We start from the raw sequence: 115,343 nt of genomic DNA on the forward strand, positions 1-115,343 counted from the left end.
CTGTCCTCCAACCCTGGGCGTGTGGTAGCCGAAATAAAAGTCCCCTTCAACCACCCGCGTAATCGGCTGGATCCTTTATTCCGTCGCCTGGTAGACGACGTTTACGCCAAAATGACCGCCCGGCCGATGGATGAGAGCATTAAAAAAGGCCTGAAGCTCGGCACGCGTTTACCGCATGTTTCCACCAACCTGATTGCCGGTCTGATCGAAACGTTGGCTGCCGCGCCTTATTTTGGTCGTGCCGACATGCCGGACATCGCCCATTCGTTGCACCTGGAAGTGGATGACCTTTTCCCGATTGCCGAAGTCCTGCAATTCTTGGGGTTTGCAGATGTCCGTGAAGGGGATATCTTTCTGACACCTTCAGCGCGAACATTTGCTGAGTACGATGTCCAGGCGCGTAAAGTCATGTTCGCCGAGCATTTACTGCGCTACCTGCCGCTGGCCGCGTTGATCAAAAGTGTGTTGGACGAACGTCCAGGTCACCGGGCGCCCCGTATGCGCTTCGAGCAGGAATTGGAGGATTCGTTGTCCGACGCCGCAGCAAAAGAAACGCTGGACACCGTCATTAACTGGGGCCGTTATGCGGAAATCTTTTCCTATAACGATCAGACCGAGTTTTTCAGCCTGGAAGACGTCGAATTCTGAATCACATCCGGCGCGGGGTATTCAAACCCCGGCTTCTTTCAACAGCCAGCGTTGCAGATTCAGTCCTTCAGGGGACAGTTCATTGTCTTGCCGCACGCACAGGTAGTAATCCCGGCCATCATCGATCGGCAGATCAAACAGCTTAACCAGCTCGCCACTGTTAAGGTAAGGGGTGATCAAGGGCTCACGCATCAGGGCGCACCCCAGTCCTGCCTGCACTGCCGCTAACGTCAATAAGCCATCCTCAAACATTGGGCCAGTGCTGCGCAATGGACGCCTGGCTCCGGCCAACTGAAACCACTGCATCCAAGTCGTGCGTTCTTCATCATGCAAAAGCGGCAGTGGTGAGAGTTGGTCTGGCGTATCGAGCACTCCGTGAAGCTTGATAAAACTACGGCTGCACACGGGTACCATTTTACCGGACATCAGCTTTTCACTGCGATAACCGGTCCATTGCCCCGCGCCAAAACGAATCGAAATATCAGCAGCATCACTGAGATAATTACGGTGATTAGCGTACACCACGTTAATGTCGATCTCGGGGTTCTCACGTAGAAAGCCGTGTAACCGGGGAATAAACCACCCCATGCCAAACAAAGGGATCAAACTGATGGTCACCTGTCTGGATGCTGACTGTTCACGCACCTGCTCCGTCGCCTGACGCAGTACGTTAAATGCCGAGCGGATCGAACGGTAATATTCCCGCCCTTCATTACGCAGGATCAGCTTGCGCCCTTGGCGCTCGGTCAGTGGCATCTGCAGAAATGCTTCCAGTGTTTTGAGCTGATGGCTCACCGCCGAGGGAGAAATCCCCAGTTCTTTCGCAGCACCGGTAACGCTGCCCAAGCGAGCAATAGCCTCAAACGCCCGTACAGCACGAAGCGGAGGATCATTCGGTAGCGACACTGCATATTGTTCTGTTTTTTTCATATATTGATAATTTTGGCGAAAATCCTGTAAGGGTTATAATTTAATATACAAATAAATCAAACAATTAAAAACACACGTTTTTTGTATAAGAAATTATTTTTCCGTATTTTACAATTTTTTTTAATTCTCTACTGTGAGCGTCCTGAATCATTATTTTTCGGGACTCTCCCCTATGGATACGCTGATACAGCAGACCGTCAACGGCCTGATGCTCGGCAGCATTTATGCGCTGATCGCCCTGGGTTACACCATGGTTTACGGCATCCTGCGCATTATCAATTTTGCCCACGGCGATGTGTTGATGGTGGGTGCACTTAGCGCACTGTCCGCCATCGGTGTGTTGCAGCACCATTTCCCTGGTCTGTCACCGTACGTCGTGTTGCTGCTGGCAGCATTTACCGCCATGGCGGTATGCGCCTTAGTATCGATGAGTATTGAACGTCTGGCTTATCGTCGCCTGCGTAATGCGCCACGCCTGGCACCGCTGATCAGCGGAATTGGGGTTTCGCTGCTGCTGCAAACGTTGGCGATGCTAATTTGGTCGCGTAATCCGTTGATGTTCCCACAACTGTTACCCATGTCACCTATCGCCCTCACTCAAGGTAGCGCCGAGCACGCACCGGCCGTGATCACCGGGACGGGTATCGCCACATTGGTCGTTGCCGTGCTGGTGATGGTCGGGCTGCTCTTATTGGTTGAACATTCACGCTTTGGTCGCGCCATGCGCGCAACCGCGGAAAACCCACAGGTCGCCAGCCTGATGGGTATCGATCCCAACCGCATCATCATTCTGACCTTTGCCCTTGGCGGTGCACTGGCGGCAGTGGCAGGCATCATGATGGCCAGTAACTATGGCAATGCCGGTTTTTCCATGGGCTTCTTGCCCGGTATCAAGGCCTTTACAGCTGCTGTACTGGGTGGGATCGGTAATCTGCGTGGTGCGATGCTCGGCGGATTACTGTTAGGGCTGTTTGAATCCCTGGGCACCGGGTATCTCGGTGAACTGACCGGCGGGACCTTCGGTAGCAACTATCAGGATGTTTTTGCCTTCCTGATTTTGATTGCCGTGTTGGTATTCCGCCCATCCGGGCTGTTAGGCGAACGCGTCGCTACCCGCGCCTGAGGACAAAAATGACTATTCTAACCACAACGATCAACACCGACAGCCCACACCGCGCCAAACTCGGCGTAGTATTGTTTATGCTCGGCCTGCTGCTGGCGCCTTGGGTGGCGGGTGCTGCAGGCGGTAACTACTGGGTGCGGGTGATCGATTTCGCGCTGTTGTACCTGATGTTGGCTCTGGGACTGAACATCGTGGTCGGCCTCACCGGCCTGCTGGACATGGGGTTTATCGCCTTTTATGCGGTGGGGGCCTATCTGACCGCGCTGTTGTCATCCCCACATCTGACCGAGCAGTTCCCATTGTTATTGCAATGGTTCCCGGATGGCCTGCATCTGTCGATCCTGTTGCTGATCCCCTTAGCCGCACTGCTGGCGGCGTTGTGTGGCATTTTGTTGGGTGCACCAACGCTGCGACTACGCGGTGACTATTTAGCCATAGTCACACTGGGTTTTGGCGAGATCGTCCGTATTCTGATGCGCAACCTGGACCGCCCGCTTAACATTACCAACGGTCCGAAAGGGATTTCCGGCATCGATCCGGTCTCTTTGTTTGGCCTGAAGTTTTCCGGCATGCACCAATGGTTTGGTATCCGCTTTTCGTCGCTGTACCTCTATTACTACCTGTTCGCCGCGTTATTGTTGATGATCCTGTTTATCTGCCTCCGTCTGCAACATTCACGGGTTGGCCGTGCCTGGACCGCCATTCGCGAAGATGAAGATGCAGCACGGGCAATGGGGATAAACACACGTAACTTCAAACTGTTGGCATTTGCCATCGGTGCCACCTTTGGCGGTATAGCTGGGGCGCTGTTTGCCGCGTTTCAAGGCTTTGTCTCGCCAGAGTCCTTTACCTTGCAAGAGTCGATCGCCGTTTTGGCCATGGTGGTACTAGGCGGTATGGGCCACATACCCGGTGTGATCCTCGGCGCTTTGCTGCTGGCTGCCCTGCCTGAATTACTGCGTAGCACCATGGGACCTCTGCAGCAGGCGTTGTTTGGACAGGTGTGGATCGATCCAGAAATTATCCGCCAACTGTTTTACGGGCTGGCATTGATTCTGGTGATGTTGTATCGCCCTGCGGGCTTATGGCCGGCACGTCATCAACAGGGGGCAACATCATGACGCCACTCCTTACACTCAGCCACGTCAGTAAACGCTTTGGCGGGCTCACCGCTGTTGATGACGTCAGCATCAGTATTCACCAGGGGGAGATTTACGGTTTGATTGGGCCGAACGGTGCGGGAAAAACCACCTGTTTTAACCTGATCACCGGTCTGTATCGCGCTGACAGTGGCGAGTTCCGCTTACAGGATCGCCGCTACAAACCACAGGCCATAGATAAAGTGGCGCAAGCCGGTATTGCACGCACCTTCCAGAACCTGCGGTTGTTCAATGAGATGAGCGTATTGGAAAACGTGATGGTCGGCTGCCATCTGCGTACTCGCAATGGGCTCTGGGCGGCAATTTCACGTCACCGTCGTGCCCGGCAGGAAGAACAGGCAACACGGGAGAAATCCTACGCGCTGCTGGAGTACGTCGGCATCAGCCAATTCGCCGATTATCGCGCCGGCGATCTGTCCTATGGCCATCAGCGTCGGTTGGAAATCGCCCGCGCCTTGGCCACCGAACCCAAATTGCTGGCACTGGATGAACCGGCAGCCGGTATGAATGCCGCAGAGAAAGTCGCCCTACGCGAGCTGTTGCAACGTATCCGTGAAAGCGGCAAAACCCTGCTGTTGATCGAACATGACGTCAAGCTGGTAATGGGATTGTGTGACCGCCTGACCGTGCTCGACTACGGCAAAGTCATTGCTGAAGGCGAACCGGCGCAGGTCCGACGCGAACCTGCCGTGATTCGCGCTTATCTGGGAGGCGCAGCCCATGTCTGAACCTTTACTGACAGTCAAACAATTAAAGGTGTCCTACGGTGGCATTCATGCCGTTAAAGGCATCGATTTTACGGTAAACAGCGGCGAACAGGTGACCTTGATCGGTGCTAACGGTGCCGGAAAAACCTCCAGCCTGCGTGCACTAACGGGCCTACAGCCCTTCGACGGTGAGATCTTGTTTGATGGCCGCTCTATTCGTGGTGTGCCACCGCATCAGTTATTGCAACAAAGGCTCGTCATGGTGCCGGAAGGACGCGGTATTTTCGCTCGCATGACGGTGTTGGAAAACTTGCAACTTGGTAGCTATTCGCGGCGCGACAAAGCAGCAGTACGACAAGATTTGGAGCAAGTTTGCACTCTTTTTCCACGCCTGCGTGAACGGCTTCAACAGCAGGCCGGACTTCTTTCCGGCGGCGAACAGCAGATGGTCGCCATGGGCCGAGCTTTGCTCAGCCGTCCCCGGCTGTTGGTGTTGGATGAACCCTCGATGGGCTTAGCACCCATTATGGTTGAGGCCATTTTTGAGGTCATCAAAAACCTTTCACGTGACGGTGTCACGCTACTTTTGGTGGAACAAAATGCCCGGCTGGCACTGGCATCAACTGACCGCGCCTATGTGCTGGACAGCGGCAATCTGAGCCATTGTGGACGCTCTGCCGACATGTTGGATGATGAAAAAATCAAACAAGCCTATTTGGGTGAATAACCTTTTATTTTTAATCACACCGGGAGCTTTACATGAACAAGATAACTCGCTTTAAGCCGCTGGGGCTTGCCGCCGCCGTTTTAGTTAGCCTGAGTGCGGCATCACCGGTTCTGGCCGATGAAACCATTCTGATTGGCCTGGCTGGCCCGTTGACAGGCCCTTCCGCTCGCATCGGCAAAGATCTTGAGAACGGTGCACAGTTAGCGATCGCCGATGCTAATGCCCAAAAACCCACGCTGAAAGGCAAGCCGGTCATTTTTAAACTGCTGTCCGAGGACGACCAGTCCGATCCTCGCACTGCCGTTGCCGTAGCCCAACGTTTAGTGGACGAAGGTGTCGCTGGCGTGGTGGGTCACTGGAACACCGGTACCAGCATACCGGCAGCACGCATTTACCACGACGCCGGCATTGCCCAGGTCGCTCCGGTCGCCACCGGCCATGGCTATACTCAACAAGGGTTCGACACCAGTTTCCGCGTAATGGGCCATGACGATGATGGCGGCAATTATGCTGGCGAATACGCGGCCAAGGTACTGAAAGCCAAGCGTATTGCGGTAATAGATGACCGCACCGCCTTTGGCCAAGGGCTGGCTGATGAGTTTATCAAGTCGCTGGCGGCTCAGGGCCTGCAACCGGTAGCGCGGGAGTATGTCGACGATAAGACCGTTGATTTCAGTGCGGTACTGACCACCGTGCGCAGCAAAAACGCCGATCTGATCTTCTTCGGCGGTGTTGATTCACAGGCCGCTCCGCTGGCCCGTCGCATCAAACAACTGGGGATGAATACCCCATTGATGGGCGCCGGCGGGTTTGTCAGCCAGACCTTCCTGACGCTGGCCCAAAAAGAAGGTGAAGGCGTAGTCGCACTGGAACCGGGTTTACCGTTGGAACAGATGCCAGGTGGCAAGGCCTTTGAGCAGGCTTATCGCGACCGTTACAAAACCCATATCGAACTGCATGCGCCGTTCGCCTACGACGCCACCCGGGTATTGATTGCCGCCATCGAGCAAGCGGGGTCTGCCGATCCGGCCGATTACCTGCCGAAATTACGGGCCATTCATTACCAAGGCGTCACTGGCACTATTGCATTCGATTCGCAGGGCAACCTGCAACAGCCGAGCTTCACCCTTTATCGGGTCGTTGACGGCAAATGGCAGCCGCAGAGCGTACTGGGCGGCGCCAAAACACAATAAAAATCAGTAAGGCAATGAGGAGCAAGGCGATGAACGATGCAAAAAACGAGTTGGGTATTCTGGCCAGACGGCGCATAGAGGCGGAAATCATCAAACCGATCTATCAGATTCTGGTGCGTGAAATTGGCAAGGAACGCGCACAGGCGGTGATAGGTGAAGCCATCGAAAACGCCGCCATTGAGGCGGGCAAAAACTTTGCGGCACAGGAACCGAATGGCGCAGATTTGCAGAGTTTCGCCGCCTTGCAGTATCTGTGGGAAAAGGACGATGCGCTGCAGGTCAAGGTGATCTACCAGGACGAACAGCATTTCGACTACAACGTCACCCGTTGCCGCTATGCCGAGATGTATCACCAGATGGGATTGGGTGAAATCGGTCATCTGCTGTCCTGCGCGCGCGACAGCCAGTTTATTGTCGGCTATGCGCCGGATGTCGAGCTACAACGTACCCAAACCATTATGTCCGGTGCATCCTGCTGTGATTTCCGCTATGCAACCAAACCACAGGAAGAGAAGAAATGACACAACGGGTGAATGGTGAGCGCTTGTGGCAAAGTCTGCGTGACATGGCACAGTTCGGCGCCATCCCAAAAGATGGCGTTACCCGGTTGGCTCTGAGTGAAGAAGATCGTCTGGCACGTGACCAACTGCGTGACTGGGCGCTGGAAGCCGGTTGCAGCGTGCGGGTCGATCGCATGGGCAACATGTTTTTGCGGCGTGAAGGTTCTCGCCCAGAGCTGGCACCGGTGATCACCGGTTCCCACGTTGACTCCCAACCCAAGGGGGGCCGTTTCGACGGTATCTATGGCGTATTGGCTGGCCTGGAGGTGATCCGAACGCTCAACGATCATCAGATCATCACCGAACGCGCCGTTGAGGTCGTCAACTGGACTAACGAAGAAGGCGCACGCTTCGCCCCGGCGATGATTTCCTCTGGGGTGTTTGCGGGCGTATTTGACCTGGCGTACGGCCTGTCGCGCAGCGATGATCAGGGCGTCAGTATTGGTGAGGCATTGCAGCAAATCGGTTACGCGGGCGAACATCCGGTTGGCAATATGCCGATACACGCCGCCTTCGAACTGCATATAGAGCAAGGCCCGATCCTTGAAGCAGAGAACATTGAAATTGGCGTGGTGACGACCGCACAGGGGCAACGTTGGTATGAGCTGGAGATCACCGGTTTTAGCGCCCATGCAGGTACCACGCCGATGGATCGCCGGCGCGATGCCCTGCTCGGTTTTGCCGCCATGGTCATTGCCGTCAATAACATTGGCAAAGACTTCATGCCTGACGCACGTGCCACGATAGGCATGGCGCAAATTACCCCAAATTCTCGCAATGTGGTGCCCGGTAAGGTGTTTTTCAGCGTCGAATTCCGCCATCCGCAAGAGGCGGTGCTGGAACAGATGGAACTGCGACTGCTGGCGGCCGTTGCCAAGATCGGCAGCGACGGTCTGAGCGCCCACGCCGAGCGTATTTTCCAGTACCAGCCGATACGCTTTGATCAAGGCTGCATCGACAGCGTACGCCAAGCCGCGCAGACACTGGGCTATTCTCACCGTGATATGGTTTCCGGCGCCGGTCATGACGCCTGCTATCTGAGCCGGGTAGCTCCGACAGCGATGATTTTCATTCCCTGCGTGGATGGCATCAGCCACAACGAACTGGAAAATATCTCCAGCGAATGGTCGACAGCCGGTGCCAACGTGCTGCTTAACGCATTACTGGCACACACCCACGCTTGAGTACACTGCCCCGGCTCGTCAGTCGGGGCATTAAAAAATATTCAACAAACTGGTAGAATATTCGCCTGCCTGTTCTATATTCAACCATATGGTTAAATTATCTTCCTCACAGCTGGACGCCATTTTCCGTGCGCTTTCTGATCCAACGCGTCGTGCGATATTACGTACATTGGCCGATGGAGAGCACAGTGTTGGTGAACTGGCCGCGCCGTTGCAGATGTCGTTTGCCGGCGCCTCCAAGCATATCAAAGCACTGGAGCTTGCTGGGCTGGTGCAACGCACCGTGCAGGGAAGAAACCATATCTGCCGGCTTGAACCCGAGCCAATGGCACAAGCCATGCAATGGCTGCAAACCTACGAGCATTTCTGGACAGAGCGGCTGGACGCGCTGGAAATAGCGCTGCTGCAGCCCGAACCGAATCCTCCCAAGGAGTGAACTATGAACGACTACGGCATGATTATTGAAACCGGCACGCTGCGTATTCAGCGGCTGCTTCCCGGCCCGATCGAGCGGGTGTGGGCCTATCTGACGGAATCTGACAAACGCGCCACCTGGCTGGCAGCCGGTGATATGAAATTGGAAAATGGTGCCCAGGTTGAACTGGTGTTCCGCAATTCCGATTTGACTGGCGTGCATGAGCAAACGCCAGCCAAATATAAAAACCTCAGTTGCAGCGTCAGCAACATCGGTCATATCACTTGCCTTTTCCCACCGCGGCTACTGAGTTTTACCTGGGCAGAACAAGGACAAACACGCCCTTCTGAAGTCACTTTTGAACTCACAGAACAGGGCAATGCCGTGCTGTTGACGGTCACCCATCGCCGTCTGGCCAACCGTGACGAGATGCTTAGTGTGGCCGGGGGCTGGCACACCCATCTGGATATCCTGGTCGATCGCCTGCACGATCGTCAACCACAGCCATTCTGGAGTACCCACGCCAAGCTGGAAGAAGAGTACCGGGCCAGACTCTAGTCAGCTTTCATCCCGGCGTCTGAACGCCAGATAGCCGGTCACCAGCGTAAAACCGCCGACCAGCAACACCAGCAAAATAAAGCCGTGGTGATTGCTGGCCAGCGGGATCCCCCCCACGTTCATCCCGAAGAAACCCGCAACGATATTGATCGGCAGCGCCAGCACGGTGATCACTGTCAGGGTGTAGAGCGTACGGTTGTTCTGTTCCATCTGCTTGGCACCAATCTCTTCCTGCAACAGACGAATACGCTCGGTCAGGCTGGCGAGATCGTTCAACACCACGGTAAATTCCTCAGTGAACTGGCGCAAATCTTGTACTACGTCGCGACTCAACCAGGCCGGTGGCCGGTTCAGCAAACGGAACAGCGCCGCAGGTTCCGGTGCCAGCAAACGCTGAAAACGTAGCAGCATACGGCGCATACGCCCCAGTTCAGTACGGTTACGTTTCACGTGACTGCTCAATAAACGGTCTTCAATGGTATCGACATATTGGTTAGCCTGCCGCACCAACTGCTCAAGGACGTCTTCTTGTTCTTCCAGCAGATGCGCCAACAATTCGGTGGACGATGTCAGTTGTAGCGGCCCCAACCGGCTAAGCAGCCGTTCGATCAAACGCAGCGGTTTGTGTCGTACCGTGACCACCAGCCCGCTGCAACAGTACAGCCACAATGTCGCGATCTCAGGGTTGTTTTCTTTCGGGTGGAAAATCACGTCGTTGAGCACGGCAAACAGATCATCTCCCTGCCGTTCAATGCGTGTGGTGTGCGAGCCATGACGGATTTCGTCGAAGAAAAAGTCGGAAATCGCAAAATGATTTTTCAGCCATTTTTCCGCAGCCGCATGATTCAAATTGAGATGTAGCCAGAGAAACCCCTCACCCGGCGACAATGCCTGATAAGCCTGACAAGCCTGCTGCGAAGAAACGCGCAGCGGTGGCTCTGCCGTGCGGAATACGTGACCGTAAATCAGCCCGGTGACTTCATCATCAAAATCAAGTTTGTGTAATTTTTCCGCAACCGTTTGAGCCATAACTCTTTATCCTGAATAACCGCACCAATTAATCATTAGCTCCAGCCTTTATATCAACCTTTAAATGCCAACGTTAATTATTTTCACTTTTCCTGATGATTAATATTAGCGTCATAAAAAAGTCACATTATTTCCCAATACTTTGATGGCAACAGCGTACGGCTCCGTCAGCATTCTAATGAAGTCTATCGGGAAGGTCCTTTATGAGCGAAAACAGCGCCGTTCAAGCGGGTGCGCCATCTGCACCCAGCCTGCCAAAAATCTATCAAAAGAACAGTCGACTCACTGTTCTTTTTTTTGTTTTTTTATTAGTACTGGGGATAGCTTTTGCCGGGGTTAATTTATTTAACGACGTGAGTGATGCCGGTGCAGTATATACCAGCTATGTCCCGTTCCTTTTATTGGGGTTAGCGCTGTTGATTGCGCTGGGCTTTGAATTTGTTAATGGTTTTCATGACACCGCCAATGCGGTTGCCACGGTTATCTATACCCACTCATTGTCACCGATGGTGGCGGTTGTCTGGTCAGGCTTCTTTAATTTTCTCGGCGTGTTGCTTTCCAGCGGCGTAGTGGCGTTCGGTATCATTTCACTGTTGCCAGTTGAGCTGATCTTACAGGCCGGCACCGGCAACGGCTTCGCCATGGTGTATGCCCTGCTGTTCTCGGCGATTATCTGGAACCTCGGCACCTGGTGGCTCGGGTTACCTGCATCGTCATCCCATACTCTGATTGGCTCAATCATCGGTGTTGGGGTAGCCAACGCGCTGATTCACGGTCGTACCGGCACCAGCGGCGTGGACTGGGGACAAGCGATTAAAGTGGGCTACGCTTTGTTGCTTTCGCCAGTGATCGGCTTTGTGTTTGCCGCGCTATTGCTGCTGGCACTGAAAGTCTTCGTCAAAAATCGCCAACTGTATACTGCCCCCAAAAACGACTCACCACCGCCGTTGTGGATCCGCGGTTTACTGATCCTCACCTGTACGGGGGTATCTTTTGCTCATGGTTCTAACGACGGGCAAAAAGGTATGGGTCTTATCATGCTGATCCTGGTCGGTACCATGCCCATTGCCTACGCACTCAACCGCTCAATGCCACCCGAGCAAATCCCGCGGGTCGCTGCACTGGCAGAAGTCACCAAAAACCAATTGCTGAACCAGTTTCCAGCCGTCAGCCAGGCACAACCACGCGAAGTACTGACCGGTTATGTACGGACTAACGAATTGACACCTGAAGTCGTGCCTGCATTGGCCCAACTGACTGGCGCCATCGGCGATCAAATCCGGCAATACGGTTCGGTCGACAAGATCCCCGCTCAGGCGGTTTCTAATACCCGTAATGACATGTATCTGGCATCTGAGGTCATTAAACACCTGAAGTCGGAAAAACAACTTCACATACCTGCTGACTCGCAGCGCAATCTGGATGCCTTGAAAAGCGATCTGGACAGCGCCACCCGCTTTATCCCGTTCTGGGTCAAGGTAGTTGTGGCCATTGCTCTCGGGCTGGGCACCATGGTGGGTTGGCGGCGTATCGTCGTCACCGTGGGCGAGAAGATCGGCAAAAGCCATCTCACCTATGCTCAGGGAGCCAGCGCCGAACTGGTGGCGATGACTACCATAGGTGCTGCGGATATTTTTGGGCTGCCGGTTTCCACCACTCACGTTCTGTCATCCGGCATCGCCGGCACCATGGCAGCCAACCGCTCCGGTCTGCAAATGTCCACTCTGCGCAACCTGCTGATGGCCTGGGTCTTGACGCTACCGGCCTCGGTGCTGCTTTCCGCTGGGTTGTACTGGATTTTCAACCATTTCTAAACCGGGCTAACACGGAGAATTAATTATGGCTATGCATGAATTTAACCGCGACGACAGCTTCAACCAGCGCCTGCTGCAAGAATTTTACGACAGCTATGATGAAGAACTGGAAATGGAACTGGACGATCTGCGTTTTGACGATACCGAAGTGGACAGCGATCCGAAAAAAGCCTGGCGTAAACAGTACTTTCGCGAGTTGCTGCGTCTACAGGGTGAACTGGTGAAACTGCAGGACTGGGTTATGCGCACCGGTCATCGGCTGGTAATTATTTTTGAAGGCCGTGACGCTGCTGGCAAAGGTGGAGTGATCAAACGCATCACTCAGCGCCTGAATCCGCGCACCTGTCGTGTGGCTGCACTGCCGGCACCCAACGACCGGGAACGCACCCAGTGGTATTTCCAACGCTTTATTGCCCATTTACCGGCAGCAGGCGAAATGGTGCTGTTCGACCGCAGTTGGTACAACCGTGCTGGGGTGGAAAAAGTAATGGGCTTTTGCAACGACGAGGAATACGAAGAGTTTTTCCGCAGCGTGCCGGAGTTCGAGAAAATGCTGACACGCAGTGGCATCCAGATAGTGAAATACTGGTTCTCAATCACCGATGATGAGCAAGAGTTGCGTTTTCTCAGTCGTATCCACGATCCACTGAAGCAGTGGAAGCTCAGCCCGATGGATCTGGAAAGTCGTCGACGCTGGGAAGACTATACTGAGGCCAAAGAAGTCATGTTGGCACGCACTAACATTCCTGAGGCACCATGGTGGGTAGTTCAGGGTGTCGACAAGAAAAAGGCACGTCTGAACTGTATCAGTCACCTGCTTGAGCAACTGCCCTACGAAGAAGCGGAAGGCAACGTGATCACCCTGCCACCGCGCAAGCGCAGCCCGGATTACAACCGTCACCCGGTTCCGGACACTATGGTGGTCCCAGAAGTGTATTGATGCTTATAGGGAGGCGGTACACCGTCTCCCTGCCTCTTACCCACAGCTCTGTCACGCCAAGATTGCCGCCCCGTTGAATCATCACCCTATTTTCTCCACATTTGCTGTGCAGACTCTTACTGATATTCATTCATCAGTCAGGATCATAGTTACGGTAGCCATGTCTTTATTTAATTCCATCGTTCGCACTCCCGCACGCCGCTTAGGCGCCATTTTGGTTCTTACTCTGCTTTTCATACTGCCTGCCGCACACGCCGCTGCGCCACTGGCTCTACACTCAACATCGGTGTTGGTAGTCAATCAACGTACCGGTAAAATCCTGTATCAAAAAAAAGCCAACCGCGTACAGCCCATTGCCTCGCTGACCAAGTTGATGACGGCCATGGTTACGCTGGACAGCAAACGTCCACTGGGCAACAGGATGCAGGTCACGCCATCCGACCGTGATCTGTTGAAGAAAACCCACTCACGCCTGACCATAGGTTCAACTCTCAGCCGTCGCGATATGTTGCACATCGCCCTGATGTCATCGGAAAACCGTGCCGCATCGGCGCTGAGCCGCAACTATCCCGGTGGTCGCAAAGCCTTTGTGGCGAAAATGAATCAGAAAGCACGTGCCATCGGCATGAAGCATGCCCGCTTTTACGATCCGACCGGGCTGACACCAAAAAATGTTGCCAGCGCTAACGATCTGCTGAAAATGGTTAATCATGCCTACCGTTATCAGACCATTCGACGTTTTAGTACTGACAAACAGCAAATCGTACACCCTGGCCGAGGCCAGTTGGTTTATCGTAGCTCCAATGGGCTAATCAACAATCCCGCCTGGAAAATCCAATTACAGAAGACCGGGTTCACCGACGAAGCGGGCCATTGTCTGGTCATGCGGACACTGATCAAGGGGCAGCCGGTGGTAATGATCCTACTCGGTTCACAGCAACGTTACGGCCACTATAGCGATGCCATTCGCCTGAAAACCTGGCTGGAATCCTGACCTGATACGGGCGCGTTCATTACGCGCCTCTTTACCGTTCTGCGCATATCTAAATCCGTTTTTTATCAATGGAATATCCTATCCCCAATCAGTATTACGCCCGGGGCGTTCGGCATGATATTTGTCGTGGATAATTGATGATAAAGGAGCAGGAAAATGGCTTATGCCCTGAGCGTGTTGGAAAAAAGTCCGATAGCCGATGGAGAAAGCGCTGCACAAGCGCTTACACGCACGCTGCACCTGGCGCAGCAGGCTGAAATTTGGGGTTACCGCCGTTTCTGGCTAGCAGAACATCACAACACCGTGCAACTTGCCTGCCCTTCGCCCGAAGTACTGATTGCCTATTTACTCGGGCAAACGTCACAGATCCGCATCGGTTCCGGCGGCGTCATGCTGCAGCACTATAGTGCCTATAAAGTAGCGGAAAACTTCAATCTCTTGGCGACACTGGCGCCAGGCAGAGTCGATCTGGGGGTGGGCAAAGCACCGGGTGGACTGCCACTCTCGACCCAAGCGCTACAGGCTGCTCACGACCAGCAGAATAAACCGGATTTTCCTCAACAGCTCGCGCAGCTAAACGCTTATTTGAATGATGATGCGCAACCGGGCCTGAGCGCCACGCCGCAGCCGTCACAACCCGCACAGCGCTTTCTGCTGGGTGCCAGCGAAGAAAGTGCCCAGTTGGCAGCCGAACACGGCTGGGCCTTTGTGTTTGCTGCTCACCTCAATGGCAATCAGGACGACATTAAACGGGCGCTAGCACATTACGCCACGCAAAGCGGCGGGCGCAAAGCCCTGCTGGCTGTCGCGGTGATCGTCGCCGATAGCGCCGAGCAGGCTAATGCACTGGCGGCGGGGATCCAGCAATACCGAGTGCACGTCACCGGCGGCCAAAGCGTGACTGTCGGCAGCCTGGAACAGGCAGAGAGTTTTGTGCAACAAGCCGGCGCAACCGATTATCGCATTGAGCCCCGCGAAAGCCACATCTTGCGGGGCACCGCTCAGCAAGTACGCCAGCAGTTGGACCAATTGCACCAGCAATATGGTGTGGAAGAGTTTGTGATTGATACCCCCATAACCCAGCCCGCTGCCCGTCTGACCTCTTTACGGCTATTGGCGCAGGCTTGATTCTGGGATTATTCAGTTCACCACGGTACCCGCACCGATCGCGACAATCAGATCCTGCGCCAGCGTTTCCAGTTGTGTTGAGATCAGGTTAGCCAAACTAACACGGATCGCCGGGCCGCTTTTCAGGCGGAACGGCTCACCACTTTGTACCAACCATCCGCGCTGCGCCATGATTTGACTGGCTGCGGCCTCTGAGCGTACCGGCAGCCAGATATGGACGCCTTCCCCCGGCGGCAAGGGAATGCCGCTCAACGTATGTAACCGTTCCGCCAATGCATCACGCCGTTGCTGATAGGCATGTTGCGCACGCACCAGTAAACCATCGCGCTGCGCTTGTGCCCATAATTTAACGGCAATTTGCTGCAAGATATGGCTGACCCAACGCTCGCGAATGTATTGATCCGCACGCATCGCCTGCATCAGTTGCGGCTTGCCGCAGGCCAGCGCAATACGCAGATCCGGGCTGAGAAACTTACTCAAAGACAACACGTACAAACCGTTATCCTTGGCACATGGCAAATGCAAAGGCTGCTGTGACAACGGCCCCCAGAAATCATCTACGATCGCCAGACAAGCAGGATTTTTCGCTAAAAATTCACGCCAACTTTTGGCGCGTGCGGCGCTTAATGACATGCCTGTCGGGTTCTGTGCTCGCGGCGTCAGTATCACCGCACACCCCTGCTTGCTGGCGTCTTTCTCCGGCAAGCAACATCCTTGAGCATCTATCGGCAAAGGCAGCGGTTTGAGGCGAAGATGCCGCAACAGCGTCAGTAACGGCGGCCAGCATGGGTCTTCCACCCACACTGAGGCTCCCGGTGCCGCATGGCTACGCAGTGCCTTCTCAATAGCGTCAAGCGCGCCAGAAAACACCGACACCTCGCCTAACGATGCCCCTTGTTGGGATAACCATTCGCCAGCAAGTTGACACAACGCAGGCAAATCACCGCTAACGTCATAGCCATTCTGCTGTGGGAATGCATCATCTGCACTCAGCGACAGTACCGGTAACAGTGTGGCGTCCAGGTTGCCGCTGGCCAAATCACGCATGCCTTCAGGCACTTGACGAACATTGCGCACGGCCATTAATGGTTGCTCAAGCACTTGTGTCCCTGCCCGGCCGCGGGTGGCGACCAAACCGGCATCTCGTAGCTTGGCATAGGCGCTGGCAACCGTATTGGGGTTCACCCCCAACTCACCGGCCAGTTGACGCACAGGTGGCAGTAAATCACCCGGTTGCAAATCACCCTGCTTTATCTGCGTGCTGAACTGTTCAGCAATCTGGACAGCACTGCCGCCTTTTGCATACAATGAACCCATACATAAAACCTTTTTGTATTAGTTCAAACAAGATTACCTGTTTCGAACGGAAAAGTTAAGGGGTAAAGATGGAAAAACATTACGTACTCGATATTCAACATGACGGGAAAGCTTTCGCCCGTTTACAAATGCTCACGCCTTGGGCGGAGACTCAACTGCAACAGGCGCAAGCGCTGTTTCCCGCCGAACAGGGTTACCAGTTACAGATCAGCCAAGTCAAAGAACGCCGGATAGTTTATCAAAGCGGTATCGGCGGCATCACAATTTTGGGCGACACCCTGGAACTTGAACCTTATCCCAACACCACAGAGGTACAACAATGAAGAAAGTGGTCGCTATCAGACATGTCAATTTCGAAAATCTCGGTATTTTAGGTTCACTGCTTTCATTACGTGGCTATCAGATTGATTATTACGATGCCGGTCGTGACGATATCCGCGCCATCAATAATGAGGAAACCGATCTGTTGGTGGTGCTTGGCGGGCCGATCAGTGCCGCGCAACATTTTGCCGGCCAACAACACTATGCGTTTCTCAATGACGAACTGGCACTGGTAACACAGCGGTTGCAGCAAAAACGGCCTACACTCGGCATCTGCCTTGGTGCACAAGTGATGGCTCAGGCCTTGGGGGCCGATGTCGTCTCGCTCGGTGTGAAAGAAATTGGCTTCGCCCCACTGACCTTAACGGCAAATGAAGACTCAGTGCTGGCACCGTTGGGCGCAACGCCAGTGCTGCACTGGCACGGTGACATGTTTATGATCCCTGAGGGGGCTACCTGTCTGGCAGGTACCGAGATTTGCCCTAATCAGGCGTTTGAATACCAGGATTTTGCCCTTGGGCTACAGTTTCATTTGGAAGCCGATCACCACGACATTGAGCGCTGGCTGGTAGGCCATGCCTGTGAGTTGGAGTTAGCGGGTATCCTTCCGCAACGTTTACGCCAACAGGCTGCTCGTCACGGCACAGAATTAGAACAGCGCGCTCGGCAGGTATTTGCACAGTGGCTGGATAAAATTGAACTAAGGAAGTCCTAGATGCATCAGATTTCTCAACTACAACCACCGCAGATTGATGTGATCAGCATTCAATCCCAAGTGGTGTACGGTAGCGTCGGCAACGGTATCGCCTACCGAACCTTACTGAAAAAAGGGCTGGAAGCATTACAGGTACCCAGCGTGCTGTTCGGTTGCCCGCCTTATTACGGTGCTCCCAGCGGCGGTGTCATTTCCGCAGAGTGGTTCCGTGGTTTCCTGGAAGATTTATTGACCCGCGGTGTGATGTTGCGCACCCGGGCCGTGATTGTTGGTTATCTTGGCGATGTCAGTCAGTGCCACATACTGGAAAGCTGGTTGCAGCGCGTGCGTGCTATCAATCCGCAGATAAAGATTTATATCGATCCAGTGATGGGCGATTACGGTGAAGGCGTTTATGTCGATGAGCGCATCGTCGGTTGCTATCGTTCACCCTTTCTGGCATTAGCCAATGGCCTCACCCCTAACGGGTTCGAGCTAGAGCAGCTTTGCGGACACCCTTTGCTCAGCCGCGAGCAGACGCAGCATGCCGCAGAGGCATTATTGAATGACACCACCGAGTGGGTGTTGGTGACCAGTGCGCCGGGCGTGGCAGAAAACGACGATGAAGTGGGGTTACTGTTGGTCAGCCGCCACGAAGTGCAAAGCTACACCCATCCTAAAATCCAGTCGAAGGTCAAAGGCACCGGGGATATGTTCACAGCATTGCTCGTCAGCCATCTGCTGCACGGTAAAAACCTCAACGACGCCATCGTTACCGCCAGTGGCGAGGTATGCGACGTGTTGGCAGAAGCGGAGCATTTTGGTTGGGAGGAAATTGGGAGTTTACGTGCCTTGAAATAGGCCGGTGTGACGGGGCAGCCAGCTGCCCCACTCGTCTTCTTAACGCTTTTTCTTCTTATTGAAATCCAATTCGAACGCAAACACAGCACTCTGAATTTTTCTTTCCATTGCCAAACCCAATTTCATGAAACGGCATGACAAGCGTGAAAAACGCACCAATTTGTCGTCGTCATCCAACTCTTGATCTTCATTGATCACCACCAGCTCCATATTGACCTTGAAGCTGCCATAGCTGCCAAGATCCAATAACGCCTTTTTGAACTGGAACCCGGGCTGGAGGTTTTCCGGCAGTGGACCATCCACGCGCAAACCGACGCCACCAGCAGAGAGATCGTGGATCCTCAACTGGTACTCGCTGCCGTCGGCATATTCGCCGCTGCAGAGAAATTCACGCCAGTGTGGGGTAGTCACGCGAAACTGACGACGGCGCTGGATGTACACCAGTTCCTTCGGCAATTGAGTTGAACATGCATTAACGCCCTGATGATTCGTGGTTTCTGCCCGACCGACAGAGAACTCGATCTTCGCATCATGGCTTTCGATCACAATGGTACATTCGCCATCGACAACCGTCTCCGCCTCATCGCCACTGAACACGATATTATCCGGTCCGACACTCAGTAACAGACTCTGAAACTGTTGTCGCTCATTGACGACTCGCAGTGGCGTGCGCTGTTTACAAATTTCGCGCAAAATCGCCAGCACTTCAAAGCGCTCCTGCTTGATAAACAATCCGTTATCATTTTGCTCCACTCGTCGCTCCTGACTCTTCCCAATGACGATTTACACTTTCCTTACAGATATCATCACTGGGAATATTCCTAAAGTCAAATTTGCCAACGATACCAAGCCTGTGGCAGCAGTCTGGCAAAGCGTTTTGCCCAGTCTTGCTGACCTTGTTGATCGGCAATCAGATCCTGGCGGATCTCAATGCCGACGTAGGGGAGCTGCCGCCGCTCGGCATGCACCGGCAAAGTGTAATCCGTGGCATCAGTCATGGCATAAGGTTCGTTGACGCCCACGTCCAAATCCCCTTCTTCTCGCAACAGCTCGGCCAATAGCAAAGCGAACTCCGGTTGGCGATTAAACAACAGTCCCACTTGCCATGGTCGCGCATTCCCTTTAAATACCGGCGTAAAACTGTGCATCGCAATAATCGCCGTCGGTAGCCCGGCACGTTGACGCGCGTCCAAGGTGTCGGCAATGGTTCGATGATAGGGCAGAAAAATCTCATGCTCGCGGGCTAAAGTTTGTTCAGCCTGTATACCGACATTGCCGGGGATCGGCGTCAACTCGGACACCTGAGGGATCGAGCTGGCGATACCGGGCGTACGATTACAGTCAATCACTAATCGTGAATAGCGCTGGTGAATCAGTGTGGTATCCAGTTGGCGGCTGAGATGACGTGAAACGTTTAGTGCGCCAATGTCCCAGCCGATATGGCGATCAATCTCCCCCGGTGGTAAGCCCAGATCCCCCAAACGTTGGGGTATTGCCTGACCTGCGTGATCGCACAGTAATAAAAAGGGTGCAACACCCTTTGCTGTTTCAACCGCCACAGCGGCGGGATCATCAACGGTTAATAAAGACGGGACAAACGACTGTGGCATGAAAGACTCCGACGCTGGAACAAAGCCTTATCTTAGGCTATATCCCACCGCCGGCGCCAAGCCTCGGATTAGATCAAAAATGCATGAATGAGAAGCGAATCAATCTATACATGCATCCTGTGGCTGATGTACCGCAATGTAACGCTGGAAACGCGCCGGTTTAAGTCGGGTCAGATCGACCAGTACCAGGCCGTCAATGCAGTTGTTGAAAGCCGGATCAGTTCCGAAATCAATAAATTGCACCCCGCCTGGCTCACATAGCTCGGTATATTGTTTATACAGCGTAGGTATCGAACAACCGATGTTGCTCAGCAGGCTTTTCAGCCTGATCAGATCTTCCTGATAGTTATCGCCGGCAAACTGCGCCAACACCTGCGGCAACGAGGCAGGATAAGGCTGACGAGACTGCGCCAACGCATGATTAGGCGAGAAATACAGTCGATAGAAGGCAATCAACAGGTCACGCGCCGTCACTGGCATGCCACCGGAAATGGAAACCGGGCCAAACAGATAGCGGTACTGCGGATATTTTGCCAGGTAAGCGCCAATCCCCAGCCACAGGTAATCCAGCCCACGTTTGCCCCAATAGGCCGGCTGAATAAAGCTGCGGCCCAGTTCGATGCCTTGCGCCAGAATCGGTGCCATATCGCGGTCATAATGGAACAGGCTATTACTGTAAATGCTTTCCAGCCCTTTACGCTCTAACTGTTCGGCGGTAGGGATAAAGCGGTAAGCACCGACAATCTCCAACTCGTCCGCGTCCCACAACACCAGGTGGTAATAGTCGTCGTCATAGCTATCCAGGTCCCGACGACGTCCCGACCCTTCGCCAACAGCCCGGAAGGCGATTTCGCGCAGGCGGCCCAGTTCACGCAGAATAGGCGTACGAGCCTCATCCTGACGGCGATACAGGAAGATCTCTTTGCCGTCCGGTGTGACTCCTAACCGTTCACAGTTTGCCAGCGCCTTTTTCAGTTCCAACCGGTCTTCCGGCAAGGCGATCGGTGATTCACTGGCAAACAGTCCTTCTTTCCCCTGACCCAGTCGGTATACGTGACGACGGAAGCGTTCCGCCAGATCTTTAGCACTGGTATGCCCATCATGCCAGTTGGCGAACGGAATACGTCCGCCAACGCGGATTTTAATGCGTCCCCCTTGCTGTTGGAACATTTCCCGCACCAGCAAGAGTGTGGACAAAGGGCGATAAACCATCGACGTGAAATAAAACAGGTTGCTGTTACGCGCACTGATGTGAATTGGCACAATCGGCGCTCGCGCCTTAGCGGCCAAGCGCAAGAAACCGGTATGCCAGTGACCATCACGTATGCCTTTCGGGCTCATGCGCGACACCTCGCCCGCGGGGAACAGGATCAACGCCCCCTGCTTATCCAACTGGGCCTGCATGCCTTCAATTTGCTTACGGTTGGTCTTGTTACCCACGTTGTCCACCGGCACAAACAGGTTGCGCAGTGGTTCTATGTAGGTCAACAGTTGGCTGGCGACCACCTTAACATCCGGGCGCACTGCCGCTACGGCACGCAGCAGCACCAGTCCGTCCAGCGAACCAATCGGGTGGTTGGCTACCAGCACCACCGGCCCCTGGCTCGGAATATTTTCCAGGTCACCATCGACCAACTCACAACTGAGGTTAAAGTAGTCCACCACCTGCTCGATCAAATCCAGCCCCTTCAGGTGTGGATAGTCGGCGGCAAACTGTTTGAATTCTTTTTCGAAGAGTAAAGTTCTCAGCAGGCTACGCTGCCAGGCAGGGGTTTTGCGGTGTGGAAATGCATCATGCAACAGAGAGTCCAAGCTAAACATCGCGTTATCTCCTGGCTTAGTCGCTGCAAACTTAAGCCAGCGCTATGACCCTAACATGTCAGTATCATGACAAAAAAATGAAATCCCTCGACCTATCAGGTATAGCAAATAATTGAAAACTTGGTGGCAACGGTGTGTACCGCGCCACCTGCGTCGCATTTTATGCCACTGACTACAGCAAGGCTTCGATACGTTTGTTGACCGCTTCACGTAATCGCAGCAGTGGATCCGCCTGGTGCGGATAGCGTTTAAACGTGATGCGCATCCCCAGTTCCTGTTCAATCAGCGCCTCTACTGCTGTGCGATCGGTCAGGCTTTCCAACAGCTGTAGAGCGCGCATGTCTTGCAACCCCTGATGCAACACCCGGAGGCGTAACGACTCCACGGGTTCCAGATTATCGCCGGGATAGACCACAAAAGCATCACCGGACGGAAATGCATTCCGGCAGTCCGTCACGGCATAGGGATTCAGTTTTTCTCGTGAATGGCCGCTGTTATAGAAGTTGAACCCCCAATGTAAAAAACCGGTGATGTTGTACAAATAAAGCTGTATACCCAAAATACGATTACGTGCCGAAGGCTGAGCGAAGAAACGGTTGGCTACCTCTGTTTTTTGCACACAGCAGTAATAAGCCCACAACCCCGGCACCTGGTTTTCAATAAAAGGCGCGATATGATCAGTGGCGGCGACCGGCGTTTCCACCAGCCCCTGCTGGTAAAACGCATAGTCTGATAAGGCGTCAAACGTATGGAACCCCGCCAATAGTGGGCGTAACGTCGCACTGGCGCGTTGATAAACGGCTATGTTTTCCAGTGTCGGTTCATCCGAAATGTGGAACCACACGCGCTGCTGTAATTGCCGTTCGCGGAACCAGTCGGTCAGCGCCGGCAACAGTGCCTGTAGAAACTGTTGATACTCTTCGGCGTGGGCGTCGGTTTGCCAGCCGAACAGCGGACTCAGTGTGCCGTCTATCTCCACCATAATTTTCGGGGCGTGCGCCGCCCCCCACTGGGTAAACAACGGTGCAATCTCAAAGTGTTCAATGCCCTCTTCCTGCGCCATTGCCACCCATTGCGCCAGACGTTGGAAATCAAACCGGTAGCCCTGCGCAGACCGCTGTACGCCTACCAGTTGTACTGTGGTGCGCTCACCGCCGATGGCGGTATCAAGAGGCGGCGTGAAGATCGGTGTCAACAGCATGTTGACCCCACTACTGACTGCGCAGCGGACATAATTACGTACCGCCAGCCAATATTCGGGGCTGAACACCCTGAGGTGATAGTAGTCCGCAAGGCAGTCAGAATGCAGCCATTCGGTATGCAATAAGGTTTGCGGTGGCAGTGCCGCGGGGACGATATGCAGCGTCAGTGTCGCACTTGCCAGCACAGCATCAGTCGCAACATCAAACAGTGTCAGCGTTAACGGATAGTCACCACCGGCAACCGGTGTCAGCGGTGGGGTAAAGGTCAACCAGAGGCTGCCATAATAATGGCTGGGGGCAAAGAAACGACGATCGACCATAGGCGCCAAAGGATCGGGAAATAACCCCGGCTCAGTACGCAGGTAGTTCTCATCGGTCTCGGCATAACAGGGAAAATGGCTGGGTACCGATTGAACCTGACGCACACTGATATACTCTGCTAGCGGCCCTTCAAGGCGGCATCCTAATTCTCTTCGCGTTTCATTACCTACCGGGTGTAAGCAATAGACCCCTTGCCAGGAAACTATTTCGTTACTCAAGCCACTTAGTGTATTTATCTGTGAAACCTGTGGTGCATTACGGCTATGAAATACTTTTTCCAGACAATGGGTAAAGGTCAATGAAAGGCGCATAACATTAATCTCTCTTTTATTTCAAAATACCGGTGAGTAATTTTTAAGCTAAACCCTTTTATCGTCACAAACAATAGTCTCAATCAAAAATCGACGATGAGCCTGTTCAGATGTTGCGATATACAATTTTTTTGTTTATTTGCATCACAAAAATGAAAGATAGCCAAGCCTGCACAATAATAATGTTTTTAATCCCCATTATGGTGCAGGGGTTATCACTTATTCCTATGACCTCAGCAGGCCGTAAATGGCGTACGGCAGGGCTAAAATCGGCTCAAAAGGTTAACGGATTGTGAACAAGTGACGCTTTCGGTTTAGGCTTCAACCCTTTCGATCTTAACAACAGTGAAACATTTATGCCCCATTTTTGGGCAGATCAGGGTGTATTGACACATTGAAAGTTAAGGGATAGAAAGAATTCACGTTACGAAAATATTTATTCGTCGTCCACCGAGGGGAAAGCAATGTCACCGATAAAAAATACCGGCCGTCTTCTTGTGCACTCTGCCATCGCGGCTGCATTATTATTGCCAACCATGCTATATGCCGCAGACCAAATAACGTTACGTTATGCCGTGTGGGACAGAAACCAATTACCTGCCGAACAGGAAATTGCCAAGCGCTTTGAAAAAGAAAACCCTAACATTAAAATAGCGATAGAATTAACCCCATCAGCACAATACTTTGTTAAATTAGATTCAGCTGCAGCTGGCGGCGTTGCCCCTGATATATTCTGGATAAACATGCCTTATTTCGTGCAATATGCCAAGAATGGCATATTGCAACCCTTAACACCTTATATTACCGGCAGTAATGTTAATTTAAATAACATCGTGACCAGTTCGGTAAAAGCGTATCAGTATGACGGTCAGCAGATGGCCATCCCTCGTGACGTAGATTCCATTGCCGTCTGGTACAACAAAAAGCTGTTTGACCAGGCTGGCGTCAGCTACCCCACCAACGACTGGGATTGGGACACGCTGAAAAGCAAAGCGGCAGCACTGAAAGCCGGCTTGAAAGGAAGCGCCTTCCCCTTGGTGATGGATCTGAGCATTGACGGCCAGGACAGCTACATGAACCTGTTGTTCCAGAACGGGAACCACATTGTGCCAAAAGACGGCCAGCCGACCGACATCGCCAATGATAAGTCGATCTGGGTATATCAGCAGCTGCAATCAATGATGAAAGACGGGCTGATGCCAAGCGCTCAGCAAATGAGTGAAGTCAAAACCGAAAACATCTTCCAGTCCAACCGCGCGGCGATGGTGTATGCCGGCTCATGGTTGGCGGCGCCCTTCGCCAACAATCCGCTGATTAATGATCATATCGGCGTGGTAATGATGCCAAAAATCGAACGCCAGTCCGGCGTAGCGCACAGTCTGGCATTTGCCATGTCCGCCAACAGCGCCCACAAGCCGGAAGCCTGGAAATACATCGAGTTTATGAGCTCTGAAGCCTCACAGACTGAGTTGGCAAAAGCGGTGATCCCGGCCAACAAACTGGCAGCCAAAGCCTGGGCGGCGGAGATCAAAAAAGTCGATGTCACGCCTTATATTGACACCCTTAACGTGACCGAAGCCTACCCTACTGCCGGTACCAATACGCCGAAATGGCAAAACATGTGGATTGCCAGCCTGAAGAAAATATTTATGGGCGCGGACGCCAAAGCCGAGATGGACAAGTCGGTCAAGAAGATCGAACGCGTCATGGAGCAGTAATCACCCCGTGCCGGTAGCGCCTGCCCGAAGGCGCACCGGCTGCGGAACACCGCAGAGCAGTTACAGGTGAGGAATGGCAACATGTCGCTGGCAGAAACGGCTACGGTCACCCTAAAACAACAAAAAAGTGTCCCACGACCGGCACTCAGCCGCCTGGAGCGCGCCGAGCGCTTCTGGGGATGGGTAATGATCTTACCGCTGCTGATTGGGTTGATAGTTTTCTATTTCATCCCTTTTTTGCAGAACATCTTTTACAGCTTTACCGATCTTAATCAGTTTATGCGCTGGACTACGCTCAGCGTTGATAACTACGTCAATCTGTTCGAAGACGACGACTTTTATACCGCCGCCGGTAACACCTTGTTCTACGTGGTGGTGTGCGTCCCTGTCAGCCTGAGTCTGTCACTGTTGCTGGCAATTGGCTTGAATCAGAACATCCGCGGCAAAGCGGTGCTGCGCACTTTACTGTTCCTGCCGGCAGTCACCATGCCTGCCGCTGTGGCCATGGTCTGGCAGTGGTTGTTCAACAAAGACTTCGGCCTGATTAATCAGGCGATTGGCTTCTTGGGTATTTCACCGGTGGCCTGGCTGTCCGATCCGGACGTGGTGCGTATCAGTGTTTCCATCATCATTATCTGGTCATCACTGGCGCTGAAAATCATCATTTTGCTGGCCGGATTACAAAGTATTCCACGCCAACTGTATGAGGCCGCTGACATTGATGGTATCAGCACCCTGCGCCGATTCTTCTGTATCACTCTGCCGATGATGGTACCGACGCTGTTCTTCGTCTCGGTAATGAGCTTTATCGAGATCCTGCAAGTCTTTGACGTGGTGTTCCTGATGTTTGACCGTGCATTGGTTGAAAGTGACGTGATGACCGTCACCAACCTGTTCTACAAATACGCCTTTTACCTGCAGGAGAAAGGTTATGCCTCTGCCATTACCGTGGTGTTGTTCGCCGTCACCCTGCTGATCACCCTGATTCAAATGATGATTGGCAAACGCCTGAAAGTCAGCTGAGGAGCCATGACGATGAGCATAAGTAAAAAAACACTGGTTTATCTGTTTATGGTCCTGGCGGCACTCGCCTCCGTCGTCCCTTTTATATGGATGCTGGTTACCTCACTGAAAACGCAGGCCGAGAGTATCCAGATCCCGCTGACATTGCTGCCGACGCACCCCAGCCTGCAAGCCTACAGCAAGATCATGCATGAAATTCCGTTTACTGATTTTTATGTGAACTCGCTGTTGGCGACATTCTTCACCGTCACACTACAAATGGTCATCGCCACCATGGCCGCTTACGGTTTCTCGCGTCTGCATTTTCGCGGCCGCGATGCGGTGTTCCTGGTCTGTATTTCCATTCTGATGGTGCCTGGTCAGGCGTTTCTGATCCCACAATTTCTGGTGGTGCAGAAATTAGGCTTAGTGAACAGCATCACCGGGCTGGTTCTGCCCGGTATTTTCAGTATTTACGCCACTTTCTTGCTGCGTCAGTTCTTCCTGGCAGTACCAAAGGAGATGGAGGAAGCAGCACTGATCGACGGTTACAGCTACTTCGCTATCTTCTGGCGCATCATGCTGCCCCTGATTCGCCCCGGAATTATCGCCTGCATCATCATCAACGGTCTGTGGAGCTGGAACAACCTGATGTGGCCACTGATCGTCAACACCACAACCGAGAAGCTGACGCTGCCCGTTGGACTGGCATCGCTGTCCAGCCGCGCCGGGGTGGAATATCCGTTACTGATGGCCGGCGCACTGATGGCGGTAATCCCCATGCTGATGCTGTTCATTCTTTTCCAACGCTACTTCATCCAGGGCATCGCCAGCGCTGGGGTAAAAGGCTAACCGCGAACACAAGGTAAATAACATGGCCGGTATACAGTTAAACAATGTGAAAAAGGTCTATCCCAATGGGTTTAATGCCTTGCATGGGGTCGATCTGGACATCAAAGACGGCGAATTTATGGTATTTGTCGGCCCATCAGGCTGCGCAAAATCCACCCTGCTGCGGATGATCGCCGGTTTGGAAAGTGTCAGCGAAGGCCAGATCCTGATTCACGACCACTGCGTCAACGACACCATGCCAAAAGATCGCGGCATCGCGATGGTTTTCCAGAACTATGCGCTGTATCCCCATATGACCGTCTACAAGAACATGGCATTTGGTCTGATCGGCAAAGAAAGCAAAGCTGAAATTGATCGCCGTGTACGGGATGCGGCCGAAAAACTGGAAATCACCAATCTACTGCAACGCAAGCCGGGTCAGTTATCTGGTGGGCAGTGCCAGCGTGTGGCGGTCGGCCGCGCCATCGTGCGTAAACCCAAGGTCTTTCTGTTCGATGAACCTCTGTCGAATTTGGATGCCAAGCTGCGCGTCTCGATGCGCGTGCAATTGATCGAACTGCATAACCAACTCAAGCAAGAAGGTGCCGCTGCCACCATGGTCTATGTCACGCACGATCAGGTTGAGGCGATGACCATGGGTGACCGTATCTGTGTGATGAACCGTGGCGCCATCATGCAGGTAGACAAACCAATCAACCTGTATCACCAACCCGCTAACCGCTTTGTCGCCGAATTCATCGGCAGCCCATCAATGAACCTGCACGATATGACGATTACCCGCACAGCTCAGGGGATTGGGTTAAGCATCGGTAGCGAATATCCACTTAACCTGCCACCGGCGCTGCAACAGCAATTAGAAAAATACCCACACCCGCGCGTATGCCTTGGCATTCGCCCAGAGTCCTTGCGGTTGTGTGCTCCCGGCAGCAGTAACTGCTTCCCGGCGAAGATTGTCACCATCGAACGCATGGGCAACGAAGAATTGCTGCACTGCGAACTGGCTGAGCTGCGGTTTGTACTCCGCATGGCGTCGCAGCCTGACTGGGAACCGCGTTTGGGAGAACAGATCCACCTGGCTTTCGATCTGTCCCGCGCACACCTGTTTGATGAAATCAGCGGCCAAAACCTCAAATAACAAGATCGGAGAATGTGCAATGTCGTCATCTCAACAAAATGATTATGCCGGTCGCCCGGTGAAGGTACTGGTTATTGGCGCTGGAGCTCGCGGGGAAATTTACTCACGATACGCGTTGGCACATCCGGATTTAATGCAAGTGGTGGCCGTGGCAGAGCCGCGGGATATCTATCGGCAACAGTTTGTCGAACAGCATGGCATAGCGGCAGATAACGTATTCACTGACTGGCAGCAGGCTGCCGACGCCGGCAAACTGGCCGATGCGGTGTTGATCTGCACCCAAGACACGCTACATCTCGAACCCGCGCTGGCCTTCGCCAAGCAGGGTTACGCCATGCTGCTGGAAAAGCCGCTGTCACCGGATGCCAGTGAATGCCGCACCATCGTTGAAGAAGTGATACGTCAGAAGCTGATTTTCTCGGTTGGTCATGTGTTGCGCTATACGCGTTATACCCAGAAACTGAAGCAACTGCTGCGTGATAACGTGATTGGCGACATTGTCAGCTTGCAGCACCTGGAACCGGTAGGTTACTGGCACCAGGCCCACTCCTTTGTCCGCGGTAACTGGCGCAATGACGGTGAAGCCGCTTTTATGCTGCTACAAAAATCCTGCCACGACATCGACTGGATCCGCTACATCATGGAATTGCCTTGCGAGCAGATCAGCTCATTCGGCGGTTTGCGTCATTTTCGCCAAGAAAATCAACCCGCCGGGGCAGCGGATAACTGCCTGGACTGTGCGGTGGAAGCCAGTTGCCCCTACTCCGCCAAACGTATCTATCTTGGCGACGACCACAAAGCGACACCGGGCTTCCTGCGGGTGTTAACCCCAGAAGTCAGCCAGCCGCATCTGCTGGCGGCCCTGCGCGATGGTCAGTATGGCCGCTGTGTCTACCGCTGTGACAATAACGTTGTTGATCATCAGGTGGTCAACATGCAATTTGCCGGCGGACGTACGGCCTCCTTCACCATGACGGCATTCACCCGGTTGGAAGATCGCCAAACCCGCATTTTCGGCAGCCACGGCTGTATCGAGGGTGACGGGCGCTACATCCGCATTACCTCATTCGTCGATGACAGTGAAATGGTCTGCGACGTCGATGAGGCTGAAGACCTGCATACCATGTCCGGTCACGGCGGCGGCGATTACTATCTGATGCAGCATTTCATCGACGCTATTCGCACTAACGATCCTTCACAAGTGCTGTCAGGCCCAGCCGAAACGTTGGAAAGCCATTTGATGGTGTTTGCGGCTGAACGTGCACGCCGTGAATCTGCGGTGATCACCCTGGGCGGAGCGTAAATACGTGGAAATATCACAGATGCGGTACGGCTTCGACATTGGCGGTACCAAGATCGAAATGGCAGCCTATGACCGACAGCTTAAGCAAGTGTTTTGCCAACGCGTCAGTACTCCTACAGGCAATTACCGTGAGTTCTTGTCCTGTATCCACCAATTGGTGGATCGTGCTGACCGCGAATTACAGACCCAAGGCAGTATTGGCATCGGTTTACCCGGTGTGACCGACCCACGCAGCCGTAAGCAACTGGCCGTGAACGTACCCTGTCTAACCGGTCACTGTCTGGCTGACGATTTGGCTCACGAGCTAGCACGGCCGGTTGAAATTGAAAACGACTGCCGATGCTTTGCCCTTTCCGAGGCCAGCACCCCGCAGACCGAGCATCTGGCATTGGTGTTCGGCGCGATCATCGGTACCGGTGCCGGCGGTGGTCTGGTCATGAACAAGCAGTTGCATAAAGGCCGTAATGGGCTGGCCGGTGAATGGGGCCATACACCGATCTCCGCTCAGTTGGCACAACGCTATGATTTGCCGCTATTTACCTGCAACTGCGGTCTGACTGGCTGTTTTGAGCGCTACGTATCCGGCAGTGGGTTGTTGGCGTTAAGCCGCCATTTTGGCCACCCTGCCGACACGGTACCGGCGCTGATTGCCAGCTACCGTCAAGGTGAACCCATGGCGCAGCACCTGATGCTTATGTACGTCGATATTCTGGCCAGTGCGTTAGCCGGGCTACAACTGTTATTGGACGTGGACGCCTTCGTGCTCGGCGGTGGGTTGTCAAACGTCGGGGAGCTGTATGCACTGCTGCCACCCGCCATGGGGCATTGGTTGTTACCCGGCACTGAACCGGCAGCGATCTACCCTCCGGTGCACGGTGACAGCAGTGGCGTACGCGGTGCCGCGTTATTGCGTCAAAGCTGGCAATAAAAAAAACAGTGAAAAGACAGGCGGCAGAAAATGAATGACACAGCTTTCATCCTGCTTTTGGTAAATGACACCAGGCAGTGAATTGTTGCCTGATTAATAACGGATTACGAGTTTTCACTTTATTTATTCGTTGCTTTCGGTTGGACGACAACCGAAAGACAAAATAAACATAACCAGTTGATACATAAGATTTTTTATAAAATAACCGATTGCATTTCACTGTTTCGTTTGCTGTAATTCGACACGAACAACTGAAAGCACTCCTGTCAGATTAGCTGCGACGCATTGCGCCGCGGCCGGGTATGACTACAGCTAAATCAGGAGTCACGCGTTAATGATCAATACCGTAAAACGACGGGAATTAATTATCGACCAGCTTTGTCGTGAAGGCTCGGTGCGCGTCGAACAACTCAGCGCCCAGTTTTCGGTTTCCAGCGTCACTATCCGCAGTGATCTGCGCCAACTGGAAAAAAGCGGCTGTGCAGTGCGTGCTTACGGGGGCGCAATGCTCAATAAGCAATTTGCCTTCGATCGGCCATTGCAGGACAAGGGCCGTATCAATCGCGACGTGAAATTCGCCATTGCCTGCGCGGCAGCAGAATTAGTCAATGACGGCGATGCCATCATTCTCGATTCAGGCTCCACCACCAGCCAAATGGCACAACAGTTAGTCGGCAAAAAAGATCTGGTGGTGATGACCAATGCATTAAATATCGCTTTCGAACTGGCCAACAACGAACAGGTGGATTTGATGGTGGTCGGTGGCAGCGTGCGACGTAAATCCTGGTCGCTGTATGGCCCCGCGGCAGAGCAGCATATGCGTCAGTTCCGTTTCGACAAGCTATTTCTCGGCGTTGACGGCTTTGATCTGCTCAGTGGTATCACCACGCCAGACCCCGGAGAAGCACAACTCAACCGCGCCATGTGCGATGTAGCACGCGAAGTAATCGCCGTCGCAGACGCCAGCAAATTTGGGCGCACCAGCTTTTGCATGATCCGTGAAATCGGCCAAATCCAACGATTGGTCACAGACAGCCGCATTCCGGAAAGCTACCTGCATGCGCTGAAGCATTTAGGGGTCGACGTCATTATCGCCGACCGTTAACCGACGTTTTTTAAGGAGTTTTCAACATGAATGGTTATTTTGCCTACGATGCGGGCTGGTTGGAACAACGGCATGCGCTGCATACCGCACGTGAAATCTGGCAACAGCCGGACCTATGGGCTGCCCTGCATCAACAATTACAAACGCAACAGACGCAGTGGCAACCTTTCCTTGCCCCGTTGCTGTCAAATCCTCGTTTACAGATTGTGCTTTGCGGTGCGGGCAGTTCTGCCTTCGCCGGTCGTGCGCTGGCTCCGTGGCTACGCGAGAAAACAGGCCGTGATGTGGTGGCTTATGGCACCACGGATATTGTCGCTAATCCGCACCAATACCTCGATTTGACGCGCCCTACGCTGCTGGTTTCTTTTGCCCGTTCCGGCAACAGCCCAGAAAGCGTGGCGACAGTGGAATTGGCCGATCAGCTGCTGCCCGAAAGCTATCACCTGATGCTGGTGTGCAACCCGGACAGCAAGTTAGCGCAGTACGCACACCAACGCGATAACGTCTGCTCCCTGGTGATGCCACAAGGCTCCAACGATCAGAGCTTCGCCATGACGTCCAGCTTTAGCTGCATGATGCTGTCCGCAGCGCTATTGCTTGGCCCACATTCCCTTGCCGAGACACAACGACCACTGGCCGCCATGGTGGAACGCTGTCGTGAGCTTCGCGAGACACTGCAACCTCAAGTGAAAACGCTGGCTGCCAGTGGTTTCAGACGCTACATCACTCTGGGTGGAAGCTGTTTCACCGGGCTAGCGGAAGAGGCATCACTAAAGATGCTGGAACTGACGGCCGGTCAGATTGTTACTCGCTACGACTCGCCGCTCGGTTTACGTCACGGCCCCAAATTTATGGTCGATAGCCAGACGTTGGTGCTTCTGATGTTCTCCAGTGGCGATTATGCCCGTCAGTACGATCGTGATTTGTGGAACGAACTGCAACGTGACGGTCTGGCAATGCAAATGGTTGGTTTGACCGGCAGCGCACAACCACTCAGCGACATGATACTGAACCTGCACCATGCCGAAGATGACGTTTGGTTGCTGTTCCCCTACTTGCTATTCACTCAGATGCTGGCATTTGAAAGCTCGCTGGCATTGGGCCTGACGCCGGATAATCCATGTCCGACCGGTGAAGTTAACCGCGTGGTGAAAGGCGTCACCATTTACCGCTATCCGTCATCTGTGGCGTAAGGAGTCTCTATGTACCTGATATCCAACCGCGAAATGCTGTTAAAAGCGCAGCGCCAGGGTTATGCCGTGCCGGCATTTAACGTTCATAATCTGGAAACCGTACAAGTGGTGGCAGAAACTGCCGCAGAGCTGCGATCCCCGGTAATCATGGCCGGGACACCCGGCACGTTTAGCTATGCCGGCACCGACTATTTGATCGGCATCTGTCAGGCGGCAGCACACCGTTACGATCTGCCCTTAGCACTGCACCTCGATCATCATGAAAAAATGGATGATATCGAATTCAAGGTCAAAAGCGGCATCCGCTCAGTGATGATTGACGGTTCGCACTTGCCCTTCGCACAGAACATCGCCAAGGTCGCCGAAGCCGTAGCGTTATGTCACCGCTATGGGTCCAGTGTGGAGGCAGAGTTGGGTCGCCTGGGTGGCCAGGAGGATGACTTGATCGTCGATTCCACCGACAGTTTCTTTACCGATCCAGCCGCCGCGCGGGAATTTGTCACCGCTACCGGTATCGACTCGCTCGCTGTAGCCATTGGCTCCGCGCACGGGTTATACCAGGGTGAACCCAAACTGGATTTCGAACGGTTGGCACTGATCCGCGAGCAGGTCGATATCCCTCTGGTACTGCACGGTGCTTCCGGCATTCCTGAGGCTATGGTAAAGCGCGCCATTTCACTGGGTGTCTGCAAGGTCAATGTGGCCACTGAGCTGAAAATTGCCTTTGCCGATGCCGTGAAGAGCTATTTTTCCCAGCACCCCGACGCCAACGACCCACGCAAATACATCGTACCTGGCAAGTTGGCAATGAAAGAGGTGGTGGCCGAGAAAATTCGCATTTGCGGTAGCAGCGGCATGCTGTAACCCAGAATAACGCTTCATGTCTGGTCGCAATGGCAATAGCCACTGCGGCCAGGGGGGTTATTATAGTGACCCAGTTCACAGTACATCCGCCACGTTCGCCTGCTAATCATTAAGCCGCCTTCACTATGATCTAAATCATGGTTTTAGCCACACCCCCTCCCTATTATCAAATTCGCTAGCACGAAGAATTAAGAATAGTATATAAGTCATTCAAGATTGACATGCGCAATAATTGTTCGAGAGTCGTCATTAACACCTCCGCTTGATTTTTATTTAATTGGCACCACTTATTTATTTATTTCATTTTAGAAAAGGAGTTAATAATGAAGTATTCTCTTATGGCACTCACACTATTGGCCTTTCTCCCAGCTACCTTACAGGCAGCAACAGGCCATGGCCACCCAGTGGCATCAGGTACCATTCGCTTTATTGGCGAAATCACAGCACCCGCCTGTACTATCAAACAGAGAAATGAAGGGCTCATTTCCAATTGCTTTGGTATAGGGACATCGAACAACAATGGTGCTGTCACAACGTCATTAAACAATATGCCACCTGAATTAGTTTCCAACGTGACAACCGAATCGGTAAATAACGATCATCGGTTAAAGAATATCACAATAAGCTACAAGTGATTTACCGTGGCATTTATTATTAAAACCTTTTTAACAGATAAAATAATATTTATATTTTATAAATTTATTTTATCACTTTGCACCATAACACCTGTTTTGTTCACATCATTACGTTGAGATGGGCAACCCCGGTTGCCCATCTTCATGTCCGGAATCCGCCATCGCTCCACTGCATTTCGTGTAATAATCGGCCCATCAAACGGGAGGAGTGATCAAAATGCAGACTTTTTTTATTGATCGTATGGCGACGCCAGTGGGCGAGCTGGTTCTGATTGCCGATGAACAGGATCGCTTACGCGCCATCGACTGGACAGAACACGAAGCGCGCCTGATGAAGCTGCTGAATACGCATTACCGAGCCGATCGTTTTCAACTGGTAGACAAGCACAATCCTGGTGGCCTGACTGACATCATGCAGCGGTATTTTTCGGGTGAACTGGACGTGATCGACAGCGTGCCGGTAATGACCGCGGGCACAGAATTCCAGCGCACTGTTTGGCAACAGCTGCGTCAGATCCCATGCGGTGAGATCATTACCTATGGTGAATTGGCAAAGCGCATTGGTCGCCCAACGGCCTCACGTGCGGTCGGCATGGCAAATGGATCTAACCCAATCAGCATCGTGGTGCCCTGTCATCGTGTGATTGGTTCACAAGGTGCATTGACCGGCTATGCCGGCGGCGTTCAGCGCAAAGCGTGGCTGCTGAAGCACGAAGGGTATTTACAAAACGATCTGCTTTAATCGTCGGGATATCGCAGTAAAGTGCGATATCCCGACGCTATTAGCGTGGGACGTAGTCCGGAGGCGCCCCACGGTCCGCTGGCGTTGGGTAATAATCCGGCGGTACCGGCGAGGCTTGTTGCATGTCCGCGCTGCCATAGCCATAGGGCACCGGTACTTTATTACCTTTGGCATACATACATTGGCTGTAGACCGTATCGTAGTGATCTTGTAAATCGCCCGTGCTACCCGACGCACTGCTGCTGGCTATTGAACTGCCTACCAGTAACCCACCACCAGCACCAATAAGCGCACCGGGCCCAGCATCGCCAGATGCCGCGCCGATTAATGCGCCCGCTGCCGCACCAACCAGTGTGCCCGCCGCTGCCGTGCCTGCAGCATTGTTAGCCGCCGTTTGGGTACCGCCATTCACGCTATTTTGCGCGTAGCCGCGGCACAACGCCTCATCACGATTAAACTGTTCATAACTCTTGCCCGTGCCCGGTAAAGCCATGACATCCGGACCGGTAGGCGGTGAAACGCAACCACCCAGCCCAGTAGCCAAAGCCAGCAACGTGAAAACAGGAAGTAATTTCATCACTGATCCGCCTTAGAGTCACCGAGATGTCGGGCCGTCTGTTACCACTTTCATCCAGCCGTCAGGGCAACGTGCCACTTGCGGGTAATAACCCGCTGGACGCCGGCAGTAGTACGCGTAATTGGGTGCCTTTTCTATGTAATTCTGTGGTGGAGGCGGTGCTACATACACCACCGGCGGTGGCGTATAATAGACCGGCGGCGGGCCCCAAGGGATGCCAATCACCACATTGGGACCGTAGTATCCATGCCCATAATATCCGTGACCGTAATAACCATGCCCATAGTAGCCGTGTGCAAACGAGGCAGCGCTGGCCGACATTAATGCTCCGGCCGCCAGCATCAATAACATGACCTTTTTCATCATTCACTCCTGAATCTGATTGTCACCGCACCCATAGTGAGCAAGATAACGCCACTGTGCGTTTTATCTGTGGCAACGATTGGGATGAATGCGATCAGTTTTCGCCAGTAAATGTGTACAAATATTGACTTGATACGGCGGAAAACACCTTGGGTGAACAGGGTTAAATATTGCTTACCTAAAAATACGCGGTGTGGACCGGGCTTTCTCTATGAGCCGCGGTCACCCGCGTATCGGCTATCCACCAGTGTAAGTAACAAATAAATCAAAACATTTCAGGTAACTACAGAATAATCGGCGGTATGGTTGTGTGAAATTCGCACAGAATGCCCCCGTTCTTATTAATGCTACCCTTATCACCTGCAGGAAAAGATGTTAAAATTGACGCATATCAATTATTGAATGAGCGTAATCTATGATCCCGGAAAAACGCGTGATTCGTCGTATCCAGTCTGGTGGTTGTGCGATCCATTGTCAGGATTGCAGTATCAGCCAACTGTGTATTCCTTTTACTCTTAATGCCCATGAGCTAGACCAGCTCGACAACATTATCGAAAGGAAAAAGCCTATCCAGAAGGGCCAGACCCTGTTCAAGGCCGGCGATGAACTGAAATCGCTGTACGCTATCCGTTCCGGGACAATCAAGAGCTACACCATCACTGAACAAGGTGATGAGCAAATCACCGGCTTCCATCTGGCAGGCGATTTGGTCGGTTTTGATGCCATTGGCGGATTAAAACACCCGAGCTTCGCTCAGGCGTTGGAAACGTCCATGGTCTGTGAGATCCCCTTCGAAACGCTGGATGACCTCTCGGGTAAAATGCCTAACCTTCGCCAACAAATCATGCGTCTGATGAGCGGTGAGATTAAAGGCGACCAAGACATGATCCTGTTGCTGTCGAAGAAAAATGCCGAAGAGCGCCTGGCGGCGTTCGTCTATAACCTGTCACGTCGTTTTGCTGAACGCGGCTTCTCACCACGTGAGTTCCGCCTGACTATGACCCGTGGCGATATCGGCAACTATCTTGGCCTGACGGTAGAAACCATCAGTCGCCTGCTGGGGCGCTTCCAGAAAAGCGAGATCCTGAGCGTTAAAGGCAAATATATCACCATCGAAAACGTCGATGCCCTGTCGGTGTTGGCCGGCACGCCGCGTATTAACGTGACCGTAAACGCCTGATCCTATTGCTGGGTTAGTAATTCCGCAGAATTATTGACCCAGCACAACCTCTGCTGCTGTTCTGTTTTTCAATGTTGGGTTACTCTGTAAATTGACAGACTGTTGATTTTCAGCTGTAAGGAGGCCCTATGGCGAAGTATCAGAATCTTCTGGTGGCTATTGACCCCAATCAGGACGACCAGCCGGCATTGCGTCGCGCGGTGTACCTGATAAAACGGAATGGCGGGCGCATTAAGGCCTTCCTGCCTATTTACGACTTCTCTTACGAAATGACGACCCTGCTCTCTCCAGACGAAAGAACGGCGATGCGGCAAGGCGTTATTAGCCAACGCGCCGCATGGATTAACGAGCAATGCCGTTTTTACCTCGACGAAGGCGTTCCTATTGAAATCAAAGTGGTCTGGCATAACCGCCCTTATGAGGCGATTATTCAGGAAGTGATCGCCGGCAAGCACGATTTACTGCTGAAAATGGCGCACCAACATGACCGCCTCGAATCCGTCATTTTCACCCCAACCGACTGGCATCTGTTACGCAAATGCCCTTGCCCGGTGTGGATGGTTAAAGATCAACCCTGGCAGGACGGCAGTAGAGCCGTGGTTGCCGTCAACCTGGCCAGTGAAGAACCCTACCACGATCCGTTGAACATCAAGCTTGTACAAGAAACGGTTGAACTGGCGCAAAACGTCAACCAAACGGAAGTTCATTTGGTCGGTGCCTACCCTGTTACCCCCATCAATATCGCCATCGAATTGCCTGATTTTGACCCCAGTGTTTATAACGACGCCATTCGCGGGCAACATCTGATCGCCATGAAGGCGCTAAGACAAAAATTCTGCATTAAAGAAGAATTTACTCACGTTGAAAAAGGCCTGCCTGAAGAGGTTATCCCCGATTTAGCTGAGCACTTACAGGCGGGTGTCGTGGTGTTGGGCACCTTAGGCCGCACCGGCATTTCGGCGGCCTTTATCGGTAACACGGCAGAACATGTGATCGACCATCTGAAATGCGATCTGTTGGTCATTAAACCCGACAACTTCAATTGTCCGATCGAAGCTGATGAGGACGATGAGCACGACGACGAAGATTGATGTTTGACGCATAAAAAAACGGGCCGAAAGGCCCGTTTTTATTTTGATGACAAAACTGCCTTTGACCCCGAGATACCTGGGTCTGGCGCACCGAAGGGCCATTATGGGACACATCCATGTGTCCCACCCTACGGGCTGACTGGAAGTCGTTCCAATTTGCTCCCGGCAAATTGGTCGGCGGACAAGCCGCTACGGCCCCTTCGGCACGCTCTCCCTAATAACGTGCCTTACGCCTGCAACGCACGCAGTATCGCTTCCACACTCTCTTTGGCATCGCCAAACAACATCTGAGTGTTCTCTTTAAAGAACAGCGGGTTTTGCACGCCAGCATAGCCGGTGTTCATCGAACGTTTAAAGGCAATGACATTCTGCGCTTTCCACACTTCAAGCACTGGCATACCGGCAATTGGGCTGCGTGGATCTTCCAGCGCGGCCGGGTTCACCGTGTCGTTAGCTCCGATCACCAGCACCGTATCGGTATCGGCGAAATCGTCGTTGATTTCGTCCATCTCCAACACCACGTCGTACGGCACCTTGGCTTCCGCCAACAGCACGTTCATATGTCCCGGCAAGCGCCCAGCGACGGGATGAATGCCGAAGCGTACTTTGATGCCACGAGCACGCAGTTTCTCTGTAATTTCTGCCACCGGATACTGCGCCTGCGCTACCGCCATACCGTAGCCTGGAGTGATGATCACCGAGGTGGAGTTCTTCAACTGCTCGGCCACTTCTTCCGCTGTGGTTTCGCGATACTCGCCCATTTCTTCCGCATTGCCGGTCGAAGAGCCGTCGGTACCGAAACCACCGGCGATCACGCTGATAAACGAACGGTTCATCGCCTTACACATAATGTAAGACAGGATGGCCCCCGAAGACCCCACCAATGCACCGGTCACGATCAGCAGATCATTGCTCAGCATGAAGCCTGCCGCTGCCGCTGCCCAGCCCGAATAGGAGTTGAGCATCGACACCACCACTGGCATGTCGGCACCGCCAATGGAAGCCACCAGATGCCAGCCAAATGCCAGTGCAATGGCAGTCATCAGCACCAATGCCAGAGCCTGCCAGCCCACGCTGTCAGCACGAACAAATACCACCAGCAACAGGAAAGACACGACCAGTGCAGCCAGGTTCATTTTATGACGATTTGGCAGTGCCAGCGGTTTGGATGAGATAATGCCACGCAGTTTACCGAACGCGACGATCGAACCGGTGAAGGTCACTGCACCGATAAAGATCCCGAGGAAGACTTCGGTCAGATGGATATTTTCCATCACCGGCTCCATCGGTGCACCGTGATCCAGGTAGCTGTTTAAGCCTACCAGCACCGCCGCCAGACCAACAAAGCTATGCAACACCGCCACCAACTCTGGCATTTCAGTCATTTCGACTTTTTTCGCCAGATAGACGCCAATAGAACCACCGATAATCATCGCGATGATGATCCAGCCTACGTTGCCGGAGTCCGGCCCGAGGATGGTGGCGATCAGCGCAATGGCCATCCCGGCGACGCCGAACAGGTTGCCCCGTTTTGACGTTTCATGGCGCGATAGGCCTGCCAGACTGCAAATAAACAAAATAGCGGCAACAATGTATGCAGCTGTAACTAATCCTCCAGACATGTGTTACCCCTTAGTTCTTGCGGAACATCTTCAGCATGCGCTGAGTGACGGTGAATCCACCAAAAATATTGATGCTGGCGATCAGTACGGCGATAAAGGAGAGGAAACTCACCCAACCACCGTGACCAATCTGTAATAGCGCACCGACCACGATAATCCCTGAGATCGCATTGGTGACCGACATCAACGGGGTATGCAATGCATGGCTGACGTTCCACACCACGTAGTAACCCACCACGCAGGCCAGCGCAAACACGGTAAAGTGAGACAGGAACTCTTTCGGTGCAGCATTAGCCAACCAGCCAAACAGAATAATCGCCAACGCCATCAAGCCATACTTCAGCCAAGGCGAAACGGGTTTTTCCACGGGTTTGGCGATCGGGGCTGCTGTCTGTGCCTGTTTAGGCTGGGCAGAGACCTGGATTGGCGGTGCCGGCCAGGTAACTTCGCCACTGCGCACCACGGTCACGCCGCGGATAACGGTATCGTCAAAATCGACATCGATTTCACCGTTTTTCTCTTTCGACAGCAGCTTCATCAGGTTGACCAGGTTGGTGCCATAAAGCTGTGAGGATTGGGTCGGCAGACGGCTTGGCAGATCGGTATAGCCAATGATTTTCACGCCGTTGTCGGTCACTGTCACGCGATCGGCCACGGTCAGCTCACAGTTGCCACCGTTTTGCGCGGCCAGATCGACGATCACGCTGCCTGGCTTCATCGAAGCCACCATCTCTTTGGTGATCAACTTCGGTGCAGGTTTACCTGGGATCAACGCCGTGGTCACAATAATGTCGACCTCGGCCGCCTGTGCAGCAAACAATGCCATTTCGGCCTTGATAAAGGCTTCGGACATCACTTTGGCATAACCATCACCACTGCCAGCCTCTTCCTCAAAATCCAGCTCGAGGAATTCCGCGCCCATGCTCTGCACTTGCTCTTTGACTTCCGGACGGGTATCGAAGGCACGAACAATTGCCCCCAGACTACCTGCCGCGCCAATGGCTGCCAGACCTGCGACACCAGCACCGATGATCATCACCTTGGCAGGTGGAACCTTACCGGCTGCGGTGATCTGACCGGTGAAGAAGCGGCCAAATTCGTGGGCGGCCTCAACAATTGCCCGGTAGCCCGCGATATTGGCCATTGAGCTTAACGCATCCATAGACTGCGCTCGTGAGATACGCGGTACCGAGTCCATCGCCATCGCTGTGACATTGCGTGCAGCCAGCTTCGCGATCAATTCAGGATTTTGCGCCGGCCAAATAAAGCTGACCAGGGTGCTGCCCTCACGCATTAACGCGATCTCGTCCTCAAGCGGCGCGTTAACTTTCAAAATCAGATCTGACTGCCAGACATCGGCAGTATCGGTAATCGTCGCCCCAGCGGCTTCGTAAGCGACATCGTCAAAACTTGCCAGTTTACCCGCCCCGCTTTCGATCGCGACGGTAAAGCCCAGCTTCAGCAGTTGTTCCACCGTTTTCGGCGTTGCTGCAACCCGAGCTTCATTGGCCAACCGTTCTCTTGGTACACCAATACGCATAATGTTCCCTTCTCACCTGTCTTTGATGATGTTTATTATCTTCTAACCCATAGCGATGGCGCCGGCTGACAAGTTTTTTCTTAACCTTGTCGGCAGCGAATTAAGGCGTCATCTATAACCTACTGAAAATATGATCGATGATCCATAATTGCTTACGCATTCAGGTCTGTTTTTACATAAAAATCCAGACAACGTTATGACAAATCGCAATTTAAAGTTAAAAAGCCCGCTGGAATGCCGTTTTCACGGGCACATTGTGACTATCGCTCTTCGGACAACATCTTGCGTTGCGCGGCTGGAACGCATGAAAGTTATAAAATTGTGAATAATTAACACTTATGACATCAAAGGCTTTATTATTGAAACTTATGGTGATTCTGCACAAAATAATCGGCACAATCCTTAGCGGGATTTGTCTCATGGGATGACATAAAATGCTGAGACACTGGTCGAGATTACATGTAATAATCGGCGGCTGAATTACACCTAAACAGTTCAGCACGTTATAAACGTTAATGCGCTAGGCGAAAGGATTTTTTATGAAGCTGAAGAACACGATCATCGCATCAGCCTTGTTATCACTCACTGCCCTGTCTGCTCACGCAGCGCAAGAGTTAACTCCTGAAAAAGCAGCGGCGTTGAAGCCGTTTGATCGCATCACGATTACCGGCCGCTTTAATGCCATCAATGAAGCTGTTGATGCCGTATCTCGCCGTGCAGACAAGCTGGGTGCAGACTCCTTCTACATTCAGGATAGCAATAACAGCAATAATGGCGGCAACTGGCGCGTCACCGCAGATCTTTATCATAAAGATGCGCCAGAAGTGAGCAAAGAGCCCAAGTACCGCGTTATTAATGGCGTCACTGAACTGCCAAAAGAACAAGCCTTCCTGCTGGAACCTTACGATACAGTGAGCGTCAGCGGTTTCTACCGCAGCCAACCAGACATCAACGATGCCATCACCAAAGAAGCGAAAAAGAAAGGCGCAGCTTCCTTCTTTATCGTACGTCAGGTTGATGCCAACCAGGGTGGCAACCAGTTCATCACGGCATACATCTACAAAGCCGATGCGCCTAAGCGTGTCGTTCAGAGCCCGGATGCCATCCCTGCCGACTCTGAAGCCGGTAAAGCTGCATTGGCTGCCGGTGGTGCTGCTGCTGCCAAGGTTGAAATTCCGGGTGTAGCATCTTCAGGTTCGCCAAGCCGTGACGTAGGCCGTTTCTTCGAAACGCAGTCTTCTACCGGTCAACGTTATACTGTCACGCTGCCGAATGGCACCAAGATTCAGGAAGTGAACAACGTGACTGCCGCACAGATGGTGCCGTTTGATTCTGTGACCTTCACTGGCCACTTCAACAGCATGACTGACGTCTCCACCGAAGTGGCGAAACGCGCAGCCGAGAAAGGTGCCAAGTACTATCATGTAACTCGCCAGTGGCAGAACAAGAGCGGCGGTAACCTGACCGTCAGCGCCGACTTGTTCAAATAAGCTCCACTTTAGGGTTTACCATCGGGCAGCCATTGAGCTGCCCTTTTTTTTGTCGCATGTTACCTCACCCAATTGAATAGTTTTTTGTAAATTTCGCATATTCAATCATTGCATCAACACCGATCCATCCGTAGAATTTGCGCCAATTTTTAGGGCTATTGTCTATTTGTTCAGTAATTGCCATTACGTTGTTACTGCCAAGCAGTTCCCTCCCAGTTGTTTATTCTGCGTTCAGGATCCGTCATTGGAAAAAAAACTAGGTCTTACCGCGTTAACGGCATTGGTACTCAGCTCCATGCTGGGCGCCGGCGTTTTCAGCCTGCCGCAAAACATGGCACAGGTCGCCAGCCCGGCCGCGCTGTTGCTGGGTTGGGCGATTACCGGCGTGGGCATCCTGTTCTTAGCATTTGCCATGCTGCTGCTTACCCGTCTACGTCCTGATCTGGACGGCGGTATCTTCACCTATGCGAAAGAAGGCTTCGGTGAGCTGGTGGGCTTTTGTTCTGCGTGGGGTTACTGGTTATGTGCGGTAATCGCCAATGTTTCTTATCTGGTGATCGTGTTCGCTGCACTGAGTCTGTTCACCGATCGTGGCGGCGAGGTCATTCTGGGTGACGGTAATACCTGGCAAGCATTACTGGCTGAGTCTGTATTGCTGTGGATCGTGCATGCATTGGTGTTGCGAGGCGTACAAACAGCCGCCAGCATCAATCTGGTGGCGACGTTGGCCAAATTGTTACCCCTGGGATTGTTCGCCGTCTTGGCAGCGATAGCGTTCAAAATGGATGTCTTCACACTGGATTTCCATGGCGTCGCACTGGGTAAGCCCGTGTGGGAACAAGTAAAAAATACCATGCTGATTACCCTGTGGGTATTTATTGGTGTAGAAGGTGCCGTGGTGGTTTCTGCGCGGGCACGGCATAAGAAGGATGTCGGTCGTGCCACCATGCTGGCGGTGGTCTCTGCGCTGGCCGTCTATTTGCTGGTTACCCTGCTGTCATTGGGTGTGGTGCCACGCAGTGAACTAGCCGAGATGCGCAACCCGTCAATGGCCGTGCTGATGGTAGATTTGATTGGTCCCTGGGGTGATGTGATCATCGCTGCCGGGTTGATCGTGTCGGTCTGTGGTGCCTACCTGAGCTGGACAATTATGGCCGCAGAGGTGCCTCTTCTTGCCGCACAACATGGCGCCTTCCCCAAAATATTCCGTAAGCAAAATAAGAACCATGCGCCGTCAGCTTCCCTTTGGCTGACCAACCTTGCGGTGCAATTCGCTCTGGTATTGATTTGGTTGACGGGTAGCAACTACAACTCGTTACTGACTATCGCCTCAGAAATGATTCTGGTGCCGTATTTCCTGGTCGGTGCCTTCCTGTTCAAGGTGGCACTCCGTCGTCAGGATAAACGTTTGATGTTCGCTGCGACAGGCGCCTGCCTGTACGGTATTTGGCTGCTTTATGCATCAGGATTGATGCACTTGCTGATGTCGGTTCTGTTATATGCACCAGGGTTGTTGGTGTTCATCTATGCCAGACGTGGGCATGATGACGTCAAGCTACTGAATCAACTGGAGAAAGGCAGTATTTTGCTGTTACTGGTGGCTACGGTGCCAGCTGGCTGGTTTATGTTGCAATAAATAGTGTATGGCCGGGTGGGACCACCCGGTCAATTACCTTGGGAGATGCGCAGACTGATAGTCATGCGTTCTTCAACCTGAGAAATGATAACGCCCTCAACACACTCTTGTTGAATGGTCGCCAATTGCTGCGTATCTAACGCATACGGCAATTTAATTTCAAATACCGCCAAACCCTGCTGCTGAGCCAGATCTATCAGGCGCACAATATTGGCTTCGTCGCTGACCTGGGTGGACACGACCTGTAACGCCAACGCCTTCAAATGCTCTTTCCGCGTTTGTGTGGCACTTGCCTGAGACTTCAATACCATGCCAAAAAATGGCATCACACCATAGATTGCATCAACAAAGCGCCAGTGCTTCTTGCACGATGCAGACAGAAATTCCATGTAATCAAAGCAGATTTTTTCACTGCGGGCGACGGGTGCAAGGTGACTGCTGTTCATCCCTTCCTCTCATTGCCTATGTATTACATCCTGAAATGGATAATCGATGCGAAGCTTTAACGAATTTCCGCCGTATAATGGCATAATTCCCCTATTGTTTGCCAGTCTGTCCAGGAGCTTTAATCAATGGAACATCACAACTCAGCCCCAGTGCTGATAACAGGCGGCGCACGCCGGATTGGTCTGGCACTGGCCAGGTCATTCTTGCAACGCGATATTCCCGTTATTATTGCCTACCGCAGTGACTACCCGGCGTTGAACGAGCTAAAAGGACTGGGAGCAATCTGCATTCAGGGGGATTTTTCAACGCACGACGGTATTTACCGTTTCGCCGAGCAAGTCCGCCAAATCGCGCCTAAACTGCGTGCAGTGATCCACAACGCCAGCGCCTGGCAGGCAGAATCGCCAGAAGTGCCACCGGAGCACGTCATGGCGGCAATGTTGCAAATTCACGTTTACACGCCTTATCTGCTGAATCAATTGCTGGAATCCTGCCTGTTGGGTCAGGGGCAAGCCGGTGCGGATATTATCCACCTGACCGACTATGTGGTGGAGAAAGGTAGCGATAAGCACATTGCCTATGCTGCCAGTAAGGCCGCGTTGGACAACATGACTCGCTCATTTGCCCGCAAGTTGGCGCCTGAAGTCAAAGTGAACGCCATCGCGCCGGCGCTGATTATTTTCAATCCGGGTGATGATGAGCCTTATCGCCAGCAAGCACTGGCAAAATCACTGATGAAAATCGCCCCCGGCGAGAGTGAAGTGGTTAACCTGGTGAACTACTTGCTCAGCAGCCGTTACGTCACCGGCCGTACCCATGGTGTTGATGGCGGACGTCCGCTGCGTTAGCACAAAGATCTGCATGGCGTATCGCGGAGCCCCGCGTTATGCTGAACGTCGTTATTCTGATAAAACCGCTGAATATGCATAAAATTGTTTTTGTAGAAGACGATCCTGAAGTCGGCAAACTGATTGCCGCCTATCTGGGCAAACACGACATTGAAGTGTTGATTGAGCCGCGTGGCGACAGTGCGCAGGCACGCATCGAGCTAGAACAGCCGGATTTGGTGCTACTCGACATTATGTTGCCTGGTAAGGACGGCATGACGCTGTGTCGCGATCTGCGCCCGACCTTCCTTGGCCCGATCGTTCTGCTGACCTCACTCGACAGCGACATGAACCATATCCTCTCCCTGGAAATGGGCGCTAATGATTACATACTGAAGACCACGCCGCCTGCGGTGTTACTGGCGCGGCTGCGACTGCACTTGCGTCAGCACAGTAATCAACCCAAGGAAGAGTCGAGCCAGCCGATCACCCAACACAATGCGTTGCACTTTGGGCTGTTATGTATTGATCCGGTCAACCGTCAGGTGACGTTGGGCGAAGAGACCATCACCCTTTCTACCTCAGATTTTGATCTGCTGTGGGAATTAGCCACCCATGCCGGTCAAATAATGGATCGTGAAGCCTTGCTGCAAAACCTGCGTGGTGTGAGCTATGACGGCCTTGACCGCAGTATAGATGTGGCAATTTCGCGCCTGCGCCGCAAGCTGTACGACAATACCCTTGAGCCATTCCGCGTAAAAACCGTGCGTAACAAAGGTTACCTTTTCGCCCCGAACGCGTGGGAGTTCGTGCAGCAATGAGAAAGCTCTTTGTCCAGTTCTTCCTCTTGCTTTTCGTGTGTTTCCTGGTGATGGCGATGCTGGTGGGGCTGGTGTACAAAGTCACCGCCGAACGCGCCGGTCGTCAGTCGATGGACGATTTGATGAAAAGCTCGCTGTATCTGATGCGCAGTGAGCTGCGGGAAATTCCACTGAAAGACTGGAATAAAACCATCGCTACGCTGGACTTAAATCTGTCGTTTAAGCTGCACATCGAACCACTCGGCAAACAGGATCTGAGTGAGGATCTGAAAAAAAGGCTTCGCCTCGGGGAGATCATCGCCCTCGACGATCAATACACCTTTATGCAACGCATTCCACGTAGCCACTACGTGCTGGTCGTCGGTCCAATACCGTATTTATTCTATCTGCATCAGATGCGACTGCTGGATTTGGCGCTGCTGGTGTTTATTGGCATGTCGCTAGCGTTACCGGTATTTCTGTGGATGCGACCGCACTGGCAAGATTTGCTTAAACTTGAAAACGCGGCTCAGCGACTCGGTGCGGGGCATCTTGACGAGCGTACCCATTTTGACCCGACGTCCAGTCTGAACCGGCTGGGGGTGGCGTTTAACCAGATGGCGGATAACGTCAATACCTTGATCGCCAGCAAGAAGCAGCTGATCGACGGCATCGCCCATGAATTACGTACACCGCTGGTTCGGCTCCGCTACCGATTGGCGATGAGTGAAAACCTGTCCGATAGCGAACAACAAGCACTGAACCGTGATATCGGCCAGTTGGAATCATTGATCGACGAGCTGCTGACCTATGCACGGCTGGACCGTCCGCAGGTCGCACTCAATATAGAACCGCTCGATTTGCCCAAATGGCTAGAAGATAAGGCTGACGATCTGCGCCTAATCCACCCTGAACGTGAAATCGAGCTGGATATCCCACACACCGGTGATTTTGGTGGCGTGGATTTGCGGTTGATGGAACGGGTGCTGGATAACCTGGTAAACAATGCGCTGCGCTATTCCGAACAACGCCTGCGTATCGGCCTGTGGTTTGATGGTGACGACGCCTGTCTGCAGGTAGAAGACGATGGGCCAGGAATTCCGCCGGAAGAGCGAGAGCGGGTATTCGAGCCATTTGTCCGTCTGGATCCAAGCCGTGATCGCGCCACGGGTGGCTGTGGGCTGGGGCTGGCCATTGTCCACTCTATCGCTGTCGCCTATCAGGGCCAGGTTTACGTTGATGCCAGTTCTCTCGGCGGCGCCTGCTTCCGCTTCTGCTGGCCGGTGAAACCCAATTTCAATTTAAAAGCAGACCCGGTGTAACCCCGCCTACGCAGCAGCCTGAAAGGCTTAACGGGTTATCCGGATTACAATAATATGGAGCTAAACGATGACATCTGCACATACCCCTTCACCTTCATATGACGAACTACGCGCCCTTTTCACCCGATTGTCACGCTTCGGTCATCTCTCAGCCATTGCCGGTTGGGACATGCAAACCATGATGCCATCGGGCGGCAGTAAAGCACGGTCAGAAGCGCTGGCTGAGCTGAGTGTCCTGCAACACCAAATTTTGACGGCAGAAAAAACCGGTCGCCTGTTTGAACGTGCCCAACAGGAAACGCTGGATGACATAGATCAGGCCAATCTGTTAGAAATGCGCCGCCAATACGACAACGCAGTGCTTGTGCCTGAGTCATTGGTTGAAGCCAAATCGCTGGCAGGTGCACGTTGTGAACACGCCTGGCGTGCTCAACGTCCAGCCAATGATTGGGACGGCTTTTCAGAAAATCTACGTGAAGTGGTCAAACTTAGCCGCCAGGAGGCACAGATCCGTGCTGAAGCGGCAGGAACGAGCCGATATGACGCCTTGCTGAACCTGTACGAACCAGGCATGCGCAGCAGCGATATCGACCGTATCTTTGGCGATCTGAAAACCTGGCTGCCTGATCTGCTGCAAAAAGTGGTGGCCAAACAGGCTCAGGAACCTTGCCTTATTCCGCAAGGCCCGTTCAATGTCGATACCCAACGTCAACTGAGCTTGAGCGTGATGAAATTGCTCGGCTTTAACTTTGATGGTGGCCGTGTGGACGTCAGTGCACATCCGTTCTGCGGCGGCGTTCCGGAAGATGTTCGTATCACCACGCGCTACAACGACAAAGAATTCCTGACGGCCCTGCTCGGTATTGTGCATGAGACCGGCCATGCCCGTTATGAGCAAAATCTGCCGCGTGAATGGCTGGGTCAGCCCGTCGCACAGGCGCGCTCCACCGCTATTCATGAGTCACAAAGTCTGTTGTTTGAAATGCAACTGGCCCGCAGTAGCGATTTCCTAAAGATTCTGCGTCCACTGATCATCAAACAATTCGGTGAGCAACCGGCGCTAGAAGAAAATAACTTCATCCGCCTCAACCAACGCGTGAAACCTGGTCTGATTCGCGTAGACGCTGACGAGGTGAGCTACCCGGCCCACGTGATTCTGCGTTATGAGATTGAGAAAGCCTTGGTCGAAGGTGACATTGAAGTAGAAGACATCCCTGCGCTGTGGGGCGAAAAAATGCACCGTTACCTTGGTTTGGATACTGTCGGTAATTATCGGAATGGTTGTATGCAGGATATCCACTGGACCGACGGTGCCTTCGGTTACTTCCCTACGTACACTCTCGGCGCCATGTATGCAGCTCAGCTTTTCCAGACCATCGGTAAAGCGCTACCGACACTGAACAATGATATCGCCGAAGGTAACCTGACCCCACTGTTCCAGTGGCTGAAACAGAATATCTGGCGTCATGGCAGCCGTTTCCCTACCGAAACACTGATCACGAATGCAACCGGCGAACCCTTGAATCCAGGCTATTTCCGTAAGCATCTGGAAAGCCGCTACCTGTAATATAATCCATTCCCCAGGCACGGCTAACCCGTGCCTTTTTCCCCCTGCTTAACCTTCATTCTTCCATAACGCACAACCCCTGCCTGCGACGCTGTAGCTACAGAGTGCTGGGTAGTTAATCACAATATGTATGTTGTAACTAAAATGCGTTTGAAAGGCACATGCCATACGCTGGGTTCAACATTGCGTTCATCGCTATTCACTGCCGGTACAACGTACGTCGGTGAATGGCTGCCCGCCACACAGAACCCCAAAACCTACGATGTACATTAGGTTACACGCCGAAACCAATCACTCACGGAAAGCATTCCGCTGTTTGCCTACTATCTTAACACCGGCCCCGCAGTGGGCTTGATACATGACGAGTAATTTGAGGAATCAACAATGAAAAAAGTATTAGCTCTGGTTGTTGCCGCTGCAATGGGTCTGTCTTCTGTTGCTTTCGCTGCTGACGCTGCCACTACCACCACTACTGCACCTGCGGCGACCACTACCACTACGATGGCTGCACCGGCCAAAACTACTCACGTGAAAAAACATCACGCGAAGAAAGCCCCGGTACAAAAAGCGCAAGCGGCTAAAAAGCACCACAAAGCCACCGCTAAAAAAGCCCCTGCTCAGAAAGCGCAGGCAGCCAAAAAACACCACAAAAAATCCAGCCATAAAAAAGCTGCGTAACAGCAATCTGATGTGAGGCTCCCCTCACCAGTCCAGGCTTGAGTTTTCCAACACCCGGTTCGCCGGGTGTTTTTTCATCGGGGGTTCTCATCATGCTGCGTCGCTACTTATTTGAAATTATTCTGGCCACTCTGATCCTCTGCGGACTGATCACCGCCTTTTTTTATCTGTAGCTGCACAGCCTTTCTGGATTAGAAATTATTGAAAAATCAATCACTGCCCATCCACACGGCAACGAAATCAGTCTATAGTTACCATTCAGTGTGTTTATGGATGACCCGTATTTTCCAGGCAAGAAACTTATGCGCATAACCGTTTTGTTGTTGCTGTGCTCATTTCCGCTCGCACTCTCCCTCTCAGCTCGGGCAGATAGCCCATCCGATGCGTCGGCCGCTGAGCAAACCCGCCTATTTTTTGGCAAAGATGAACGCGTTAAGGTCACGGCAACCGACGGTTGGCCGTGGCAAGCGATTGGACAAGTGGAAACCGCCAGCGGTAACCTGTGCACTGCCACGCTAATATCCCCTCATCTGGCTCTCACTGCCGGTCATTGCGTACTGGCACCACCGGGCCAACTGGACAAAGCTATCGCGCTGCGTTTTGTAGCTGGTAATAAAACGTGGAAATACCAAACAAGCAATATTGAAACGTTGGTTGACCGCAAACTGGGTAAAAAGCTCAAACCTGATGGCGATAGCTGGATCGTTCCACCCGCGGCGGCGGCCTATGATTTTGCGCTGATTCGCTTGAAGGATAAAAACACCTTGCCGATTAAACCGCTGCCACTGTGGCAAGGCGACAGCAAGGCGCTGACCCAGGCGATGAAGCAAGCCAAGCGGTTAATTACTCAGGCTGGATATCCGGAAGATCATTTGGATGACCTTTATAGCCACCAAAACTGTAAAGTGACGGGTTGGGCACAACAAGGCGTTCTGTCGCATCAGTGCGACACTCTCCCTGGCGATAGCGGCTCTCCGTTACTGCTGAAAACAGCCGATGGTTGGTCGTTGATTGCCATTCAAAGTTCAGCACCGGCGGCCAAAGATCGTTACCGTGCCGATAACCGAGCACTGGCAGTCACCGGCATTCGTGATGCGCTCGACGCATTGGCTGCCGGAAAATAAGCTATTCCCCTCCGGCGTGGGTGCCCACGCCGGTTTCTTCTCTCTCATCTCCTTTCATAAACCGCTTGGGTGTTGTGCCGGTAAACTGGCGAAAGAAAGCGATAAAAGCACTGTCACTGGAAAAACCCAAACGCTGCGCCACTGAACTGACCGATGGCATTTCCGCCAACAGCTCAATCGCTCGCATCAACCGCCATTGCTGACTCCATTGCTGATAACTCAATCCGCTCTCGCGTTGGAAAATGCGTGTCAGCGTTTTGGCATGCAGATTTAGCTTCTGTGCCAATTTCGCCAACCCCGGCAATTCATCGCACCCGTCAAGTTTTTCCAGCCAATGTGCCAGACGTCGGTCTCGGGGCAGCATCAGGCCAGTGTTCTCCAACCGCGCTGCATGGAGCTCATTCACCAGGACCGGCAGCAAGTCCTGCGCCGTACGGCACTCCATAGCCAAATTGAATGGCCAATAGGCTATACGCTCCACCACTGCTGCCAATAAAGGATTGACCGCCAATACAGCACATTCTTGCGGCATAGCCGGCACCAATGACGGATCCAGATAGATCGAGCGGTAGGCAACCTGCCCACGAAGCTGAACCCGATGCCGGATACCGCCGGGGATCCATAAACTGCGCGTTGGCGGCAAGATCAACCAACGATCGGCCAGTGTCACCGTCATGCACCCGCGTGGCGCATACAGCAACTGCGCACGTTGATGCACATGATCTTCCGAGTCATGCCGGACTAACTCCGCCGCGATACCTAACACCGGCGCCAACCAGGCGTCTGGGTCAAAAACAGCCTGCTGGGTAATCAATGCCATCACCAATGTCCTTTTTTCGTTGTTTTTTGTTCTTATGATTGTAATTGAACATTTTGTCTTTCCCTATACTGACGCGATTATTCACCACAAAGGTTCATTTCCATGTCACGCTTCCCCCTGCCATTGATAGTCGTCACTATCATGGCCCCACAGGTGCTCGAAACCCTCTACAGCCCTGCGCTCACGGCAATACGCGTCGATTTCAATGTCAGCGCCGCTCAGGCCAGCCAAACACTGTCGATCTATTTCTTTGCTTTTGCTTTCGGTGTCGCATTCTGGGGGGTAATGTGCGATCGACTTGGTCGCAGGATAACTATGCTGGCGGGTTTGGCGATTTATCTTGTTGGCGCGGTTATCGCGTTGCTGAGCCAGCATTTCACCTGGCTGTTGAGCGCTCGCGCTACCATTGCTTTCGGCGCGGCGGTCGGCTCCATCGTGACGCAAACCATGCTGCGTGATGTCTATCAAGGGTCTGCGCTAGGCAATGTTTTCTCGACCGTTGGTATCGCCTTGTCGGTCAGTCCGGTACTGGGCATGTTAGCCGGTGGGATGCTCGTCGGTTGGGGCGGTAGTATGGCGATATTTGCCGCTCAGTGGTTGCTGGCGTTGATTTTATTGGTTTGGTGCTGGTACGCCCTGCCGGAGACGCGACAGACTGCAGTCGCAATCAAGACAACAGCGGCGGGCAATGGCTGGGCTATCTTACGCGACAAACATATCTGGTATTCCGCGTTATTAGTCGCCGGTTTTAATGTCATGGTGTTCAGCTACTTCAGCCTGGCACCGTTCATCTTCGAACAACTGGGCCTGAGCAGCCAGCAATTCGGCTACTCTGGCATCGCATTAGCGTTAGGCAGTCTGCTTGGCGCATTACTGAACCGCTATTTACTGTTCAAAAGTATCAGTGCAAAAAAACAAATCCTGCTTGGCAGTCTGCTGGCGCTCAGTGCCGCACTGGCCTTGGTTTTCTGGCAGCACAGTCTGATGCTGCTGTTGCCTTGCACACTCATCACCGTGGCTTTCGGGTTGGCGATCCCCAACGTGTTAAGCCAGGCACTACACCGTTACCGGCATCAGCTCGGCACCGCCGGAGCCGTTTTCGGCCTGCTCTACTATCTGTTGATTGGCGCCGGACTGTCTTTAGCCGCCGTAGGACAAAGCCTGGCCGCAACCCTGTTATGCTGCAGCCTGCTATGCCTCTGCTGTACAGGCTGCCTTTTTACGCCGCTTAGCCTGAAAGCTGCTCGATAGTCTGCAAGATACGCTTGTCCGAGATAGGATAAGGCGTACCCAATTGCTGAGCGAACAAGCTCACGCGCAGCTCTTCTATCATCCAGCGCACCTCTTTTACCTCATCATCCTGCTGTCGCTTCGGCGGCAGCTTATTCAGCCACTGTTGCCAAGCCTGCTGCACCTGCTCCACCCGTATCATCTGTGCACGATCGCGGTGTGGATCGATAGCCAGCTTCTCCAGACGACGTTCAATCGCCTGCAGATACCGCAGCGTATCCGGCAAACGCTTCCAACCGTTGTTGGTCACAAAACCGCGATACACCAAGCCACCAAGCTGGGCTTTGATATCCGACAGCGCCAGTGCCAACGATATATCCACCCGGCCTTTCAACCGTTTGTTGATGTTAAACACCGCAGTCAGGATTTGTTCAACTTGTTTGGCGACCCCAACTACTGTTTCATTCAACTCACCGCGCACCAATTCCTGCAAGCGGGCGAAGTTTTCCTCTTGCCACACCGGCCCGCCATGTTCTGCGATCAATTTGTCGATGCCACATGAAATGCAGTCGTCGATCAAATCCAACACTTTGCCGTAAGGGTTGAAGTACAGCCCCAACTTGGCTTTGTTAGGCAGTTTTTCATGCAGATATTTGATTGGCGAAGGAATATTCAGTAACAGTAAGCGGCGCGTACCTTGCCACATTGCTTGTTGCTGCTCTTGTTCGCTGTCGAACAGACGGATTGCTACGCTATCTTTTTCGTCCACCAGTGCCGGATAAGCTTTCATCGAATAACCGCCGCGTTTCTGCTCATAAAACGCCGGCAGTGTGCCAAAACTCCAAATATGCAGATTGCTTTGTTCCAACCCATCGTCCGCCACCGCAGATAGCGTTTCCTGCACCTTGTCTTTCAATTGCAATTTAAGTGCCGTCAGATCTTTACCTTCAAGCAGGGTTTTGTGTTTTTCACCCACAACCCGGAACGTCATCTTAAGGTGATCGGGCACCTGATCCCATTGCCAATCTTCACGTGACACCGTCACGCCTGTCATGCGACGCAGTTCGCGCTCCAACGCATCAAGCAACGGCAATTCCAGCGCAGTTACTCGCCCAAGGAAGGCTTCGGCGTAATTGGGCGCCGGTACAAAGTTGCGGCGCACGGGTTTTGGTAACGACTTAATCAAGGCAATCACCAGTTCACGGCGAACACCCGGAATTTGCCATTCAAAGCCCTTTTCTTCTACCTGATTAAGAATTGGCAACGGAATATGTACCGTAACGCCGTCGGCGTCGGTGCCCGGTTCAAATTGGTACGTCAGACGTAATTTGAGATTGCCTTGATACCACGTGTTCGGATAATCCAGCGCGCTGACCTGATTGGCACCGTCCTTGATCAACATCTCTTTTTCAAAGCTGAGCAGATCCGCATTCTGCTTACTGGCGTTTTTCCACCAATTGTCAAAATGGCGTCCGGACACCACATCATTCGGGATGCGCTGGTCATAGAAGTTGAACAGGGTCTCGTCATCCACCAGAATGTCGCGGCGACGCGATTTGTGTTCCAGCTCTTCGACTTCGGCTCGCAACTTGAGGTTGGCACTAAAGAACGCATGTCGCGTTTGCCAGTCGCCCTCTACCAGTGCATGGCGGATAAACAATTCGCGGCACAATAAAGGATCAATGGTGCTGTAGTTGACCGCGCGCGCAGCGACAATCGGCAAGCCGAACAGCGTCACTTTTTCACTGGCCATCACCGCGCCCTGGGATTTCGACCAGTGCGGTTCGCTGTAACTGTGCTTCACCAAATGCTGAGCCAGCGGTTCTATCCACTCAGGCTCGATCCGCGCGGCAATACGTCCCCACAGGCGGCTGGTTTCCACCAGCTCAGCCACCATGGTCCACTTCGGTGGTTTCTTGAACAGGCCTGAGCCAGGGAAGATCGAGAAACGTGCGTTGCGGGCGCCGGTGAACTCCTGTTTGTCAGCATCTTTCTGGCCGATGTGTGATAGCAAGCCAGTCAACAGCGCGGTATGCACGCTGCGATAATCAGAAGGCTCACTGTTGACCGGCAGCCCCAACTCTTTCACCACCTGACGCAATTGGGTGTAAATATCTTGCCATTCACGTACCCGAAGGTAGTTCAGGAAGTCATTGCGACACAGCCGGCGGAACTGGCTGGAAGAGTGTTCTTTTTGCTGCTCTTTCAGCCAGTCCCACAGATTAACGTAGGCCAGGAAGTCGGAGTCTTTATCAGCGAAACGGCGATGCTTTTCATCCGACGCCTGCTGTTTGTCCATTGGACGTTCACGCGGATCCTGGATCGACAACGCCGCGGTGATGATCATCACCTCGCGCACGCTGCCACTCTTTTGTGCCTCCAGCACCATACGGGCTAACCGTGGATCAATGGGTAACTGCGCCAATTGACGCCCTTGCGGCGTGAGCTGGTAATGGCCATTTTCCGCTGTTTTAATCGCCCCCAGTTCTTCCAGCAGGCGCACGCCATCCAGAATATTGCGCTTATCCGGTGCTTCTACGAACGGGAAGGCCGCGATGTCGCCCAACCCGAGTGAGGTCATCTGCAAGATGACTGACGCCAGGTTGGTACGTAGAATTTCTGGATCGGTAAACTCAGGCCGTGACAGGAAGTCTTGTTCCGCATACAGGCGAATACAAATACCGTCCGATACGCGGCCACAACGGCCCTTACGTTGGTTGGCCGAGGCTTGCGACACCGGTTCGATCGGCAGACGCTGCACCTTAGTACGGAAACTGTAGCGGCTGATACGTGCTGTGCCCGGGTCAATGACGTACTTGATACCCGGGACAGTCAGTGAGGTTTCTGCCACGTTGGTCGCCAGCACAATACGCCGACCATGGTGCGACTGGAAGACTCGGTTCTGTTCGCTGTTCGACAGGCGAGCATACAGGGGCAAGACTTCAGTGTGTGGCAGATTCAGGCGGTTCAGCGCGTCGGCAGTATCGCGGATTTCGCGCTCACCGCTCATAAAGATCAGGATATCCCCCGGTCCTTCGCGGCCGAGCTCATCCACCGCATCGAAAATCGCCTGCAGTTGATCGCGATCGGTATCATCTGCATCATCCACGACAGGACGATAACGCACCTCCACCGGATACGTACGCCCGGAGACTTCGATAATTGGTGCGTTATTAAAATGACGCGAAAATCGCTGTGGATCGATAGTCGCCGAGGTGATGATCACTTTAAGATCTGGGCGCTTTGGCAACAACTCACGCAAGTAACCGAGGATGAAGTCGATGTTCAGGCTACGTTCATGCGCCTCATCGATGATCAGCGTATCGTACTGCATCAGCAGCCGATCCTGTTGGATTTCAGCCAGCAGGATACCGTCGGTCATCAGCTTGACCAGGGTATTTTCCCCTACCTGATCGTTAAAGCGCACCTTATAACCGACGCTCCCGCCCAACGGCGTTTCCAGCTCGTCGGCAATACGGTTTGCGACAGTACGTGCTGCCAAACGTCGTGGCTGAGTATGGCCAATCAGCCCCTTCACCCCACGCCCTAACTCCAGGCAGATCTTCGGTAACTGGGTGGTTTTCCCCGAGCCGGTTTCACCGGCGACAATCACCACTTGATGGTCGCGGATGGCCTGCAGAATATCCTGCTTTTTCTGGCTGACGGGCAGGTTTTCCGGGTAAGTGATTTTTGGGCATGTCGCCGCACGAGACTGCACTTTACGCAGCGCAGTGGCTATGTCACTTTCGATTTCAACAGCCGCTGTCAACTGAGCTTCGGGATTTTTGATTTTTCGTGCGCCCTGCAGCCGACGTTGCAGGCGTTGTTGATCACGGAGCATCAGCTCGCCCAGTTGGGCAGACAATGCCGCGAGCGGAGATTTCACGTTCGGTATTCCTTGTCTCATCGCTGCTGTATCAAGCATTAGCAACGGTATAATGATGTTTTAGCCATTTTTCAGCTTTAGCCGCGCAGAATATCACAAGCCGCTTTCTCCCCATAATCCCGCAGTTTATGTCTCAACAGCTTATTCAATAAAATCGAACAAAGGTCTCGAAATATTGCGCTATCACTGGTGAAAAAATGTGAATACAGTGTACTGCATGCAAGGGACGCTTCGTCCTGATGTCACTGTCATAACGTAAGGAATTACCGATGAGCAAAGTATTGGTTCTCAAATCAAGCATCCTGGCGGGCTATTCTCAGTCAAACCAACTGGCCGATTTCTTCGTTGAACAGTGGGCCAATACCCATGGCAACGACACCATCACCGTGCGTGACTTGGCTGCACAGCCGATTCCGGTGCTGGACGGTGAACTGGTTGGCGCGCTGCGCCCTTCCGATGCGCCGCTGACTCCGCGTCAAATCGAAGCACTGGCGTTGTCCGATGAGCTGATCGCTGAACTGCAGGCCAATGACACTATCGTTATGGCAGCACCGATGTACAACTTCAACATCCCGACCCAGCTGAAAAACTATTTCGACCTGATTGCCCGTGCCGGCGTCACTTTCCGCTACACCGAAAATGGCCCTGAAGGCTTGGTGAAAGGTAAACGCGCCATCATCCTGACCAGCCGCGGCGGCATTCACAAAGGTACACCAACTGATCTGGTAGAACCTTACCTGCGTCTGTTCCTGGGCTTTATCGGTATCACTGACGTTGAGTTCGTGTTCGCGGAAGGCATCGCCTACGGCCCAGACGTCGCGACTAAAGCGCAAGCCGATGCCAAGGCCGTGCTGGCACAGGTTGTTGCTGCCTGATGACCCGCGCAGGGGTGTTATGCCCCTGCGAAGCTACAACAGAATGACCCAAGTCCTGTCAAACCTGCACTACCCTCATAAAAATCCAATGCTGTATTTTATTGCGCGCCTGATGGCGCGCTTTTTTTATTTTTTCAGCCACTGGCCATTAATGCCCCGCACATACTCCCCAGCGGGGGCACGCGATACCAATTTCTGACCCGCCATACGCGCTACATCATCGATAGCAATATGGTTGCCATCCGCGACTTGCTGGTATTTCTCGGTGCGCCCGGCATTGATATTTTTCACCAGTGTCAGTGTTTCAGCATCCTGCTTCACCGGTGCGATATAACCGCTGAGCGTTTCACCCACACGCCCCTGCTGTTTGGCCTCATCAAGTGTCAGTGCCATCGCCATGCTGCTGAACAACCAACCGGCGCCAATCAAGCCTAAGTAACGTTTTTTCATGTTGGCTCCTAGAACAAACCGCTTTGGTCTTTCAGCAGATTCTCTACATCTTTATCCACTTTGATGTGAATTTCGTGTTCGATCTTCACGTTCATGTTGATGGTGATCGGATCTTTAGGTGTCGCGACCTCGATGCGCGGCACGCAGCCACTCAGCATAGACATGCTCAGCGCGGCAACCAGCAAAGGTCCGCTAATAATTTTCATGGTTGTTCCCCAGGTTTTGAGAGGGCCTGCTCAAGCCACTCCTGTAAATTGTCGCCAAAGCGCAAACTGCGCCAAAGCTGAAACACGTTTTCTTGATGGCTATAGTTCAGGATAACCTCTCGTTTGGCGCTTTTTTGCGGATTGACGCCGTCAATTCGGGCTTTCAGCGTCAACTCACCGAGGTTGTCGAGATCAACGCGAGCCTGAGAGCGATTGATCTCCATATAGCGCAGCCAATCAATCGCTGCACCGGTCGCCAGATTATTGCTGCCAATCGCATCGGCCATGTCCTTGTCCAGCCGTAGCGTCAACATGCCTGAGTTAGCGATCCAACCGTTATGTACCAACCATTTAGGGTGATTCAGGTACAAGGGTAACTCGCCATCAACACGTCCAGACATCGCAAACTGTTTTGGCTTCAGCGCGGTAAACAAAGCACTGAGATCTACCTTGTCTAACTTCAACACCGCAGCGTCATGCTGCGGCATTCGCAGTGCCGACAGGCTGATATGCCCATTCAATGCGTCCATACCAACATTACTCAACGTCAGCGGCGCGGGATCGCTATAAGGATAGGTACCTTGAAGATCGGCAGTGATATTCTGCATATCGAACAGGTTACTGAACGATTTGATCCGCAACATTACCGGTCGCTTGGCACCCAACTGCCACAGATGATTTTTCAGCCGGTAAGACATGACAAAGTCCAGCCCACTCATCTCGCCGTCTTTCAGCCACATGCCACCATTTTTCACCACCCAGTGACCGCCAGCTTCAAAACCTTGTTCCCGCGCCGCGGAAAATGCAGATTGGGCATAAAACTCGCCATCGCGCAGTTTGATATTCAGATCGGGTGAAATCAGCGGCTGGAACACGTTCAGTGATTGTTTAGGCCACCAGCCTTCTCCGCGTAAACGCTCACCGTCCCAGCGGCCACGTAACGCGATCGGCCCAATTTTCTCCGCTTGCAGCTTTCCTTGTAATTGGAAGCTGTCCGGCGTTTTGCCCTGGAGTTGCAGTGACAGTACAGGGGCCGGCAAATACCCCCCGTTGGTGAAACTCACCTTGCCTGAAACCAGTTGCACTTCACCATTGAACGCAGGCGCTTGTTCATCACGCTGCCATCGCAATGGTTGGCTGAGACTAAGGCGTGGCGCATCTACCGTCACGATGCTGTACTTCAAGTGATCAAAACCGGTAGAAAGGCGATCAAGAATCAGCGTGCTGTCCTGCCAACTGCCACTGCCGGCGACATCCCAGGCAGCTTGCAGCGGTGGCAACTGCCCATTGCCCCAGTAGCGCCATTGCCAATTGCCGTGATCCGGCCAAAAATCTTGTGCCTTGCCATCCAGATGCAGTTTGAAACGGCCCCAGTAGCTGTCACTGGCGTTAATAATGGCCTGCAAACGCCCCGTAATACCGGCAGCCGTGACTTTTACGCCAGCCAATGGCAAACGTGCCTCTTCCAGCTTCATTTCTGGCGTGGCGTTACCCCACAGGCGCAACAACGACCCCGGCTGTAATACCAGCGTCGGGTTAAGGATAGTGCCGCTGATGATGCCGGGAATCGAGGCGGTCATTGAAAAGTCGGCCAGATTCGCCTGACCGGTCAGTTGGAAACGCAGATTGCTGTCGATCAGCCCGATCTTGCCCGGTCCCAACGTCAGCACCGCATTGCCTTTGCCGTTGTGGCCGTCGGTGATAACGTTCAAACGAGCGCTGATCTGGGTTTCATCAAACCCTTTGCTCCAGTCATGTAGCGCAATGCTCACCCCACCGTTAAGTGGCTGTTGGCTGTATGGCCAATGCCACTCACCCTGCGTAATACTGACCTGCTGCGGGTTGATTTCCCACGGCAACGTCGCCAAAGGTTTGTCTTCTCCCTTTTCCGTCAGGGTCAGCACCCCCTGCTGTTGTTGCCAGCGCATATCCAACAGCAACGGTTTTTTCAGATAGCCGGTCTGCATCTCACCCTGTAGGGCTCCTTGAGCCGGGATGCTGTCCAAATCCAGTGGAATGGCAATCTTACCGGTCAGGTGCAGTGGTTGTTGACTGTTGGGCGCAGCCAAGGTCAGATCGTTGAGTGTTAATTGTTGATGTTGGTCCAATAACGCGTCAACGCTGATGTTTGGCCCTTGATACTGGACATGCTGGCCCTCTGCGGAGCTGCGCACCTGCAATTTTCCGGCATAGTATTGCCACGGGGTCACGGCAAGATCCTTGATGGTGACATCCAGTAGCGGTAATTGCTTTTGTAATTGGTCTAATGCCAGCGGCGTACTGTTGGCGTCACTGGTAGGCAATTTTGATAAACAGGCGGTATCGACAGTCAGCTTGTCACTGACCAGTTGCCAACGTCCCTGCTGATAAGCCAATCGGGATGGTCCGACGGCGGCAAGTAAGCAGTCCTGCGCCAAAAAACGGGCGCCATCCAACTGCAATGCCCCTTGTTGCCAGTGCAGTTTGCCCTGCAAAACCAACTGGCTACCTTGAGGCAGCCAGTGAGAAAGCACGCGCGGTAGCCAACGCGGCAACGTTTGCCAGAGCGCCAGCAGCAGGATCAGCGTGCTCACCACAATCCCTATGAATACTTTCAATCGCTTAGTCATTAAATGATTGCTTCATTCCTGAGTTAGGCACTATTTTCGGACCAAGGGCCGTTTAGGGTAAGTCTATGCCTGAATTAGCAATAATGATGGCATGAATTTGACATAGGGTGAAGTCAAGGCCGACGAAGATACCCCCTTACGGCCTTTTTGTAGCTATTGCTGTGGTGACTGTAAGTTTTAGTTACATATTCATCACATGAATGAGACCTATTTCGGACTTTTGTTATTGTCGTTACCTTTGATAATTAATAGTCTTGCAAGCATTCTAACAAAAGTCAGCTGCTAGCTAACTATACTAGAGAAGCCATTCCCCACACCCCCGTGGGGATTTTTTTTAGCCTCTGCTGAGCAACCTCCCTTACCTTCCTGCGCGCAATGAATATCCTCCCTGTTTGAGCGTCACCAGCTACCTTTAATTGATACCGCCTCAAGTGATGGTACATACCACTTTTTAGCGTTACCTAAACGGGCTAACCAATTGTAGAATTTACAAAAATCTGTTAAATTGATCACAAAATCACGCGGGAGAAACCACGATGAAATTGGCGATATACAGCACTAAACAGTATGACCGTAAATATCTCGAACTGGTGAATCAGCAGTTTGGCTATGAGCTGGAGTTCTTTGACTTCCTGCTCAGCAAAAAAACCGCCAAAAACGCCGCTGGCTGTAAAGCCATCTGCATCTTCGTCAACGACGACGGCAGCCGTGAAGTCCTCGAAGAGCTGGCAGCATTAGGCGTCGAGATCCTGGCTCTGCGTTGTGCGGGCTTCAACAATGTGGATTTGGATGCCGCCAAAGAGTTGGGCATCAAAGTGGTGCGCGTACCGGCCTATTCACCAGAAGCGGTTGCTGAGCATGCGGTAGGGATGATGATGTGCCTTAACCGCCGCATTCACCGCGCCTACCAACGCACCCGTGATGCCAATTTCTCGCTCGAAGGGTTGATCGGTTTCAATATGCATAACCGCACTGCCGGGGTAATCGGTACCGGTAAAATTGGTGTCGCCACCATGCGTATTCTCAAAGGGTTCGGCATGAAACTGTTGGCCTATGACCCATACCCAAGCGAGCAGGCGCTGGAGTTGGGTGCCGAATATGTCGATCTGAAAACCCTGTACGCACAGTCTGACGTGATCACCCTGCACTGCCCGCTGACGCCGGAAAACCATCACTTGCTGAACACCGACGCTTTTTCGGCAATGAAAGATGGCGTGATGATCATCAACACCAGCCGTGGTGGACTGATTGACTCCTCAGCAGCGATTGATGCATTGAAACAGCAAAAAATTGGCGCTCTGGGTATGGACGTGTATGAGAACGAACGTGACTTGTTCTTTGAAGACAAATCCAATGACGTGATTCAGGACGATATTTTCCGTCGCCTGTCAGCTTGCCACAACGTGTTGTTCACCGGTCATCAGGCTTTCCTGACGGAAGAGGCGCTAACCAGCATATCGGAAACCACGCTGCAAAACGTGAACCAACTGGATCGCGGCGAGAACTGCCCTAATCTGCTCAACGCCTGATGTTTTTAGCAAGGAAGACAGATGATGATGAAGTCCATTGCTGTGGCGTTAACAACGCTATTGTTAGCAGGATGTGGAATGAGCAAAAACGGTAAACCAGTCACAGAAAGTGATCTGTTACATCATAATTTTGCGCTGCAGAGCGTCGACGGCGTGGCGGTAAAGTCACACCGCGGCAACGGACCCAACATTGAGTTCGGTGAAACAATGCATGTTTCCGGTGCCATGTGTAACCGCTTCTTCGGCAATGGCCAATTGCGAGACGGCATACTGACGGTGAAAGGCCTGGCCTCTACCCGCATGTTGTGTCCCGATCCGCAGCTCAATCAGTGGGATGCCATGATCGGCGATGTGCTGGGTAATGGGGCAAAAGTTACCCTCAGCGCACAGCAGTTAACGCTGAGCGGCAGTGACCATACCCTGGTTTATAAACTGCGTGATTGGGTGCAGTGATCCCTGTTCACCAGGCTGCCCGGCGGCCTGGTGTTCTTTTCCGTTAACCGGCGCTCGCGCAAGCACCCTGGCCCAACGTGGATTCTTCGCACTGTTTGCCATTCGGCATCTGGCACATTCTGATCGCCTCGCCGTTCAAATTATGGGTCACGGTAGTGACGCCACCCACGATGGCGCAGTTTGCGCTTGTCTGTAAGCTATTGATTCTTGCGCTGTTGCCCTGCTGGACTGGTTCTTCATTCTTGCTGCTGCAGGCGGCCAAAAGCAGTACGGCGCCGGCCAGCACCCATTTAGATGTTGTCATTATTCCACTCCTGAACCCGGAACTTCGCTGTGTAAAATCGCCATTGCTGATAACTCGCATCACTATTGCGGACGCGTTTTGTTATCTTTGATGCAAACCTATTTAATCTAGCCTGATATATAAATAATGAAAATATATTCCTGCAATTATTTGGCGTTTATTTGAACGTTGTGATCATTCTTGTTGGCACCGCGGCTTTCACGCAGCTCACGGAGCAGCCACCATGCGGTCTGGGCGACAAGAGCGATGACAGGGTTGAAGGAGGGGTTTGGGAGCAGTGGACGAACTGGGAATTGTCAGACAATAGTAAAAAAACAGCGTTGCTTTTGTTACTCGATGAATATAACTGATTCATTATTTTCAGTTATTATTACTGAAGCTTTCAGCCAGCGTCACTGAATGTCACGCTGGCGTGTTTCACTTTAAAATAACAATTAGTGCGCCGCCGTTTTCGACAATAAATTAATCACCAGTACACCGGCAATAATTAATCCCATCCCGAAAACTGCCGGTAGATCCAGTTTTTGCTGATAAACAAATACTGCAGCAATCGATACCAGAACAATGCCCATACCGGACCAGATAGCGTAGACAATACCCAGAGGCATGGTTTTCACCACCATCGACAGTCCCCAGAAAGCCACACCGTAGCCAACCACGACTACCAGTGACGGCCACAGGCGAGTAAAGCCCTCAGAGGCTTTCAGCATGGTTGTCGCGATCACTTCCGCAACAATTGCCATGGCCAAATACATAAATCCACTCATCGTTTTTTCTTCTGTAAGTTTGCCTGTTTACCAGTATGACGTGCCGGAAATAAATTGTCGTTAAACAACGATGACAATTCTCCATCACAGCATGATCTTAATTCAAGAAATATCCGTTTACAGCGATTTTTGTCGATTTATCATCCGCCACACAAACGCGATAAAGAGCCAATATATCCCTCTGCTAGACTTTGTTAATTACTGCAAGAGGTGACTTTTGCAGCTTTTTGAGCAATGAAAGGTAAAGTCGATGATTACTACAGATGGTAATAATGCAGTCGCTTCCGTCGCCTATCGCACTAGCGAAGTGATTGCCATCTACCCCATCACCCCCAGTTCGACCATGGCAGAGCAAGCGGATGCCTGGTCCGGTGACGGTCGCCAGAATATCTGGGGAGACGTACCACGAGTGGTGGAAATGCAGTCCGAAGGCGGTGCGATCGCGACGGTACACGGAGCGTTACAAACCGGGGCGCTGTCGACCTCATTTACCTCATCACAGGGCCTGCTGTTGATGATCCCGACGCTGTACAAATTGGCCGGTGAACTGACGCCGTTTGTACTGCATGTCGCCGCCCGGACCATCGCGACTCACGCGCTGTCAATTTTCGGTGACCATTCCGACGTCATGGCCGTACGCCAGACGGGCTGCGCTATGCTGTGCGCCAGCAATGTGCAGGAAGCGCAAGACTTTGCGTTAATTTCTCAAACCGCGACCCTCAACAGTCGCCTGCCATTTATTCACTTTTTTGATGGTTTCCGTACCTCGCATGAAATCAACAAGATCATACCGCTGAGTGACGACGTTCTGCGCCAAATGCTGCCGCAGGATGCGATTGATGCACATCGCCGCCGCGCGCTGTCGCCAGACCACCCCGTGGTGCGCGGTACCTCTGCCAATCCGGACACTTATTTCCAGTCACGTGAGGCCACCAACCCGTGGTACAACGCAGCTTGCCAGCATGTGATTGATGCCATGGATAAATTCGCCCAAATTACCGGTCGGACATACCAGCCTTTTGAGTATTATGGCCATCCGCAGGCTGAACGCGTGGTGATTCTGATGGGGTCCGCTATCGGTACCTGTGAAGAAGCGATCGACGCCCTGCTGACCCGCGGTGAAAAAGTCGGTGTGCTGAAAGTCCGGCTGTTCCGGCCATTTTCCGCACAACACCTGCTCAGCGTTCTGCCGGAGACTGCAAAAAAAATTGCCGTATTGGACCGCACCAAAGAACCGGGGGCGTTGGCGGAACCGCTATATCTGGACGTGATGACCGCGCTGGCCGAAGCATTCAGCCGTGGTGAGCGTGCCAGTATGCCGGTGGTGATCGGCGGCCGTTACGGGTTGTCCTCAAAAGAGTTCGGACCAGACTGCGCATTGGCAGTATTTAACGAACTGGCATTGGATAAACCGCGCCCGCGCTTTACCGTCGGCATTTTCGATGATGTAACCGGCCTTTCTTTACCTCTCAGTGAAGACACCCTACCGCAGCGTGCTTCGCTGGAGGCGCTGTTCTACGGTTTGGGCAGCGACGGTTCCGTATCCGCCACCAAGAACAACATCAAAATCATCGGTAACAGCACACCGATGTACGCACAGGGTTACTTTGTTTACGACTCGAAAAAGGCAGGTGGCCTGACAGTGTCACACCTGCGCGTCAGCGAGCGGCCGATCAACTCGGCCTATCTGGTCAACCGCGCCGACTTTGTGGGTTGCCACCAGTTGCAATTTATCGACACCTACCAGATGGCGGAACGCTTGAAGCCAGGCGGTATCTTCCTGCTCAATACCCCGTACGGTGCCGAAGAAGCATGGTCACGTCTACCGCAGGAAGTGCAGGCAGTGCTGCTGCAACGTCAGGCGCGTTTTTACATCATCAATGCGGCGAAACTGGCACGTGAATGCCGGCTCGGGGCACGTATCAATACCGTGATGCAGATGGCGTTCTTCCACCTGACCCAGATCCTGCCGAGCGACGTCGCGTTGCAGCAATTGCAGGACGCTATCGCCCGCAGTTACAGCAGCAAAGGTCAGGACATTGTCGAACGTAACTGGCAGGCGCTGGCCGCCACACTCGACGCTCTGGTTGAGATCCCATTGCAGCCGGTTAACGACAACAGCCCAATGCGCCCTCCGGTGGTCTCCGACGCTGCACCTGACTTTGTCAAAACCGTGACTGCTGCGATGCTGGCCGGACTCGGTGATGCACTGCCGGTATCGGCCTTCCCGCCTGACGGTACCTGGCCGGTTGGCACCACTCAGTGGGAAAAACGCAACATCGCCGAAGATATCCCCATTTGGCAGCCGGATCTGTGCACCCAATGTAACCACTGTGTGGCCGCCTGCCCGCACTCCGCGATTCGCGCTAAAGTGGTTCAACCTGAAGCGATGGAACATGCCCCTGCCTCACTGCAATCACTGGATGTGAAAGCACGTGATATGCGCGGCCAGAAATACGTGCTGCAGGTGGCACCGGAAGACTGTACCGGTTGCAACCTGTGCGTTGAAGTCTGTCCGGCGAAAGATCGCCAGAATCCGGACATTAAAGCGATCAATATGGCGCCACGCCTGGAACATCTGGCTGAGGAAAAAGCACATTACGACTTCTTCTTGCAACTGCCAGAGATCGATCCTGCGCAGCTCGAACGGATCGACATTCGCACGTCGCAGCTGATCTCTCCGCTGTTCGAATATTCAGGTGCCTGTTCCGGCTGTGGCGAAACACCGTACATCAAGCTTTTGACCCAACTTTATGGCGATCGGCTATTGATTGCCAACGCCACCGGCTGCTCATCTATTTACGGCGGTAACCTGCCCACCACACCTTACACCACCAATGCCGAAGGCCGTGGACCAGCCTGGGCCAACTCGTTGTTCGAGGATAACGCAGAATTTGGTCTGGGCTTCCGCCTGACCGTCGACCAGCACCGCAGCCGCGTGTTGCGCCTGTTGAACACACTGGCGCCGCAGTTGCCGACACAGTTGGTTAATGCCTTGCAAATGGTGGATATCGCACCAGAACCACGTCGTAAACAGATCGCTGAACTGCGCGGCCTGTTGGCGAAAATCGAAGGTAACGACGCACGCCAACTGGCAACCGACGCCGATTATCTGGTGGATAAGTCTATCTGGCTGATTGGCGGCGATGGCTGGGCTTACGACATTGGGTTTGGGGGGTTGGATCACGTCCTCAGCCTGACCGAGAACATCAATGTACTGGTGCTGGATACCCAATGCTATTCCAACACCGGTGGCCAACAGTCGAAAGCCACTCCGTTGGGCGCAGTCACCAAATTCGGTGAGCACGGCAAGCGCAAGGCACGTAAGGACTTAGGTGTCAGCATGATGATGTACGGTCATGTGTATGTGGCACAAATCTCGTTGGGTGCACAGCTCAACCAAACGGTGAAGGCGATCCAGGAAGCTGAGGCCTATCCAGGCCCGTCACTGATTATCGCCTACAGCCCCTGTGAAGAGCACGGTTACGATCTGGCACTCAGCCACGATCAGATGAAACAACTGACCGCCACCGGTTTCTGGCCACTGTATCGCTTCGACCCGCGCCGCGCCGATGAGGGCAAACCTGCGCTGGCGCTGGACTCCCGACCGCCAAACAGCAACCTGACCGAAACCCTGCTAAAAGAGCAGCGCTTCCGTCGCCTGAACTCACAACAGCCGGAGGTCGCCAGTGCGCTGTATCAGGCCGCAGAGAAAGAGTTGAAGGAAAAGTACGACTTCCTCAGTCTACTGGCTGGCAAGGGGGAAACATCCTCCACCGAGTAAACTATTGGGGCGCGACCGGTTCGCGCCCCGCTTCCAACCAGCTTTGTTGCATCGCTTCTTTCACCGCCCCCCGCACGTAGCTTTCTTTCCCTTGCCATTGCGCAACATCAAATTGCGCCTTTTCAATCACCGCTTGATAGCGCGTAGTTTTCAGCATGCTGTCGGTTTGGATCAGCAACGGAACGATACGAACCCCGACGCGATCCAGACTCGGGTAAGGCCACGGATGCGCCGCGTCAACATACGGAGCCATAAAATCCAGAGCGGCTAATAATGAACTGCCCTGTTCCGTACGGTAATGCCAGAGATCAATGCCTTGCCGCTGTGCCACCACCGCCATCAACACCAACGCCTGTAGGTTAAAATAGCTGTAATGGAAAGAGCGAGTGCGCAGCAACTCCTGAGGCTGGGAACCATTGACGGCAAGCTGCAAATCCAACTTATGCTGCATCAACTCGGTCATATCACGCACGACATCATCACGCCCGAGCCAGGCAGCAATGCCTGCTACCTGTACGGTATACCAACTGCCGTGATTATTCTTTGCGGCAGCCTCCTGCTTACCGGCAGGGCTGTGTAACAACCAATCGAGGTAACGATCAAACCATTGTTGCATCTGGCTTTCATCTTGCGCCGTCCACCCCGGCGTCTGTTGCAGTAATAACAGGCTGTCGACAATGCGGGTGGCAAAATAGCGCCCATCGAGAATGCCATTACCGCGCCCACTGTCACGGCCCGGAATACCCTGGGCATAATTGAGATTTGGGTTCATCCGTGTTGATGGATCGATGAACCAGGTACGAATCAGGGCAATCGCCCGATCGCTGTAACGTTGTTGGCCGGAGAAATACCCCGCCAGTGCTAGCGTCTGTACGCGCTGCGTGAACTCCGCTAAGCGTACCCCATCACTTTGCGCATTTTTACTGGCCGGGTTCACCTGCCCATCGCGACGAACCCAGGGTAACCCGTTCGGTTTATTCGCATCTGGCCACCAATAAGCCCCCAGACTCAGATAGTCATGCTTGTCTCCGCTCGGCGGCGTCAGGCCTTTATCAGTGACGCTGAGCAACGGCTTTTGCAATGCACTGTCGGCATCACGCATCAAACGTTGATAGTTGGCATCCCCCTGAGTCTGTGTTTTTACCTGTAACAACTGTGGCTGCTGCAAGAAAATACAGCACTCAGTGGCGTTGGCGGCAAACGGCGTCAGGCAAAGCAAGAGAGCTGCCCGCAGGCAGGTACGTATCATCAGGCAGGTTCTCCATTATGAGCAGATGCGACAGAGAGTATCCTGCCCGGTTTTGTGTGTCCCGGCAGATAAAAAACGTTTCTGGGCGTAAAAACCTGCGAACTTCTGACGTCGTCATCCACACCCTAAAAATTTTCCGGAAGGAACGTCTCATCCCGGACTTTCTCCATGGTTGTGATGACTAAAATACGCTTGTGTTGTATTTAAAAACAGCGCATTGATGTGAGTCGGTTCAGTATCTATGTTCGATGTTTCAGGCCGGAACCTGGGCATATATTCAAAGGTGTTTATTGGCAAAATAATTTAATAATGAGATAAATCCCACTCAGGAATTACCGTCGCCCTCTTCCTGACCTTAACATTTTTATGGTTATCTTCTGCTTATATCTGAATGTTCATAATTTAGTTTTCTAGCAAGGAACGGAGATATTTTATTATTATAAACGACCATTATTAACCTTATCAGGATATGAGTGACGATGAGGTTAATATGATTTCAAATACCCTTCAGATCCGCGAGAAAAAATTTAGCAATACCCGCGTTTCAGACCCCGTACTGAAAAGAGAGGTTTTACAGTTCAGCCTTATCAATGAGCTGGTAATAAAAGACGACCCAGAACAGGAGTTGATACCAGAAGCAAAACAACAGCAGTCCATTGACGAGCTGATGAAGTCCAGGCCCGATGGTGATTTATGGATTTTTGGCTATGGCTCTCTGGTCTGGAATCCAGCGATTCAGTATGCAGAAAGGAAGTTTGCCAGAATTAATGGATGGCATCGCAAATTTTGCCTGTCAATTACTGCACTACGGGCAACGGCCCAGCAGCCGGGATTAATGCTGGCCCTTGATAAAGGCGGATTTTGTGATGGTACCGCATATCGGATCTCAGAAGGCAATATTTATCAGGAGTTATTGCTGCTCTGGCGCAGAGAAATGATATGTAGCGGTTATATACCACGCTGGGTACAGATAACGGATCACAATGACATACCCTTTGGCTGGGCGCTGACTTTCACCATTGATTCTGAACACCCGAGGTACGTTGGAGATCTTGTTGAAAACGCGATTGCGCAACATTTATCTGTAGCCTCTGGTGGACTTGGAAGCGCAGCAGATTATCTTTTCAGGACTCATGAAGGGCTTCAGGCTAATGGCATTCGTGATAGTCATCTAGAAAGGCTCACCCGGCTTGTGCGTAACTTAATCAATTAAGAAGCAAGAAACAGAGTTTTATTTAATAGCCTGAGCATTAATTTATAAATAAGCCGGTTAAATACACCGGTGATGAATCAAAACATTAACAGAGGGATCCAAAATGAGTTCGAAACAAGAGCAAAACAAAGCTATCGTCGGGCGTTGGTTTACTGAATTCTGGGGAGAAACCCCGGACCTGTCTGTGGTGGATGAATTAGCTTCTCCGGATATGGTACTGCACTACTCATTGCATGAGCCACGACACGGACATGCCGATATCAAAGCGTTCATGACGGATTTTCGCAAAGCATTTCCCGATCTGAACTTTTGGGGAACAGCAGATCTTATCGCTGAAGGTGACTACGTAGTGGGCCAATGGGAAGGCGGCGGTACCCACACCGGACCAGCACATAATGATTTTCTTGTGGGCGGATTACCTCCAGCGACCGGTCGTAAAATGCATTTTACCGGGATCACTATTCTGAAAATCATCGATGGCAAAATTGTTGAAGAACGGGGACTGGACGACGGGGTTGCAGCCCTGACTCAGCTCAGTTTAATTGTTCCAACACGCGATATTTCCTGAGTCGTTAGCCTGTTGATGAAAAAAGCCCGCTATGCGGGCTTTTTTCATCAACAGGGCATTGTACGACCATTGTCTGGTCGTGGCTGGTCTGGCTTCGTCGAGTTCCTTACCGCTTTTTGATAGTAAAAAATTTGATCGCAATAAGCGGATATTTAACACCAAGGGCCATCGTTATGCTGAAAGTGTCAATCAGACATTGAGGTGAAAAATGAAACCTGAAGCGAATACCACAATACAGTATCTGTTCCGAGCCAAAAACGACGTCATTAGCGAGCCCATACTTTATGCCGTGACAACCAGTCTGTTTGGTTTGGTTCTGGTCGGATGTACTACACGCGGGATTTGTGCCATTTTTCTGGCCGATGACAAATCTAATCTCATTACGCAACTCAGACAGGCGTTCCCCGGCGCGGAGACGGAGGAATCTCCTGCAACACTGACTCGTCAGGTTCAACAGGTTAAGGATCTGATTGAAAATAACGTAGTCGAGGGAGAAATGACCCTCGATATTGGTGGAGCTGTGTTTGAACAGCAGGTCTGGAAAGCACTCTGTGACATTCCTGTCGGCGCGACCCGGAGCTACAGCCGGATTGCTGCCATTATAGGCTCGCCTGATGCCGCCCGCGCGGTTGCCGGAGCCTGTGCGGCAAACATTTTGGCGGTAGCGATCCCCTGTCACCGTGTGGTCCGGCAGGACGGTTCCCTGTCTGGATACCGTTGGGGCGTGGAGCGAAAACGCGCGCTGCTGGCATTTGAGGCTGCTCACAGCGCCCCGGGGGCGCGGCAATGAACATCAATCATTCTCCCTGCACATCTCTGGCACAACGCTATAACTGGGAGGCGGCAGCCCGTTCACTTGACGACTTCGGCAACGCGGTGTTACCGACGCTGTTATCCCCCGAACAGTGTGATGCACTTTCTGCGTTATACGGACAGAAAGAAGGTTTCCGGGCCCGGATCATTATGTCCCGTCACGGCTTTGGTCGTGGCGAATACCAGTATTTTTCTTACCCTTTACCGAGCCTGCTCGATGAACTACGCCATTCCCTGTATGCCTATATTGCACCACTGGCAAACCGATGGAACCGGTATCTGGGCATCGAGAACGCATATCCCGCGGAACTGGATGACTATATTCGACACTGTCATTCAGCCGAGCAAACCCGACCCACCCCGCTACTTTTGCAGTACGGTGTTGGTGATTACAACTGCCTGCATCAAGATTTGTACGGCGAGCATGTCTTCCCGATACAGGTTGCTATTTTATTGTCTGAACCGGGTATTGATTTTGACGGAGGCGAGTTTGTGATGACAGAACAGGCATCGCGCAGTCGGCGGGCTGAAGTTGTAGCGCTGAACAAAGGTGATGCCGTTGTGTTTACGGTTAACCAGAGGCCGGTATTTGGCGGACGCAAGCCGGGGAAAGTCGCGATGCGACACGGTGTCAGCCGGATCACCCGGGGCCACCGGTATACGATGGGTATTATATTTCATGATGCGAGGTGAAGATGCAGTTTCCTGAAATGCTTGAAGAAACAACACCTCCTCGCCGGATCCTACTGGGAGAACAGGCATATTTACTGGGAGGTTTCGCATTGCCTTATATCTCTCAGTTGATCCCGGAGATAGAACAGGTGTGCAGGCTCTCTCCCTTCCGAAACATGGTGACTCCCGGCGGGTATGCCATGTCAGTCGGCCTGACAAACTGTGGTGCCCTGGGCTGGACCACCCATCGGCGAGGATATCAATACACCACACAGGATCCGGACTCCGGTAACGCCTGGCCGCCGATGCCTCTGGTTTTTACCCGACTTGCGACTGAAGCGGCCAGAGAGGCGGGCTTCAATGCGTTTATTCCGGATGCCTGTTTGATAAATCAGTATCTGCCTGGCAGTAAACTGTCATTGCATCAGGACAAAAACGAACGCGATTTTCGTTTTCCTATCGTTTCGGTCTCTCTCGGCATGCCTGCAACATTTTTGTTCGGAGGGAATGCCCGCAGCGATCCAACACAAAGAGTGTTCCTTCAGCACGGTGATGTCATGGTGTGGGGAGGCGTTGACCGGCTTCGTTACCACGGCGTCATGCCACTCAAAGATAATCCGCACCCCTTATTAGGATCGCGACGGATTAATTTCACCTTCCGCAGGGCTGGATGATTGATGGTGACTGACGGTAAGCCGGGAACCATAAAATGCTGCCCCTCCAGATAACAGACGGGAACAATACTGAAAATGAACCTCCAGCCCCCCTATCATGATCTCCCCCCAAAGGACCTCGCCAGGCAGCTTGTCATCGCTTATTTTGACAGTCTGGTCGCCGCTGACCAGGCCCGCTGGGCGATTACTCATGAAGGGTTGCGGGAATTACATCTCAATGATGGCGGGGTATACCTGTTGGAACAAAGCGGCGTAACCTGCCTGGCCTGAATAAGGCCCTTACGACAACTTGCCAGACGATTTCAGGATACAACAGTGAATAATACAACCACCGCCACGGTTCTGACCCAGGACGTCTGCCGTGATGCTGAATTGTTTTTGTCATCACTCGACAGTGACTGGGCAGAGCATATCAGAAAGACTGGGCATTGCCGGCATGAGACCCGACCGGAAAGAGAGCCTTATGAAGCGCTAATCAGGGCAATTGCTTATCAGCAGCTGCATGCAAAAGCCGGTGATGCCATTCTGGGACGCATGCTGTCACTGTTTCCATCACAGCGCTTTCCTACGTCAGAACAACTGCTGGCCTGCGACCCGGAATGTTTGCGTCAATGTGGCTTCTCTGCCGCCAAACTCACCAGCATTCTGGGGATTGCCCATGCACAACAGGAAGGGATCGTACCTGACCTTTCTACTGCGCTGGCTATGCCCGATGACGAGCTTATCAACAGGCTTACCTCCTTACGTGGAGTAGGACGCTGGACGGTAGAAATGTTCCTGATTTACTCCCTGGAGCGTGCTGACATTTTGCCCGTAGACGACCTGGGGGTCAGGGACGGTTTTCGGAGATTAAAAAAATTGGAAAGCTCACCAACGGCACGTCAGATGCGGGATATTGGCCTGGCCTGGAGGCCTTTCAGAACCGTGGCAGCATGGTATCTCTGGCGTTTACCAAAATCGGAATAATGCCAGCAAGAATCGGAGTGTTTGCGGTCGAATTAAATTCTACCCTGTCTCCGTTACTCTAATGATGGGACATTTATTATGAGCAAAACCACGGCATATCAGACCGATGACGAACGCTGGATGGCCGTTCAGTTGCGTGATGCAGGTGCGGACGGACATTTTGTGTACGCTGTGCGTACCACCGGTGTTTATTGTCACCCCAGCTCGACCGCCCGCCTGCCAAAACGTGAGAATGTAGTCTTTTTCCGCACACAGGAAGACGCCGTGGCTGCAGGTTACCGGAGCAGCCGCCGGGCGGTTGCGGACAAAACCAGTGCAGCAGAAAGTCGTGCAAAATTGATCGCCCGAGCATGCCGCATGGTCGAAGCTGCCGAGACACCTCCGCGTCTGGAAGATATTGCGCAAGAAATCGGAATGAGCCCGTTCCATTTTCATCGACTATTCAAGTCTGAAACCGGTTTGACCCCCAAAGAATACAGTTCAGCTTACCGGGCCCGTAAGCTGCGTGAGGAGCTGACCCAGCCGGGCGCTTCAATTACCGATGCCATCTATGATGCAGGGTATAACTCAAACAGCCGTTTCTATGAAGAATCGGATAAGTTACTTGGCATGCGCGCTCGTGATTATCGGGCAGGAGGGATTGGGGCGATTATCCGGTTCGCCGTTGGGCAATGCTCGCTGGGCGCCATTCTGGTCGCGCAAAGCCAGCGGGGAATTTGCGCCATTCTGCTGGGTGATGACCCGGAAACATTACTTCGTGATCTGCAGGATCAATTTCCGAAGGCTGAGCTCATTGGCTGTGACAGTGAGTTTGAATCACTTATTGCACAGGTGGTGGGCTTCATTGAAGCCCCGTCTCTTGGGCTGCAACTTCCTCTGGATGTTCAGGGGACCGCGTTCCAGGAGCGTGTCTGGCTAGCCCTCCGGGATATTCCCCCCGGCACCACCGTCAGCTATGCAGACATTGCCCGACAGATCGGTTCGCCCAAAGCGGTTCGGGCCGTTGCTCGTGCCTGTGCCACTAACCACATTGCGGTTGCCATTCCCTGTCATCGTGTCGTAAGGCAGAACGGTGATCTGGCTGGATACCGCTGGGGTATTGAGCGCAAACGTGAATTGCTGCGCCGGGAAACGGCTACAGATATCTGATGGAGAGCCTCACCATGCTGAATACGTTGACCCGGCTGAAAGAGATTGACTGGAACAACATTAACAATCAATTGGATGCTGAAGGATATGCGCTGCTGTCCGGGATGCTGGATGCCAGCAACTATCACGAGTTGACCGCTGCTGACCATAGGGTCGAAACACTGGAGCAGCGTGATTCAGGTTGCGGGACACTGCATTGCTATTCTTCTGGTTTGCCTTCCTCGCTCGCGGCGTGGCGGGAAAGCCTGTATCGCTATCTGGTACCCACGGCTAACCGCTGGAATGAGGTCCTCGATGTCGGGTTTCGTTATCCCGGAGAGTGGGAAACGTTTCGGAAAATCAATCAGGATGCCGGGCAAGTCCACGAACTGACCCATCTGAACCTGCTGAATGCAGGGGATTATGCCTGTCTTACCCAGCAAAACGAGGGGGAGTACTTGTTCCCTCTCCAGATTGTGGCCGTACTGCCGGAGCCCGACAATGAATTTACTGGCGGCGAGTTTGTCATGACAGAACAACGCCCCCGGATGCAGTCACGGCCCCTGGTAGTCCCACTCAGACCCGGAGACATGGCCATTATCGCGACGGCTGAAAGGCCCTTTCGCGGAACGAAAGGTTATTACCGGGTAACCAGCCGGCATGCCATCAGCCGTGTGCGTTCCGGATTGCGGGTCGGGCTGGAAATGTCTTTCCACTGCAAGGCTTGACTGGAGGTAACAACCGATGGCCAGTGACCACAAAAGATATCTTCTGATGGATGAAACAGGGCATGTGCAGGAAAGTCCCCTTCCAGGCACGCTGGGCGGACATAGGCGAAGTAGGCTATATGGCAGGCTGGATTGTCGGGCTGCTCTGCAAGCTATCGCACGCGGGGGATATGTCCGTCACAGAGTATTCTTTGCCAATAAGGCCACGGCGATTGCGGCAGGATACCGTCCCTGTGCCATCTGCATGCCAGAAGAGTATGCAGCCTGGAAGTCAGCGCTAGCGCCTGAAACCAAAAAAAATCAGCAGAAGGTATCCCTATGAACAGCTTATTTCCGGTTTCTGCCAACACCTCACAGCTTAGGGTCACGACGGATATGAATAAAAACCGATACCAGCGATATGACTGGCTGGCCGTCGAAACATCTCTGGGTCAGGACGGATACGCCGTATTGCCTTCATTATTGACGCCAGCAGAATGCCAACAGATGGCAGGACTTTTTTTCAGTGACGAGCGATTCCGGAGTCATATCGTTATGGAACGCTATGCGTTTGGGAAAGGGGATTATAAATATTTCAGTAATCCGCTTCCCGATCTTGTCGGAGAGTTACGACAATCTTTGTATCCTGTTCTGGCACCTGTCGCGAATCGTTGGCATGCGGCAATGCGCATACCCGCCCGGTTTCCGGTCAGTTATCAGGACTTTCAGCAACGATGCCATGATGCGGGTCAGCGCCGCCCTACTCCGCTATTACTGCGGTATGAGGCTGATGATTACTGCTGCCTGCATCAGGATTTGTATGGTGAACATGTTTTCCCCTTCCAGGTGATCGTGTTATTGAGCCAGCCCGGACAGGATTTTGACGGGGGAGAACTTTTACTGACTGAAAGTAACCCCAAAAAAACCGGCCAGGCAGAGGTTGTCCCTCTACAACTGGGGGATGCCGTCGTGCTGGCCGTAAATCATCGCCCGGTTCGTTCATCCAGGGGGTATTATCGGGTGAATCTGCGGCATGGTGTCTGCCGGATCTCTCGGGGGGAGCGATATTCCATGGGCATTATTTTCCACGATGCGAATTAGATTAACCCCAGCAAGGTACTCTGCCAGACCAACCTTTCCAAGCGTAAGCCTCTTTGATATTCGGCCCAGTGATCCACACTCTAAAAATTTTCCGAGAGGATCATCTTGCCCAACAAGGGGATAGCTGAGGATTGTCTCGCCCCTGACTTTCTTTATGGTTGTAATGGCTAAAATACGCCTATACTGTATATAAAAACAGTATAGAGAAATGCATTATGAAACACTTTTTCCCCACACCAACCCCAGAGAAACAGTTCATTCCGCTTTACGCCGATAACGTCCCTGCGGGCTTTCCCAGCCCAGCGCAAGACTACATACACGCGCGGATTGACCTCAACGAGTACTGTATTAGCCACCCTTCGGCGACTTACTTTCTGATCGCCTCAGGAGAAAGCATGATCGAAGCCGGGATCACCGACGGATCCATGTTGGTTGTCGATCGAAGCATTAGTGCCTGCCACGGCGATATCGTGATCGCCAGTATCGCAGGTGAGTTTACGGTTAAGCGCCTGTGCCTGCATCCTGTAAAACAGCTTGAGCCAATGAATTCGAAATTCCGGCCAATACCGCTGCGCGAGGACAGCGACGATTTGAGCATCGTCGGCGTGGTGGTTTCAACCATCACCAGGCTGAAATAATGTACGCCCTGGCCGATGTAAACAACTTCTATGCAAGTTGTGAAACGCTGTGGCGTCCAGACCTGCGTGGCCGACCGATTGTTGTGCTGTCGAACAACGACGGTTGCGTGGTGGCACAGAGCAAAGAGGCAAAGCTCCTGGGCCTGAAAACAGGCGCGCCCTATTTCAAAATAAAGCGCGATTTTGAGCGTGCCGGCGGCATCGCATTCAGCAGCAACTACGAGCTGTACGCCGATATGTCGATGCGAGTGATGGCCGTGCTCGAAGAAATGGCACCTCGGACCGAAATGTACTCTATCGACGAAAGCTTCCTTGATCTTGCCGGGATAGAAAATTGTGTCGATTTGGCCACGTTCGGGCGCCAGGTACGCACCCGCGTTCTGCAATGCACCGGCCTCACCGTCGGCGTCGGTATTGCCCAGACCAAGACGCTGGCAAAACTGGCGAACTACGCGGCGAAAAAATGGAGTCAGACCCAAGGCGTGGTTGATCTTTCCAACCTGGAACGACAACGAAAATTGATGGTACAGGTACCGGTTGCGGAAGTCTGGGGGATCGGACGCCGCTTAACCAAAGAGCTGCAAAATATGGGGATCAAAACCGCCCTGCAGTTGGCGGATGCAAGCACCACAATGATCCGCAAGCATTTCAGCGTGCTGGTTGAACGCACGGTGCGTGAACTGCGCGGTGAACCCTGCTTGTCACTCGAGGAGTTTGCCCCAACCAAACAGCAGATCATTTGCAGCAGATCATTTGGTGAACGCGTCACTGAATACCAGGATATGCATCAGGCGATCTGTATGCACGCTTCCCGTGCGGCAGAGAAACTGCGCGCAGAACACCAATATTGCCGGAATATCAATGCATGGGTTAAAACCAGCCCCTTCTCGGCCAATGAAAAGTATTACGGCAACACCGCGAGCATCAGGCTCAGTACGCCAACGCAGGATACACGCGACATCATCGCCGCCGCGATTCGATGCCTTGACAAGATCTGGCAACCCGGCCACCGCTATCTAAAAGCCGGCGTTATGCTACAGGACTTTTACTCGCAAGGCGTTGCTCAGTTAGACCTGTTCGATGAATATCAGCCGCGCCCCAACAGCGAACGCTTGATGGCCGCTTTGGATAAAATCAATCAGTCCGGTCATGCCGGGATCTGGTTTGCCGGACAAGGAAACCAACAGACATGGTCGATGAAGCGTGAGTTTCTCTCTCCCGCTTACACCACACGGGTGGCCGATTTACCGCGTGCTCGCGTGTATTGAGAATCGGCAATCAGCGGGGTGTATGGATGAAATACCCAAGCAGCCCATAGAATGCTAAACTCGCTGCCTAAAACTTTATGCCCATAGTGCCCCCAATTGAGAACGAGCACGATTTAAATGTCAGAACAACAAACAGTTAGTCAAAAAGAACAGTACAATCTGAACAAATTGCAAAAGCGTCTGCGTCGTAACGTGGGCCAAGCGATCGCCGATTTCAACATGATTGAAGAAGGTGACCGTATCATGGTCTGCCTGTCCGGCGGCAAAGACAGCTACACCATGCTGGAGATCCTGCGTAATCTGCAGCAGAGCGCACCGGTCAACTTCTCGCTGATTGCGGTCAACCTCGATCAGAAGCAGCCAGGCTTCCCCGAGCATATTCTGCCGGCCTATCTGGAAAGCCTGGGGGTGGAATACAAGATTGTTGAGGAAAATACCTACAGCATCGTCAAAGACAAAATTCCTGAAGGCAAAACCACCTGTTCACTGTGCTCACGCCTGCGTCGCGGGATCCTTTACCGTACCGCTACCGAACTGGGTGCGACCAAAATTGCCCTTGGCCACCACCGTGACGACATTCTGCAAACGCTGTTCCTCAACATGTTCTATGGCGGTAAGCTGAAAGGCATGCCACCTAAACTGATGAGCGACGATGGCAAGCACGTAGTCATTCGCCCGCTGGCTTATTGCCGTGAAAAAGACATTGAGCGTTTCTCGGTTGCCAAAGGTTTCCCGATTATCCCGTGCAACCTGTGCGGTTCGCAGCCTAACCTGCAACGCCAGGTGATTGGCGATATGTTGCGTGACTGGGATAAACGTTACCCTGGACGTCTGGAAACCATGTTCAGCGCAACGCAGAACGTGGTCACCTCGCACTTAAGTGACTTTAACCTGTTTGATTTCAAAGGCATCCATCACGGTAGTGACGTTGTTGACGGTGGCGATCTGGCCTTCGACCGCGAAGACATCCCCATGCAGCCGATCGGCTGGCAACCGGAAGATGCGGATGACGCCGTCCCGGTGCGTTTAGACGTTCTCGAAATCAAGTAAGCCCGTATTCCGCCCGCATGCTGCGGGCGGCTATTTTCCTTCTCCAGTTGTCGATCCCGCTCGCAATTTCAGCAGAATTCATCGGACAGTGCCTTTTTTATCCTATACTGTGTTTTTATACAGTCACCTGGAGATTACCGATGAACATCACCCCCTGCTTATCCCACGTTTCTCTTGGCAGCAATAATTTTGACGCCGCAGCTGATTTTTACGATCGCACACTTGCCGCATTAGGCTGCCGGCGGGTGTTAGAACATCCTGGCGCTATTGGCTATGGACGCGATTACCCAGAATTCTGGTTGCAGATCCCTATCGACGGAAAACCGGCTACAACCGGTAACGGTCTACATGTAGGGTTTTTCGCTACCAGTAAACAACAGGTTGATGATTTCTACCGTCAGGCACTGCAGGCTGGTGCGAAAGATGAAGGGGCTCCCGGCTCACGACCACATTATGGTGAAGCCTATTATGGCTGCTTTGTGCGCGATCTGGACGGGCATAAGATCGAGGCCAGTTTTTGGGATGAGAGCGCCGCCTGACGGGGCAAATTGCAGACAAAAAAATGCCGGTGATTAAACCGGCATCGTATGAATCAATGTGCTATGCAGTAATTCTAAATATAAGAAAGTAAGACAATTATGGAGCACAACGCCCATCGCTTGACGTTGCATTCACCTGCGAGAGAGATCATGCCCCATTTCCCCCCCGGAAAAGTTGATATCGCTCAATGTTAACCGGGTTTTCAGGGCTTTTTGGCTACAGCCAACGACGTCGCTTCAGCCACCAGCCCACACCGAACACCAATGCGAGCAGCATCAGGCAAAACGTCCCAAAACCAAAGGGGGCTGTATTACCAGGGATACCACCAAGGTTGACGCCAAACAGTCCGGTCAAAAAGGTGGTTGGTAAAAACACCATCGCCAACAAAGACATCGTGTAGGTACGACGATTCATGGCGTCGGCCATTACGGTGGTGATTTCGTCGGACAGGATCGCGGTACGTGCAATGCTGCCGTCAAGGTCATCCAGGCCTCGCCCCAACCGGTCGGCGATATCCTGCATACGGCGACGATCATCATCGTTCATCCAGGGCAAACGATCGCTTGCCAAGCGGGAAAATACGTCACGCTGCGGCGCCATATAGCGACGCAGTACAATCAATTGTTTGCGGATCAACGCCAGTTGCCCACGTTCAGGGATTTGCTGCTCTAACAACGAATCTTCCAGATCGATGATCTTATCGTGCAAGTCTTCGATAAATTCACTGGCATGGTCTGTCAGCGCATCGGATATTTCCACCAGCCAATTACCGCTGTTGGTCGGCCCGCTGCCATTTTGCAGATCGTTCACTACCTGATCAATGGAGTACACCTTACGGTGACGGGTAGACACGATCAGTTTGTCAGTCATATAAACACGGATAGTCACCAACTGATCCGGCCGCGAGTTGGTGTTAAAATTGATACTGCGCAGCGTGATCATAGTGCCGTCGCCAACCCGACTGACACGCGGTCGTGAACTTTCTCCAGATAACGCCTCTCTTACCGCATCCGGCAACAGTGGCGTGGTGGTCAGCCACTCGGCGCTGGCTGAGTGTGCATAATCGAGATGCAACCAGCAAGGTTCGTCGCAGGTGACTTTATCTTCGTAATCAATCGGTGTTACGCCGCCCTTGCCGTCAAGCTGGTAAGCATACACTGCGTCAGGAACCTGTAACTCGCGCCCCTCAATGACTTCCATTCCTCATCCCCTCTGCTTTTCAGTTATCCGAGAGTCTAGCGTTATTGGTATGCAGATCAAAGACCAAGCTGTAAGGGTTGGTTTCTCGCTCGGGCCAGAACTCACTATACTTGTGCATGCCAAGGAGTGACTGAATACCCAACAGGAGAAAATCATGTTTGATATTAGTGCTGCGGATATTTTGAAGGGCGTATTTCTCCCTCTCATTACCCTGTTCATCGCCATCGTCAAAACGCCGTTTCGCATCAGGCAAGAAAACCACGGCAAATTACGCGCCTTGATCGAAGCAGTGGAATCTAACAAAGGTGAACGCATCCAACTGCTACTGTTCAGGGATTATATGCGTAGCAAAAACGCCAGCCTGCTTGAGCTCCAACAACTGCTGGCGCTGCCAGATGCTATTCGGGCGCTGGAACTGTATCGCTTTACCCACTCTCAACAACAGATACTGCGGGTGACGCCTAATGGCTTCATGTTGAGCGCGCGGGCAGATAATGGCTTTAAACGTTTTTTGCTGTCATGCCGATATTTCGTGCAGTATCTATTTTTTGTTAGCCTGCTGGTCCTGTTACCTGCTCTGGCACAGTTAGGTATGCAGCGGTTGGGCGTGATCATTACGCCATCATCGGTTTCATTCTTGCCAGGGGCTAAAATAGCCAACTACGGGCAATTGCTCTTCCCAGTCTTGTTATTCCTTATGACCATGGGATGGTTGTTATACATGACGTTCAAGCAGCTATCGCAAGCCGGTAACACCGGTGCCGAAACGCGCTTCTTTCGCTATTATCAACAAGCGCTGGAAGCAAGTAAGGCCCGTGAGTTGCTGAAGCAATTACGCGAATTTTTAGGTACCGCGGCAGGATGATGACAATGAAAGCAATTACGTTACTCTGCCGTCCGCTGAGCCTGGTTGGGCTCTTGTGCGCTTTCTACCTGCACGCCAGCCCGCCCCTGAACCACTATGCCGACACTTACCAACTACAACTGGCGGGATCAGGCCAACTGCCGTACTTTGTGGCTAAACCGCAGGCTAGCTCACCACACTCGGCGTTGGTCGTCATTCATGGCCACCCGCGAGATGCCGGTAAAACCCTACAGGCCGCAATTAAGGCCGCCCAACTGTCTGCCAGAACTGATGACACATTGCTGGTCGCCCCACTGTTCCCCGTCAGCGACAGCCAGGCCGCGCACTGCCATTCACCGGGTGTCCCCCCCGCACAGGCAGGTGATGCGCTGTGGAGCTGCAATTCCTGGATTGAGGGTGGCCTGGACTCTCTCGGTCAAACCAACTCATTTGCTGCACTAGATCGTCTGGTTACAGAACTGAAAATAAAATGGCCGCAAATACAATCGGTCACTGTCGCTGGGTTTTCTGCTGGTGCGCAGTTTGTGCAGCACTATGTTGGGTTCGCCAAACCACCTGCCGGCGTGACCCTGCGTTATGTCATATCCGATCCGGGCAGTTGGCTCTATTTTGATCGTCATCGACCGCAACCGATTAAAAACGCACACCCTATCGACTGGCAGGACTGTAACCAAAAAGGACGCTGTAGCTTTGAGTGGGTTGAAGGTAATACGGACACCTGCCCGAACGTCAATCGATGGAAATACGGCATTGATTCTACGCCTCCCTTCCTCGATCAAAACCCTGAGTCCGTGCGTCAGCGCTATGCAGCAGCGGAGATCATCTATATGGAAGGCGAGAAAGATACCGGTAATGCCCCAGGTTCGTTCTACAAAATACTCGACAAGTCCTGCGCAGCAGAGGCCCAAGGCCCCTATCGACTACAACGCGGTATTGCCTATGCCGCTTACGATCGGCGATTTATTGCCCCGCACGCCAAACGTGATTTGCTGATTATTCCTGGTTGTGCGCATGACGTGGCCTGTGTGTTTCCATCTTCTCTTGGTCGCAAGGCATTATTTAAGCAAGATGCAGACTAATAATAACCGTGATGAAATAAAACCAGTGCCAATCTCAGCGAATATAGTGAATAAAGCGCTGGCTAAGACGCCATTATTATGACTTAACATATTCACAGCAATTTTAATTCAAATTAACAATAAAAAATTAACACAAAGCTGTTCCAGCTCAAATTTCAGAGGCATATACTTCCCTAACTACGAGGAGGTAGTTATGTTACGTGACCATTTAAAATTAGATGACAGCGATACGCTGGAAAAAATCCGCAGTGTCAGTTTGCAAAATCAGGGCCAAGAAGAAATCAGTGAGTTTATCGTCAAGAACGCCCATGGGGCACAGGTTGGCAACGTCTCAGTCCATGACCATCTGAGCACTCGTCGCTCCTATCCAACCAGCTATCGCATTACCCAAACAGATATGGCAGGTCGCGTACTGGTCGATGCCATGCGAGACAGCTTATAACCTATAAATAACGCCAAGCGCCGTACAACTATTAATTACCCAAATAAAGACATCACCTGTTTACTTTTACAGGGGTCGTTGCCATGGTTAACATAAATCCCAGGGAACTTATTTCATCCTTCGGCAAATAAACATAATCCGACCCCGATTAACGGGGCCGGATTAAATATGATCAGTGCTTGGTAATATACATCGTCTGGCTATAGGCCACGTCTTCCGGATTGGTGATCGGGTAACCTTTCACCCAAGGTTTAATTAACCGGCCATTGGTGTACTGGTAAATCGGCGCAATCGGTGCTTGTTCAGCGATGATCTGCTCCAATTTGTTGTAATCTGTGGTCAGGGCCGCAGGGTTCGTTTCACGGCTGGCCTGCGCCAACAGTTTGTCGTAATCCGCACTTTTAAATTTGGCGATATTGCCACTGTGAGTAGAACTCAACAGCGACAGGAATGTCGATGCCTCGTTGTAATCCCCCACCCAAGAAGCACGCACTACGTCGAAATTACCGGTATTGCGACTATCGATATAGGTTTTCCATTCCTGGTTTTGCAACTTGACGTCAATACCCAGTGTTTTCTTCCACATTGACGCTACAGCTATCGCTATCTTCTGGTGGCTTTCCGACGTGTTATACAACAGCGTCAGCTTCAGCGGATTGTTCGGGCCATAACCGGCCGCCTGCATCAATGCCTTGGCTTGGGCATCCAGCTCCGCCTGCGGTTGTTGCTGTAACAGGCTCACTTCCGGTTTAAAGCCGGCGGTGACGTCCGGTGTGAAGTGATAAGCCGGTTTCTCACCGGTACCCAACACTTTCTCGGCGATAATTTTGCGATCGATAGCGTAAGACAATGCCTTACGCACCCGCACATCGTTAGTCGGCGCACGTTGGGTGTTAAAAGCATAATAGTAGGTGCCGAGCTGATCCGGGGTATAGACCTGGTCCGGAATGTCTTTCAGTAGCTTTTGATACATATTCTTCGGGAAAGACTCGGTGATATCGATATCGCCGGCCAGATAACGTTTGGTGGCGTTGGATTCCTGGTTGATCGGCACAAAAGTCACTTTGGTCAATACGGTATGCGCGTGATCCCAATAGTGTTCATTTGGCGTTAACACCAGCTTCTCGTTGACCACCCGCTCTTGCAGTTTAAACGCACCGTTCCCCACCAGATTACCGACCTTGGTCCAATCGTTGCCAAATTTCTCCACAACGGTCTTGTTCACCGGGAATAGACTGAAGTTGGCGGTCAGGCTGACAAAATAAGGCACCGGCTTGTTCAACTGCACTTTAAAGGTGTAATCATCCAGCGCCGTTACGCCCAGTTTGTCGGCAGGTAATTTACCGGCAATGATCTCATCCGCATTCTGAATACCCGCCAGTTGAGCAAACCAGGCAAAGGGGGACAGGTTTTTTGGCTCGACCAGCCGTTGCCAGCTATAAACGAAATCCTTTGCCGTGACAGGGTCACCGTTGGACCAGCGTGCATCTTTGCGCAGCGTGAAGATATAGGTTTGGTTATCCGTTGTTTGCCAACGCGTAGCCACACCAGGGATCACCTTACCGTTGGCGTCCTGATTCACCAATCCTTCGAACAAATCGCGCGCTAGCTGCGCTTCCGGCAACCCTACCGCTTTGATCGGATCCAGTGAGGCGGGTTCATCTTTAATATGACGAACAATTTCCTGCTTTTCCGCCAGAAGGGTACCTGGGGGAACCTGCGCGGCCATTGCGCTGTTCAATCCTGCGCCAATCGCCACTGCACACAATGCCAAACGAAAACCCTGTTGAATTTTTTTTCTCGTCATTCTGATTCATCCCCAGTTAACCATCTGAATTTTTTATCTTATAGCACAAGATTAGACTCACCTAGAGTTCAAGACGGACAAGATGCAAAAACTGGGGGCCAGGCAATAAAAAATGCCCGCACGACAATGTCGATACGGGCATTTTTGTTTCAGCCGTTTTTATTCGTAAAGATGAATGCTGTTGATACGGTAGCTGAACTCTTCACCTTCTTCTTCATCAAAAATGGTGAAGAAACCTTTTTCAGCCAAAGGCTTGGCATAAATATCGGTTTTCTGCATCTGGCGCGATTCGGCATCGTCATAGCCATAATCGAGATAGAAGCTGTTTTTCTGGTAGTCGACGTGCAGGGTAAACGGATAGTTTGACTCATCGCCACGCCCGTCGTCGTTCTTCACCACGCCAAACCATTCCCCCTGACGGATTTGGTTTTCCTCGTCCACGCCGCACAGCAGCGTAATGGTATCCTTATCATTTTCGCTATAGCTGGCTACTATTCTGGCTACTGGCATGTTAAATCCCCTGTTTGGTTATTGGGTTAGCTTTGCCGATAGTATAACAACAGCGGGAGAAATAGCGGGCGTGCTTTATGGCATCACCAATCAATATTCAACACAGTTTTACCACGAGAGCCACCTGCTTTGCTTTGCGCCAGCATTTCCGGCGCCTGTTGAATAGAGACCAAACGCTCAACCGGCACCTGCAACTCACCACGCGCGACACTTTGTAACAGCTGTTCCAGTTCATCCGCGTTGATCTGTGCCTCAATGTTACCGCCCCGCAGGCCCTGTTGATGCAGTTGTTCAGGCGCAGCCGACCAAATGGTGCTTAAAGCCACGCCGCCTTTTTTCAAAATAACCAGCAAGGCGCTGAAAGCCTCGGCATTGCTGACCAGATCAATCAAACCGTCTACTCCCAGTGGATACTGTTGGTGTAACTGCTGCTGCAACGGTGCTCGGTGATGATCAATTACCTCTTCGGCCCCCAATTCACGTAACGCGGCTTCGGCATCAGCGCCACCAGTAGCGATAACTTTCAGCCCCTGTCGTTTAGCCAGTTGAATGACAAAACGCCCAACGCCACCGGTCGCGCCCACCACCAGCAATGTCGCACCGGCCGCCAATTGCAGTTTTTCAACCAGTTTTAATGCTGTTCCGGCCGCGGTAGGCAGTGCTGCGGCTTGGGTCAAGCTCACGTCATCGGGTACCCGCGCCAGTACCGCACGCTGATCGATAACCGCATATTGTGCATAGCTACCGGCCCCCACAATGCCAAACAAAAATTTCCCGGCCACCCGGTCATTCACGCTGAATCGAGTGACATCATCAGCGATCGCCTCAACCACGCCAGCACCATCGATACCGAGTACCAGAGGAAAAACGTGCGGTAATTTCCCCTGCAAAATACCTTCAGCGACTCGCCAATCAAACGGATTCAACCCGGCAGCGGCCAACTTGACCAGTATCTGCCCGGGTTGTGGTACCGGTTTGGCGATCTCTACCTGTTCTGGCGAAGTGCCGAGCTGCTTAACTGCAATGGCTTTCATGATGTACTCCCGTTTATCTATTCACGATAGAACCAGTGTAGCGAAGACAATGTCGTCCAACAGTCAGCAATAATCAGATTCACTGTTCGAGTATTTAGGACAATTGATTTTTATCACTGGTGAGAAATTGCTCTGGGAAAGTTAAGCTAAAGCGTAATACACTGAATAAAATGATAATCACTCTCGACCTTTAAATCAGGGACCACACCATGATCCAGCATCGACCGCGCAGTGAACGTGGCCAATTGGCCGTTGCAGGAGAGAATTACGGCAGTTCATTGTTGGGCGCGCCGCTCCTCTATTTCCCGGCGGCCGTCAGCGGCCCGGAAACCGGGCTGATTATCGCGGGCACCCACGGTGATGAAGGTGCCGCTATTGTTACGTTGTCGTGTGCACTACGCAGCATCGCGCCAAATCAATTGCGCCATCATGTTGTGCTGGCGGTCAATCCCGACGGTTGTCAACTTGGGCTACGCGCCAATGCCAACGGAGTGGATCTCAACCGTAATTTCCCCGCGGCCAACTGGCGTTCCGGCGATACGGTTTATCGCTGGAACAGCGCGGCAGAAGCGCGGGATGTCAAACTCTCTACCGGAGGGCGCCCAGGCTCCGAACCGGAAACTCAGGCACTCTGCCATCTGATCCATCGGCTGAAGCCACACTGGGTAGTGTCGTTCCACGAACCTTTAGCCTGTATTGAAGACCCAGCCAGCTCGCGGCTTGGCGTTTGGCTTTCGCATAAGTTTGCCTTACCGCTGGTAACCAGCGTTGGCTACGAGACGCCAGGATCATTCGGCAGTTGGTGCGCCGACCTGTCACTGCCCTGTATTACCGCAGAGTTCCCGCCAATATCAGCCGATGCCGCCAGTGAGAAATATCTCGACGCCATGGTTGAATTGCTGACTTACCCGGGCTAATACCGGCTATGGGGCGAGATTAATCGCCCCACATTCAAAATCCAGCCCAGGTTCAACATCCTTCGCCAACCAGGTCGGCCCGTCCAAATCGACAAAACGTGCCCCCGGGGCCAGCGGCAACGCAGCCTTGATCGCCCGCGAGGTGCACAGCATGCAGCCCAGCATAATGGCAAAGCCCTCTTCCCGCGCTTGCTCGGCCAGCGCCAACCCTTCCGTCAAGCCACCGGTTTTGTCCAGCTTGATATTGACCATTTGATAGCGGCCAGCCAATTTGGCTAGATCACTGCGGGTATGGCAGCTCTCATCAGCACAAATAGGCAACGGATGAATAAAGTTTTCCAGCACGCTGTCATCCGTCGCCGGCAGCGGTTGTTCCAGCATCGCCACACCCAGATCCGCCAACAGTTGGCAACGGGACGCCAAGCCTTCCACTTGCCACGATTCATTGGCGTCGACAATCAATGTCACATCTGGCACCGCCGCACGGATCGCCACCAATCGTTCGCTGATCAAATGGTTGTCTAGTTTGATCTTCAGCAATCGAGCACCTTGCTGCTCGAGTTCACGTGCGGCAAAAGCCATCGCTTCCGGCGAACCGATACTGACGGTTTGCGCCATCAAAATGCGCTCCGGTTCTGTAATACCACTGCGTTGCCAAAGATTCTGGCCATTCAATCGGCATTCCAAATCCCACAATGCAGAGTCGACTGCATTACGCGCAGCACCAGCCGGCATGAGGGCCTGCAAGTGCTCACGTGTCACACCTTGTTCAACAGCCAGTGCCACTTCAGCAAGCTGTGCCATCACCGAAGTTTCACTTTCACCGTAACGGGGATATGGCGTACATTCACCAATGCCACGCACGCCCTGCTGTTCAATTTCGACCACCACCACTTTGGCTTCAGTACGGCTGCCGCGGGCAATAACAAAGGCAGTATGCAACGGCCAGGCTTCTGGGTAAAAACGCATGCTTCTCATAGCGGCTCCTGGGCGGAAATAGCGCATAAAGTCGGACAGATGCGCGGGCGGTTTTTTCGACACACTCTAATATATACAACTATTTAGCAAACTTTATATATCCAACCCACAATTGTTGACATAAACTGAGGCCAGGGTGTGAACCTAATGTTAAACACGGGCCGGAAGGCACGTCTATTAGGCTCATGCCCTTTGTACGTACCCAAAATAAAGGAATCAAGCTAATGACTCAGACAGTACATTTTCAAGGTAACCCGGTAAGCGTTGCAGGCCACCTGCCACAATCAGGCGAACAAGCCAAAGCCTTCTCACTGGTTGCCAAAGACCTGTCAGACGTAGCGCTAAGCAGCTTCGCAGGGCAACGTAAAGTCCTGAACATTTTCCCAAGTATTGATACCGGCGTTTGCGCGGCGTCAGTACGCAAATTCAACCAACTGGCCAGCGGTCTGGATAATACCGTTGTGCTGTGCATTTCGTCTGATCTGCCATTTGCACAATCACGTTTCTGTGGCGCAGAAGGCCTGAGCAACGTTGTTACTTTGTCTACCCTGCGTGGTGCAGAGTTCAAACAGGCTTACGGTGTTGAAATCGCTGAAGGTCCATTGGCGGGTCTGACTGCACGCGCGGTTGTGGTGTTGGATGGCCAGGACAACGTACTGTACAGCGAACTGGTGAATGAAATCACCAACGAGCCGGACTACGATGCAGCGCTGGCCGCGCTGAACTAATAGAAAAGGCCGGCGAATGCCGGCCTTTTTACATTGAAACGGGCGCTTATCGCGCCCGTTTTTTTATTCTTCGCTTTCCCCTGTCGGCTTACGGCTACTTAAGCCATATTCCCGCAGTTTATTAGCGATCGCGGTATGCGAAACCCCCAAACGCTTCGCCAGTTTTCGCGTACTGGGGTAAGTACGGTACAACCGTGTCAGCACTGAGCGTTCAAACCGTTTGCTGATGTCGTCAAGTGAGCCGTCCAGCACTTCGTCACCCAGTGACATCTCAACCTCAAACTCAGGCAATACAATATCTTGTGGACGTAATTCGAAGCCTTCCGTTTGTGTCAGCGCACGGTAGATAGCGTTTTTTAACTGCCGTACGTTGCCCGGCCAGCCGTATTTACTGAGGAAACTACCCAGATCGTTCGCCAGCTTTGGTCGTGCCACACCCTGCTCATCGGCAAAGCGTGCAACAAACAGCTCGGTCAGCGGCATAATGTCCTGCGGGCGTTCACGTAACGGCGGAATAGTGATGGTCAGTACGTTAAGACGATAATAGAGATCTTCACGGAACTCACCACGCTGCACTAACTCAGTCAGGTTTTTCTGCGTCGCGCAGATCACGCGTACATCCACATGCACTTCGTGTTCTTCACCTACCCGGCGGAAAGTACCATCGTTAATAAAACGCAGGAGTTTTGTCTGCATGCGCGGAGACATTTCACCGATTTCATCCAGCAACACCGAACCGCCGTGCGCCTGCTCGAAGAAACCTTTTTTGCCTTCAAGCGCGTTTGGATACGCGCCCGCTGCATGGCCGAACAGCTCACTTTCCGCGACATCATCCGGCAGTGCAGCACAGTTCAGTGCCAGGAAGGGTTGTTTGCCCCTCGGGCTACGCAAGTGGCAAGCACGGGCCAAAATGTCTTTACCGGTACCGGTATCACCCACAATCAGCAGCGGCGCATCCAGCATTGCTAACTTGCGGGCCTGGTCCAGCACGTGACGCATTTTGGGGCTGGCGGCGACAATATGATCAAACTCGGTATCGTCATTCACCGACAAATTCTGTAGCTGACGTCCCATACGTGCCGTGGATTTCAGCATCACAACCGCGCCTACGGCGGCATTTTGCTGGTTTTCGTCTTCCAGATAGATTGGAGTGATATCCATCAGGAAATCCTGGCTGCGAATCACAACACGTTCAGATTGCGGCGTCGTCTGCTCGCTCTCCAACCAGCGGTTGAAGTTATAACCACCAATCAATGCGGCGGCCGTCTGATTACGGATCTTGTCTTCGCTGAAACCAAACAGTGCCTGCGCTGCCGGGTTAGCCAGTTCAACCTTGCCTTTCATATCAATTGAAAATACCGGTTCCGGCATAGACTCCAACAGTGCACGCAACGCACGGTGTTCACGCTCAGATGGCATGAAATTCACAGTACGAACATCTGTCACGCCGGCAATGCGGCGGATCTCCGCCATCAGCGCACGGAAGGTGTCAAAATCCAACTGGGAAAAATTGAGGTAAATGCGGCCGATGGGATCGATTTCGATGCCACGTAAATCGATGCTGCGCAATACCAAAAGATCGAGTAACTCTCGAGTCAGACCGAGACGGTCTTCGCAAAAAACTTCCAAACGCATCAGTATTGGCCTTATCTCTGCAGGTGCGGGGATGACTGGCGATGATGATACTCTCTCACCCCAAGCGGTAGAAGCAATCTGTCAGCAAAAGTTGACAGAACTCTGATTTATCGCTGTTGTTGATGATTTTAAACGCAAGTGAATAACACCATCGGCGTCATTTTAGCTTATATGTAGAGTGTTATCACAATCATCAATAAATTTTCAGATAAATATAATGCATTTGCAGGTAGATCGTCTTTCGTCAAGCGAGGGTTACGTATTGGTGTTATAGAAGAAGGCTCGAGGGCAGAATAAAGTAACGGCGCCCAAATGGACGCCGTTGGCCGATTATTTGGCTTTGTTGTCGCTTTTTTTCAGGGTGTCTTTCAATTGACCAACCAATTGGCTGCGGAAATCACCCAGTTTTGGTTTTTCCCCTTCCAGCCAAGGCAACGGACGGCACAACTCCATCGTCTTAATACCGAGTCTGGCAGTCAGTAAACCGGCACCGATACCCTGCGCTGCACGGGCTGACAGTCGGGCGGCCAAATCTTGCGACATCCAGTCCATACCCACCTCACGCACCAGTTCAGACGCGCCGGCAAAGGCAATATTCAACAACACTAAACGGAACAACCGCAAACGACTGAAGTAACCCAGTTCAATGCCATACAACGCCGCAATACGGTTTATAAGACGAATATTACGCCACGCGATAAATGCCATATCCACCACAGCCAGCGGACTGACAGCGATCATTAATGTAGACTCGGCGGCTGAGCGGCTAATTTCACGCCGCGCCTGATTATCCAATACCGGCTGCACTAACTTGGCGTATAGCGCGACCACTTCACGATCGTTTTGAGTTTCATGCAGCGACGCCTGCCAACGTTGCAGCGCGGGGTGCCCCTGATCAAGACCGGCCTGGCGTGCCAGTTTTTCACAAAACTCACGGCCTTTACCCAACCCGTGGCTATGTAACAGCTCACGCGCAACATCTCGCTCTTCTGCACGCTGGCGCAAGCGGTATAAACGGCGCCATTCGGTCACGACCGACCCCACGCCAGCAAAGACGATCAAGCCGCCCGCCACACCGCCCCCCATGGCGATCCAATCTTGCTGGACCCAGGCGGTATGCACCCACTGGATACCCTGAGCCACCACGCTAATGCCGAACAACCCCAACCCAGCGGTAACCATTTTGCGCCACAGGCTGCGTTTGGGTTTTAGTGCTGCGTTGATAATGCCTTCGGCGCGCCCTTCTTCCTCTTCTTGCTGTAACTCCGGCGCGGCAGGGAAAAAGTGCTCAGCCTGTTGCTCATCAAAGGCCACATTGGCGCGCAACACCGGTTCCTGCGGCGCTTGTAACGGTTCTTCAAAATCGATACGCGGTTTTATCGGCTCGCTCATCGCAATTTATCTCCCAGTAGAAATTCCATCACCGCGTCCAGACGAATATGCGGCAATGGGCTGTCCACACTCATAGCGCGTGGACGAAACTCATCGAAATGGAAGCCCTGATTCTGCCAAAATGCTGGCCCCGGCAAACGCGCGGGAACTTCGCCGGGGAATACCGTCAGCGGTGCGCCGTCGTTCAGACGGTTGCCCTTTAGCGCCGGGATCCGCTGTCCTTGATGGTCAACAATGCCACTTTCAGTGGCCTGCACCGAGGCTAGCCCGACGCAATCCATACTGATGCCCTCAAACGCAGCATTCTGCCATGCCTCTTGCACCAACTGTTGCAACAACGACACCAAATTGGCGTGCTGGTCGGCGGTGATATGATCGGCTTTAGTAGCTGCGAACATCAGTTTATCGATGGTTGGTGAAAATAACCGGCGGAACAGCGTGCGCTTCCCATAGTGGAAGCTCTGCATCAATTGGGTCAGAGCCAGCCGCATATCGTTGAATGCTTGTGGGCCGCTGTTGAGCGGTTGCAGACAGTCCACCAGCACAATCTGACGATCAAAACGGACAAAGTGTTCTTTATAAAAGTTTTTGACGATGGTCTGGCAGTAATAGTTGAAACGCGCTCGCAGCATGCCGATATTGCTGTGTTTATCTGCCTGTGCAAGTTTCGATTCGCCGAGACTGTCCACATTCGGCCACGGGAAGAACTGCAATGCCGGTGCACCTGCCAGATCACCCGGCAGTACAAAGCGGCCCGGCTGAATAAAATGCAGCCCTTCGCTTTTGCAGCGCAACAGGTAGTCGGTATAGGCCTGAGCTATCGCCGCAAGCTTGTTTTCATCAGCAGGGGCTAACGGATCACAACTTTTACACAGGTCCAGCCAAGGTTTGGCCCACTCGGCGCGATCGCCCTGCAGCAAACCGGCCATTTGCCGCGACCAAGCCAGATAGTCCTGTTCCAGCATCGGCAAGTCCAACAACCACTCTCCCGGATAATCAACGATCTCCAGATACAGCGTTGAGGTGTCTTTGAAATGACGCAGCAGTGAATCATTGGAACGGTAACGCAGCGCCAGACGAATTTCGCTGACGCCACGGGTCGGGGTTGGCCAACTCGGCGGTGTGCCATAAAGCTGTGCCAACCCTTCATCATAGGTAAAACGCTGGATACCGAGATCGCGCTGTGGAATGCGCTTCACGCCCAGCAGCCGCTCTTCGCGCACAGGCGAAAACAGCGGCATACGTGCGCCACTGTGAACGTGCAGCAATTGGTTGACGAAAGCAGTAATAAAGGCGGTTTTCCCGCTGCGGCTTAGGCCGGTTACCGCCAGACGCAGATGACGATCCATTCCGCGGTTGACCAGCGACGTTAACTCATTTTGCAGTCGTTTCATTGTTCTCCTTGGCATAACGCCCAAATACTTTGTTCAGGCCTTTGCGGAACAGCGGTTCCAGCACCAGCGCCAGGACAAAGCGAATCGGTTTGCGGCCGACGGTCCGCAACAGCCAGCCGGCCGCGCCCGCAGGACCGTAATTCAGTAACGCTATGATGATGACTTTAGACAATGTCTTCAACATTGCACCTGCTCCTTGTTTAAATCCACCGGATTTAACCGTGTTTGCGGCATAGGTTTTGTTCATTATCAATGCCCTCCGGCACAATTGGGTTCAAAAGGATGTAACGGGTGCAATGCCTGACCTGCGCCGAGCGCAGGCCTTCGCACGCAAGGTGGGGTTATAATTTGCGGAAACGACTCTGCACGCCAAAGGTATCTGACGTCACATAGCGTTCAACCTGCCGCAATTGCTGTTCGCCACTGCCCAATTCATATTCAAGCTGGTCAAGCAACTGGCGCGGTGATTTTTGCTGTTCGCCTTCAAAGCGGCTGGCCGGTGCTTCGTCCAACACAAACACCAAAGCGAAATACGCGATCAAGGTAAAGAAAAACAGCCCGAAGAACATCGATAACACCACGATCACGCGGATCAGTCGCACCGGCACGTCAAAATAATGGGCTAAACCGGCGCAGACCCCTTTCAGCATCCCTTCTTCGGGAACGCGATAAAGCTTTTTGCTGCCCAGAGTATTGTTCATCAAGACTGTCTCCAGTTCGGGTGTTCTGCATCAAGGATCTCTTCCAGAGCCTGGATACGTTCACGCATACGCTTGGCATCTTCAGCCAACTGCGCCAGACGCTGCATTTCCTGATGGCTCAGTTGTATACCGTTTTGTTGCCGATTGCTGTAATGCAGCCAAAGCCAAATCGGTGCGACAAACAACACAAAGATTGTCAACGGAATGGCAAGTAATAGAGCACTCATTTCTTTTCCTTCTTAATGCGTCTTGGGTTGGCGGCCACACCACCGTGGCCGCTGCCGCCTTACTCAGAGCGGTTCATTTTAGCTTTCAACGCCGCCAGTTGTTCACTGATCGCGTCGTCAGCTTTTAACTCGGCAAATTCTTGATCCAGAGACTTCTTTTTACCGATGATGACGCTTTCAGCTTCGGCTTCCATGTGATCAATACGGCGTTCGAACTGTTCGAAACGCGCCATTGCTTCATCCAGCTTGCCGCTGTCGAGTTGGCGACGTACGTCGCGAGAAGACGAGGCTGCCTGATGGCGCAAGGTCAACGCCTGCTGACGAGCACGCGTTTCGGTTAGCTTGTTTTCCAGCTCGCCGATTTCGCTTTTCATACGAGCCAACGTTTCTTCTACGGTAGAGACTTCATGAGTCAACGTAGCGATCAGGTCAGCCACTTTTTGTTTTTCGATCAGTGCCGCACGCGCCAGATCTTCTTTATCTTTACGCAGTGCCAGTTCAGCTTTGTCCTGCCAGTCACTAAGCTGGTTCTCACCCTGCTCAATGCGACGCAGCAATTGTTTTTTCTCCGCCAGCGCGCGCGCTGAGGTAGAGCGAACTTCAACCAGCGTGTCTTCCATCTCTTGGATCATCAAGCGCACGAGCTTTTGCGGATCTTCCGCCTTATCCAGCAGCGTATTGATGTTGGCGTTCACGATGTCGGCAAAACGAGAAAAAATACCCATAATTCACTTCCTCTTGGTTCTGATGGCGTCTGAAGCGCCGCGTTAGGTCATACAGATTTCCCTAATACCTAATCAAAACCCGTGCCAACTTTTACTTAATTGAATAATAACGATTATTTATTTTTGACTCTCCGTACGCATACTGTAGAGTGATTATTTTCACCAAACATTGGCGAATTTCATCATGAGCGAACAGTTAGAAAACCTGTTGGGCGAAGCGAATGCCTTTGTCGAAGTATTGGAGCAAGTCTCGCAACTGGCAAAGTTGAACAAACCGGTGTTGGTGATCGGTGAGCGCGGCACCGGTAAAGAGCTGATTGCCCACAGGTTGCATTACCTGTCCAACCGTTGGCAGGGGCCGTTTATCTCGCTTAACTGCGCGGCCCTGAATGAAAACCTGCTGGATTCAGAGCTGTTCGGACACGAGGCCGGGGCCTTTACCGGCGCGCAGAAACGCCATCTGGGTCGCTTTGAACGTGCCGACGGCGGTACCCTGTTTCTTGACGAACTGGCCACAGCCCCCATGTTAGTGCAAGAAAAACTGTTGAGAGTGATTGAATACGGTCATCTTGAGCGCGTCGGTGGCAGCCAACCGTTGCAGGTTGATGTGCGGCTGGTGTGCGCGACCAATGATGATCTGCCTGCACTGGCAGCGGCGGGCAAATTCCGCGCCGATTTGCTAGACCGGCTGGCATTCGACGTGGTGCAGTTACCGCCGCTGCGTCAGCGACAGCAAGACATCATGTTGCTGGCCGAGCACTTTGCGATTCAGATGTGCCGCGAGCTGTCGCTGCCGCTGTTCCCTGGCTTTACCGAACGTGCCAGAGACACCCTGCTCGGCTATCATTGGCCGGGCAACGTGCGTGAACTGAAAAACGTGGTGGAACGGTCAGTGTACCGACACGGTACCAGCGCCAGCGAACTGGACGAGATCGTGATCAATCCTTTTGCCCAACGGGCAAGTATCCCATTGCCTTCCGCGCACGAAACACGTGACGATCGCCCCTCCTTACCGATGGATTTAAAAACATGGCAGTTGGCACAGGAAAAGGCGTTAATCGAAGCGGCGCTCCAGCAGGGAAGATTTAACCAACGCAAGGCGGCTGAACTGCTGGGTCTGACCTATCACCAGTTACGCGGTATGCTTAAAAAGCACGCGTTATTGCAAAATGGTGAGGCGGACGAAGAATAACAGGCAAAAAAAAAGCCAGCACCCGAGCTGGCTTAAAAAACACTGGAAGCAATGTGAGCAATGTCGTGCCTTTCACAGCTGAACCACCGTGTGCGTGGCCTTCCGTGAACTGCCAAATGATGATAATAGTTATCAGTATCATCTGTAAAGCACTTTGTTGAGAATTTTTCTCATTTCCACACTGTCATTGTGCAATTACCACTCAGGGAAGGGGTCAGCCATCTCATGCCAATAATCTATCCCCGCTGCCATTTCCTCATCACTCAGCAGGCAGGCGTCAAGTAAACGCGTTATTTCAGCCTCCTGTAGGTTCTGCCCAATAAACACCAATTCCTGGCGCATATCGCCAAATGGCTCCACCCATTTATCCATAATATGCGCCCGTGTCTCTTCATCCTGTGGCCAGTTCTCTTGAGCAATGGCGCGCCAGAAAGTGCCTGCCAGCCCATAATGAGCGATGCCCCCGGCCTGACTCCACTGCCCAGCCTGGCGCGGGCGTGTCGCCAACCAGTAGAACCCTTTGGAACGTAGCAGCTTGCCACCGCCCCAATCGCCATTGATCACTCGGTAAAACTTATCCGGCGCAAAGGGCCGTCTAGCGCGGTAGACAAAACTGCTGATGCCATAGTTTTCAGTTTCAGGCAGGTGCTCACCACGCAACTCTTTAAGCCAGCCCGGCGCTTGCTGTGCTTTATCAAAGCTGAAGCTGCCCGTGTTCAATACCGCTTCCAATGGCACCTTGCCGGGAGAGATGGCGATAATGGCGGCATCCGGGTTCAGGCTGGCGAGCAACGCCATCACTTCACCCTGCTGTTCTGGCGTCAGCAGATCAGTCTTACTGACCAGCATCACATCGCAGAACTCAATTTGTTCTATCAGCAGATCCGCCACGCTGCGTAAATCGTCCTCTCCCAGGCTTTGGCCCGCCTCTTGCAGCGTTTGAGCCTGCTGGTACTGCTGGATAAAATTCACCCCGTCCACCACGGTGACCAACGTGTCCAGCCTGGCGAATTGCGACAGACTTTCCCCTTGTTCGTCCTCAAAGGTGAAGGTTTCTGCCACAGGTAAGGGTTCGGAAATGCCACTGGATTCGATCAACAGATAATCAAAGCGACCAGCCTGTGCCAGCTCACGCACCGAAATCAGCAAATCTTCACGCAATGTGCAGCAGATACACCCATTGCTCATCTCCACCAATTTTTCCTGTTGGCGATCAAGCTGAACTTCATTCTCTACCAATGCCGCATCGATGTTCACTTCGCTCATGTCGTTGACGATCACCGCCACACGCATGCCCTGTCGATTATTAAGGATATGGTTCAATACTGTGGTCTTACCGGCGCCGAGAAAGCCGGAAAGCACAGTTACGGGTAATGGATTCATGGGATTCCTCACTCAAAACTCGTTGCGTAATGCCTGGTAGCCGCGAACCAATTCGACGTTGGTGGCAGCTACCTCTTCAGAAAATTGCAGCGCGCTGCGGTCAACCTGCGGATACAACGACAGATCGCTGTCAGCGCCGACACGTTCGGTTGATGGGATATACAGGTTTTCCGGTAACGTCACGCCGTCCACCACCGCGTTGTAACGCACCACACAACCGGAGCCGATATGGCAATTGAACAGCACGCTGTTAAAACCGATAAACACCCGATCGTCGATACGGCACGGGCCGTGAACGATGGCGCGATGGGCGATAGAGCTAAAACTGCCGATAGTGACCGCGGCACCACTTTTCGAATGGATCACCACGCCGTCCTGTATATTGGAATGGGAACCGATAATGATCGGATCCATATCGCCGGCTGCGTTCAGTTCATCCGCGCGGATCACCGCGTACGGCCCAACGTAGACAAAATCTTCGACAATCACCCGACCGCAGATAATGGCAGTAGGGTCGATATAGGCTTTCGGCGAAACCTGCGGCAGATGGCCACTGGGGTTTTTACGTAACATCCTGATTCTCTCCCCAGCTCAATTCCGCCACCGCATTGTGTGCGTGCAGGCTCTCTTGATGCTCCACACGTAGCGAAAAGGCGCGGTGACTGCACTGACTGCGCAATGTTCGGTACAAACGGCGCGCGGCGTCCTCACAGAACATCAGGTTCTGCCCGTTGGCCAGGGCAAATGCCTGCTCATCCCGGCGTTTCACCATTGTCTGCAACGGTGTCCCCAACGCATGCTCGATACGATCAATTAAATTGACTACCGGCAAGGTCGTTTCGCTGTCATTCAATGTGATCGTCACCCAAGCCCAACTGCGCTGGCTGTGAGGTGTGGCAGGCATGCCCTGTTCTCCCAGCCAGTCGATAACCTGCTGTTGGTCAACCACGTCTGGCGCGTGTTCGAAATCAAACTGAAACTGCTGCTGTGCCAGTTGGCGACTCAGCGCTGCCGAACTTGGGCAAGTAGAGGAATACGGCACACCGACCGTCAACGACAGCGTCAGCGCGCTTGTCAGCGTGGCGTCAATTTTCAACGGATAGGCTTTCCAGCCACGGTGTGGTGACAACAACGCCGGACGTGACAACAACAGTTCGCCGCTGATACTCAGATTTGCGCGGTCGCTGTTCTCCGGCTGTGACGCCAAAAAAGCCCGTAGCTGGTCGGCAATGCGTTGCGGCGTCAGTTCACCTTGAGTTAATTCATCCAACGCCAGATACAGGCGCGACATATGTATCCCACGTGCACCTTGGCGACTGGCTCGCAGATTGATCCCAGCATTCACTTTTGCCATCAGCGGCTTACCTGCCAATTCCAGCGGCAGTGCAATCCCTTGCATCCCGACCCAATCGAGCCCGACATCACTCATTGCGCCCTGCCATGCCTGAGCATCCGGCAGCGGCTGGCATGGTGGAAGTGCAACCTTGTTCATACATCCCCTTGCGATTATTGGTACATTGCCAGGGAACGGTAACATGAATTTGTTATGTTATAACATAACAAATATTACTTTTTTGTCGGCGACCATGAATTGTTCAATCAAGTAGCAGAAAACTCAGCCATTTTGCTCAATGGATTGGGCTGTTCGCCAGAGTGCGATACACTAATGCTATTGCTTATTAACCCATGAAGCCTCTATGCGTGGTTTACCCCTTTGGATCTTGTCGTTATGCCTTACGAGCTCTGCTCTGGCGTCGACACCCCCTGCGCCCGCTGCGGCGCAGCCGTTGCCGGATATCCGCCAGAGCGGTTTTGTCTATTGTGTCAGCGGTATACTCAATACTTTTAACCCGCAGATGGCCAGTAGTGGCCTGACAGTCGATACTTTGGCTGCGCAGCTGTACGATCGCCTATTGGATGTCGACCCGTACACCTATCGGTTGATCCCCGAACTGGCACAAAGCTGGGAAGTCCTGGATAACGGCGCCACTTACCGTTTCCACTTGCGCAAAGATGTGCCATTCCAGACGACGGCCTGGTTCACACCAACGCGTAAACTGAATGCTGACGATGTTGTGTTCAGCTTTGAGCGCGTGTTTAATCAGAAACACCCGTATCACGACGTCAATGGCGGCGAATATCCGTACTTCGATAGCTTGCAGTTTGGTGATTCGGTGCAAAGCGTGAAGAAGCTCGACGACTACACGGTAGAGATCCGCCTGCAAGCGCCCGACGCCTCCTTCTTGTGGCATATCGCTACCCATTATGCGCCGGTACTGTCGGCAGAATACGCTGATGACCTGACGCGTGTAGGTCACCAAGAAATGATCGACCGTGAACCGGTTGGCACCGGGCCGTTCCTGTTAAATGAATACCGTTCCGGACAATATATTCGTCTGGCGCGCAACGATGTTTACTGGAAAGGCAAACCACGCATGCCACAGGTGGTTATCGATCTGGGTGCCGGCGGCACCGGTCGGCTGTCCAAGTTGTTGACCGGCGAATGTGATGTGTTGGCCTATCCTGCAGCCAGTCAGCTTTCGATTCTGCGCGATGATCCGCGTCTGCGACTGACGCTAAGACCGGGCATGAATATCGCCTATCTGGCTTTCAACACACGTAAACCACCGCTTAATGATTTGAAAGTCCGTCAGGCAATTTCACTGGCGATAAACAACCAACGCCTGATGCAGTCGATTTACTACGGCACGGCGGAAACCGCCGCCTCAATTCTGCCGCGCGCCTCGTGGGCCTACGATAACGAAGCGCATGTCACCGAATTTGACCCAGCCAAATCACGTGAAATACTGAAACAGGCGGGTATTGAGTCGCTGAACCTGCGCTTGTGGGTGCCAACGGCATCGCAATCCTATAACCCCAGCCCGTTAAAGACCGCAGAATTGATCCAGGCGGATTTAGCTCAGGTCGGTATTAAAGTCACCATCGTGCCTGTCGAAGGCCGTTTCCAGGAAGCGCGGTTAATGGAAATGAACCACGATCTGACCCTCACCGGCTGGGCCACTGACAGTAACGACCCGGACAGTTTCTTCCGACCACTGTTGAGCTGCGCAGCAATCCGCTCGCAAACCAACTATGCTCACTGGTGTGATCCAGGGTTTGATGAAGTGCTGCAAAATGCCCTGCTGTCGCAGCAATTGGCACAACGAATCGAAAACTATCAGAAGGCGCAGAAAATACTTGAACAGCAACTGCCGGTGCTGCCGCTGGCGTCTTCATTGCGTCTGCAGGCCTACCGTTACGACATCAAAGGACTGGTATTGAGCCCGTTCGGCAATGCGTCATTCGCCGGGGTGTACCGTGAATCTGCGGAGGGGCCGAAAAAGTGATTATATTTACCTTACGCCGTTTCTTGCTGCTGCTTATCACGCTGTTTTTCCTGACGTTGGTCAGCTTTAGCCTGAGCTATTTCACACCACGCGCACCACTGAACGGCGCCGCGCTACTGGATGCCTATCAGTTTTACTTTGTCAGCCTGCTGCATTGGGATTTTGGCGTTTCCAGTATTAACGGCCAGGCGATCAGTGAACAGTTGCGAGAGGTGTTCCCGGCAACCATGGAACTGTGCCTTCTCGCTTTCACCCTAGCGCTGTTTATCGGTATTCCCCTTGGCATTATTGCCGGCGTGATGCGTGGCAAATGGCAAGACACCGCCATCAGCACCTTTGCACTGCTCGGCTTTTCGATGCCCGTGTTTTGGCTGGCGCTGCTGTTGATGCTGTTTTTCTCATTGCACCTTGGCTGGTTGCCGGTTTCCGGCCGCTTTGATCTGCTGTATCAGGTTAAACCAATCACCGGTTTCGCCCTGATTGACGCCTGGCTGTCCGACTCACCTTATCGCACTGAAATGATCGGCAGCGCGCTGCGCCATATGATCTTGCCGATTGCCGCGCTGGCGGTAGCACCAACCACCGAGGTGGTGCGCCTTATGCGTATCAGCACCGACGATGTGCTCAGCCAAAACTACATCAAGGCCGCGGCCACTCGGGGATTATCCCGGTTCACCATTATTCGCCGCCACGTGCTGCATAATGCCCTGCCACCGATCATTCCCAAACTGGGCCTACAGTTCTCCACGATGCTGACGCTGGCGATGATCACCGAAGTGGTGTTCAGTTGGCCAGGCCTCGGGCGCTGGATGATTAACGCTATCCGCCAACAAGATTATGCGGCGATCTCCGCCGGCGTCATGGTGGTCGGTACGCTGGTGATCACCATTAACGTATTGGCTGATATTTTAGGTGCTGCCACCAACCCACTGAAGCATAAGGAATGGTATGCCCTTAGATAACGTATACCGCGAAAAGAAAATGCCGAGCCCGCTACTCTATACCTGGCGGATTTTCTACGGTGATGCATTGGCAATGATTGGCTTCTATGGCGTGATAGCGCTATTGCTGCTTTCCCTGTTCGGCAGTCTGCTGGCGCCTTATGCGCTTGATCAACAATTCCTCGGCTATCAGTTATTGCCGCCATCCTGGTCACGGTACGGCAACGTATCCTTCTTCCTTGGCACTGATGATCTCGGTCGCGACATCCTTAGCCGCCTGCTGACCGGCACTGCCGCCACTTACGGCGCGGCGTTGTTGGTGACCGTGGCCGCTGCCGTCGTCGGGGTGATCCTCGGGGTATTTGCCGGTGTAACGCGTGGCCTGCGCTCTGCGGTGCTGAATCATATCCTCGACACCCTGCTCTCCATTCCTTCATTGCTGCTGGCGATTGTAGTCGTCGCCTTCCTTGGGCCAAAGCTTGAGCATGCAATGTTGGCCGTCTGGCTGGCGTTGTTGCCACGTATGGTGCGTACTATCTACAGCGCAGTGCACGATGAGTTGGAAAAAGAATATGTGGTGGCAGTACGTCTCGACGGTGCCTCTACATTGCAAATCCTGTGGTACGCCGTAATGCCGAATATTGTCGCGGTGCTGGTAACGGAGTTCACCCGTGCATTATCGATGGCCATTCTGGACATTGCCGCCCTCGGCTTCCTCGATCTTGGCGCACAGCTTCCGTCTCCGGAATGGGGAGCCATGCTCGGTGATTCGTTGGAATTGGTGTACGTAGCTCCCTGGACGGTGATGCTGCCAGGTGCAGCAATCTTGATCAGTGTGTTGCTGGTTAACCTGTTGGGCGATGGTATGCGCCGTGCAATCAATACAGGGGTGGAATAATGCCATTACTTGATATCCGCAACCTGACGATTGAATTTATGACTGCCGAAGGGCCGGTCAAAGCGGTTGATCGTGTCAGCATGACGCTGAGCGAAGGTGAAGTCCGTGGTTTGGTGGGCGAGTCCGGCTCAGGCAAAAGCCTGATCGCCAAAGCCATCTGCGGCGTCACTAAGGACAACTGGCGCGTCACCGCCGACCGCTTCCGCTTTGATGATATTGACCTGTTGCAGCTAACTCCGCGTGAGCGCCGCAAGTTGGTTGGCCACAACGTCTCGATGATTTTCCAGGAGCCGCAGTCTTGTCTGGACCCATCCGAAAGCATTGGTCGCCAGTTGGCGCAGGCGATCCCTGGCTGGACCTATAAGGGCCGTTGGTGGCAACGTTTTAACTGGCGCAAACGCCGCGCGATTGAGCTACTGCACCGCGTGGGTATCAAGGATCACAAGGACATTATGGGCAGCTTCCCCTACGAGCTGACCGACGGTGAATGCCAGAAAGTGATGATCGCCATCGCTCTGGCTAATCAGCCGCGCCTGCTGATTGCCGATGAGCCCACCAACGCGATGGAACCCACTACCCAGGCGCAGATTTTCCGTTTGCTGGCGCGCCTGAATCAAAACAACAACACCACCATTTTGCTGATCAGTCACGATTTGCAAATGATGAGCAAATGGGCCGATCGGGTTAACGTGCTGTACTGCGGTCAAACCGTTGAAAGCGCCCAGTGTGAAGATTTGTTGGCTGCGCCGCATCACCCTTATACACAGGCGCTGATCCGCTCAATGCCGGACTTTGGCCGTGCATTGCCGCATAAAAGCCGACTCAATACACTACCGGGCGCCATACCATCGCTCGAGCATTTGCCGATCGGCTGCCGTTTGGGGCCTCGCTGCCCTTATGCGCAGAAAAAGTGCATTGAAACACCGCGTCTGCGTCCGGTTAAAAACCACCTGTTCGCCTGCCACTTCCCGCTGAACATGGAGGAGCAATAACATGGAAACGCTGTTGGAAGTGCGTAATTTGAGCAAAACCTACCGTTACCGCACCGGGCTATTTCGCCGTCAGCATGTTGAAGCGGTGAAATCAGTTAGCTTTACCCTGCGCGAACGGCAAACACTGGCAATCATCGGTGAGAACGGTTCAGGTAAATCGACGTTAGCCAAGATGTTGTCCGGCATGGTTGAGCCTTCGTCCGGCGAGCTGCTGATCGATGACCATCGACTCAATTATGGCGATTACCGCTATCGTAGCCAGCGTATCCGCATGATATTTCAGGATCCGAGCACTTCGCTCAATCCGCGTCAGCGTATCGGCCAACTGCTGGACGCCCCGCTGCGTCTGAATACGGACATGGCAGCTTCCGAGCGTGAACAGCACATCAACCAGACGTTGCGCCAAGTGGGGATGCTGCCGGATCACGCCAATTATTACCCGCACATGCTGGCCTCCGGTCAAAAACAGCGGGTAGCGCTGGCCCGTGCGCTGATCTTACAGCCGAAAGTGATTGTGGCTGATGAGGCATTGGCCTCATTGGATATGTCGATGCGCTCGCAAATCATCAATCTGATGCTTGAGCTACAAGAGAAGCATGGCATCTCTTATATCTATGTGACTCAGCATCTGGGGATGATGAAACACATTAGCGATCAGGTCATGGTGATGCATGAAGGAGAAATCGTTGAACGCGGCAGTACTGCTGAGGTATTGGCTTCACCGTTACATGATCTGACTAAACGTTTGATTGCCAGTCACTTCGGGGAAGCACTCACTGCTGACGCCTGGCGGCGTGATGGCGGCAGGTTCTGATCATCAAGTTATGAAGGAAACCTGCTCCCGAGCGGAATGCTGTTCACTTAAAGTGTTTTTTGGGTGAGCTCGACGTTTTTTTCGGTCGATAGACAAGCAACGTACCATGAGGCTCTTAGGCTCCGACCGAGCAAGGGGCCGTAAGCGCGGCCCCTTGCAACCCGCGCCTTTGCCCTATCAGACGGTTGGCTACGCCAACGGCTCTCACTTCCTCACTCCGCATTACGGCCGGCTATGACAGGCGTCCCTGCCTGTCTCGCCTGAAACCGCCGTCCATGGCGGTTTCGCCTATGCGCCGCTCATACGTTCGACGTCTTCAAGGGCGCCAAACACCCTGCTCATCTCATCATTTTCACAGCCTTTCATCACGAAACGTCAAACTGAGGGCATATGTTGCCCGGCGGTTACCAATGCGGGTGTTGACCTTGAGCGCGCATCACCGCCTGCCGAGCAAGGCGGCGTTGTCAGGGGCAACCGGCCAGGGAAGGCCGGTTGAGGCGAGACAAACAGGGACGTTTGTCGTAGCCGACCCGCCCGACAACGTAGGTGCAGCGAGGGTATCCGCGCAGCGGACAGAAGGTGTTAAGCGAAGGCGGGGGTGGAGGGGCCGCGCCTTCGGCCCCTCCAATTGCCGGACATTGTGGTTACAGAGATATGGAGGATCTTTATGGCAATTCTGCCTGCACTGAGCCTACAGGGGACCGGATAAAAAAATGCCAGTCAGGCTTAACTGATCGACATTCTGCTTCCGAGCAATTTTCATCGTCTGGGGGACCCACCAGAACTTAGCCAAAATCCTCAAATACAAATTACAATTTTGTTATATATCATTATATTTTATTCCATTCAGTTATTGATTAGCACGTAACATTATTTTATCTCGCCAATCGAATCGGTGAGGATATCCCCTACGTTGAGCTTATTAAACGACAGGATATCGCACTGATGAACAGCCCCCGCCATCGCCGACTCGCGCAGTTTATGCTCGCTTTAGCCGCAGGTTTCTCTGTTTATGGTCACGCACTGTGTTGCGATGGTCAGCGCTAATCCTGTCATTTCATGCCCGCCTGCGGGCATGTTGCCTTTTGTCCTGCCGCCGTTGCTTACCGCACCGGTGGCTGTTGCTCTTGATTAAGGATTATCCCCTATGGAACTACTACGTCGACAACATAATGCCCAGTGGTATCACGAAACCCAAAGCAGCGTACGCGGTGATCAGCCGCTGGAGCCACAGGCGGCAGGTATTCGTGATCGGTTCTTACTCGGGCTGGGTGCCTTTGCCGACGAAGCGCTGAACACCGCACTCACTGCCCGCGCCGGTGTATTTAACGCCTCGCTTGCCAGCTACCACGTATTGTTTCCAGATAGGGTCGAGTTAACACGGACAGTGACACTGTCACCATACGATCGCCTCAGTACCGCGTTGACCGTAGCCCAGGTCACCGGTGTGCAGTCACTTTGTAGCCATTACGCTGCCCGCCTCGCCCCGCTATACAGCCCCGACGCCTCACGTGAAAGCAATATCCGTCTCGCACAAATCACCCAATATGCGCGCCAACTTGCCAGCCAACCCACTTTGATATGCCGTAAAGCATTGCAACAGTTGAACGATGTGGGACTGAGTCCGGCGGACATAGTGACATTTTCGCAAATCATCGGTTTTGTCAGTTACCAGGCAAGAGTGGTCGCTGGCGTAGCGGCATTAGCCGGGCGGCCTGCGGGCGTGGTACCGGGTTTCCCGAAGATAGACGATGCGGCAGGAATAGAATTCACGGAAGAAGAATTGATCTGGCAATCCCGGTTATCGGTTGTGGCGTTGGAAGGCGCGCGCGCGGAACAACTCGACGTGCTTGATCAGAGCCACCCCGATGCCCGTAGCGAAACATATTATCTGTTGCTGGCCCATGATGCCCCAGCGCTACGTGAGCGCAATGGCGTCTTCAACAGCATCAATGCTGATGGCTACGGCTTATCCGCGCGGTTGAAAGCGTTGGCAACACTGGTAGTTTCCCGTATTAACGGCAGTCGTTACTGCGCATCAACCGTGGCACAGGATATTCAGAATGACACGCTAACAAGCGCGCTATTTGCCAATATTCACCACGGACTGGAAAGTGCGAATAATCCGGTATCTCATGCGGTGATCACTGTTGTCACAGACCTGACTCGCACACCGGAAAAATTCACTCCGCGCAGCGTACAGCCATTGTTTAACAGCGGCCTGAACCAGGCGCAGGCGTTGGACGTGATCCTGACTGGCGCACTCTACGCCTGGGAAAACCGTTTACGCCAAACCCTTGGTGACACACAAGGTGTCGGCGAAAGCCTGCTGGAATAGTTATCGTAACAACCAGCCGCGCGCAGCATCAAAAAAGTGCTGCGCCAAAGGCGATGCGCGCCCAGGTTCAGCAACAACCACGGCAGCATGACGCGGCATTGCGGCGATGGCGATCGGCCGGTGGTGTAACCCAGGCATCATGGTCGGCAACAGGTTGCCAGGCGGGAATAACCCACAACCCAACCCGACAAAAATCCCCTGCAGCAACTGAAATATCGACGTAGTTTCCATACGTACATGCAACGTCAAACCGGCTTCACGGAAGTTTTGATCGAGGTAACGGCGGAAGTAACGCGTCGGTTCTGCCAAGCACAGTGGCAATGCAGCCACGTCCTCCAGCGTCAGTGGTGCGTCTCCCACCAATTCGGGAAAGTGTTCAGGGTGGAAAACCAACTCAACGCCTGCGTCCGCCAATGGCTGCGACTGAAAATGCAGCTCTTGCAATGTGGAGAGTTCAAAGAAACCAATACCGATATCGACAGTATGCGCCGTCAGCGCTTCCAGTAACTGATCGGCGCTCAACACCGATATCCGGTAGTCCAACTGGGGAAACCGCTCACTGACCGCTTTTAGCATTTGCGCCAACGAAATACTGCATTGGGGTACAGCGCCGATACGCAGCGTGCCGTTAAGGCCATGCTTAAGCGACTCCACCTCCAGTTTCAAGCCCTGATATACCGATACAATCTCACGCGCCCAGGACAAGACGCGTTCACCTTCGGCAGTAAAACCTTCGAAGTTGTTCCCGCGGTTGATCAACGACACGCCAAGTTCTTTTTCCAGATTTTTCAGCCGCATAGATAACGTCGGCTGACTGACAAAGCTGGCCTCCGCCGCACGGCCAAAGTGGCGTTCACGCTCAAGATTACACAGGTAGATCAGTTGCTTAATATCCATAAAACGGCTCAGTAAATCACGACTGGCTTGAGTATATCATCGCTACAGAATTTCGGGCGCAGCACCCTGCGCCCAATACGTCAGAACTTCAGTTTTACCGCATCCATCAGTCGTGAGAACACGCCGCCTTGCTTAACCGGTTGCAATGCCACCAGCGGTAACGTCTTTAACACCTTACCATTGTTACTGATACGAATTTCACCAACAGGCTGCCCTTGTTCCAGCGGGGCATCCAGGCGCGGCGCAGTCACCACATATTGCGCCTTCAGTTTGTCCGCCTCCGTTTTCGGCAGACTGATGTATTGATCCTGTGCGCTGCCCACCGCAACCTCATGGTGATCGCCGTACCATACCTTTTCCTGCCCTAAGCGTTGTCCCGCGCTGAAAAGATGTACAGTGGCAAAGTCACGCAGGCCCCAGGTCAGCAATTTGCGCGCCTGTTCTTCGCGCCCTTTCGAGCTTTTACCGCCCATCACCACCGCGATCAGCCGTCGGTCACCCTCAGTCGCTGAAGCAATAATATTAAACCCGGCAGATTCGGTATGGCCGGTTTTCAGCCCGTCTACCTGCAGTTTTTTGTCCCACAACAATCCGTTGCGGTTCTGCTGGGTGATACCGTTCCAGGTCAGCGATTTCTCGCTGTACATATGGTATTCCGCTGGCTCACTCATGATGATGGCGCGTGAAATTACGGCCAAATCGCCTGCCGTAGTGAACTGACCTGGCGCGTCCAAGCCATGGACGGTTTCGAAATGGGTATTTTGCAGACCAAGCTGGGCGCTCTTTTCATTCATCAGTTTAACAAACGCGGCCTGGCTACCAGCCACATAATCCGCCATCGCTACGCAGGCATCGTTGCCAGAGTCAATGATAATGCCACGACTCAGATCACGAACCGTGACCCTGTCACCTGGCTTCAGGAACATCAATGATGAACCTTTGAATACCGGATTCCCCGCCGCCCAGGCATCTTTGCCCACAGTCACCACATCGTCGAGACCGATTTTGTGTTGATCGAGTGCATGATCAATCACCAGCCCAGTCATCAGCTTGGTCAGACTGGCCGGATTGCGGCGCTCATTCGCGTTTGCCTCTGCCAGCACTTGACCCGTGGTATAATCCATCAATACATAAGAGGCGGCGTCTATCGCTGGCGGTGTATTAAGGGGAAAGTTGAGTGGCGCATCTGCCGCCTGTGCTGTCAACGGCAGTAAAATTCCGGCTATCACCGTCAATGTTAAATGCTTCAATCACTGTTCCTCAGGCCCTATGGACAAAATAAAATACCAATATAATCTGAGGCATAGACTGCATTAATTGCGGATAAAGCGGAATCATTACTCTTTTTCAGCGGGTGTCATTATGCAACGATTTGTATGTTAATCATTTTCACGCGATAGACTTGCTCTATGCCGCCATAGCCCTATTCGATTAGACGCCCGTGCCTCACCCTCCTAAACTTGTGACATAAACACTGAAAACGCTTAAAAAAGCGTTCACTTTTTAGCTACAACCACCTGCGAAGACCAATATGAAATTCAAACCGTCAATAAAGCCTTATACCGGCGCGGCGGGCGGCTGGGGTTCACTCGAAGCCACCACTCGCTATGTGCTCGACAGCAAACAAACGTTAAAAAACCTGCGCAACCTGATGCGAGTGAATAAAGCGCGCGGTTTCGACTGTCCAGGCTGCGCTTGGGGCGACGACAATCACAGCACCTTCAGTTTCTGCGAAAACGGCGCCAAGGCCGTCAGTTGGGAAGCCACGCGTAATGCGGTCGAACCTGAATTTTTCGCGGCCCATAGCGTCAGTACCTTACTACAGCAAAGTGACTATTTTCTGGAGTATCAGGGCCGACTCACCCACCCGATGCGTTATAACGCCGAAACCGATCATTATCAGCCAATCTCGTGGCCGGATGCGCTGGCGCTCATTGCACAGCACATTAACAGCATGGACAACCCGAACCAGATCGAACTGTATACGTCGGGCCGTGCCAGTAATGAAGCATCGTACCTGTATCAATTGTTTGGTCGCATGCTCGGCACCAGTAATTTCCCTGACTGCTCCAATATGTGCCACGAAGCCAGCGGCGTGGGGCTGAAACAGAGTATCGGTGTCGGTAAAGGCACCATCCGTATGGATGACTTTGAAAAGGCCGATGCCATTTTCGTATTTGGTCAGAACCCCGGCACCAATCACCCACGCATGCTGCACAGTCTGAAAAACGCCGCCAGTCGCGGAGCCCGTATCGTCAGCTTTAACACACTGCGCGAGCGTGGGTTGGAACGCTTTGCCGACCCACAAAGCCCGATTCAAATGCTGACACCCAAGTCATCACCGATCAGTTCAGCCTACTTCCAGCCTAACCTCGGTGGGGATATGGCGGCGGTACGCGGCATGGTGAAAGCCCTGCTGGAAGGCCACCGTCAACGTCTGGCCGCCGGAGAGCCGGGCTTGTTTGATCTGGCCTTTATCGAGCAGCACAGCGTGGGTGTAGAACGCTATTTGGCACAGGTGGATGCCACGTCTTGGGATCAAATCACCCATCAGTCCGGCCTCAGTGAAACGCAATTGCGTCAGGCAGCAGCCATTTATCAGGGTGCAGAGCGCGTAATCTGTACCTGGGCAATGGGCGTCACACAGCATAAACACTCAGTACCAACGGTACGTGAAATCACCAACCTGCAACTGCTGTTCGGTCAATTGGGCAAACCTGGCGCGGGCCTGTGTCCAGTGCGCGGTCACAGTAATGTGCAAGGCAACCGGACAATGGGCATCGATGAAAAATCCCCCAAAGCACTGCTAGACAGTCTGGAAAAACACTTTAACTTCTCGCCACGACGTGAACAGGGCCATAACACAGTTGAAGCTATCGAAGCGATGCGGCGCGGCGAAGTGAAGGTATTGCTGGCATTAGGCGGCAATCTGGCCGCGGCGGCACCTGACACTGAACGCACCGCCCGTGCCTTACGCTGCTGTGATCTGACGGTGCATATCAGCACCAAACTCAACCGTAGTCATCTGGTGACCGGTAAAGATGCGCTGATCCTGCCTACGCTGGGCCGTACCGAACAGGACCTGCAGGCCAGCGGCCCGCAATACATCACGGTAGAGGACTCCTTCAGCATGGTGCATGCATCGGAAGGCGTCGGCAAACCGCTCGCGGAAACTCAACGCTCTGAAACCGCCATAGTCTGTGGTATTGCCGATGCCGTATTAGGCAACCAACAGCTCGACTGGCTGGAGCTGGCCGATGACTATTCGTTGATCCGCAATCATATCGCCGCCACTATTCCTGGTTTTGAGGATTTCAACCGTCGCTGTGATCAGCCCGGCGGTTTCTATCTGGGTAACGCTGCCGCGGAGCTGCGCTTTGCCACCCCAAGTGGTAAGGCGGAATTTGGCTCGGCGCCGTTACCAGACAGCCTGTTCCCGCAACTGGACGGTCGGCAGGCGCCATTCACACTGCAAACCCTGCGCTCACACGATCAATACAACACCACCATCTATGGGTTGGATGACCGCTACCGTGGCGTGTATGGTCAACGAGAAGTGTTGTTTATTCATCCTGAAGATCTGGCCGCGCTGGATATGCAAGACGGCGAGTTGGTGGAGATCGAAACCCTGTGGAATGACGGCATCACCCGCAAGGTCAGCGGCTTCAAGCTGGTGAGCTACGATATCCCTCGGGGCAATTTGGCCGCCTACTATCCCGAAACCAACCCGCTGGTACCGCTGGCCAGTTTTGGTGACGGAACCGGCACGCCGACCTCCAAGTCGATACCTGTAGAGATCCGCCGTTGCGTTGCGCAACCAACGTTACGTATTGCCTGATCTGTTGCGCCCGGTTTACGCCGGGCGCGCTAATATATCGATCGCCGTCTGCAACTCATCAGAGAGTTGATGGCGACGCCACACGAAGTATAAATTGCTTATCCCTTCCTCCCCCATTTCCACCACTTTCAATTCCGATACCGGCAGGATCAGTGGCAACAATGACCCTGGAATACAGGCCACGCCACAGCCGGCTTTCACGCAGGCCGCCATCGCCGTGTACGATTCCATCTCTAGCGTCATACGCGGTTTTAACTGGCGTGAAGCTAACCAGTGATCGATCTTCAGACGAAAAGAACATTCGCGGCTGAAAGTATAAAACTCTAATTGCGCAAGGGTTGTCGCGTCCAACTGCGGCACCGAAGCCGGCATCAGCAACACCAAACGCTCATCAAACGCCGCTCGGCTGGCCAGCAAAGGATGTTCAATCGGCCCATCGGTTACCGCCAGATCGAGCTCACTGTCTATCAGCATCCGTTCCAGTACCAGTGAATCGCGGCTCAGTACATTGACCTGCACCTGCGGCTGGCTTCGGCGCAATTGAGCAATGCGGACTGGCAGGTGGCTGACCAGTGAAAAATCCAGCGCACCCAAATTCAGCAAGCCCTGTTGCTGCCGACCTGCGAACAGCTGTTGACTGTGGTCCGCCAGCGCCAGGATTTCACCGGCTTGCTGGTAAAACAGCCGTCCCTTTGGCGTGACATAGAGTCGGTTTTTATCGCGGAAAAACAACTCACCGCCGAGTGAGTCCTCTAGTTCTTTGATACGCAAGGTCACGTTGGAAGGCACGCAATGTAGCTCCCGCGCAGCAGCGGCAATGGTCTTATACTCAACCACGGCACAGAAAAACCTTAGCTGACTCAGTTTCATAAAACATTCACTTTTAATTAGTGCTTTAGTTAAAAACAATCACTTTAGATTAGCATTGTTATGCCCTAGTGTCGTACCAACAACCTAAGAGGGATCCCTATGCCACTGAATGATTTACTGACTTTGCCAGGCGTTACTGCCCAACCTGAAACGGTCACCGACGGCTACGTGTTCAATCACACCATGATCCGCGTTAAAGACCTGACCAAAGCGCTGGACTTTTATACTCGCATACTGGGCTTTACCCCGGTGTATCTGGAAGAGTTCAAAGAAGCTGCGTTTACCATTTGCTACCTGACCCGCAGCCCACGCGACCAGATACCTCAGGATGACACCGAGCGCAAACGCTGGGTTCTGGGCCAACCCGGCATTCTGGAACTGACCCATAATCACGGCAGCGAACAACAGGATGATTTCCACTACCACAACGGCAACAGCGAGCCGCGTGGCTTTGGCCACCTGTGTGTCACAGTGCCGGACGTACGCGCCGCCTGTGAACGTTTTGAACAGCTTGGTGTGAACTTTCAGAAGCGCCTGCATGAAGGCCGAATGAATTACGTGGCCTTTATCAAAGACCCTGATGACTACTGGATTGAAATACTGCAACCAACGCCGCTGCAGGACTGATTTCCCCTCACTTATCCCCGGCCTTCTGAGCCGGGTTTTTTCTTCACGACGAGTGAACGCCCGATATTCTCTAAATTCACGCGCTAACGCGGTAAAACCGTGACGTTAGGCTTGCCCGCAGCGGGTGATTCGCGTAAAACTGTCAGCCGCAAATCTTGCCACTCACAACCCATTCACTGGACGATATGTTTCAAGATAACCCGCTGCTGGCGCAGCTTAAACAGCAACTTCACTCTCAGACCCCGCGTGTTGAAGGCGTAGTAAAAGGGACTGAGAAAGGCTTTGGCTTTCTTGAAGTAGACGGTCAAAAAAGCTATTTCATTCCACCACCGTACATGAAAAAAGTTATGCACGGTGACCGAGTGACCGCAACGCTGCATACCGAAAAAGAACGCGAAATCGCCGAGCCAGAAACCCTGATCGAGCCATTCCTGACGCGCTTTGTCGGTCGTGTGCAAAAGCGCGATGACCGTTTGTCCATCGTGCCTGATCATCCGTTGCTGAAAGACGCAATTCAGTGTCGCCCAGTGCGTGGTTTGAACCACAACTTCCAGGCTGGCGATTGGGCTGTCGCAGAAATGTGCCGCCACCCGCTGAAAGGAGATCGCGGCTTCAACGCCGATCTGACCCGTTTCATTACTGATGGCGAAGATCACCTGGCGCCGTGGTGGGTTACTCTCGCCCGCCACAATCTGGAAAAAGAAGCCCCGGAAATGATCGCTATCAGCGAGCCGGATGCCTCTTTGCCACGTGAAGATCTGAC

General features: G+C 52.9%; 111 protein-coding genes (2 of these 111 only partly in view). 73 read left to right on the plus strand and 38 right to left on the minus strand.

The annotated features are described in order from the left end of the window. Positions 1-648, plus strand: the 3' end of a protein-coding gene (locus tag SGBXF1_RS12775) for an ABC transporter ATP-binding protein (protein WP_186426942.1). It extends 669 nt beyond the left edge of the window; 648 of the gene's 1,317 nt are visible here — the last part of the coding sequence; the start codon falls outside the window, past its left edge; it ends in the stop codon at positions 646-648. A gap of 21 nt (positions 649-669) precedes the next feature. On the opposite strand, the gene SGBXF1_RS12780 is transcribed toward SGBXF1_RS12775, so the two are convergent. Continuing rightward, positions 670-1,578 carry a LysR substrate-binding domain-containing protein gene (locus tag SGBXF1_RS12780; protein ID WP_037415516.1) on the minus strand — a complete coding sequence of 303 codons (909 nt, stop codon included), beginning with the start codon at positions 1,576-1,578 and terminating at the stop codon, positions 670-672. Between the two features lie 172 nt (positions 1,579-1,750). Between SGBXF1_RS12780 and SGBXF1_RS12785 the strand changes: the two genes are divergently transcribed. The 9 genes from SGBXF1_RS12785 to SGBXF1_RS12825 all read left to right on the plus strand — a co-directional run bounded on the left by SGBXF1_RS12785 (position 1,751) and on the right by SGBXF1_RS12825 (position 9,205). Then, positions 1,751-2,701, plus strand: coding sequence for a branched-chain amino acid ABC transporter permease (locus SGBXF1_RS12785; RefSeq protein WP_186426943.1), 951 nt, complete (start codon positions 1,751-1,753; stop codon positions 2,699-2,701). An 8-nt stretch (positions 2,702-2,709) separates the two neighbouring features. Continuing rightward, a complete protein-coding gene (locus SGBXF1_RS12790) occupies positions 2,710-3,822 on the plus strand; it encodes an ABC transporter permease subunit (RefSeq protein WP_186426944.1) in 1,113 nt (370 codons plus the stop codon). Continuing rightward, positions 3,819-4,589 (plus strand): ABC transporter ATP-binding protein, encoded by a 771-nt coding sequence (locus SGBXF1_RS12795; RefSeq protein ID WP_037415523.1) that lies wholly within the window; start codon positions 3,819-3,821, stop codon positions 4,587-4,589. Before SGBXF1_RS12790 ends, SGBXF1_RS12795 begins: the two co-directional genes overlap by 4 nt. Continuing rightward, complete coding sequence (locus tag SGBXF1_RS12800) at positions 4,582-5,295, plus strand: ABC transporter ATP-binding protein (protein ID WP_186426945.1); 714 nt, start codon at positions 4,582-4,584, stop codon at positions 5,293-5,295. The genes SGBXF1_RS12795 and SGBXF1_RS12800 overlap by 8 nt, the downstream gene beginning before the upstream one ends. 32 nt (positions 5,296-5,327) lie before the next feature. Next, complete coding sequence (locus tag SGBXF1_RS12805; protein WP_130380844.1) at positions 5,328-6,488, plus strand: branched-chain amino acid ABC transporter substrate-binding protein; 1,161 nt, start codon at positions 5,328-5,330, stop codon at positions 6,486-6,488. 29 nt (positions 6,489-6,517) lie between these two features. After that, entirely contained in the window at positions 6,518-7,009 is a 492-nt protein-coding gene (locus SGBXF1_RS12810; protein ID WP_130380846.1) for an L-2-amino-thiazoline-4-carboxylic acid hydrolase, read from the plus strand. Then, on the plus strand, positions 7,006-8,232 hold the full coding sequence (locus tag SGBXF1_RS12815) for a Zn-dependent hydrolase (RefSeq protein WP_037415533.1): 1,227 nt from the start codon (positions 7,006-7,008) through the stop codon (positions 8,230-8,232). Before SGBXF1_RS12810 ends, SGBXF1_RS12815 begins: the two co-directional genes overlap by 4 nt. Positions 8,233-8,320: 88 nt before the next feature. After that, positions 8,321-8,668 carry an ArsR/SmtB family transcription factor gene (locus SGBXF1_RS12820; protein ID WP_037415536.1) on the plus strand — a complete coding sequence of 116 codons (348 nt, stop codon included), beginning with the start codon at positions 8,321-8,323 and terminating at the stop codon, positions 8,666-8,668. A gap of 3 nt (positions 8,669-8,671) precedes the next feature. Next, positions 8,672-9,205, plus strand: coding sequence for an SRPBCC family protein (locus SGBXF1_RS12825; RefSeq protein ID WP_037415539.1), 534 nt, complete (start codon positions 8,672-8,674; stop codon positions 9,203-9,205). Here the strand turns inward: SGBXF1_RS12825 and SGBXF1_RS12830 are convergent, their stop codons facing one another. Further along, a complete protein-coding gene (locus SGBXF1_RS12830; RefSeq protein WP_037415542.1) occupies positions 9,206-10,234 on the minus strand; it encodes a transporter in 1,029 nt (342 codons plus the stop codon). A 203-nt stretch (positions 10,235-10,437) separates the two neighbouring features. On the opposite strand from SGBXF1_RS12830, the gene SGBXF1_RS12835 reads away from it, so the two are divergent. From SGBXF1_RS12835 to SGBXF1_RS12850, 4 genes are all read left to right on the plus strand, one after another. Continuing rightward, positions 10,438-12,048 carry an inorganic phosphate transporter gene (locus tag SGBXF1_RS12835; RefSeq protein ID WP_061806329.1) on the plus strand — a complete coding sequence of 537 codons (1,611 nt, stop codon included), beginning with the start codon at positions 10,438-10,440 and terminating at the stop codon, positions 12,046-12,048. Between the two features lie 25 nt (positions 12,049-12,073). Then, entirely contained in the window at positions 12,074-12,988 is a 915-nt protein-coding gene (gene ppk2, locus SGBXF1_RS12840) for a polyphosphate kinase 2 (RefSeq protein ID WP_037415544.1), read from the plus strand. Between the two features lie 160 nt (positions 12,989-13,148). After that, complete coding sequence (gene pbpG, locus SGBXF1_RS12845) at positions 13,149-13,982, plus strand: D-alanyl-D-alanine endopeptidase (protein WP_186426946.1); 834 nt, start codon at positions 13,149-13,151, stop codon at positions 13,980-13,982. A gap of 156 nt (positions 13,983-14,138) precedes the next feature. Beyond that, positions 14,139-15,110 carry an LLM class flavin-dependent oxidoreductase gene (locus SGBXF1_RS12850; RefSeq protein ID WP_186426947.1) on the plus strand — a complete coding sequence of 324 codons (972 nt, stop codon included), beginning with the start codon at positions 14,139-14,141 and terminating at the stop codon, positions 15,108-15,110. Between the two features lie 12 nt (positions 15,111-15,122). On the opposite strand, the gene SGBXF1_RS12855 is transcribed toward SGBXF1_RS12850, so the two are convergent. Continuing rightward, on the minus strand, positions 15,123-16,427 hold the full coding sequence (locus tag SGBXF1_RS12855) for an aminotransferase class I/II-fold pyridoxal phosphate-dependent enzyme (protein WP_061806332.1): 1,305 nt from the start codon (positions 16,425-16,427) through the stop codon (positions 15,123-15,125). A gap of 68 nt (positions 16,428-16,495) precedes the next feature. Here SGBXF1_RS12855 and SGBXF1_RS12860 point away from each other — a divergent pair, with 68 nt between their 5' ends. Genes SGBXF1_RS12860 through SGBXF1_RS12870 form a run of 3 tightly spaced genes read left to right on the plus strand, consistent with a single transcriptional unit; the run spans position 16,496 to position 18,303 of the window. Continuing rightward, complete coding sequence (locus SGBXF1_RS12860; RefSeq protein ID WP_186426948.1) at positions 16,496-16,750, plus strand: hypothetical protein; 255 nt, start codon at positions 16,496-16,498, stop codon at positions 16,748-16,750. Then, on the plus strand, positions 16,747-17,463 hold the full coding sequence (locus SGBXF1_RS12865; RefSeq protein ID WP_186426949.1) for a glutamine amidotransferase: 717 nt from the start codon (positions 16,747-16,749) through the stop codon (positions 17,461-17,463). Before SGBXF1_RS12860 ends, SGBXF1_RS12865 begins: the two co-directional genes overlap by 4 nt. Continuing rightward, complete coding sequence (locus tag SGBXF1_RS12870) at positions 17,464-18,303, plus strand: PfkB family carbohydrate kinase (RefSeq protein ID WP_037415557.1); 840 nt, start codon at positions 17,464-17,466, stop codon at positions 18,301-18,303. 39 nt (positions 18,304-18,342) lie between these two features. Here the strand turns inward: SGBXF1_RS12870 and SGBXF1_RS12875 are convergent, their stop codons facing one another. From SGBXF1_RS12875 to SGBXF1_RS12890, 4 genes are all read right to left on the minus strand, one after another. Then, a complete protein-coding gene (locus SGBXF1_RS12875) occupies positions 18,343-19,056 on the minus strand; it encodes a flagellar brake protein (protein WP_186426950.1) in 714 nt (237 codons plus the stop codon). Positions 19,057-19,130: 74 nt separating this feature from the next. After that, on the minus strand, positions 19,131-19,913 hold the full coding sequence (locus SGBXF1_RS12880) for an N-formylglutamate amidohydrolase (RefSeq protein ID WP_037415564.1): 783 nt from the start codon (positions 19,911-19,913) through the stop codon (positions 19,131-19,133). A gap of 99 nt (positions 19,914-20,012) precedes the next feature. Further along, on the minus strand, positions 20,013-21,734 hold the full coding sequence (gene olsF, locus SGBXF1_RS12885; RefSeq protein WP_037415567.1) for an ornithine lipid synthase OlsF: 1,722 nt from the start codon (positions 21,732-21,734) through the stop codon (positions 20,013-20,015). A gap of 172 nt (positions 21,735-21,906) precedes the next feature. Further along, positions 21,907-23,568: a DUF4091 domain-containing protein gene (locus SGBXF1_RS12890; protein ID WP_186426951.1), complete on the minus strand. Its 1,662-nt coding sequence runs from the start codon at positions 23,566-23,568 to the stop codon at positions 21,907-21,909. A 464-nt stretch (positions 23,569-24,032) separates the two neighbouring features. On the opposite strand from SGBXF1_RS12890, the gene SGBXF1_RS12895 reads away from it, so the two are divergent. The 11 genes from SGBXF1_RS12895 to ogt all read left to right on the plus strand — a co-directional run bounded on the left by SGBXF1_RS12895 (position 24,033) and on the right by ogt (position 35,045). Beyond that, positions 24,033-25,286: an ABC transporter substrate-binding protein gene (locus SGBXF1_RS12895; RefSeq protein ID WP_186426952.1), complete on the plus strand. Its 1,254-nt coding sequence runs from the start codon at positions 24,033-24,035 to the stop codon at positions 25,284-25,286. A gap of 81 nt (positions 25,287-25,367) precedes the next feature. After that, entirely contained in the window at positions 25,368-26,309 is a 942-nt protein-coding gene (locus SGBXF1_RS12900) for a carbohydrate ABC transporter permease (RefSeq protein WP_037415583.1), read from the plus strand. A 12-nt stretch (positions 26,310-26,321) separates the two neighbouring features. Further along, the gene (locus SGBXF1_RS12905; RefSeq protein ID WP_186426953.1) at positions 26,322-27,140 is read left to right on the plus strand and encodes a carbohydrate ABC transporter permease; all 819 of its coding nucleotides are present in this window, start codon (positions 26,322-26,324) and stop codon (positions 27,138-27,140) included. A gap of 22 nt (positions 27,141-27,162) precedes the next feature. Then, a complete protein-coding gene (locus tag SGBXF1_RS12910) occupies positions 27,163-28,275 on the plus strand; it encodes an ABC transporter ATP-binding protein (protein WP_037415588.1) in 1,113 nt (370 codons plus the stop codon). Positions 28,276-28,294: 19 nt separating this feature from the next. Then, the gene (locus SGBXF1_RS12915) at positions 28,295-29,578 is read left to right on the plus strand and encodes a Gfo/Idh/MocA family protein (protein WP_186426954.1); all 1,284 of its coding nucleotides are present in this window, start codon (positions 28,295-28,297) and stop codon (positions 29,576-29,578) included. A gap of 19 nt (positions 29,579-29,597) precedes the next feature. Beyond that, a complete protein-coding gene (locus SGBXF1_RS12920) occupies positions 29,598-30,506 on the plus strand; it encodes an ROK family protein (protein WP_037415591.1) in 909 nt (302 codons plus the stop codon). A gap of 334 nt (positions 30,507-30,840) precedes the next feature. Beyond that, positions 30,841-31,611: a transcriptional repressor AgaR gene (agaR, locus tag SGBXF1_RS12925; RefSeq protein WP_037415593.1), complete on the plus strand. Its 771-nt coding sequence runs from the start codon at positions 30,841-30,843 to the stop codon at positions 31,609-31,611. 26 nt (positions 31,612-31,637) lie between these two features. Then, positions 31,638-32,804, plus strand: a complete 1,167-nt coding sequence (locus SGBXF1_RS12930; protein WP_037415596.1) for an SIS domain-containing protein — start codon at positions 31,638-31,640, stop codon at positions 32,802-32,804. A gap of 9 nt (positions 32,805-32,813) precedes the next feature. Then, positions 32,814-33,668, plus strand: a complete 855-nt coding sequence (locus SGBXF1_RS12935; protein ID WP_186426955.1) for a tagatose bisphosphate family class II aldolase — start codon at positions 32,814-32,816, stop codon at positions 33,666-33,668. A 323-nt stretch (positions 33,669-33,991) separates the two neighbouring features. After that, on the plus strand, positions 33,992-34,303 hold the full coding sequence (locus SGBXF1_RS12940) for a hypothetical protein (protein WP_061806339.1): 312 nt from the start codon (positions 33,992-33,994) through the stop codon (positions 34,301-34,303). 217 nt (positions 34,304-34,520) lie between these two features. After that, positions 34,521-35,045: a methylated-DNA--[protein]-cysteine S-methyltransferase gene (gene ogt / locus SGBXF1_RS12945; RefSeq protein WP_061806340.1), complete on the plus strand. Its 525-nt coding sequence runs from the start codon at positions 34,521-34,523 to the stop codon at positions 35,043-35,045. Between the two features lie 40 nt (positions 35,046-35,085). Here ogt and SGBXF1_RS12950 read toward each other — a convergent pair whose 3' ends face one another. Further along, complete coding sequence (locus SGBXF1_RS12950; RefSeq protein ID WP_130380875.1) at positions 35,086-35,622, minus strand: glycine zipper family protein; 537 nt, start codon at positions 35,620-35,622, stop codon at positions 35,086-35,088. An 18-nt stretch (positions 35,623-35,640) separates the two neighbouring features. Next, positions 35,641-35,943 (minus strand): hypothetical protein, encoded by a 303-nt coding sequence (locus SGBXF1_RS12955; protein WP_337590038.1) that lies wholly within the window; start codon positions 35,941-35,943, stop codon positions 35,641-35,643. A gap of 457 nt (positions 35,944-36,400) precedes the next feature. Here SGBXF1_RS12955 and SGBXF1_RS12960 point away from each other — a divergent pair, with 457 nt between their 5' ends. Beyond that, positions 36,401-37,165: an FNR family transcription factor gene (locus SGBXF1_RS12960; RefSeq protein WP_012145310.1), complete on the plus strand. Its 765-nt coding sequence runs from the start codon at positions 36,401-36,403 to the stop codon at positions 37,163-37,165. A 128-nt stretch (positions 37,166-37,293) separates the two neighbouring features. Further along, the gene (gene uspE, locus SGBXF1_RS12965; protein WP_061806343.1) at positions 37,294-38,256 is read left to right on the plus strand and encodes a universal stress protein UspE; all 963 of its coding nucleotides are present in this window, start codon (positions 37,294-37,296) and stop codon (positions 38,254-38,256) included. Between the two features lie 227 nt (positions 38,257-38,483). Here the strand turns inward: uspE and pntB are convergent, their stop codons facing one another. Further along, positions 38,484-39,878, minus strand: coding sequence for a Re/Si-specific NAD(P)(+) transhydrogenase subunit beta (pntB, locus tag SGBXF1_RS12970; protein WP_037415613.1), 1,395 nt, complete (start codon positions 39,876-39,878; stop codon positions 38,484-38,486). Between the two features lie 10 nt (positions 39,879-39,888). Further along, the gene (gene pntA, locus SGBXF1_RS12975; protein ID WP_037415615.1) at positions 39,889-41,418 is read right to left on the minus strand and encodes a Re/Si-specific NAD(P)(+) transhydrogenase subunit alpha; all 1,530 of its coding nucleotides are present in this window, start codon (positions 41,416-41,418) and stop codon (positions 39,889-39,891) included. A gap of 539 nt (positions 41,419-41,957) precedes the next feature. Between pntA and ydgH the strand changes: the two genes are divergently transcribed. After that, on the plus strand, positions 41,958-42,908 hold the full coding sequence (ydgH, locus tag SGBXF1_RS12980) for a DUF1471 family protein YdgH (protein ID WP_037415617.1): 951 nt from the start codon (positions 41,958-41,960) through the stop codon (positions 42,906-42,908). Between the two features lie 244 nt (positions 42,909-43,152). Next, positions 43,153-44,544: an amino acid permease gene (locus SGBXF1_RS12985; RefSeq protein ID WP_037415620.1), complete on the plus strand. Its 1,392-nt coding sequence runs from the start codon at positions 43,153-43,155 to the stop codon at positions 44,542-44,544. Positions 44,545-44,573: 29 nt separating this feature from the next. On the opposite strand, the gene SGBXF1_RS12990 is transcribed toward SGBXF1_RS12985, so the two are convergent. Next, the gene (locus SGBXF1_RS12990) at positions 44,574-44,990 is read right to left on the minus strand and encodes a hypothetical protein (RefSeq protein WP_037415624.1); all 417 of its coding nucleotides are present in this window, start codon (positions 44,988-44,990) and stop codon (positions 44,574-44,576) included. 126 nt (positions 44,991-45,116) lie between these two features. On the opposite strand from SGBXF1_RS12990, the gene folM reads away from it, so the two are divergent. The 7 genes from folM to SGBXF1_RS13020 all read left to right on the plus strand — a co-directional run bounded on the left by folM (position 45,117) and on the right by SGBXF1_RS13020 (position 51,309). After that, positions 45,117-45,839: a dihydromonapterin reductase gene (folM, locus tag SGBXF1_RS12995; protein WP_061806346.1), complete on the plus strand. Its 723-nt coding sequence runs from the start codon at positions 45,117-45,119 to the stop codon at positions 45,837-45,839. Positions 45,840-45,913: 74 nt separating this feature from the next. Further along, on the plus strand, positions 45,914-46,639 hold the full coding sequence (gene rstA / locus SGBXF1_RS13000; protein WP_186428507.1) for a two-component system response regulator RstA: 726 nt from the start codon (positions 45,914-45,916) through the stop codon (positions 46,637-46,639). Beyond that, positions 46,636-47,940, plus strand: a complete 1,305-nt coding sequence (gene rstB, locus SGBXF1_RS13005) for a two-component system sensor histidine kinase RstB (protein ID WP_037415630.1) — start codon at positions 46,636-46,638, stop codon at positions 47,938-47,940. The genes rstA and rstB overlap by 4 nt, the downstream gene beginning before the upstream one ends. A gap of 67 nt (positions 47,941-48,007) precedes the next feature. Beyond that, the gene (locus SGBXF1_RS13010; protein ID WP_037415632.1) at positions 48,008-49,507 is read left to right on the plus strand and encodes a carboxypeptidase M32; all 1,500 of its coding nucleotides are present in this window, start codon (positions 48,008-48,010) and stop codon (positions 49,505-49,507) included. Positions 49,508-49,891: 384 nt separating this feature from the next. Beyond that, positions 49,892-50,185, plus strand: coding sequence for an acid resistance repetitive basic protein Asr (gene asr / locus SGBXF1_RS13015; protein WP_037415634.1), 294 nt, complete (start codon positions 49,892-49,894; stop codon positions 50,183-50,185). Between the two features lie 92 nt (positions 50,186-50,277). Then, positions 50,278-50,358 carry a small membrane protein YdgU gene (gene ydgU, locus SGBXF1_RS24075; RefSeq protein ID WP_455431400.1) on the plus strand — a complete coding sequence of 27 codons (81 nt, stop codon included), beginning with the start codon at positions 50,278-50,280 and terminating at the stop codon, positions 50,356-50,358. Between the two features lie 129 nt (positions 50,359-50,487). After that, positions 50,488-51,309, plus strand: a complete 822-nt coding sequence (locus SGBXF1_RS13020; RefSeq protein ID WP_186426956.1) for a trypsin-like serine peptidase — start codon at positions 50,488-50,490, stop codon at positions 51,307-51,309. A 1-nt stretch (position 51,310) separates the two neighbouring features. Here the strand turns inward: SGBXF1_RS13020 and SGBXF1_RS13025 are convergent, their stop codons facing one another. Then, entirely contained in the window at positions 51,311-52,129 is an 819-nt protein-coding gene (locus SGBXF1_RS13025; RefSeq protein ID WP_186426957.1) for an AraC family transcriptional regulator, read from the minus strand. Positions 52,130-52,231: 102 nt separating this feature from the next. On the opposite strand from SGBXF1_RS13025, the gene SGBXF1_RS13030 reads away from it, so the two are divergent. Further along, positions 52,232-53,380, plus strand: a complete 1,149-nt coding sequence (locus SGBXF1_RS13030; protein WP_186426958.1) for an MFS transporter — start codon at positions 52,232-52,234, stop codon at positions 53,378-53,380. On the opposite strand, the gene hrpA is transcribed toward SGBXF1_RS13030, so the two are convergent. Beyond that, complete coding sequence (gene hrpA / locus SGBXF1_RS13035) at positions 53,358-57,245, minus strand: ATP-dependent RNA helicase HrpA (RefSeq protein WP_186426959.1); 3,888 nt, start codon at positions 57,243-57,245, stop codon at positions 53,358-53,360. The two genes, SGBXF1_RS13030 and hrpA, sit on opposite strands and share 23 nt — an antisense overlap. Positions 57,246-57,514: 269 nt before the next feature. Here hrpA and azoR point away from each other — a divergent pair, with 269 nt between their 5' ends. Next, positions 57,515-58,120: an FMN-dependent NADH-azoreductase gene (gene azoR, locus SGBXF1_RS13040; RefSeq protein WP_037415646.1), complete on the plus strand. Its 606-nt coding sequence runs from the start codon at positions 57,515-57,517 to the stop codon at positions 58,118-58,120. 126 nt (positions 58,121-58,246) lie between these two features. Here the strand turns inward: azoR and SGBXF1_RS13045 are convergent, their stop codons facing one another. The 3 genes from SGBXF1_RS13045 to SGBXF1_RS13055 are packed head-to-tail and all read right to left on the minus strand — an operon-like array spanning position 58,247 to position 61,385. Beyond that, positions 58,247-58,570 (minus strand): YdbL family probable chaperone protein, encoded by a 324-nt coding sequence (locus SGBXF1_RS13045; protein ID WP_061806349.1) that lies wholly within the window; start codon positions 58,568-58,570, stop codon positions 58,247-58,249. Positions 58,571-58,578: 8 nt separating this feature from the next. Next, positions 58,579-58,776 (minus strand): YnbE family lipoprotein, encoded by a 198-nt coding sequence (locus SGBXF1_RS13050; RefSeq protein WP_061806350.1) that lies wholly within the window; start codon positions 58,774-58,776, stop codon positions 58,579-58,581. Next, positions 58,773-61,385 (minus strand): YdbH family protein, encoded by a 2,613-nt coding sequence (locus SGBXF1_RS13055; RefSeq protein ID WP_061806351.1) that lies wholly within the window; start codon positions 61,383-61,385, stop codon positions 58,773-58,775. Before SGBXF1_RS13055 ends, SGBXF1_RS13050 begins: the two co-directional genes overlap by 4 nt. Positions 61,386-61,921: 536 nt before the next feature. Between SGBXF1_RS13055 and SGBXF1_RS13060 the strand changes: the two genes are divergently transcribed. Further along, entirely contained in the window at positions 61,922-62,914 is a 993-nt protein-coding gene (locus SGBXF1_RS13060) for a 2-hydroxyacid dehydrogenase (RefSeq protein ID WP_061806352.1), read from the plus strand. 24 nt (positions 62,915-62,938) lie between these two features. Then, complete coding sequence (hslJ, locus tag SGBXF1_RS13065; RefSeq protein WP_186428508.1) at positions 62,939-63,367, plus strand: heat shock protein HslJ; 429 nt, start codon at positions 62,939-62,941, stop codon at positions 63,365-63,367. Between the two features lie 43 nt (positions 63,368-63,410). On the opposite strand, the gene SGBXF1_RS13070 is transcribed toward hslJ, so the two are convergent. Both SGBXF1_RS13070 and SGBXF1_RS13075 read right to left on the minus strand, forming a co-directional pair. Then, complete coding sequence (locus SGBXF1_RS13070) at positions 63,411-63,671, minus strand: DUF333 domain-containing protein (RefSeq protein ID WP_037415666.1); 261 nt, start codon at positions 63,669-63,671, stop codon at positions 63,411-63,413. 434 nt (positions 63,672-64,105) lie between these two features. Beyond that, positions 64,106-64,438 carry an SMR family transporter gene (locus SGBXF1_RS13075; protein ID WP_037415669.1) on the minus strand — a complete coding sequence of 111 codons (333 nt, stop codon included), beginning with the start codon at positions 64,436-64,438 and terminating at the stop codon, positions 64,106-64,108. Between the two features lie 250 nt (positions 64,439-64,688). Here SGBXF1_RS13075 and nifJ point away from each other — a divergent pair, with 250 nt between their 5' ends. Further along, positions 64,689-68,222 carry a pyruvate:ferredoxin (flavodoxin) oxidoreductase gene (nifJ, locus tag SGBXF1_RS13080; RefSeq protein WP_186426960.1) on the plus strand — a complete coding sequence of 1,178 codons (3,534 nt, stop codon included), beginning with the start codon at positions 64,689-64,691 and terminating at the stop codon, positions 68,220-68,222. A 1-nt stretch (position 68,223) separates the two neighbouring features. On the opposite strand, the gene SGBXF1_RS13085 is transcribed toward nifJ, so the two are convergent. After that, positions 68,224-69,468 (minus strand): alginate lyase family protein, encoded by a 1,245-nt coding sequence (locus tag SGBXF1_RS13085; RefSeq protein ID WP_186428509.1) that lies wholly within the window; start codon positions 69,466-69,468, stop codon positions 68,224-68,226. A 493-nt stretch (positions 69,469-69,961) separates the two neighbouring features. Between SGBXF1_RS13085 and SGBXF1_RS13090 the strand changes: the two genes are divergently transcribed. From SGBXF1_RS13090 to SGBXF1_RS13155, 14 genes are all read left to right on the plus strand, one after another. After that, complete coding sequence (locus tag SGBXF1_RS13090; RefSeq protein WP_186426961.1) at positions 69,962-70,684, plus strand: gamma-glutamylcyclotransferase; 723 nt, start codon at positions 69,962-69,964, stop codon at positions 70,682-70,684. Between the two features lie 103 nt (positions 70,685-70,787). Beyond that, complete coding sequence (locus SGBXF1_RS13095; RefSeq protein ID WP_037415671.1) at positions 70,788-71,252, plus strand: ester cyclase; 465 nt, start codon at positions 70,788-70,790, stop codon at positions 71,250-71,252. Between the two features lie 208 nt (positions 71,253-71,460). Continuing rightward, positions 71,461-72,042: a methylated-DNA--[protein]-cysteine S-methyltransferase gene (locus tag SGBXF1_RS13100; RefSeq protein WP_186426962.1), complete on the plus strand. Its 582-nt coding sequence runs from the start codon at positions 71,461-71,463 to the stop codon at positions 72,040-72,042. Then, positions 72,039-72,758 carry a 2OG-Fe(II) oxygenase gene (locus SGBXF1_RS13105; RefSeq protein ID WP_186426963.1) on the plus strand — a complete coding sequence of 240 codons (720 nt, stop codon included), beginning with the start codon at positions 72,039-72,041 and terminating at the stop codon, positions 72,756-72,758. The genes SGBXF1_RS13100 and SGBXF1_RS13105 overlap by 4 nt, the downstream gene beginning before the upstream one ends. Positions 72,759-72,760: 2 nt before the next feature. Next, positions 72,761-73,411 carry a DNA oxidative demethylase AlkB gene (gene alkB / locus SGBXF1_RS13110; protein WP_186426964.1) on the plus strand — a complete coding sequence of 217 codons (651 nt, stop codon included), beginning with the start codon at positions 72,761-72,763 and terminating at the stop codon, positions 73,409-73,411. Between the two features lie 315 nt (positions 73,412-73,726). Then, entirely contained in the window at positions 73,727-74,377 is a 651-nt protein-coding gene (locus tag SGBXF1_RS13115; RefSeq protein ID WP_238320966.1) for a DNA-3-methyladenine glycosylase family protein, read from the plus strand. A 78-nt stretch (positions 74,378-74,455) separates the two neighbouring features. Continuing rightward, the gene (gene ada, locus SGBXF1_RS13120) at positions 74,456-75,526 is read left to right on the plus strand and encodes a bifunctional DNA-binding transcriptional regulator/O6-methylguanine-DNA methyltransferase Ada (RefSeq protein ID WP_130380899.1); all 1,071 of its coding nucleotides are present in this window, start codon (positions 74,456-74,458) and stop codon (positions 75,524-75,526) included. A 14-nt stretch (positions 75,527-75,540) separates the two neighbouring features. Continuing rightward, a complete protein-coding gene (locus SGBXF1_RS13125) occupies positions 75,541-76,233 on the plus strand; it encodes a 2OG-Fe(II) oxygenase (RefSeq protein WP_130380901.1) in 693 nt (230 codons plus the stop codon). A gap of 46 nt (positions 76,234-76,279) precedes the next feature. Next, positions 76,280-76,555, plus strand: coding sequence for an Ada metal-binding domain-containing protein (locus tag SGBXF1_RS13130; protein ID WP_238321045.1), 276 nt, complete (start codon positions 76,280-76,282; stop codon positions 76,553-76,555). After that, a complete protein-coding gene (locus SGBXF1_RS13135) occupies positions 76,552-77,313 on the plus strand; it encodes a 2OG-Fe(II) oxygenase (protein ID WP_238320967.1) in 762 nt (253 codons plus the stop codon). Before SGBXF1_RS13130 ends, SGBXF1_RS13135 begins: the two co-directional genes overlap by 4 nt. Before the next feature lie 215 nt (positions 77,314-77,528). Beyond that, positions 77,529-77,951, plus strand: a complete 423-nt coding sequence (gene umuD / locus SGBXF1_RS13140) for a translesion error-prone DNA polymerase V autoproteolytic subunit (protein WP_186426966.1) — start codon at positions 77,529-77,531, stop codon at positions 77,949-77,951. Then, positions 77,951-79,219, plus strand: coding sequence for a translesion error-prone DNA polymerase V subunit UmuC (umuC, locus tag SGBXF1_RS13145; protein WP_186426967.1), 1,269 nt, complete (start codon positions 77,951-77,953; stop codon positions 79,217-79,219). The genes umuD and umuC overlap by 1 nt, the downstream gene beginning before the upstream one ends. A gap of 117 nt (positions 79,220-79,336) precedes the next feature. Then, positions 79,337-80,269, plus strand: coding sequence for a tRNA 2-thiocytidine(32) synthetase TtcA (gene ttcA, locus SGBXF1_RS13150; RefSeq protein WP_037415690.1), 933 nt, complete (start codon positions 79,337-79,339; stop codon positions 80,267-80,269). 140 nt (positions 80,270-80,409) lie between these two features. Then, on the plus strand, positions 80,410-80,808 hold the full coding sequence (locus SGBXF1_RS13155) for a VOC family protein (RefSeq protein WP_061806359.1): 399 nt from the start codon (positions 80,410-80,412) through the stop codon (positions 80,806-80,808). A 217-nt stretch (positions 80,809-81,025) separates the two neighbouring features. Here the strand turns inward: SGBXF1_RS13155 and zntB are convergent, their stop codons facing one another. Next, entirely contained in the window at positions 81,026-82,009 is a 984-nt protein-coding gene (zntB, locus tag SGBXF1_RS13160; protein WP_037415693.1) for a zinc transporter ZntB, read from the minus strand. Between the two features lie 154 nt (positions 82,010-82,163). Between zntB and SGBXF1_RS13165 the strand changes: the two genes are divergently transcribed. From SGBXF1_RS13165 to SGBXF1_RS13175, 3 genes are all read left to right on the plus strand, one after another. Continuing rightward, entirely contained in the window at positions 82,164-82,874 is a 711-nt protein-coding gene (locus SGBXF1_RS13165) for a hypothetical protein (protein ID WP_037415694.1), read from the plus strand. 5 nt (positions 82,875-82,879) lie between these two features. Next, positions 82,880-83,953 carry a hypothetical protein gene (locus tag SGBXF1_RS13170; protein WP_238320968.1) on the plus strand — a complete coding sequence of 358 codons (1,074 nt, stop codon included), beginning with the start codon at positions 82,880-82,882 and terminating at the stop codon, positions 83,951-83,953. Between the two features lie 193 nt (positions 83,954-84,146). Beyond that, on the plus strand, positions 84,147-84,395 hold the full coding sequence (locus tag SGBXF1_RS13175) for a hypothetical protein (protein ID WP_061806360.1): 249 nt from the start codon (positions 84,147-84,149) through the stop codon (positions 84,393-84,395). Between the two features lie 172 nt (positions 84,396-84,567). Here SGBXF1_RS13175 and SGBXF1_RS13180 read toward each other — a convergent pair whose 3' ends face one another. The 3 genes from SGBXF1_RS13180 to SGBXF1_RS13190 form a co-directional block, all read right to left on the minus strand. Further along, positions 84,568-86,202 (minus strand): peptide ABC transporter substrate-binding protein, encoded by a 1,635-nt coding sequence (locus SGBXF1_RS13180; protein WP_037415696.1) that lies wholly within the window; start codon positions 86,200-86,202, stop codon positions 84,568-84,570. Between the two features lie 159 nt (positions 86,203-86,361). After that, positions 86,362-86,712 (minus strand): hypothetical protein, encoded by a 351-nt coding sequence (locus tag SGBXF1_RS13185; protein ID WP_037415697.1) that lies wholly within the window; start codon positions 86,710-86,712, stop codon positions 86,362-86,364. An 83-nt stretch (positions 86,713-86,795) separates the two neighbouring features. Beyond that, complete coding sequence (locus SGBXF1_RS13190; protein ID WP_186426968.1) at positions 86,796-87,746, minus strand: NADP-dependent oxidoreductase; 951 nt, start codon at positions 87,744-87,746, stop codon at positions 86,796-86,798. A gap of 209 nt (positions 87,747-87,955) precedes the next feature. Here SGBXF1_RS13190 and mpaA point away from each other — a divergent pair, with 209 nt between their 5' ends. Further along, entirely contained in the window at positions 87,956-88,663 is a 708-nt protein-coding gene (mpaA, locus tag SGBXF1_RS13195; RefSeq protein ID WP_037415699.1) for a murein tripeptide amidase MpaA, read from the plus strand. Between the two features lie 6 nt (positions 88,664-88,669). On the opposite strand, the gene ycjG is transcribed toward mpaA, so the two are convergent. Beyond that, a complete protein-coding gene (ycjG, locus tag SGBXF1_RS13200; protein ID WP_186426969.1) occupies positions 88,670-89,641 on the minus strand; it encodes an L-Ala-D/L-Glu epimerase in 972 nt (323 codons plus the stop codon). Positions 89,642-89,865: 224 nt separating this feature from the next. On the opposite strand from ycjG, the gene tpx reads away from it, so the two are divergent. Beyond that, positions 89,866-90,369, plus strand: coding sequence for a thiol peroxidase (gene tpx, locus SGBXF1_RS13205; protein WP_037415704.1), 504 nt, complete (start codon positions 89,866-89,868; stop codon positions 90,367-90,369). Between the two features lie 63 nt (positions 90,370-90,432). Here tpx and tyrR read toward each other — a convergent pair whose 3' ends face one another. From tyrR to pspA, 7 genes are all read right to left on the minus strand, one after another. After that, complete coding sequence (gene tyrR, locus SGBXF1_RS13210; RefSeq protein ID WP_186426970.1) at positions 90,433-92,004, minus strand: transcriptional regulator TyrR; 1,572 nt, start codon at positions 92,002-92,004, stop codon at positions 90,433-90,435. A 330-nt stretch (positions 92,005-92,334) separates the two neighbouring features. Further along, complete coding sequence (locus tag SGBXF1_RS13215) at positions 92,335-93,396, minus strand: YcjF family protein (protein WP_186426971.1); 1,062 nt, start codon at positions 93,394-93,396, stop codon at positions 92,335-92,337. Further along, positions 93,393-94,790, minus strand: a complete 1,398-nt coding sequence (locus tag SGBXF1_RS13220; RefSeq protein WP_061806364.1) for a YcjX family GTP-binding protein — start codon at positions 94,788-94,790, stop codon at positions 93,393-93,395. The genes SGBXF1_RS13215 and SGBXF1_RS13220 overlap by 4 nt, the downstream gene beginning before the upstream one ends. Next, entirely contained in the window at positions 94,771-95,037 is a 267-nt protein-coding gene (gene pspD, locus SGBXF1_RS13225; RefSeq protein ID WP_061806365.1) for a phage shock protein PspD, read from the minus strand. Before pspD ends, SGBXF1_RS13220 begins: the two co-directional genes overlap by 20 nt. Before the next feature lie 94 nt (positions 95,038-95,131). Further along, positions 95,132-95,491: an envelope stress response membrane protein PspC gene (gene pspC / locus SGBXF1_RS13230; protein ID WP_037415720.1), complete on the minus strand. Its 360-nt coding sequence runs from the start codon at positions 95,489-95,491 to the stop codon at positions 95,132-95,134. Continuing rightward, complete coding sequence (gene pspB, locus SGBXF1_RS13235) at positions 95,491-95,718, minus strand: envelope stress response membrane protein PspB (RefSeq protein WP_012145351.1); 228 nt, start codon at positions 95,716-95,718, stop codon at positions 95,491-95,493. The genes pspC and pspB overlap by 1 nt, the downstream gene beginning before the upstream one ends. 59 nt (positions 95,719-95,777) lie before the next feature. After that, on the minus strand, positions 95,778-96,443 hold the full coding sequence (gene pspA / locus SGBXF1_RS13240; RefSeq protein ID WP_037415723.1) for a phage shock protein PspA: 666 nt from the start codon (positions 96,441-96,443) through the stop codon (positions 95,778-95,780). A 184-nt stretch (positions 96,444-96,627) separates the two neighbouring features. On the opposite strand from pspA, the gene pspF reads away from it, so the two are divergent. Continuing rightward, complete coding sequence (gene pspF / locus SGBXF1_RS13245; protein ID WP_186426972.1) at positions 96,628-97,635, plus strand: phage shock protein operon transcriptional activator; 1,008 nt, start codon at positions 96,628-96,630, stop codon at positions 97,633-97,635. 195 nt (positions 97,636-97,830) lie between these two features. Here pspF and zigA read toward each other — a convergent pair whose 3' ends face one another. Genes zigA through folE2 form a run of 3 tightly spaced genes read right to left on the minus strand, consistent with a single transcriptional unit; the run spans position 97,831 to position 100,510 of the window. Next, entirely contained in the window at positions 97,831-99,018 is a 1,188-nt protein-coding gene (zigA, locus tag SGBXF1_RS13250) for a zinc metallochaperone GTPase ZigA (protein ID WP_186426973.1), read from the minus strand. A gap of 12 nt (positions 99,019-99,030) precedes the next feature. Continuing rightward, entirely contained in the window at positions 99,031-99,591 is a 561-nt protein-coding gene (locus SGBXF1_RS13255; protein ID WP_130380921.1) for a gamma carbonic anhydrase family protein, read from the minus strand. After that, positions 99,581-100,510, minus strand: coding sequence for a GTP cyclohydrolase FolE2 (gene folE2, locus SGBXF1_RS13260; protein ID WP_061806368.1), 930 nt, complete (start codon positions 100,508-100,510; stop codon positions 99,581-99,583). Before folE2 ends, SGBXF1_RS13255 begins: the two co-directional genes overlap by 11 nt. A 205-nt stretch (positions 100,511-100,715) precedes the next feature. Between folE2 and sapA the strand changes: the two genes are divergently transcribed. The 6 genes from sapA to SGBXF1_RS13290 all read left to right on the plus strand — a co-directional run bounded on the left by sapA (position 100,716) and on the right by SGBXF1_RS13290 (position 108,348). Beyond that, entirely contained in the window at positions 100,716-102,365 is a 1,650-nt protein-coding gene (gene sapA, locus SGBXF1_RS13265) for an ABC transporter substrate-binding protein SapA (RefSeq protein WP_130380925.1), read from the plus strand. Further along, positions 102,362-103,327: a putrescine export ABC transporter permease SapB gene (sapB, locus tag SGBXF1_RS13270; RefSeq protein ID WP_037415737.1), complete on the plus strand. Its 966-nt coding sequence runs from the start codon at positions 102,362-102,364 to the stop codon at positions 103,325-103,327. The genes sapA and sapB overlap by 4 nt, the downstream gene beginning before the upstream one ends. Beyond that, positions 103,314-104,204 (plus strand): putrescine export ABC transporter permease SapC, encoded by an 891-nt coding sequence (sapC, locus tag SGBXF1_RS13275; RefSeq protein WP_037415741.1) that lies wholly within the window; start codon positions 103,314-103,316, stop codon positions 104,202-104,204. Before sapB ends, sapC begins: the two co-directional genes overlap by 14 nt. Next, complete coding sequence (sapD, locus tag SGBXF1_RS13280; protein ID WP_012145360.1) at positions 104,204-105,196, plus strand: putrescine export ABC transporter ATP-binding protein SapD; 993 nt, start codon at positions 104,204-104,206, stop codon at positions 105,194-105,196. The genes sapC and sapD overlap by 1 nt, the downstream gene beginning before the upstream one ends. Position 105,197: 1 nt before the next feature. Beyond that, positions 105,198-106,010 carry a putrescine export ABC transporter ATP-binding protein SapF gene (gene sapF / locus SGBXF1_RS13285; protein WP_037415744.1) on the plus strand — a complete coding sequence of 271 codons (813 nt, stop codon included), beginning with the start codon at positions 105,198-105,200 and terminating at the stop codon, positions 106,008-106,010. A gap of 1,147 nt (positions 106,011-107,157) precedes the next feature. Continuing rightward, on the plus strand, positions 107,158-108,348 hold the full coding sequence (locus SGBXF1_RS13290; RefSeq protein WP_186426974.1) for a CMD domain-containing protein: 1,191 nt from the start codon (positions 107,158-107,160) through the stop codon (positions 108,346-108,348). Here the strand turns inward: SGBXF1_RS13290 and SGBXF1_RS13295 are convergent, their stop codons facing one another. Together SGBXF1_RS13295 and dacD are read right to left on the minus strand one after the other, a co-directional pair. Next, the gene (locus SGBXF1_RS13295; RefSeq protein ID WP_130380929.1) at positions 108,349-109,245 is read right to left on the minus strand and encodes a LysR family transcriptional regulator; all 897 of its coding nucleotides are present in this window, start codon (positions 109,243-109,245) and stop codon (positions 108,349-108,351) included. It lies immediately after the preceding gene. Positions 109,246-109,325: 80 nt separating this feature from the next. Further along, on the minus strand, positions 109,326-110,495 hold the full coding sequence (gene dacD / locus SGBXF1_RS13300) for a serine-type D-Ala-D-Ala carboxypeptidase DacD (RefSeq protein WP_061806372.1): 1,170 nt from the start codon (positions 110,493-110,495) through the stop codon (positions 109,326-109,328). 281 nt (positions 110,496-110,776) lie between these two features. Between dacD and SGBXF1_RS13305 the strand changes: the two genes are divergently transcribed. Beyond that, complete coding sequence (locus SGBXF1_RS13305; RefSeq protein WP_186426975.1) at positions 110,777-113,083, plus strand: FdhF/YdeP family oxidoreductase; 2,307 nt, start codon at positions 110,777-110,779, stop codon at positions 113,081-113,083. Between the two features lie 15 nt (positions 113,084-113,098). Here SGBXF1_RS13305 and SGBXF1_RS13310 read toward each other — a convergent pair whose 3' ends face one another. Beyond that, complete coding sequence (locus SGBXF1_RS13310) at positions 113,099-113,953, minus strand: LysR family transcriptional regulator (RefSeq protein WP_186426976.1); 855 nt, start codon at positions 113,951-113,953, stop codon at positions 113,099-113,101. A 99-nt stretch (positions 113,954-114,052) separates the two neighbouring features. Here SGBXF1_RS13310 and gloA point away from each other — a divergent pair, with 99 nt between their 5' ends. Continuing rightward, a complete protein-coding gene (gene gloA / locus SGBXF1_RS13315; RefSeq protein WP_186426977.1) occupies positions 114,053-114,580 on the plus strand; it encodes a lactoylglutathione lyase in 528 nt (175 codons plus the stop codon). Positions 114,581-114,765: 185 nt separating this feature from the next. Then, on the plus strand, positions 114,766-115,343 hold the beginning of the coding sequence (locus SGBXF1_RS13320) for an exoribonuclease II (RefSeq protein ID WP_061806375.1). 1,357 nt of this gene lie beyond the right edge of the window; the window shows 578 of its 1,935 coding nt (coding positions 1-578); the start codon lies at positions 114,766-114,768; its stop codon lies beyond the right edge, outside the window.

This window comes from Serratia grimesii (genome assembly GCF_900186025.1).
GTDB lineage: Bacteria > Pseudomonadota > Gammaproteobacteria > Enterobacterales > Enterobacteriaceae > Serratia > Serratia grimesii.

What these genes read in the sequence shown, in the direction of transcription:
- SGBXF1_RS13010 (WP_037415632.1), top strand. Translation starts at nt 48,008, where the DNA reads ATGACATCTGCACATACCCCTTCACCTTCATATGACGAACTACGCGCC.
- pspA (WP_037415723.1), bottom strand. Translation starts at nt 96,443, where the DNA reads ATGGGTATTTTTTCTCGTTTTGCCGACATCGTGAACGCCAACATCAAT.
- sapD (WP_012145360.1), top strand. Translation starts at nt 104,204, where the DNA reads ATGCCATTACTTGATATCCGCAACCTGACGATTGAATTTATGACTGCC.
- sapC (WP_037415741.1), top strand. Translation starts at nt 103,314, where the DNA reads ATGCCCTTAGATAACGTATACCGCGAAAAGAAAATGCCGAGCCCGCTA.
- SGBXF1_RS13135 (WP_238320967.1), top strand. Translation starts at nt 76,552, where the DNA reads ATGAACAGCTTATTTCCGGTTTCTGCCAACACCTCACAGCTTAGGGTC.
- SGBXF1_RS13155 (WP_061806359.1), top strand. Translation starts at nt 80,410, where the DNA reads ATGAACATCACCCCCTGCTTATCCCACGTTTCTCTTGGCAGCAATAAT.
- SGBXF1_RS13295 (WP_130380929.1), bottom strand. Translation starts at nt 109,245, where the DNA reads ATGGATATTAAGCAACTGATCTACCTGTGTAATCTTGAGCGTGAACGC.
- SGBXF1_RS13070 (WP_037415666.1), bottom strand. Translation starts at nt 63,671, where the DNA reads ATGACAACATCTAAATGGGTGCTGGCCGGCGCCGTACTGCTTTTGGCC.
- umuD (WP_186426966.1), top strand. Translation starts at nt 77,529, where the DNA reads ATGAAACACTTTTTCCCCACACCAACCCCAGAGAAACAGTTCATTCCG.
- SGBXF1_RS13055 (WP_061806351.1), bottom strand. Translation starts at nt 61,385, where the DNA reads ATGACTAAGCGATTGAAAGTATTCATAGGGATTGTGGTGAGCACGCTG.
- SGBXF1_RS12915 (WP_186426954.1), top strand. Translation starts at nt 28,295, where the DNA reads ATGTCGTCATCTCAACAAAATGATTATGCCGGTCGCCCGGTGAAGGTA.
- SGBXF1_RS13255 (WP_130380921.1), bottom strand. Translation starts at nt 99,591, where the DNA reads ATGTTACGTAAAAACCCCAGTGGCCATCTGCCGCAGGTTTCGCCGAAA.
- pspB (WP_012145351.1), bottom strand. Translation starts at nt 95,718, where the DNA reads ATGAGTGCTCTATTACTTGCCATTCCGTTGACAATCTTTGTGTTGTTT.
- SGBXF1_RS13190 (WP_186426968.1), bottom strand. Translation starts at nt 87,746, where the DNA reads ATGAAAGCCATTGCAGTTAAGCAGCTCGGCACTTCGCCAGAACAGGTA.
- SGBXF1_RS12900 (WP_037415583.1), top strand. Translation starts at nt 25,368, where the DNA reads ATGTCGCTGGCAGAAACGGCTACGGTCACCCTAAAACAACAAAAAAGT.
- SGBXF1_RS13180 (WP_037415696.1), bottom strand. Translation starts at nt 86,202, where the DNA reads ATGACGAGAAAAAAAATTCAACAGGGTTTTCGTTTGGCATTGTGTGCA.
- tpx (WP_037415704.1), top strand. Translation starts at nt 89,866, where the DNA reads ATGACTCAGACAGTACATTTTCAAGGTAACCCGGTAAGCGTTGCAGGC.
- ada (WP_130380899.1), top strand. Translation starts at nt 74,456, where the DNA reads ATGAGCAAAACCACGGCATATCAGACCGATGACGAACGCTGGATGGCC.
- SGBXF1_RS13060 (WP_061806352.1), top strand. Translation starts at nt 61,922, where the DNA reads ATGAAATTGGCGATATACAGCACTAAACAGTATGACCGTAAATATCTC.
- folM (WP_061806346.1), top strand. Translation starts at nt 45,117, where the DNA reads ATGGAACATCACAACTCAGCCCCAGTGCTGATAACAGGCGGCGCACGC.
- rstA (WP_186428507.1), top strand. Translation starts at nt 45,914, where the DNA reads ATGCATAAAATTGTTTTTGTAGAAGACGATCCTGAAGTCGGCAAACTG.
- SGBXF1_RS13170 (WP_238320968.1), top strand. Translation starts at nt 82,880, where the DNA reads ATGAAAGCAATTACGTTACTCTGCCGTCCGCTGAGCCTGGTTGGGCTC.
- SGBXF1_RS12790 (WP_186426944.1), top strand. Translation starts at nt 2,710, where the DNA reads ATGACTATTCTAACCACAACGATCAACACCGACAGCCCACACCGCGCC.
- SGBXF1_RS13030 (WP_186426958.1), top strand. Translation starts at nt 52,232, where the DNA reads ATGTCACGCTTCCCCCTGCCATTGATAGTCGTCACTATCATGGCCCCA.
- SGBXF1_RS12910 (WP_037415588.1), top strand. Translation starts at nt 27,163, where the DNA reads ATGGCCGGTATACAGTTAAACAATGTGAAAAAGGTCTATCCCAATGGG.
- SGBXF1_RS12815 (WP_037415533.1), top strand. Translation starts at nt 7,006, where the DNA reads ATGACACAACGGGTGAATGGTGAGCGCTTGTGGCAAAGTCTGCGTGAC.
- alkB (WP_186426964.1), top strand. Translation starts at nt 72,761, where the DNA reads ATGCAGTTTCCTGAAATGCTTGAAGAAACAACACCTCCTCGCCGGATC.
- uspE (WP_061806343.1), top strand. Translation starts at nt 37,294, where the DNA reads ATGGCGAAGTATCAGAATCTTCTGGTGGCTATTGACCCCAATCAGGAC.
- SGBXF1_RS12950 (WP_130380875.1), bottom strand. Translation starts at nt 35,622, where the DNA reads ATGAAATTACTTCCTGTTTTCACGTTGCTGGCTTTGGCTACTGGGCTG.
- SGBXF1_RS13050 (WP_061806350.1), bottom strand. Translation starts at nt 58,776, where the DNA reads ATGAAAATTATTAGCGGACCTTTGCTGGTTGCCGCGCTGAGCATGTCT.
- ppk2 (WP_037415544.1), top strand. Translation starts at nt 12,074, where the DNA reads ATGGCTATGCATGAATTTAACCGCGACGACAGCTTCAACCAGCGCCTG.
- SGBXF1_RS13105 (WP_186426963.1), top strand. Translation starts at nt 72,039, where the DNA reads ATGAACATCAATCATTCTCCCTGCACATCTCTGGCACAACGCTATAAC.
- SGBXF1_RS13045 (WP_061806349.1), bottom strand. Translation starts at nt 58,570, where the DNA reads ATGAAAAAACGTTACTTAGGCTTGATTGGCGCCGGTTGGTTGTTCAGC.
- SGBXF1_RS12960 (WP_012145310.1), top strand. Translation starts at nt 36,401, where the DNA reads ATGATCCCGGAAAAACGCGTGATTCGTCGTATCCAGTCTGGTGGTTGT.
- SGBXF1_RS12860 (WP_186426948.1), top strand. Translation starts at nt 16,496, where the DNA reads ATGGAAAAACATTACGTACTCGATATTCAACATGACGGGAAAGCTTTC.
- SGBXF1_RS13185 (WP_037415697.1), bottom strand. Translation starts at nt 86,712, where the DNA reads ATGCCAGTAGCCAGAATAGTAGCCAGCTATAGCGAAAATGATAAGGAT.
- SGBXF1_RS12820 (WP_037415536.1), top strand. Translation starts at nt 8,321, where the DNA reads ATGGTTAAATTATCTTCCTCACAGCTGGACGCCATTTTCCGTGCGCTT.
- olsF (WP_037415567.1), bottom strand. Translation starts at nt 21,734, where the DNA reads ATGTTTAGCTTGGACTCTCTGTTGCATGATGCATTTCCACACCGCAAA.
- SGBXF1_RS13100 (WP_186426962.1), top strand. Translation starts at nt 71,461, where the DNA reads ATGAAACCTGAAGCGAATACCACAATACAGTATCTGTTCCGAGCCAAA.
- umuC (WP_186426967.1), top strand. Translation starts at nt 77,951, where the DNA reads ATGTACGCCCTGGCCGATGTAAACAACTTCTATGCAAGTTGTGAAACG.
- SGBXF1_RS12850 (WP_186426947.1), top strand. Translation starts at nt 14,139, where the DNA reads ATGGCTTATGCCCTGAGCGTGTTGGAAAAAAGTCCGATAGCCGATGGA.
- SGBXF1_RS12935 (WP_186426955.1), top strand. Translation starts at nt 32,814, where the DNA reads ATGTACCTGATATCCAACCGCGAAATGCTGTTAAAAGCGCAGCGCCAG.
- ogt (WP_061806340.1), top strand. Translation starts at nt 34,521, where the DNA reads ATGCAGACTTTTTTTATTGATCGTATGGCGACGCCAGTGGGCGAGCTG.
- SGBXF1_RS12920 (WP_037415591.1), top strand. Translation starts at nt 29,598, where the DNA reads ATGCGGTACGGCTTCGACATTGGCGGTACCAAGATCGAAATGGCAGCC.
- SGBXF1_RS13305 (WP_186426975.1), top strand. Translation starts at nt 110,777, where the DNA reads ATGAAATTCAAACCGTCAATAAAGCCTTATACCGGCGCGGCGGGCGGC.
- agaR (WP_037415593.1), top strand. Translation starts at nt 30,841, where the DNA reads ATGATCAATACCGTAAAACGACGGGAATTAATTATCGACCAGCTTTGT.
- azoR (WP_037415646.1), top strand. Translation starts at nt 57,515, where the DNA reads ATGAGCAAAGTATTGGTTCTCAAATCAAGCATCCTGGCGGGCTATTCT.
- SGBXF1_RS12890 (WP_186426951.1), bottom strand. Translation starts at nt 23,568, where the DNA reads ATGCGCCTTTCATTGACCTTTACCCATTGTCTGGAAAAAGTATTTCAT.
- SGBXF1_RS12930 (WP_037415596.1), top strand. Translation starts at nt 31,638, where the DNA reads ATGAATGGTTATTTTGCCTACGATGCGGGCTGGTTGGAACAACGGCAT.
- SGBXF1_RS13090 (WP_186426961.1), top strand. Translation starts at nt 69,962, where the DNA reads ATGATTTCAAATACCCTTCAGATCCGCGAGAAAAAATTTAGCAATACC.
- mpaA (WP_037415699.1), top strand. Translation starts at nt 87,956, where the DNA reads ATGATCCAGCATCGACCGCGCAGTGAACGTGGCCAATTGGCCGTTGCA.
- pspD (WP_061806365.1), bottom strand. Translation starts at nt 95,037, where the DNA reads ATGAACAAAACCTATGCCGCAAACACGGTTAAATCCGGTGGATTTAAA.
- SGBXF1_RS12880 (WP_037415564.1), bottom strand. Translation starts at nt 19,913, where the DNA reads ATGCCACAGTCGTTTGTCCCGTCTTTATTAACCGTTGATGATCCCGCC.
- SGBXF1_RS13220 (WP_061806364.1), bottom strand. Translation starts at nt 94,790, where the DNA reads ATGAAACGACTGCAAAATGAGTTAACGTCGCTGGTCAACCGCGGAATG.
- ydgU (WP_455431400.1), top strand. Translation starts at nt 50,278, where the DNA reads ATGCTGCGTCGCTACTTATTTGAAATTATTCTGGCCACTCTGATCCTC.
- SGBXF1_RS12780 (WP_037415516.1), bottom strand. Translation starts at nt 1,578, where the DNA reads ATGAAAAAAACAGAACAATATGCAGTGTCGCTACCGAATGATCCTCCG.
- SGBXF1_RS12835 (WP_061806329.1), top strand. Translation starts at nt 10,438, where the DNA reads ATGAGCGAAAACAGCGCCGTTCAAGCGGGTGCGCCATCTGCACCCAGC.
- pntB (WP_037415613.1), bottom strand. Translation starts at nt 39,878, where the DNA reads ATGTCTGGAGGATTAGTTACAGCTGCATACATTGTTGCCGCTATTTTG.
- SGBXF1_RS12825 (WP_037415539.1), top strand. Translation starts at nt 8,672, where the DNA reads ATGAACGACTACGGCATGATTATTGAAACCGGCACGCTGCGTATTCAG.
- tyrR (WP_186426970.1), bottom strand. Translation starts at nt 92,004, where the DNA reads ATGCGTTTGGAAGTTTTTTGCGAAGACCGTCTCGGTCTGACTCGAGAG.
- SGBXF1_RS13215 (WP_186426971.1), bottom strand. Translation starts at nt 93,396, where the DNA reads ATGAGCGAGCCGATAAAACCGCGTATCGATTTTGAAGAACCGTTACAA.
- gloA (WP_186426977.1), top strand. Translation starts at nt 114,053, where the DNA reads ATGCCACTGAATGATTTACTGACTTTGCCAGGCGTTACTGCCCAACCT.
- SGBXF1_RS13075 (WP_037415669.1), bottom strand. Translation starts at nt 64,438, where the DNA reads ATGAGTGGATTTATGTATTTGGCCATGGCAATTGTTGCGGAAGTGATC.
- SGBXF1_RS13130 (WP_238321045.1), top strand. Translation starts at nt 76,280, where the DNA reads ATGGATGAAACAGGGCATGTGCAGGAAAGTCCCCTTCCAGGCACGCTG.
- SGBXF1_RS13175 (WP_061806360.1), top strand. Translation starts at nt 84,147, where the DNA reads ATGTTACGTGACCATTTAAAATTAGATGACAGCGATACGCTGGAAAAA.
- SGBXF1_RS12870 (WP_037415557.1), top strand. Translation starts at nt 17,464, where the DNA reads ATGCATCAGATTTCTCAACTACAACCACCGCAGATTGATGTGATCAGC.
- SGBXF1_RS12800 (WP_186426945.1), top strand. Translation starts at nt 4,582, where the DNA reads ATGTCTGAACCTTTACTGACAGTCAAACAATTAAAGGTGTCCTACGGT.
- SGBXF1_RS12785 (WP_186426943.1), top strand. Translation starts at nt 1,751, where the DNA reads ATGGATACGCTGATACAGCAGACCGTCAACGGCCTGATGCTCGGCAGC.
- SGBXF1_RS13020 (WP_186426956.1), top strand. Translation starts at nt 50,488, where the DNA reads ATGCGCATAACCGTTTTGTTGTTGCTGTGCTCATTTCCGCTCGCACTC.
- SGBXF1_RS12895 (WP_186426952.1), top strand. Translation starts at nt 24,033, where the DNA reads ATGTCACCGATAAAAAATACCGGCCGTCTTCTTGTGCACTCTGCCATC.
- ycjG (WP_186426969.1), bottom strand. Translation starts at nt 89,641, where the DNA reads ATGAGAAGCATGCGTTTTTACCCAGAAGCCTGGCCGTTGCATACTGCC.
- asr (WP_037415634.1), top strand. Translation starts at nt 49,892, where the DNA reads ATGAAAAAAGTATTAGCTCTGGTTGTTGCCGCTGCAATGGGTCTGTCT.
- SGBXF1_RS13310 (WP_186426976.1), bottom strand. Translation starts at nt 113,953, where the DNA reads ATGAAACTGAGTCAGCTAAGGTTTTTCTGTGCCGTGGTTGAGTATAAG.
- sapF (WP_037415744.1), top strand. Translation starts at nt 105,198, where the DNA reads ATGGAAACGCTGTTGGAAGTGCGTAATTTGAGCAAAACCTACCGTTAC.
- SGBXF1_RS13165 (WP_037415694.1), top strand. Translation starts at nt 82,164, where the DNA reads ATGTTTGATATTAGTGCTGCGGATATTTTGAAGGGCGTATTTCTCCCT.
- pspF (WP_186426972.1), top strand. Translation starts at nt 96,628, where the DNA reads ATGAGCGAACAGTTAGAAAACCTGTTGGGCGAAGCGAATGCCTTTGTC.
- hslJ (WP_186428508.1), top strand. Translation starts at nt 62,939, where the DNA reads ATGATGAAGTCCATTGCTGTGGCGTTAACAACGCTATTGTTAGCAGGA.
- SGBXF1_RS12830 (WP_037415542.1), bottom strand. Translation starts at nt 10,234, where the DNA reads ATGGCTCAAACGGTTGCGGAAAAATTACACAAACTTGATTTTGATGAT.
- SGBXF1_RS12955 (WP_337590038.1), bottom strand. Translation starts at nt 35,943, where the DNA reads ATGTCGGCCAGCGCTGCCTCGTTTGCACACGGCTACTATGGGCATGGT.
- SGBXF1_RS13025 (WP_186426957.1), bottom strand. Translation starts at nt 52,129, where the DNA reads ATGGCATTGATTACCCAGCAGGCTGTTTTTGACCCAGACGCCTGGTTG.
- SGBXF1_RS12795 (WP_037415523.1), top strand. Translation starts at nt 3,819, where the DNA reads ATGACGCCACTCCTTACACTCAGCCACGTCAGTAAACGCTTTGGCGGG.
- nifJ (WP_186426960.1), top strand. Translation starts at nt 64,689, where the DNA reads ATGATTACTACAGATGGTAATAATGCAGTCGCTTCCGTCGCCTATCGC.
- SGBXF1_RS12990 (WP_037415624.1), bottom strand. Translation starts at nt 44,990, where the DNA reads ATGAACAGCAGTCACCTTGCACCCGTCGCCCGCAGTGAAAAAATCTGC.
- zigA (WP_186426973.1), bottom strand. Translation starts at nt 99,018, where the DNA reads ATGAATCCATTACCCGTAACTGTGCTTTCCGGCTTTCTCGGCGCCGGT.
- pspC (WP_037415720.1), bottom strand. Translation starts at nt 95,491, where the DNA reads ATGAACAATACTCTGGGCAGCAAAAAGCTTTATCGCGTTCCCGAAGAA.
- SGBXF1_RS13290 (WP_186426974.1), top strand. Translation starts at nt 107,158, where the DNA reads ATGGAACTACTACGTCGACAACATAATGCCCAGTGGTATCACGAAACC.
- rstB (WP_037415630.1), top strand. Translation starts at nt 46,636, where the DNA reads ATGAGAAAGCTCTTTGTCCAGTTCTTCCTCTTGCTTTTCGTGTGTTTC.
- sapA (WP_130380925.1), top strand. Translation starts at nt 100,716, where the DNA reads ATGCGTGGTTTACCCCTTTGGATCTTGTCGTTATGCCTTACGAGCTCT.
- folE2 (WP_061806368.1), bottom strand. Translation starts at nt 100,510, where the DNA reads ATGAACAAGGTTGCACTTCCACCATGCCAGCCGCTGCCGGATGCTCAG.
- SGBXF1_RS13095 (WP_037415671.1), top strand. Translation starts at nt 70,788, where the DNA reads ATGAGTTCGAAACAAGAGCAAAACAAAGCTATCGTCGGGCGTTGGTTT.
- zntB (WP_037415693.1), bottom strand. Translation starts at nt 82,009, where the DNA reads ATGGAAGTCATTGAGGGGCGCGAGTTACAGGTTCCTGACGCAGTGTAT.
- SGBXF1_RS12940 (WP_061806339.1), top strand. Translation starts at nt 33,992, where the DNA reads ATGAAGTATTCTCTTATGGCACTCACACTATTGGCCTTTCTCCCAGCT.
- ttcA (WP_037415690.1), top strand. Translation starts at nt 79,337, where the DNA reads ATGTCAGAACAACAAACAGTTAGTCAAAAAGAACAGTACAATCTGAAC.
- SGBXF1_RS12865 (WP_186426949.1), top strand. Translation starts at nt 16,747, where the DNA reads ATGAAGAAAGTGGTCGCTATCAGACATGTCAATTTCGAAAATCTCGGT.
- ydgH (WP_037415617.1), top strand. Translation starts at nt 41,958, where the DNA reads ATGAAGCTGAAGAACACGATCATCGCATCAGCCTTGTTATCACTCACT.
- pntA (WP_037415615.1), bottom strand. Translation starts at nt 41,418, where the DNA reads ATGCGTATTGGTGTACCAAGAGAACGGTTGGCCAATGAAGCTCGGGTT.
- SGBXF1_RS12805 (WP_130380844.1), top strand. Translation starts at nt 5,328, where the DNA reads ATGAACAAGATAACTCGCTTTAAGCCGCTGGGGCTTGCCGCCGCCGTT.
- SGBXF1_RS12810 (WP_130380846.1), top strand. Translation starts at nt 6,518, where the DNA reads ATGAACGATGCAAAAAACGAGTTGGGTATTCTGGCCAGACGGCGCATA.
- SGBXF1_RS13125 (WP_130380901.1), top strand. Translation starts at nt 75,541, where the DNA reads ATGCTGAATACGTTGACCCGGCTGAAAGAGATTGACTGGAACAACATT.
- pbpG (WP_186426946.1), top strand. Translation starts at nt 13,149, where the DNA reads ATGTCTTTATTTAATTCCATCGTTCGCACTCCCGCACGCCGCTTAGGC.
- SGBXF1_RS12905 (WP_186426953.1), top strand. Translation starts at nt 26,322, where the DNA reads ATGAGCATAAGTAAAAAAACACTGGTTTATCTGTTTATGGTCCTGGCG.
- SGBXF1_RS12855 (WP_061806332.1), bottom strand. Translation starts at nt 16,427, where the DNA reads ATGGGTTCATTGTATGCAAAAGGCGGCAGTGCTGTCCAGATTGCTGAA.